96 protein-coding genes and 5 pseudogenes (1 of these 101 running past the window's edge) are annotated in these 97,762 nt (G+C 54.3%); 61 read left to right on the top strand and 40 right to left on the bottom strand.

The window, feature by feature from the left end:
- Positions 1 to 781 precede the first annotated feature (781 nt).
- The 8 genes and pseudogenes from DES54_RS03830 to DES54_RS03800 all read right to left on the bottom strand — a co-directional run bounded on the left by DES54_RS03830 (position 782) and on the right by DES54_RS03800 (position 9,421).
- A pseudogene (locus tag DES54_RS03830) lies at positions 782 to 1,260 on the bottom strand (Hcp family type VI secretion system effector).
- A 116-nt stretch (positions 1,261 to 1,376) separates the two neighbouring features.
- The gene (locus DES54_RS03825; protein WP_113865285.1) at positions 1,377 to 2,204 is read right to left on the bottom strand and encodes an EcsC family protein; all 828 of its coding nucleotides are present in this window, start codon (positions 2,202 to 2,204) and stop codon (positions 1,377 to 1,379) included.
- Between the two features lie 79 nt (positions 2,205 to 2,283).
- On the bottom strand, positions 2,284 to 4,065 hold the full coding sequence (locus DES54_RS03820; RefSeq protein ID WP_113865284.1) for a sensor domain-containing diguanylate cyclase: 1,782 nt from the start codon (positions 4,063 to 4,065) through the stop codon (positions 2,284 to 2,286).
- A gap of 235 nt (positions 4,066 to 4,300) precedes the next feature.
- Positions 4,301 to 5,128 (bottom strand): trypsin-like serine peptidase, encoded by an 828-nt coding sequence (locus DES54_RS03815; RefSeq protein ID WP_113865283.1) that lies wholly within the window; start codon positions 5,126 to 5,128, stop codon positions 4,301 to 4,303.
- Between the two features lie 147 nt (positions 5,129 to 5,275).
- Entirely contained in the window at positions 5,276 to 5,356 is an 81-nt protein-coding gene (locus DES54_RS19415; protein WP_500676584.1) for a hypothetical protein, read from the bottom strand.
- A 70-nt stretch (positions 5,357 to 5,426) separates the two neighbouring features.
- Positions 5,427 to 5,678, bottom strand: coding sequence for an acid resistance repetitive basic protein Asr (asr, locus tag DES54_RS03810; protein WP_113865282.1), 252 nt, complete (start codon positions 5,676 to 5,678; stop codon positions 5,427 to 5,429).
- 231 nt (positions 5,679 to 5,909) lie between these two features.
- Positions 5,910 to 8,036, bottom strand: a complete 2,127-nt coding sequence (locus DES54_RS03805; protein ID WP_113865281.1) for an alpha-galactosidase — start codon at positions 8,034 to 8,036, stop codon at positions 5,910 to 5,912.
- 86 nt (positions 8,037 to 8,122) lie between these two features.
- Positions 8,123 to 9,421 carry an MFS transporter gene (locus DES54_RS03800; protein WP_113865296.1) on the bottom strand — a complete coding sequence of 433 codons (1,299 nt, stop codon included), beginning with the start codon at positions 9,419 to 9,421 and terminating at the stop codon, positions 8,123 to 8,125.
- Positions 9,422 to 9,857: 436 nt separating this feature from the next.
- Between DES54_RS03800 and DES54_RS03795 the strand changes: the two genes are divergently transcribed.
- Complete coding sequence (locus DES54_RS03795) at positions 9,858 to 10,868, top strand: LacI family DNA-binding transcriptional regulator (protein ID WP_113865280.1); 1,011 nt, start codon at positions 9,858 to 9,860, stop codon at positions 10,866 to 10,868.
- Here DES54_RS03795 and rstB read toward each other — a convergent pair.
- The gene (rstB, locus tag DES54_RS03790; protein ID WP_113865279.1) at positions 10,811 to 12,178 is read right to left on the bottom strand and encodes a two-component system sensor histidine kinase RstB; all 1,368 of its coding nucleotides are present in this window, start codon (positions 12,176 to 12,178) and stop codon (positions 10,811 to 10,813) included. The genes DES54_RS03795 and rstB overlap by 58 nt on opposite strands.
- Complete coding sequence (rstA, locus tag DES54_RS03785) at positions 12,175 to 12,909, bottom strand: two-component system response regulator RstA (RefSeq protein ID WP_113865278.1); 735 nt, start codon at positions 12,907 to 12,909, stop codon at positions 12,175 to 12,177. Before rstA ends, rstB begins: the two co-directional genes overlap by 4 nt.
- A 259-nt stretch (positions 12,910 to 13,168) precedes the next feature.
- Here rstA and DES54_RS03780 point away from each other — a divergent pair, with 259 nt between their 5' ends.
- The gene (locus DES54_RS03780; protein WP_113865277.1) at positions 13,169 to 13,588 is read left to right on the top strand and encodes a hypothetical protein; all 420 of its coding nucleotides are present in this window, start codon (positions 13,169 to 13,171) and stop codon (positions 13,586 to 13,588) included.
- A gap of 50 nt (positions 13,589 to 13,638) precedes the next feature.
- On the opposite strand, the gene dauA is transcribed toward DES54_RS03780, so the two are convergent.
- From dauA to DES54_RS03765, 3 genes are all read right to left on the bottom strand, one after another.
- Positions 13,639 to 15,357, bottom strand: a complete 1,719-nt coding sequence (gene dauA / locus DES54_RS03775; protein WP_113865276.1) for a C4-dicarboxylic acid transporter DauA — start codon at positions 15,355 to 15,357, stop codon at positions 13,639 to 13,641.
- A 165-nt stretch (positions 15,358 to 15,522) separates the two neighbouring features.
- Positions 15,523 to 16,617, bottom strand: a complete 1,095-nt coding sequence (gene chaA, locus DES54_RS03770) for a sodium-potassium/proton antiporter ChaA (RefSeq protein ID WP_113865275.1) — start codon at positions 16,615 to 16,617, stop codon at positions 15,523 to 15,525.
- A gap of 253 nt (positions 16,618 to 16,870) precedes the next feature.
- A complete protein-coding gene (locus DES54_RS03765) occupies positions 16,871 to 17,704 on the bottom strand; it encodes a siderophore-interacting protein (protein ID WP_113865274.1) in 834 nt (277 codons plus the stop codon).
- Positions 17,705 to 17,977: 273 nt separating this feature from the next.
- Here DES54_RS03765 and DES54_RS03760 point away from each other — a divergent pair, with 273 nt between their 5' ends.
- The gene (locus tag DES54_RS03760) at positions 17,978 to 18,646 is read left to right on the top strand and encodes a gamma-glutamylcyclotransferase (RefSeq protein WP_113865273.1); all 669 of its coding nucleotides are present in this window, start codon (positions 17,978 to 17,980) and stop codon (positions 18,644 to 18,646) included.
- A 93-nt stretch (positions 18,647 to 18,739) separates the two neighbouring features.
- Here the strand turns inward: DES54_RS03760 and DES54_RS03755 are convergent, their stop codons facing one another.
- Complete coding sequence (locus DES54_RS03755) at positions 18,740 to 19,783, bottom strand: DUF481 domain-containing protein (protein ID WP_113865272.1); 1,044 nt, start codon at positions 19,781 to 19,783, stop codon at positions 18,740 to 18,742.
- Between the two features lie 283 nt (positions 19,784 to 20,066).
- The gene (locus tag DES54_RS03750; protein WP_113865271.1) at positions 20,067 to 21,347 is read right to left on the bottom strand and encodes an acyltransferase family protein; all 1,281 of its coding nucleotides are present in this window, start codon (positions 21,345 to 21,347) and stop codon (positions 20,067 to 20,069) included.
- Positions 21,348 to 21,668: 321 nt separating this feature from the next.
- On the opposite strand from DES54_RS03750, the gene umuD reads away from it, so the two are divergent.
- The 4 genes from umuD (at position 21,669) to DES54_RS03730 (ending at position 24,600) form a co-directional block, all read left to right on the top strand.
- The gene (umuD, locus tag DES54_RS03745) at positions 21,669 to 22,088 is read left to right on the top strand and encodes a translesion error-prone DNA polymerase V autoproteolytic subunit (protein WP_113865270.1); all 420 of its coding nucleotides are present in this window, start codon (positions 21,669 to 21,671) and stop codon (positions 22,086 to 22,088) included.
- Positions 22,088 to 23,353, top strand: a complete 1,266-nt coding sequence (gene umuC, locus DES54_RS03740) for a translesion error-prone DNA polymerase V subunit UmuC (protein WP_113865269.1) — start codon at positions 22,088 to 22,090, stop codon at positions 23,351 to 23,353. The genes umuD and umuC overlap by 1 nt, the downstream gene beginning before the upstream one ends.
- On the top strand, positions 23,350 to 24,195 hold the full coding sequence (gene cho, locus DES54_RS03735; protein WP_113865268.1) for an excinuclease Cho: 846 nt from the start codon (positions 23,350 to 23,352) through the stop codon (positions 24,193 to 24,195). The genes umuC and cho overlap by 4 nt, the downstream gene beginning before the upstream one ends.
- A gap of 156 nt (positions 24,196 to 24,351) precedes the next feature.
- Complete coding sequence (locus tag DES54_RS03730; RefSeq protein ID WP_113865267.1) at positions 24,352 to 24,600, top strand: GlsB/YeaQ/YmgE family stress response membrane protein; 249 nt, start codon at positions 24,352 to 24,354, stop codon at positions 24,598 to 24,600.
- 51 nt (positions 24,601 to 24,651) lie between these two features.
- Here the strand turns inward: DES54_RS03730 and DES54_RS03725 are convergent, their stop codons facing one another.
- Both DES54_RS03725 and pdxR read right to left on the bottom strand, forming a co-directional pair.
- Positions 24,652 to 25,746, bottom strand: a complete 1,095-nt coding sequence (locus DES54_RS03725) for an ABC transporter ATP-binding protein (RefSeq protein ID WP_113865266.1) — start codon at positions 25,744 to 25,746, stop codon at positions 24,652 to 24,654.
- 156 nt (positions 25,747 to 25,902) lie between these two features.
- Positions 25,903 to 27,402: a MocR-like pyridoxine biosynthesis transcription factor PdxR gene (gene pdxR, locus DES54_RS03720; protein ID WP_113865265.1), complete on the bottom strand. Its 1,500-nt coding sequence runs from the start codon at positions 27,400 to 27,402 to the stop codon at positions 25,903 to 25,905.
- 167 nt (positions 27,403 to 27,569) lie between these two features.
- Between pdxR and DES54_RS03715 the strand changes: the two genes are divergently transcribed.
- From DES54_RS03715 to DES54_RS03680, 8 genes are all read left to right on the top strand, one after another.
- A complete protein-coding gene (locus DES54_RS03715; RefSeq protein WP_113865264.1) occupies positions 27,570 to 28,835 on the top strand; it encodes a 4-aminobutyrate--2-oxoglutarate transaminase in 1,266 nt (421 codons plus the stop codon).
- A 10-nt stretch (positions 28,836 to 28,845) separates the two neighbouring features.
- On the top strand, positions 28,846 to 30,300 hold the full coding sequence (locus tag DES54_RS03710) for an NAD-dependent succinate-semialdehyde dehydrogenase (protein ID WP_113865263.1): 1,455 nt from the start codon (positions 28,846 to 28,848) through the stop codon (positions 30,298 to 30,300).
- Between the two features lie 344 nt (positions 30,301 to 30,644).
- Positions 30,645 to 31,691: an ABC transporter substrate-binding protein gene (locus DES54_RS03705; RefSeq protein WP_113865262.1), complete on the top strand. Its 1,047-nt coding sequence runs from the start codon at positions 30,645 to 30,647 to the stop codon at positions 31,689 to 31,691.
- Positions 31,692 to 31,958: 267 nt separating this feature from the next.
- Positions 31,959 to 33,230 carry an ABC transporter permease gene (locus tag DES54_RS03700; protein WP_113865261.1) on the top strand — a complete coding sequence of 424 codons (1,272 nt, stop codon included), beginning with the start codon at positions 31,959 to 31,961 and terminating at the stop codon, positions 33,228 to 33,230.
- 95 nt (positions 33,231 to 33,325) lie between these two features.
- Positions 33,326 to 34,144 (top strand): ABC transporter permease, encoded by an 819-nt coding sequence (locus DES54_RS03695; protein WP_113865260.1) that lies wholly within the window; start codon positions 33,326 to 33,328, stop codon positions 34,142 to 34,144.
- A 139-nt stretch (positions 34,145 to 34,283) separates the two neighbouring features.
- On the top strand, positions 34,284 to 35,018 hold the full coding sequence (locus tag DES54_RS03690) for an SDR family NAD(P)-dependent oxidoreductase (protein WP_113865259.1): 735 nt from the start codon (positions 34,284 to 34,286) through the stop codon (positions 35,016 to 35,018).
- The gene (locus tag DES54_RS03685; RefSeq protein ID WP_240634919.1) at positions 35,011 to 36,093 is read left to right on the top strand and encodes a phosphotransferase; all 1,083 of its coding nucleotides are present in this window, start codon (positions 35,011 to 35,013) and stop codon (positions 36,091 to 36,093) included. Before DES54_RS03690 ends, DES54_RS03685 begins: the two co-directional genes overlap by 8 nt.
- Positions 36,090 to 37,376 (top strand): aspartate aminotransferase family protein, encoded by a 1,287-nt coding sequence (locus DES54_RS03680; RefSeq protein ID WP_113865257.1) that lies wholly within the window; start codon positions 36,090 to 36,092, stop codon positions 37,374 to 37,376. The genes DES54_RS03685 and DES54_RS03680 overlap by 4 nt, the downstream gene beginning before the upstream one ends.
- Before the next feature lie 29 nt (positions 37,377 to 37,405).
- Here DES54_RS03680 and sctU read toward each other — a convergent pair whose 3' ends face one another.
- Genes sctU through sctW form a run of 11 tightly spaced genes read right to left on the bottom strand, consistent with a single transcriptional unit; the run spans position 37,406 to position 47,819 of the window.
- Complete coding sequence (sctU, locus tag DES54_RS03675) at positions 37,406 to 38,485, bottom strand: type III secretion system export apparatus subunit SctU (RefSeq protein ID WP_113865256.1); 1,080 nt, start codon at positions 38,483 to 38,485, stop codon at positions 37,406 to 37,408.
- Between the two features lie 14 nt (positions 38,486 to 38,499).
- Entirely contained in the window at positions 38,500 to 39,300 is an 801-nt protein-coding gene (gene sctT / locus DES54_RS03670) for a type III secretion system export apparatus subunit SctT (RefSeq protein WP_113865255.1), read from the bottom strand.
- 7 nt (positions 39,301 to 39,307) lie between these two features.
- A complete protein-coding gene (gene sctS, locus DES54_RS03665; RefSeq protein ID WP_113865254.1) occupies positions 39,308 to 39,568 on the bottom strand; it encodes a type III secretion system export apparatus subunit SctS in 261 nt (86 codons plus the stop codon).
- A gap of 7 nt (positions 39,569 to 39,575) precedes the next feature.
- On the bottom strand, positions 39,576 to 40,229 hold the full coding sequence (gene sctR / locus DES54_RS03660) for a type III secretion system export apparatus subunit SctR (protein ID WP_113865253.1): 654 nt from the start codon (positions 40,227 to 40,229) through the stop codon (positions 39,576 to 39,578).
- Entirely contained in the window at positions 40,226 to 41,314 is a 1,089-nt protein-coding gene (gene sctQ / locus DES54_RS03655; RefSeq protein ID WP_113865252.1) for a type III secretion system cytoplasmic ring protein SctQ, read from the bottom strand. Before sctQ ends, sctR begins: the two co-directional genes overlap by 4 nt.
- Entirely contained in the window at positions 41,311 to 41,811 is a 501-nt protein-coding gene (locus DES54_RS03650) for a type III secretion system HrpP C-terminal domain-containing protein (protein ID WP_113865251.1), read from the bottom strand. The genes sctQ and DES54_RS03650 overlap by 4 nt, the downstream gene beginning before the upstream one ends.
- Positions 41,808 to 42,245, bottom strand: a complete 438-nt coding sequence (locus DES54_RS03645; protein WP_113865250.1) for a type III secretion protein — start codon at positions 42,243 to 42,245, stop codon at positions 41,808 to 41,810. The genes DES54_RS03650 and DES54_RS03645 overlap by 4 nt, the downstream gene beginning before the upstream one ends.
- Positions 42,235 to 43,599, bottom strand: a complete 1,365-nt coding sequence (sctN, locus tag DES54_RS03640; RefSeq protein ID WP_113865249.1) for a type III secretion system ATPase SctN — start codon at positions 43,597 to 43,599, stop codon at positions 42,235 to 42,237. Before sctN ends, DES54_RS03645 begins: the two co-directional genes overlap by 11 nt.
- Positions 43,600 to 44,562, bottom strand: coding sequence for an FHA domain-containing protein (locus DES54_RS03635; protein ID WP_113865248.1), 963 nt, complete (start codon positions 44,560 to 44,562; stop codon positions 43,600 to 43,602).
- Positions 44,563 to 44,571: 9 nt separating this feature from the next.
- Positions 44,572 to 46,674 carry a type III secretion system export apparatus subunit SctV gene (gene sctV / locus DES54_RS03630; RefSeq protein ID WP_113865247.1) on the bottom strand — a complete coding sequence of 701 codons (2,103 nt, stop codon included), beginning with the start codon at positions 46,672 to 46,674 and terminating at the stop codon, positions 44,572 to 44,574.
- The gene (gene sctW, locus DES54_RS03625) at positions 46,671 to 47,819 is read right to left on the bottom strand and encodes a type III secretion system gatekeeper subunit SctW (RefSeq protein ID WP_113865246.1); all 1,149 of its coding nucleotides are present in this window, start codon (positions 47,817 to 47,819) and stop codon (positions 46,671 to 46,673) included. The genes sctV and sctW overlap by 4 nt, the downstream gene beginning before the upstream one ends.
- Before the next feature lie 301 nt (positions 47,820 to 48,120).
- Here sctW and DES54_RS03620 point away from each other — a divergent pair, with 301 nt between their 5' ends.
- The 15 genes from DES54_RS03620 to DES54_RS03550 all read left to right on the top strand — a co-directional run bounded on the left by DES54_RS03620 (position 48,121) and on the right by DES54_RS03550 (position 60,052).
- Complete coding sequence (locus DES54_RS03620; protein WP_240634918.1) at positions 48,121 to 48,666, top strand: RNA polymerase sigma factor; 546 nt, start codon at positions 48,121 to 48,123, stop codon at positions 48,664 to 48,666.
- Between the two features lie 146 nt (positions 48,667 to 48,812).
- Complete coding sequence (locus DES54_RS03615; protein ID WP_113865245.1) at positions 48,813 to 50,357, top strand: PAS domain-containing sensor histidine kinase; 1,545 nt, start codon at positions 48,813 to 48,815, stop codon at positions 50,355 to 50,357.
- Entirely contained in the window at positions 50,323 to 50,964 is a 642-nt protein-coding gene (locus DES54_RS03610) for a response regulator (protein ID WP_113865244.1), read from the top strand. Before DES54_RS03615 ends, DES54_RS03610 begins: the two co-directional genes overlap by 35 nt.
- Before the next feature lie 475 nt (positions 50,965 to 51,439).
- A complete protein-coding gene (locus tag DES54_RS03605) occupies positions 51,440 to 52,393 on the top strand; it encodes a sigma 54-interacting transcriptional regulator (protein ID WP_113865243.1) in 954 nt (317 codons plus the stop codon).
- Between the two features lie 150 nt (positions 52,394 to 52,543).
- Positions 52,544 to 52,750 (top strand): type III secretion system major pilin HrpA, encoded by a 207-nt coding sequence (locus DES54_RS03600; protein ID WP_113865242.1) that lies wholly within the window; start codon positions 52,544 to 52,546, stop codon positions 52,748 to 52,750.
- Positions 52,751 to 52,819: 69 nt separating this feature from the next.
- On the top strand, positions 52,820 to 53,191 hold the full coding sequence (locus tag DES54_RS03595; protein WP_113865294.1) for an EscI/YscI/HrpB family type III secretion system inner rod protein: 372 nt from the start codon (positions 52,820 to 52,822) through the stop codon (positions 53,189 to 53,191).
- Between the two features lie 6 nt (positions 53,192 to 53,197).
- Positions 53,198 to 53,968, top strand: a complete 771-nt coding sequence (sctJ, locus tag DES54_RS03590) for a type III secretion system inner membrane ring lipoprotein SctJ (protein WP_113865241.1) — start codon at positions 53,198 to 53,200, stop codon at positions 53,966 to 53,968.
- 50 nt (positions 53,969 to 54,018) lie between these two features.
- Positions 54,019 to 54,603, top strand: coding sequence for a type III secretion protein (locus tag DES54_RS03585; RefSeq protein ID WP_113865240.1), 585 nt, complete (start codon positions 54,019 to 54,021; stop codon positions 54,601 to 54,603).
- 9 nt (positions 54,604 to 54,612) lie between these two features.
- On the top strand, positions 54,613 to 55,230 hold the full coding sequence (sctL, locus tag DES54_RS03580) for a type III secretion system stator protein SctL (RefSeq protein ID WP_113865239.1): 618 nt from the start codon (positions 54,613 to 54,615) through the stop codon (positions 55,228 to 55,230).
- 58 nt (positions 55,231 to 55,288) lie between these two features.
- Entirely contained in the window at positions 55,289 to 55,513 is a 225-nt protein-coding gene (locus DES54_RS03575) for a type III secretion protein HrpF (protein ID WP_113865238.1), read from the top strand.
- Positions 55,500 to 55,934: a type III secretion system chaperone gene (locus DES54_RS03570; protein ID WP_113865237.1), complete on the top strand. Its 435-nt coding sequence runs from the start codon at positions 55,500 to 55,502 to the stop codon at positions 55,932 to 55,934. Before DES54_RS03575 ends, DES54_RS03570 begins: the two co-directional genes overlap by 14 nt.
- Positions 55,927 to 57,963, top strand: a complete 2,037-nt coding sequence (gene sctC / locus DES54_RS03565) for a type III secretion system outer membrane ring subunit SctC (RefSeq protein WP_113865236.1) — start codon at positions 55,927 to 55,929, stop codon at positions 57,961 to 57,963. The genes DES54_RS03570 and sctC overlap by 8 nt, the downstream gene beginning before the upstream one ends.
- Positions 57,964 to 57,993: 30 nt before the next feature.
- Entirely contained in the window at positions 57,994 to 58,230 is a 237-nt protein-coding gene (gene hrpT, locus DES54_RS03560; protein WP_338075478.1) for an HrpT family type III secretion system protein, read from the top strand.
- Positions 58,223 to 58,576, top strand: coding sequence for a type III secretion protein (locus DES54_RS03555; protein WP_113865235.1), 354 nt, complete (start codon positions 58,223 to 58,225; stop codon positions 58,574 to 58,576). Before hrpT ends, DES54_RS03555 begins: the two co-directional genes overlap by 8 nt.
- Positions 58,577 to 58,747: 171 nt before the next feature.
- The gene (locus DES54_RS03550; protein ID WP_113865234.1) at positions 58,748 to 60,052 is read left to right on the top strand and encodes a type III secretion protein HrpN; all 1,305 of its coding nucleotides are present in this window, start codon (positions 58,748 to 58,750) and stop codon (positions 60,050 to 60,052) included.
- A 56-nt stretch (positions 60,053 to 60,108) separates the two neighbouring features.
- Here the strand turns inward: DES54_RS03550 and DES54_RS03545 are convergent, their stop codons facing one another.
- Positions 60,109 to 60,474: a substrate-binding domain-containing protein gene (locus DES54_RS03545; protein ID WP_113865292.1), complete on the bottom strand. Its 366-nt coding sequence runs from the start codon at positions 60,472 to 60,474 to the stop codon at positions 60,109 to 60,111.
- On the opposite strand from DES54_RS03545, the pseudogene DES54_RS19335 reads away from it, so the two are divergent.
- A pseudogene (locus tag DES54_RS19335) lies at positions 60,418 to 60,582 on the top strand (PTS transporter subunit IIC); the annotation flags it as partial. The gene DES54_RS03545 and the pseudogene DES54_RS19335 sit on opposite strands and share 57 nt — an antisense overlap.
- Before the next feature lie 86 nt (positions 60,583 to 60,668).
- On the opposite strand, the gene DES54_RS03535 reads toward DES54_RS19335, so the two are convergent.
- Positions 60,669 to 61,013 carry a penta-EF hand family protein gene (locus DES54_RS03535; protein WP_113865233.1) on the bottom strand — a complete coding sequence of 115 codons (345 nt, stop codon included), beginning with the start codon at positions 61,011 to 61,013 and terminating at the stop codon, positions 60,669 to 60,671.
- Position 61,014: 1 nt separating this feature from the next.
- A complete protein-coding gene (locus DES54_RS03530; protein ID WP_113865232.1) occupies positions 61,015 to 62,439 on the bottom strand; it encodes a pectate lyase in 1,425 nt (474 codons plus the stop codon).
- A 189-nt stretch (positions 62,440 to 62,628) separates the two neighbouring features.
- Between DES54_RS03530 and DES54_RS03525 the strand changes: the two genes are divergently transcribed.
- Positions 62,629 to 67,848: an AvrE-family type 3 secretion system effector gene (locus tag DES54_RS03525; RefSeq protein WP_240634917.1), complete on the top strand. Its 5,220-nt coding sequence runs from the start codon at positions 62,629 to 62,631 to the stop codon at positions 67,846 to 67,848.
- A gap of 22 nt (positions 67,849 to 67,870) precedes the next feature.
- Complete coding sequence (locus tag DES54_RS03520) at positions 67,871 to 68,293, top strand: type III secretion system chaperone (RefSeq protein WP_113865231.1); 423 nt, start codon at positions 67,871 to 67,873, stop codon at positions 68,291 to 68,293.
- A gap of 63 nt (positions 68,294 to 68,356) precedes the next feature.
- Here DES54_RS03520 and DES54_RS03515 read toward each other — a convergent pair whose 3' ends face one another.
- Positions 68,357 to 69,028, bottom strand: coding sequence for a GntR family transcriptional regulator (locus tag DES54_RS03515; RefSeq protein ID WP_113865230.1), 672 nt, complete (start codon positions 69,026 to 69,028; stop codon positions 68,357 to 68,359).
- Positions 69,029 to 69,614: 586 nt separating this feature from the next.
- On the opposite strand from DES54_RS03515, the pseudogene DES54_RS19330 reads away from it, so the two are divergent.
- The 8 genes and pseudogenes from DES54_RS19330 to DES54_RS03490 form a co-directional block, all read left to right on the top strand.
- A pseudogene (locus DES54_RS19330) lies at positions 69,615 to 69,902 on the top strand (POTRA domain-containing protein); the annotation flags it as partial.
- 137 nt (positions 69,903 to 70,039) lie between these two features.
- Positions 70,040 to 71,026, top strand: coding sequence for a ShlB/FhaC/HecB family hemolysin secretion/activation protein (locus DES54_RS19325; RefSeq protein WP_427846352.1), 987 nt, complete (start codon positions 70,040 to 70,042; stop codon positions 71,024 to 71,026).
- A gap of 48 nt (positions 71,027 to 71,074) precedes the next feature.
- Entirely contained in the window at positions 71,075 to 71,344 is a 270-nt protein-coding gene (locus tag DES54_RS18790) for a two-partner secretion domain-containing protein (RefSeq protein ID WP_240634916.1), read from the top strand.
- Between the two features lie 53 nt (positions 71,345 to 71,397).
- Positions 71,398 to 71,754, top strand: coding sequence for a two-partner secretion domain-containing protein (locus DES54_RS18785; protein ID WP_240634915.1), 357 nt, complete (start codon positions 71,398 to 71,400; stop codon positions 71,752 to 71,754).
- 24 nt (positions 71,755 to 71,778) lie between these two features.
- A complete protein-coding gene (locus tag DES54_RS19090) occupies positions 71,779 to 72,753 on the top strand; it encodes a translocation/assembly module TamB domain-containing protein (RefSeq protein ID WP_276309731.1) in 975 nt (324 codons plus the stop codon).
- 4 nt (positions 72,754 to 72,757) lie between these two features.
- Entirely contained in the window at positions 72,758 to 73,315 is a 558-nt protein-coding gene (locus DES54_RS18665; RefSeq protein ID WP_113865229.1) for a VENN motif pre-toxin domain-containing protein, read from the top strand.
- Positions 73,287 to 73,787, top strand: coding sequence for a hypothetical protein (locus DES54_RS19085; protein ID WP_113865228.1), 501 nt, complete (start codon positions 73,287 to 73,289; stop codon positions 73,785 to 73,787). The genes DES54_RS18665 and DES54_RS19085 overlap by 29 nt, the downstream gene beginning before the upstream one ends.
- Positions 73,780 to 74,028, top strand: coding sequence for a hypothetical protein (locus tag DES54_RS03490; protein WP_113865227.1), 249 nt, complete (start codon positions 73,780 to 73,782; stop codon positions 74,026 to 74,028). The genes DES54_RS19085 and DES54_RS03490 overlap by 8 nt, the downstream gene beginning before the upstream one ends.
- Positions 74,029 to 74,069: 41 nt before the next feature.
- Here the strand turns inward: DES54_RS03490 and DES54_RS03485 are convergent, their stop codons facing one another.
- The 4 genes from DES54_RS03485 to DES54_RS18545 form a co-directional block, all read right to left on the bottom strand.
- Positions 74,070 to 74,207: a SymE family type I addiction module toxin gene (locus DES54_RS03485; protein ID WP_113865226.1), complete on the bottom strand. Its 138-nt coding sequence runs from the start codon at positions 74,205 to 74,207 to the stop codon at positions 74,070 to 74,072.
- A 106-nt stretch (positions 74,208 to 74,313) separates the two neighbouring features.
- Entirely contained in the window at positions 74,314 to 74,928 is a 615-nt protein-coding gene (locus tag DES54_RS03480; RefSeq protein WP_248290701.1) for an AvrPphF family type III effector, read from the bottom strand.
- A 1-nt stretch (position 74,929) separates the two neighbouring features.
- Entirely contained in the window at positions 74,930 to 75,337 is a 408-nt protein-coding gene (locus tag DES54_RS03475; RefSeq protein WP_113865224.1) for a CesT family type III secretion system chaperone, read from the bottom strand.
- 128 nt (positions 75,338 to 75,465) lie between these two features.
- Entirely contained in the window at positions 75,466 to 75,642 is a 177-nt protein-coding gene (locus DES54_RS18545; protein WP_169050457.1) for a hypothetical protein, read from the bottom strand.
- Positions 75,643 to 75,940: 298 nt separating this feature from the next.
- Between DES54_RS18545 and atzF the strand changes: the two genes are divergently transcribed.
- The 10 genes and pseudogenes from atzF to DES54_RS03425 all read left to right on the top strand — a co-directional run bounded on the left by atzF (position 75,941) and on the right by DES54_RS03425 (position 86,815).
- A complete protein-coding gene (gene atzF, locus DES54_RS03470; protein ID WP_113865223.1) occupies positions 75,941 to 77,743 on the top strand; it encodes an allophanate hydrolase in 1,803 nt (600 codons plus the stop codon).
- A pseudogene (locus tag DES54_RS03465) lies at positions 77,736 to 79,768 on the top strand (5-oxoprolinase/urea amidolyase family protein); the annotation flags it as partial. The gene atzF and the pseudogene DES54_RS03465, both read left to right, overlap by 8 nt.
- Positions 79,764 to 80,045 (top strand): annotated as a pseudogene (locus DES54_RS03460) (ABC transporter permease subunit); the annotation flags it as partial. The pseudogenes DES54_RS03465 and DES54_RS03460, both read left to right, overlap by 5 nt.
- Positions 80,038 to 80,829 carry an urea ABC transporter ATP-binding protein UrtD gene (gene urtD, locus DES54_RS03455; protein WP_113865222.1) on the top strand — a complete coding sequence of 264 codons (792 nt, stop codon included), beginning with the start codon at positions 80,038 to 80,040 and terminating at the stop codon, positions 80,827 to 80,829. The pseudogene DES54_RS03460 and the gene urtD, both read left to right, overlap by 8 nt.
- 1 nt (position 80,830) lies before the next feature.
- Complete coding sequence (urtE, locus tag DES54_RS03450) at positions 80,831 to 81,529, top strand: urea ABC transporter ATP-binding subunit UrtE (protein ID WP_113865221.1); 699 nt, start codon at positions 80,831 to 80,833, stop codon at positions 81,527 to 81,529.
- A gap of 324 nt (positions 81,530 to 81,853) precedes the next feature.
- Positions 81,854 to 82,738, top strand: a complete 885-nt coding sequence (gene nifH, locus DES54_RS03445; RefSeq protein WP_113865220.1) for a nitrogenase iron protein — start codon at positions 81,854 to 81,856, stop codon at positions 82,736 to 82,738.
- 11 nt (positions 82,739 to 82,749) lie between these two features.
- Positions 82,750 to 84,198: a nitrogenase molybdenum-iron protein alpha chain gene (gene nifD, locus DES54_RS03440; protein ID WP_113865219.1), complete on the top strand. Its 1,449-nt coding sequence runs from the start codon at positions 82,750 to 82,752 to the stop codon at positions 84,196 to 84,198.
- Between the two features lie 60 nt (positions 84,199 to 84,258).
- On the top strand, positions 84,259 to 85,824 hold the full coding sequence (nifK, locus tag DES54_RS03435) for a nitrogenase molybdenum-iron protein subunit beta (RefSeq protein ID WP_113865218.1): 1,566 nt from the start codon (positions 84,259 to 84,261) through the stop codon (positions 85,822 to 85,824).
- Between the two features lie 58 nt (positions 85,825 to 85,882).
- Positions 85,883 to 86,098 carry a putative nitrogen fixation protein NifT gene (nifT, locus tag DES54_RS03430; protein WP_113865217.1) on the top strand — a complete coding sequence of 72 codons (216 nt, stop codon included), beginning with the start codon at positions 85,883 to 85,885 and terminating at the stop codon, positions 86,096 to 86,098.
- A 51-nt stretch (positions 86,099 to 86,149) separates the two neighbouring features.
- On the top strand, positions 86,150 to 86,815 hold the full coding sequence (locus DES54_RS03425; RefSeq protein WP_169050506.1) for a NifB/NifX family molybdenum-iron cluster-binding protein: 666 nt from the start codon (positions 86,150 to 86,152) through the stop codon (positions 86,813 to 86,815).
- A 61-nt stretch (positions 86,816 to 86,876) separates the two neighbouring features.
- Here DES54_RS03425 and DES54_RS03420 read toward each other — a convergent pair whose 3' ends face one another.
- Positions 86,877 to 87,413 (bottom strand): E3 ubiquitin--protein ligase, encoded by a 537-nt coding sequence (locus tag DES54_RS03420; protein ID WP_113865215.1) that lies wholly within the window; start codon positions 87,411 to 87,413, stop codon positions 86,877 to 86,879.
- A 289-nt stretch (positions 87,414 to 87,702) separates the two neighbouring features.
- Between DES54_RS03420 and nifE the strand changes: the two genes are divergently transcribed.
- The 10 genes from nifE (at position 87,703) to nifM (ending at position 96,338) form a co-directional block, all read left to right on the top strand.
- Positions 87,703 to 89,079: a nitrogenase iron-molybdenum cofactor biosynthesis protein NifE gene (gene nifE / locus DES54_RS03415; RefSeq protein WP_113865214.1), complete on the top strand. Its 1,377-nt coding sequence runs from the start codon at positions 87,703 to 87,705 to the stop codon at positions 89,077 to 89,079.
- 15 nt (positions 89,080 to 89,094) lie between these two features.
- Entirely contained in the window at positions 89,095 to 90,483 is a 1,389-nt protein-coding gene (nifN, locus tag DES54_RS03410; RefSeq protein WP_113865213.1) for a nitrogenase iron-molybdenum cofactor biosynthesis protein NifN, read from the top strand.
- Positions 90,480 to 90,938 (top strand): NifB/NifX family molybdenum-iron cluster-binding protein, encoded by a 459-nt coding sequence (locus DES54_RS03405; protein ID WP_113865212.1) that lies wholly within the window; start codon positions 90,480 to 90,482, stop codon positions 90,936 to 90,938. Before nifN ends, DES54_RS03405 begins: the two co-directional genes overlap by 4 nt.
- Positions 90,939 to 91,098: 160 nt before the next feature.
- Entirely contained in the window at positions 91,099 to 91,416 is a 318-nt protein-coding gene (locus tag DES54_RS03400) for a hypothetical protein (RefSeq protein WP_113865211.1), read from the top strand.
- A gap of 26 nt (positions 91,417 to 91,442) precedes the next feature.
- Positions 91,443 to 92,312 carry a Fe-S cluster assembly protein NifU gene (gene nifU, locus DES54_RS03395; RefSeq protein WP_113865210.1) on the top strand — a complete coding sequence of 290 codons (870 nt, stop codon included), beginning with the start codon at positions 91,443 to 91,445 and terminating at the stop codon, positions 92,310 to 92,312.
- Positions 92,313 to 92,323: 11 nt separating this feature from the next.
- Entirely contained in the window at positions 92,324 to 93,514 is a 1,191-nt protein-coding gene (nifS, locus tag DES54_RS03390) for a cysteine desulfurase NifS (RefSeq protein WP_113865209.1), read from the top strand.
- A gap of 17 nt (positions 93,515 to 93,531) precedes the next feature.
- The gene (nifV, locus tag DES54_RS03385; RefSeq protein WP_113865208.1) at positions 93,532 to 94,698 is read left to right on the top strand and encodes a homocitrate synthase; all 1,167 of its coding nucleotides are present in this window, start codon (positions 93,532 to 93,534) and stop codon (positions 94,696 to 94,698) included.
- Positions 94,699 to 94,709: 11 nt separating this feature from the next.
- Positions 94,710 to 95,057, top strand: a complete 348-nt coding sequence (locus DES54_RS03380) for a nitrogenase-stabilizing/protective protein NifW (RefSeq protein ID WP_169050456.1) — start codon at positions 94,710 to 94,712, stop codon at positions 95,055 to 95,057.
- Positions 95,054 to 95,500 carry a nitrogen fixation protein NifZ gene (locus DES54_RS03375; protein ID WP_113865206.1) on the top strand — a complete coding sequence of 149 codons (447 nt, stop codon included), beginning with the start codon at positions 95,054 to 95,056 and terminating at the stop codon, positions 95,498 to 95,500. Before DES54_RS03380 ends, DES54_RS03375 begins: the two co-directional genes overlap by 4 nt.
- The gene (nifM, locus tag DES54_RS03370; RefSeq protein ID WP_169050455.1) at positions 95,487 to 96,338 is read left to right on the top strand and encodes a nitrogen fixation protein NifM; all 852 of its coding nucleotides are present in this window, start codon (positions 95,487 to 95,489) and stop codon (positions 96,336 to 96,338) included. Before DES54_RS03375 ends, nifM begins: the two co-directional genes overlap by 14 nt.
- A 77-nt stretch (positions 96,339 to 96,415) precedes the next feature.
- Here the strand turns inward: nifM and DES54_RS03365 are convergent, their stop codons facing one another.
- The 3 genes in view from DES54_RS03365 to DES54_RS03355 are tightly spaced (at most 43 nt apart) and all read right to left on the bottom strand, a layout consistent with a single transcriptional unit that may run on beyond the window.
- Complete coding sequence (locus tag DES54_RS03365; RefSeq protein WP_113865204.1) at positions 96,416 to 96,943, bottom strand: flavodoxin; 528 nt, start codon at positions 96,941 to 96,943, stop codon at positions 96,416 to 96,418.
- Between the two features lie 43 nt (positions 96,944 to 96,986).
- Entirely contained in the window at positions 96,987 to 97,247 is a 261-nt protein-coding gene (locus DES54_RS03360; RefSeq protein WP_113865203.1) for an RnfH family protein, read from the bottom strand.
- On the bottom strand, positions 97,247 to 97,762 hold the 3' portion of the coding sequence (locus tag DES54_RS03355) for an electron transport complex subunit E (protein ID WP_113865202.1). 216 nt of this gene lie beyond the right edge of the window; the window shows 516 of its 732 coding nt (coding positions 217-732); the start codon falls outside the window, past its right edge — the gene reads right to left on this strand; its stop codon occupies positions 97,247 to 97,249. The genes DES54_RS03360 and DES54_RS03355 overlap by 1 nt, the downstream gene beginning before the upstream one ends.

The following is a 97,762-nucleotide window of genomic DNA, read 5'->3' as shown; positions in this document are numbered from 1 at the left end:
AAATGTCAGACAATTTATTAAAACCGCATCACCTTTCCCAGGCAACAAACCTGGACTAACAAAAGTGGAGCGGTAATAGGCGCAGTTATTTAGGCAAGTAAAATTCACATCTGTAACAGCAGCGCATATGAGAGATCCAGGAAGATATGTTCCTGTCTATATTTTGGAAAAAGCCATCAGATATGGGAAACGAAGTAAAGATATTAAAGGGAAATCCGACATGATATTAAAAAAATATGATGTAAAAATTAAGAGATCAAGATATGATAAACATAGAAATTTATATGAGAACAAGGAGTATAATCTAGAAGTCATCGTTGATGAAAGCAACTGGACAATAACACATATTTTATACAAATGATGGAGGATTTATGATTCATATACAAGATAATGATACCGATTTTTCTATATGTCCTATTGAAAAAAATCACAAATAAAGGAGCAGAAAATACTTATTATGATAGTTGGCTGGATATGTATATTGAGATAAAATCAAAAGGGCTTAGCTTTAGTGCAAAATGGGGCTGTTTTGTAGGTGGCTTAATAGAGTTACATACGCGATTACTCAAGTTGAAAACGAGTGACGATGAATCAACATATTTGTTTTTCCCAGAAGAAGGAATGCTAAAATTAATTTTTGGGAAAAATAATTTGGCACATATTATGTTATGTTTACTATTTATACAGATATTCGCTCCGATGTCTATGTTCATGGGATATCAAGTATCGATATCCCATCAATGGATAACTTAATTAATGGTGTTCAGCAATTGATTGATTATTAATATATTCTATCCTCCCATATACTATAACCTGATGTTCCTGTTGCATGGTTTGTCCAGATGATGTCTTTATAATAAAACAAAACAACTTCGTGAGGTTGTTTATCTGAATGGGTCAAAGAGTGAGGGTAGTCCACTGAAATATTTGCAATGGATGCACCATTTAGTTTTATTGTATAATATTTTTTAATACCCCTTCTGCCGAACTTCTATAGAAATCAATAATGCACTCTTGTATTTCGTTTTCAGATATAGAAACACCCAATAATGGTGACGACTTATCCACTAATTTAATTATTTCAACTGGGTTGTGTTTTACATTTTGATCTCTTGTTATTGTATGTCTGACCGCCAGAGTGAATATTTCATCTTCATGTCCAATTTGATATCGATTTCCTATTGAATTAAAAGTTGAGCATCCAGCAGAAATTAGTCCTTGTCTTTTCCCATTTATCGTCATGTAAATAATATTAGCCATATTAATCCCTCTATAGCATCTTAGATAAAATAAAAATCAACTTACCTCACTTGTTCAAATGATAATATCAATTCCCTCATACGATCAATAAACTCCAGAGAAAATCCCTGCCTATTTTAGTTTTTCAACCGCACATATGCCGATTTGATTTCCGCTTCGCCATATTTTTCCTCCAGCCGTTTGATGATGAAATGGCCGCGTGCCATGTTCTGATAATGGTGAATGAAAAGGGTATTGAGTGCCGCGCCGCTGGCGGCGCCGATGACCGGCACGATTTGGGCGGCCATTTTTTCAGTGATGGTGATGCCCAGCCGTGTCGCGACGGCATCGATCACTCTGGCCAATGTTCTGCCCGCCTGTGAGGTGGTGATTCTGGCAGAGGCTTTTTCCACGCCTTTCTTGCTGGCGAGATCAACCAGTTCGCGTGTGGCGTGTTTCGTAATATCGGCAAGCGCGGCGCGTGATGCATAGTAGGCGGAATCGGCGGCGTCATCTTTCTTGCTGTTGCCTCCCAACGCGAATACCTCTACGCAGGCGGCCTTAACGGAAAAATCGGCCAGCGAGAATCCTTCGCTGCGTGCGATATCCGCAACGGAACGCATCATGATGGTGGTGCTGATTGGCAGTTCGACCAGCAAACCCGCGGCGCCGAAAAAACCGCTGACCGCGCCGGAGGTTGCCGCGGCCAGTTTATGGGTTTTCGGCGATGAGGCGCGTTTGGGGGCATCATCCAGTGTAAACAGGGCGGCATCGACGGATTTGTGCAGTGCGGTGTGAACCACACTCTGAACTTTGTTTTTTACCAGGGCAGGCAGTTTAGACAGGCTCCATTCAATCGGACCGCCCACCAGATTTGCCAACTGAATGGTGATCGACGGGGCTTCCAGCAGGGCAATGGCTTGTCGAATGTCATCCAGATCCTGCTGATTATCAAAAATATTCATAAGGTGTTCGAAATCCTGATTGGCGCGGCACATATTTTTATGTATGGCATGAACCACGCGATCTGACAAGGCTGCTCTGTCAGGATAGATGTCTGCGGGCTTCGTGGCGAGTCAACCAGGTGGTGAGGTCTTCCGGTAAAATTGGCGGGGAAAAATAGTAACCTTGACCTTCATCGCAACCGAATTGCGCCAGATAATCGAGTGTTTGCTTATTCTCAATCCCCTCAGCCAGCACCAGATAATTGAGCTTATGCAACATATTGATAATGGATTCGACAATAATCCGACTCTTCAGATCGGTTTTAATATCTTTGATCAGTGATTTATCCAGTTTGATAATCGTTGCCGGAATATTTCTCAGATAGTTTAAATTGCTGTATCCCGCGCCGAAATCATCCAGGGCAATAATAAAACCACGCTGTTTTAACGCCAGAATGGTAGCCAGTGTTTCCGAGCTTTCGATGATTTTCTGGGTTTCCAGACATTCAATTTGAATATCGCGCGGTGTTAAGCCGTCATATTCGAGAATATTTACTAAACGTTCAATAAACTTCTCTTCAGCAAAATTGCTGACGGCAACGTTGATGGATATCGGAAATAAAATTCCCGCCTGGCGCCAGATTTTTATCTGTTTGGCGGCTTGTTTTATTACCCAGTCCGTCAATGGGCGCATTAGCGTCGTGCCTTCCGCCAGCGGAATAAATTGGTCAGGATAAATTTCACCTAATGTGGGATGATGCCAGCGGAGCAGCGCCTCCACGCCAATCACCTTATTATCCACAATATTCAGTTTAGGCTGATATACCAGATAAAGACCGGGTTTGTTGTTTTTTAATATGTCAGAAAGTTCATTGAGTAAAGTGAATGCCTGTTGCTGAATTTTATCGCTCTGTGCGTTATAAGCGCTGTAACGCACATTGTTGGTGATGGCATCATGCAACGCGCTCATGGTTTCACGCAGGATACGCTGCGGATCATCCACGGGGATCTGGAACTCGGTATAGCCGACAAACAGTTCCAGTTTCAGGGGAACATGGCTGGTAATGCTCTCCTGAATACGGGCTGAACAGGAAACCAATGCTTCAAGTACCTGTGTTTTCATGTCGGCTTTCACCAACAAGGCAAAACGTCCCACCGCGACGCTGTAGACGCTTTCCTGAGCATGAAACGTCAGGCGCAGAAACATACCGATATCTCTCAATATGCTTTCAACGGTCGGCATGCCGAGTGAACGGCCCATTTCATAGGCATAAGCGATATCAATGCTATCAATCAGTACCAGCAGGTAGTTTTCATGGATATCGGTCATGTGGCTGATATCCTCTATCAGCCGCTGTCGGTTTGGCAACATGGTTATCGCATCAATCAGCCCGATTGCGTTGCGATATCCAATTAGTGCCATCACCACCGCGCCCAAATCATTGAGCATGCGTAACTGGATTTTGCTGAAAGTCCGCGGAATATAATCAATGATGCAGAGCGTGCCGATGGAATAACCCTGTGTCGTAATGAGGGGGACTCCCGCGTAAGCACGGATATGCGGCGCATTAACCACATAGGGATTATTTTTGAATCGCTCATCCTGCGAGGCGTCCTGACAAACAAGCATTTCGCCGGTCTGCACCACAAAGTGGTCAAATGAGCGGAGCTTTTCCATTTCGGTTGGGGCGAAATTGGTTTTGGCTTTGATATGTTGTTTTTGGGTTCCGCTCAAGGTGACCAATGCGGTTGGCATTTTTAGTAACCGACAGGCCAGATCAGTCACTTTAGTAAGAATATTATCTTGAGAATAATCAAGATTTTTAAGTGCATCGAGGGTCTGCATGCGTTTTTCTTCATCATGGCTCAAATGCTTTAACATGCCGCCTCTCTTTTTTGGTAATTAATCGTTCGTATTACTGAATTCATTACATATAGACCGGACAATATAAGATTATAAAAAACAATGGCGTTTATTGTTAGGGAATGCCCCTCTGTTTTTCATATTGATGCATCATCGAAATATCGGGTGAAGTGATATTAAGTGATTGAAATAAAATAAATTCTATTGTCTTATCCTTCATCATCTTTATTTTTATATCATCAAGCGCAAACCATCAGCGTGCGCGCCTGACTTCTTCCGCCAACATTTCCAGTTGCTGGCGGATTGCCGTTGTCGAGATAGCCCGGTTATCGGCCCGGTCACGATCGCCGGGGGCTGGCGCGGAGCTTTGAATGCCGATTAATAACCAGCCGGATGCGGTGCGCAGCATAAGCGGGGAACCGCTGTCACCGGGCAATGTGTCACATTGGTGCGACAATATCGCAGGCTGAACCCAACCGGTAACCCGGCAATCCTGATGACGGTACAGCCTGGTCGGATGATCTTCCGGGTAACCCGCTTGCGTCACCCGCTGCTGGTTTTGATGCAGCGCCACCATTAGCGACTGACGATCACCCTGCCATATCGGGAGAGGACGGATGCCTGGCGGCGTCTGTTTTAACCGGATCAGCGCATAGTCCCGCGGCGCGGCGCGGGAAGGCACAATCCAACCTTCGTTATCGGCTTGCAGTTGTTTGCTGAGCGTCTTATTCACCAGCGCTTCAATGTCTTTGGTTTCATAGCCCCAGCCATTTTCTGTTGCCAGAAAGCGCAGAGCGACGGGTTTATCAATTTTGCCTTGCGGGGGCGTTAAAACGCAATGTCCGGCGGTCAGGGCAAGATGAGCGGAAATCAACGTGGCGGTACACAAATTGCCGCTGGCGGTTTCCAGTTGACCGATGGCTTGCCACGGCCACGTCGAGGTATCAGCCACGCGATCTCTATCGTCATGATTGAAAAACAAAATCTGTTGCTGTTTTTCTGCTTCGGCGGCGGACGTCTCCGCCCAACCGGGTGTTGCGACAAGGATGAACGAACATAACAATCCGACCGATATACGCATGTAATAGTGTGCCTGACGTTAAAAACGAATTTGAACTAACGGTATTTGAACTAACGGTATTTGAACTAACTATAGATGCATTTTGCCGGAGCGCGATTACATATAAGCGGTGGTTTTCAACGCAAAACGGGTGTTTGACCTAACGGGTTACAGAAAAAAGAGCAAGGTAATGAATCCACCGAGCAGTATGAGGGATAATATGACTTCAAATGAGTAACGACGCAGCATCATCCGATATCCCAGGAAATAAACACCCGGAAGCGACCGGGTGTTTGACCGTTACCTGAAGCGTTTTTTATCAAGCGGCTGGCGGGGTTGCCGCGGGTTTGGTGGTTTTTGCTTTTTTCACCTGTTTTTTGGCTGCCTGCGCCTTTTGTAATGCAGGCTTGGCTTTTTTCACCTGTTTTTTAACATGGGTTGCTTTAGCCGGCGCTGTCGCCGCCGCCGGAGCAGACGTTTGCGCCGGACCGCTGGTGCCGGTATCCGCTGCAAATGCCACAGATGACAGACCCATAACCGCGCCGGTAATCATCACTATTACTTTATTCATCATCATTTCCTCTTTATTCCATTCACGTGTCGTGACCCGGATTGGGGTCGGTGAAGTGAGCATAAGGAAAAAAGCGTCTGGCTTCCGTGAGTGATTGGTTTCGGCGTGTAACCGAATGTACAACTAACCGAATGTACAACTTATCAAATGTACAATTAACAGAATGCACAAGCAGATCAGCAACCTGCTATTGGTCGCGCTGCTGTCGCGCGGCCAACGTCGCATCATCGGTTAATTCACTGCGGCCAAGCGCAGCAGAATAGCCGCCTCTGGATCGAGAATCGGTAGCGCGATGCCGACGTGCTCAAGCCAGTCTCCGCTCAGGATCACGGACTGTTTAAGCCAGTCTGGATAGCGTTTCATGGTGTTGTTTCGGGGGTGGCGCATGCTGTCGGGCATGTCCAGTACCTCGAGGCGATAGGGCGTGTCGGGTTGCAAACCGGGGATACGCAGATTGCCGCACAAGGCGTATTCCGGTAGTGCAAGCTGGCTTATCAGCACCACCGCTTGCTGTTGATCCTGTGCGATAACGGTATTGATCAAGGTGGTGTTATCGGGGTGGTCGATGCGCACTTGAGTACCGGTATGCAACACGGGCCGCAACTGCTTATGCAAGGCGATATAGCGGGAGAAAGCCTGTTGCTCGGACTGCGGTACGCTGACGGGATCGAGTTCCACTCCCATATGCCCGAATAGCGCCGTGAGTCCGCGAAAATTAATGCTGTGTCTGCGGGATGTGGTGTGGCATGGGGTGCCGCCAATGTGGGCGCCCATCACTTCTGGCGGAAAGAAGTAACTCATGCCTCGCTGGATCTGCAGACGGTCAAGCGCATCATTACTATCAGACGGCCAGAAACGGTGACAGCGTTTCAGTATTTCATAATCAATCCGACCGCCGCCCGATGCGCAGGACTCAAACTCAACGGCGGGAAACCGGCTATTCAGTTGGTCAAAGAGCCGGTACAACTGTTCGGTCTGCCGTACCTGGCAGGCATGGCCCAGATGGGCGGGCTGCACCATTTCACGGTTAAAATCCCATTTGACATAATCAACCGAATGTTCGCTCAGCAGCCAGTTCAAACGCTCCAGCAGGTATTCATATACCTGTGGATTCGACAGATCCAGCAGCAACTGATGGCGACCTTCCCGCATTGGGTAGTTATCCAGTTTTAGCACCCAATCCGGGTGATGGCGATACAGATCAGAATCCTGATTGATCATTTCTGGCTCGACCCAGATACCAAACTCCATACCGTGATGTTTTACTGCCTCGATCACGGTTTTTAGTCCCTGCGGGTATTTTTCTGCGTCAATATACCAGTCCCCCAGCGAACTGAGATCGCTGTTGCGTCCTTTAAACCAGCCGTCATCAATGATGAAACGTTCAATGCCGATTTTGGCCGCCTTCTCTGCCATACGGATGATGTAGTCAGGATCATGCCTGAAGTAGATGCCTTCCCAGGTATTGAGATGCACCGGACGGGGTTTATCCGCCAGCGATGGCGTGATGTACTGACGCACATAGTGATGAAAATTGCGGCTCATGCCATTCAAACCGCTCGCGGAGTAGGTGGCGTAGACCCAGGGCGTACTGATGCTTTGCCCGGTATCCAGCGAGACTTCGCCGGAGAAATAAAGCACTTCGGCCTGAATCTGACGACGGCCATCGCTTTTACAATCAGCGCGTAAACGGTGATTACCACTCCAGGCCAGGTGCAGACCCCAGACTTCGCCTTGTTGCTCGCTGAAACCGGCGTTGCCCGCCATCATCCCCGGAAAGTTTTCGTGGGAGGTTCTGCCGCGCCGGTTTTCCTGGATATAACCGCCGTGCTCCAGTCTGAGCGAGTGACGCTGGAACTCTTTTATCCAGCGGCCATTAAACGCCATGATTTCATTGGCCCGTTCGGGTAAGGGCAGCGTGACGGCCAGCCGATCGACCTGATAGCGGCCCGATTTGATGTTGGTCAGCGTATTTCGGGTTTTAAGTACGCCGCTGTTAGGACACAACTGCAACTCGCTCACCAGACGAAGACCCGCGATCGCATCCTCGCTGACAATCGTCAGCGTATTATTTTTGACTGAATGACTCTGCGGCGTGAAAACGGGAGACCAGTCCAGACCATGACGGTTGCCTTCCATACCGGGTACGCTGAACAAGCCGCGGCCATTCTCAGGACATAGCGTCAACGGGACATCATCGTCCAGACGGCTATTGGCCACCGGACGGTTTAATGCCGCGATCATTTCCGGTTGATAGTTCCGTAACGGTTTGCCCCAATAAATCATTTCCGCATAGGGATAACAACGAATGATAAGGTCGGCGTGACGGCTGGATAACCGGACAACGGTATTGTTCATAATGTCTCCTCACAAAATCCAATAACTTTGCTAACGCTGCCTGAAAATATTTTCCTGAGAACGAGACGCCGATAACGGCATTGATCTTAAACAGGCGGTTTTTCCGCCATCGGTTTATCGCCTTTTAACCAGACGCGAAGACTTTCCACCACGCCATGACCTGAGAGGGTAAAAGCCGATATCACAGTAAACGTCAATACGATAATTCCCAACACCAGGTAGGTATTTTGGAACCCCATACTGTCATACATACGACCGGCAAATACCGACATGAAAATCATTGATAATTGTTTGCTGAAGCAGAAGCCAATCAGGTAGACCGTGGCGGAAAAGCGAACTTCAAATACCTGGGTGATATATTTAAAAGAACCAACCAACAGGAATGGTACTTCGAACATATGTAATATTTTCAGCAAGACGACTTCGATAGCGGTCGTTGCAAATGCGGAGCCAATAATACGAACCGACATAATCGCGCCCGCGAGCAATAACGCATTTTTGCTGCCGATACGCGCAATAATGATTGGCGCAAAAAACATGATTGTCGCATTTAGCAATTCGCCGCCAGTGGTAACGAAACCAAATATTTCAGTACCTTGTTGCTTGGTGGCGAAGAATGAGGTGAAAAAGTTGGCGAACTGTTGATCGAAAACATCATAAATACAGGCTACGCCGACGATATAAAGAATGAAGAACCATAGCGCCGGTTTTTTTAGCAACTCAAGGGCGTTTTTCAGATTAAATGGCGGCTTATTGGCGCCCAGTTTATCGACCACGTAAGCGGTGGATTGCTGATCCGGCCTGGCCAGAAATAACAATACGGCCAGTACCAGCGCACAACCTGAAGCCATCCAGAATATCAGTTCATTGTTGATGGTATATAATAAACCGACCACTGTGGCGCACAATGCCCAGCCAATACAGCCAAACATTCTGGTGCGGCCGTACTCGAAATTGCTATGACGACTGACCTTCTCAATATAGGCTTCAATAGCGTGAGATCCGCCGGTGAAAACAAATCCCAGATAGCATCCGCCGCTCAGCGCGCCAATAAAAATATTGAATTTCAGCAGCGGACTGAAAACATAAATAAAGAAGGGCGCAAATAGCACCAATAACCCGACGATAATCCACATCAGGTGCTTTTTCACGCCGAGTTTATCGGACAACGGCCCCATAATTGGCTGAAAAGCCAGCGCAAATAATGAAATGCTGCCAAATACAATGCCGGTATCGGTTTTACTTAAATTATTAATATCATGCAGCCATATCGGAAAAAATGGATAGTAGGAAGCCATGATAAAAAAATAGAAGAAAAAAAAGAGCCCGAACAGCCAGAAATTACGGTTTCCCCAATAGGATTTTTCTTCTGTTGCTTCGTTCATAAACACCTCATCACAGATAACGCAAAAGTAGGAGCGCCGACGTTTCTCATGGTTTTGGAGTAAGAGCGGCATCAGACGCCTGTCTGTTTTTTGATGGTGTACTCATAGGCTATCATCGGAGCGCTTGGCATAAACATAGATCCGAAACGTTTAGGATTGGAATCTAAACGTTTCGGATCTGTGATGTGCTTAAAAGTTATGCACTGAGATTGATCGAGACGAAAGCGGGCGGTCAATAAAGTGATAAAATCGGCAGGAGTTGGCGGTTTCATTCCCGTAGGGAATGGAATAGGGGTCGCGGGTGGGTTGTCAGTGGCGTAAATTCAATGGGCTTACCGGCGCACCGCTAGTTGGCCGCACGATAACGGGCTAATGCCGCGTTTCCGATAAACGGTGGATCACCGGTGACGATGTCATTAAAAATGGTCATTAAAAAATGTCATTAAAAAAAATCGCTAATGAATTGGGACTGTCTTCCACCACGGTCAGCCGTGCGTTGAATGGATACGATGATGTGGCGGCAGAGACACGCGAGCGTATCGTTGAGGCCGCCAGACGACTGGGTTATCAGCCAAATTCGTTGGCCCGGCGTCTAAAAATGGGGAAAACCGATGCGGTCGCGCTGGCCTATCCTTCACGCCCGCGGGTGCTGAACAACTCGACATTTCTGGAGATGATCAGTTGGATCAGCCTTGAGTTGGCGAAATTTGGCATCGATTTACTGTTGATCCCCGATGAACCAGATGAAACGCATCAGTCGCTTATCCATCTGGTGGAAACCCGTCGGGTGGATGCCCTGTTGGTTGCCCATACACAGCCAGAAGATCACCGGCTGAAATACCTGCAAAAACAAAAATTTCCCTTTCTGGCGCTGGGGCGCAGCAATTTATCACAACCTTATGCCTGGTTTGATTTTGATAACTACGTCGGTTCTTCTCTGGCGGTGAAACGGCTGGCCGGGTTGGGCCATCAGAGAATCGCTTTTCTCAGCACCAATGCGCGACTTTCGTATGTCGAGCAACGGCTGCAAGGGTATTGCGATACCTTGTCGCTATGCGGATTGCCGCAGCCTGAAGGATACGTACAGCAGGCTGAACCTAATCGCCCCGGTGGTTACCACGCGACCCGGCGATTGCTGGAACTTGACGTTCCCCCTACGGCGATTATCACCGATTGCAATATGCTGGGCGACGGCGCTGCCAGCGCGCTTGCGCAGGCGGGGCTGCTGGGCGGACAAGGCATATCGCTGATTGCGTATGATGGGTTGCCGGATGACAGCCTGATTGATGTCGCCGTGACGCCCATCGTGCAGAATACCCGCACCAGTGTGGGTAAACAGATTGCAGCCATGACTTATGATTTACTGCAAGGCGTCGAGCCGCAGCGGGTTCAGGTTCTATGGCAGCCGGAGCTTGGTGCGGGCGATACCGATTGCGCGCCAGTCTGAAATGAGTGGGGGAGCGGCAATGTCGCGGCGGCGGTTTTTATCGGCCAGCAGAAGCGGAAACTGGCGCCACCAAGCGGGCTGCGCTCGACCGTAATCGCGCCGGTATAAGCCCGTGCAATGGCGTGTACAATCGCCAGCCCCAATCCGCAGCCGCCGCTGCTGTTTTCTATTCCGGCTGCAAGACGAACAAAAGGCTCAAAAATAGCGTCGCGGTTTTCCGGTGTGATACCGGGGCCATCATCCTCAACCTGTAAACACGCCGTTTGATCCGCGTTCAGCCACAGGCTGATATGCAGCCGACGTCGGCAAAACCGCAGGCCGTTATTGACAAGATTGTTCAGTACCCGCTCCATCAGTCGCAGATCCAGCGCGCCAACGCTTTCTGGCCGTGGAATATCCAGCGTAATGGTTTTATCCGGCTGGATTAGCCGGAAGTCGTCAACTTTGGTCTGCAACCAAACGGGAAAATCGATCTCGGTGAGATGCAGGGTGACTTGAGCACGGTCCAGTCGCGCATAGGTCAGCAGTTCATCAATCAGCGCTTCAAGCTGTCCGATATCCCGGTTCAGCTCCTGCTGCTCTTCCTCCGTTAGATTATCGCTCATGGCGAGTCGATAGCGCAGGCGCACCAATGGCGTGCGTAGTTCATGGGCAATATTGTCGATCAGCTGTTTTTTGCTGGTGATCAACTGATTCAGGTTATCCGCCATCCGGTTAAAGGCGACGCCGAGCCGAAACAGGCTGGAGGTATTATCGAAATGGATGCGTGCTTCAAGATGACCGTCCCCCAGTCGTTGGGCCGCGCTTTCCAGTTTCAACATCGATTTCCAGTGCGGGTGCATCCACAAAAAGACCGGCAAAGCCAGCGACAAACCAATGAGCAGCACCAGCAACAGATCCAGCAAGCGCATTTCGTGCAGGAAAAACAGATACGGAATGGGGCCGACAGCCAGGACATAGTGGCTGCGTGGAATGCGCTGGATAAACGTATATTCATTATCCAGCGCCACGATTTCGCCCTGATTCAGTCGTTGTCTGGTCTGGGCGGGCAGCGAGTATTTATCCAGCGGTTCAATTTGCAGCTTGAAGGACAGGTTCAAATCCAACTGATTGATGGTTTTATGCCAGTCGCGAGGTGGGATGGTTCTCAGTTCGTTGCGGATCAAATAGAGCGAGCTTTTCATCAAATCGTCCATGGATTGCCGCCCGGCGCGTTCTGCCGTCACCTTGTACACCAACCCAACCAGCAGCGTCATCACCACGAAGCAGGCAAACAGTAACAGAAAAAACTGGATGAACAGCTTTTTCATGGCGCGGCGTCCTCCCAGGCATTAGGCGCGAACAGGTAGCCCTTGTTGCGTACTGTTTTGATACGTGTCGGCTCCAGCGGGTTGTCGTACAGTTTTTTGCGTAGCCGCGAAACGGCAACGTCAATGCTGCGATCCATACCGTCATAGCTGACGCCGCGCAGATTTTTCAGCAGCGCGTCGCGATCCATGACATGACCGGCATGGGTGGCTAATTGCCAGAGCAGATCAAAGTCGGCGGTGGACAGCACAATATTCTCTTCGCCCAGCGTCACTTCGCGGTTTACCGGATCGATACACAGCAGGCCAAAATGCAACGGTTTATGCACCTGGAGTGATGGCGGCGGGTTTTCCGCCCCGGTTTGTGGAGAAGCGGCATACTGACGGAAGTGCAGACGCAGACGGGCAAGCAACACGGCGGGCGGGGTGGTTTTCAGAATATAATCGTCGGCGCCCATCTCCAGCGCCAGAATATGGTTCATGTCACTGTCCAATGAGGTGAGCAATACGATCGGGCCGTGGTATTGGGGCCGCAACTCACGGCAAATCGTCATGCCGTCTTTACCGGGCAACATGATATCCAACAGCACTAAATCGGGCTGTTGCTGCGCGATAAACGCCAACGCGTTATCACCGCACGGTTCCACCTGAACCTCAATGTCATGTTTGCCCAGATAAGCGGCAATCAGCTTACCCACTTCCCCATCATCTTCTACAAAAACAATCTTGTGCATGGTAGCCGCGTGGTGACGAAAACATTCGCTTTAGCATAGCCCCAGGTATGCGCCGACCCTAGCGATGAAGCGTAAACGAGTGTTAAGGCGCGGAATGCCGATGATTAATAGCGTAATAAAAGAAAATCCCCTAAGCCGCCACAGACTGTAAAATTACCGTGAACCGTGCCACTATAATGAGTAAGCAATCAGATGAGTCATGCTGTTAGCGCTGAAACTGCATGATGCAGCCACTGGTGTTGTAGAGGAGCAAAGGGGAATGAAGAAAGATGACCCTGAATCTGTAGGTTCCAGTGAAAAGATCTATATCGATTACACAGATTGCCTTGCCGCGTTGTGCAATAAACGCTGGCGTTTTATGGATGCCATGTACGGCGTGTTGCCGATTTTCGGCATGGTGACCAAACGAACACAATTCCAGCCGGTTGCCACGAAAGAGCGCTTGAAAATGTTGGCGTTACAGGTGCTCTCCACCCAGGTCAGCGATGAAACGAATATTGTGAGATTGATTACCCTGGCGCAACAGCAAGGGCTGACCGCATTGGATATTCAGTTGCCGTATCCGTTAACCATTGAGCAATTAGTCACGATAGGCGAGGAATGCAGCGACACGATGGCGCTGAGCCAACAGAACGAACGGCTTTCCATTCACATTGAGTCGCCGGCGCCGCCGAGATAGATGTGTTCGTGAACGGGCAGAGCGGTTCTGCCCGTTGGCGGCGACGCCTTTTATTCAGTGATCGCGGCAGGCTGGTTTTCGGCAATCGCTTCCAGCGCCTGCGACAGCGAACCATAGAAACTGAGGCGGCCTTCAATGGGATGAACATTGGCGCGCGCCAGCGTTTTTAATGGCTGGAATGGAATATCGGTGATAATCAGCCGTTTCCCCGCCGGCAACATTTCGCTGAAACGCAGGAAAGCATTCAATCCCCCGGCGTCCAGTACCGGCACCGCATCCCATTGCAGAATAATGGTCTGATACGCTTCGCTGCGTTGCATCAGATCATTGAAGATACGTTCAGCCGCGGCGAAAAATAGCGGGCCGTTGACGCGTAACACCAGATGGTCCGGTATTTTCGTATCCGGCAATTCGCTCAGTTTGGTCATCTGTGCGATGCGCCGCATAAAGAGCAATGACGCCAGCACAATCCCGACAGTAATGGCAATCACCATATCAAACAGCACAGTCAGCGACATACACAGCAACATGACGATGATGTCGTCTTTGGGGCCATGACGCAGCAGATCGACGACTTTGTGCGCTTCGCTCATATTCCAGGCGACCATTAGCAGTAATGACGCCATCGCCGCCAGCGGCAGATAAGAAAGCCAGGGCGCGAGAACCAATAGCGTCAGTAACACCAGCAAGGCATGAACCACGGCGGAGATGGGTGATGTGGCGCCCGCGCGCACGTTGGCCGCGGAGCGGGCAATGGCGGCGGTGGCGGTGATGCCGCCAAAGAACGGGGCGATGATATTGCCAAAGCCCTGTCCCATCAGTTCCGCATTCGAGTGGTGTTTTTTGCCTGTCATGCCGTCCAGCACCACGGCACAGAGCAAAGACTCGATCGCGCCGAGCATCGCCATGGAGAAGGCGGCGGGCAGCAGGGCGGAAATGCTTTGCCAGTCCAGTTTCATCGCCTCCGCGCCTGGCGCAGTAACATCCCAGGGCAGTACCAGATGCGGCAGAATCGGCGGGATGCCTTGTCCCTGCGATCCATCGTCAAGCAGATAACTGAAGCGGGAACCGATAGTCGCCACCTCTGTGCCGAACAACGACACGATCCCCATTACCGCCATCCCCGCCAGCAGCGCGGGAAGATGGCCTGGCAGACGGATCCCCAGTTTGGGCCAGACAATCAAGACCAGCAGCGTGGTGACGCCAATCAGCATATCGCCTGGCTGTAACGTCGGCATGGCGAATGCAAGCTCGGCCACCTTGTCAATATAGTGTTCAGGAACCGTCACCATATGCAGGCCAAAGAAATCTTTGATTTGCATGGTGGCGATGGTGATGGCAATCCCGGAGGTAAATCCCAGCGTAACCGATAGCGGAATATATTCAATCAGCCGTCCCAGCCGACAGATGCCCATCAATAGCAAAAAGATGCCGGAAAGCAGTGTCGCGACCAACAGACCGGACAGACCAAACTGTTGGGAAACCGGATATAAAATAACCACAAAGGCCGCTGTCGGGCCGGAAACGCTGTAGCGGGAACCTCCGCTGACAGCGATAACAATCCCGGCAATCGCGGAGGTATAAAGACCATATTGCGGCGGCACGCCGCTGGCAATCGCCAACGCCATCGCCAGTGGTATGGCGATAATTCCAACAGTAACCCCGGCGATAACGTCTTGAATAAAGCGATGTAGCGTATATTTTTCGCGCCAGCATGCTTCAATAAGCGCGCTGAACGGTTTGATACCGTTAATTCCGTGCGTTTTCATCTAAGAAAGAACCAATAAAGAAACAAAGAATGGCGGGCCGGTTTGGTCCGTCGTAGATAAGCGTGATATACGATACGCCTGATGTTCTTCACAGATCCAGATATACATCAAGAGATGTCGATTAGGAGGGTGATGCCGCAGACGCGGCATCGATAAGACGAGCGCTTACAGCATGATGGTCATCAAATAGGCGGCGAACAAGGCAAGGTGCGCGCTGCCGCTGAGGACGTTGGTTCTGCCGGTTGAAAACGTGATGTGGCACAGTATCAACACCGACAGCATGACGACGATATGCGGCATATCCAGCCCGAAGTTCAGCGAGCGGCCGGTCACCATGGCGATGATCGTCACCGTGGGCACCGTCAGGGAGATGGTCGCCAGCACGGAACCGAAAAACAGGTTCATAGCGCGTTGCACCTGATTTTTCAGCACCGCCTGAATCGCGCCTAATCCTTCCGGCGACAGGATCAGCAATGCGACCAGGAAGCCGGTAAACTGCGTTGGCGCGTTCATTTCCGTCAGCAGCGTTTCCAGCGGCATGGAGTTCATTTTGGTTACGCTGATAACCGCAATCAGGTGGATCAGCAACCACACGGTATGCCAGAGCGAACTATGCGCCGACGGTTTGCCGTGATGGTCGTCGTCGCCCTCATCTTCATGCTCGTACACAAACAGACTTTGGTGAGTTCGGGTTTGAATCAACAGAAATACGCCGTACATCGCGGCGGAAATGAATGCGATGATCAGCGACTGACCGATGCTGAAATTACCCTCCGGTAAGGCGCTGGGGAACACCAGCACCAGTACCGCCAGCGGGAAAATCGCCATCAGATACTGTTTGATCCCGCTCAGGTTAACGTACTGCGTCGCAAATTTGCGTCCGCCCAGCAGCAGTGCGAAACCCACCAGACCGCCGGTGACAATCACGATGATGGAATAGAGGGTGTCGCGCATCAGATCCGGGCCGGCATCGCCGGTCGCCATTAAAGCCGAGATCAGACTGACTTCAAGGATCACCACCGACAGACTGAGGATCAGCGAACCATAAGGTTCGCCCAGCCGATGGGCCAGCACATCGGCATGACGTACAACGCTGAACGCGCTGAAAAGAATACCGGCCAACGCCAGCAGATTAATACCCAGAATAGCGGAGAAATCTTGCGTGCTCCCCCATAGGGATAAGACGATCAAGGCAATGATGGGAAGAATAAGTGAATATTCCTGATGGCGGGTTTTGACAATCTCGGTGTGAGACTTCATTACGGGGGGTTCTCCTTATCCAGAGGAAATAGATTCAGACGCAAAAATAGCACGTCATCAAAAGTGGCTTTTCTGCAAAAAACGTTACTAAAAAGTAGTTATAGCGTAAATACGCATGATGTAGATTAACAGATTCTCGGTTGCTTGCTGGAGTTTTTTACGGATTTTTATGTTTTGCCTGGAAATTAAAATGAAAAGGGAGAATGTCATTATCTTCTCCCTATGTTAATGATATTAGATTATTTTTTTAAGTCTAATTATCAAGATTATCCATGATATCGTGGCGTTTATGATGATAATCCTCTTCATTTAACCCTTCTCGCCAGTAAGGTATGGCATAAAGCTGATTCCGTTCACATTCACGCTCTCTGCGCACATAACGACGCAACTGAACCACTAGTCGATCTTCCCCTGCCAACCAGTAGAATGCACGCGCGGCGTTTTCCTGATGCGGCAAGGCGCGAAAGCGTCTGATCGCCTCGTCCGTAACCTCGGTTCCGCCGACTATCCAATACAGATTAATGCGGGCGGGCCGGGTTAAATCGAGAATGTCCGTATTGATGTCGACCCGAATAACGGCGTCTCCCTGGGCGTCATCCGGTAAATTTTCCAGCAAGGCGGCAATGGCCGGTAATGAGGAGGGATCGCCCGCCAGAGAGTAGTGATGTGCGGGCGGCAACATCGGATGCGGCCCGCCGGGAGAGGAAATGCCAAGGTAATCGCCGGGTTGCGCCTGACGAGCGAAGCTCACCGCTGGACCAGCATGGTCATGCATGGCAAACACGATATCCAGTTCCGCCGCTTCCTGACGAACCGCACGCAGCGTATAGGTTCGAACGATAGGGCGCGTCTCACCTTCCGGCCACACCGGGCCGCGTTCGCTGAACGTGGGTAAGGCCGGGATCTGCTGTCCCGGCGGTGGAATGAACAACTTGATATGCGCACCGTGATGATCAGCCGGATAATCACGCAGCGCTTCGGCGTGAAACGTCACACACCGTAAGTGCGGGTAAATATCACGAACATGTTTAACTTGAATCAGAGTAGGATGGGGTGGGCGTTTGCCCGCAATCGCAGGATTTGCCATTCATTGTCTCCCAGAGAGGTTACTGGACGTTGAATTATCCATTCTAACATAGAAGTGATAATGCTTATCATTTGTAGCTGTGGCGAGGTAAATGATAACGATAGAGGTTTTTGGCTTTTTGTGATCAATATCAAACTTGATTGCTGAACCAGAAATGAATAATCTCGACTCAATGGTTGTTGTAAAAGTAACCAAGCGAAAACCAGTGGATTTTAAGATTGGCGACAAAAAACCAGATAGGCGAAAAAATAGTATGGCCGGGGGTTGTGAGTAGTGTTAACACGCGATTTTTTGCAGAAAGCAGATTGTAGAACGTCTTTTGGTTGTATAGAAGAAGCCTTATTACTCACGCCGCAGCAGCGTGCGGCTTCTCTTGAAAAAATCCTGGCGTGCCGACCGGACGGCAGCCCGGTCTGGATTTTCGGCTATGGTTCGCTGATGTGGAATCCGGTGTTTGATGCGGAAGAAACCTGTCTGGCCACATTGTACGGCTGGCATCGTGCGTTTTGCTTACGACTAACCGCCGGACGAGGAACCGTGAACCAGCCTGGCCGGATGCTGGCGTTAAAACCCGGCGGCGAAACCATCGGACTGGCGTTTCGCTTGCCGGAGGCTTCGCTGCGCGAAGATTTGGAATTGCTGTGGAAACGTGAAATGCTGACGGGCTGTTATCGTCCGCTCTGGTGTGAACTGCATCAGCAAAATGGTGACACTGTCACCGCATTGGTGTTTGTTTCCGAGTCTGAGCACCCGCTAATTGAGCAGGACACCTGCATTCAGAAAATTGCGCCGTTGATCGCCCAGGCCAGCGGCCCGTTGGGGACGAACGCGCAGTACCTGTTTGCGTTGGAGCAAGTATTGCATAACCACGGTATGGCGGATGAAGACTTAAGCGAGTTGGCTAAGCGTGTGCGAGCGCTGCAACAGCAGTGCGGTCAATAGCTGTTGTTTGGCTATGTGGCAAATAGCAGTGAAAACGTTCGCGTCAGCGAGCGCTATTGCGGCACGCTCGCTGACTTCAACTTCCGGCTTGTGTTACCAGCCTACGCCGATACCCATGGTGTACAAGGTATCATTGACGTCGCCCTGGTCACTTTCGATACGGGTACGGGCCACTCTCATACTCATTGAAGACCAGTCGGTCAGCTTGAAGCGTAGCCCCGCCTCCGCTTTCAGTGACAGCGGCGCGGTGGCGTCAAAGGAGCGGCCCAGTTCGCCATTGGTGAAGGCTTCGATGGTTTTGCTGAACAGATAGCGGTTATATGCCCATTTTATACCGCCTGAGTAGAAGTTATCCTCGCCTACATCGCGGTAAATAAAGGTCTGGGAGTTGACCAGCGAGGTCAGCGAGAATGCGCCAAGATCATTATCCCAGAACTGATAACCCGGACCAAGACCGAACGAGCGGTTGATTTTGATACTCTCAATCCAGTCGCGTTTGTACTGATAACGGCCTTGCCAGAACCAGTGTTCGTCCACGAATTTATCCAGCGCATATTCGCCAGCCGCATTCCTGGTGCTATCAACGTTATCTTCTTTTGCCAGATGGAACCTGGCGTCAATGTTATGACGCCAGGTTCCATGACGTGCCTGGGTACTCAGGCTGGCATCATAGTTTTCGGTTTCGGTCGAGCTTTTCTTATGCGCCATTCCCGCATCGATATTGCCTTTCCAGATGAAATCTTTCACCAGCGGCTTTTGCACCACGATAGCGGTAATATCGGAAAGTTGCAGCGTCTGTGGTCCCGTGGCTTCGTTGGAGATAGATGGCGTGGCGACGATAGCCCGATTTTCTCCCGCTTTAATCGCCGGATAGAGCACGCCTTCCCGGTAACGCGCCTCCTGAATGATCAGGGCCTGATTAGTTTCAAAGGTTTTCACCTTATCCCAGGAAATGGTGATTGAACCGGCATAATCCGTCGTGATAAATAATTTTCCGCCGTCGAGCAGCGTGATTTTACCGCTGAGTTGGTCGCCGTTGGTCAACCAGATGGTATCCGCCCGGCTTTGGGCGATACCGGTGGTTGCAAGCGCGATAACCAGACTCAGGGAAGATATTGCGTATTTGGATAGTGTCATTTTGCCAGTAAACAGTGGTGACAAGTGTGTTGAACGACGTCATTCGAGACGTGCAGCCGATGAATAGTGAACCGGTTTTATTCCGGAACAGCAAACATTAGCAGGAATCAAAGTGAGGCTCTAGCCAAAAACGAAGATTGGTTAGAATGTAAATAGTTATAAAAGTTATCATTAATGATGAATGGTTATAACGAGATGTTTGTCACATTTTGAAATTATTGTTACGGCGCTTTTATCGCCCCGAACCGTGGGGTTTTACCAGCGATTCGGGGGAGGAATTCACTTATGACGAGGTCTGGGGGCGTGAAGATGCGGTTTGCTGGGTCAGGAACCGTGCGGTCAGGAACTGGCGAACGCGTAACACGATACGCTCCTGGAACAGCACGCACAGGGTGACGGCTGATATCAGGAAGATGAGATATCCCGTTATGGATAACTGCACCTGTCCGGCGGCGGCAACACACTGATTCCAGTCGGTAAAGCAGGCCATCGGATTGCCTCGCGCCAATTGTTCCAGCGTGCGAAACAGGTTGAACAGCGGTACGTGCAGGGCAAATATTGACAATGAGGCCGCGCCCAGCCGCGGCGACCAGTGCCGCAGCAATTCGCTATCCGGTTCACGCGCCAGAGCGCAGAGGCAGACCAGCCCAACCTGAGCCGGCAGCAGCAGACCGTTATGCAGCAGAAAATACCAGTATGCCTCGCCTTTGGTGAATAACCAGGTGGCAACCAGAAAATTGACCAGGATAAACAGCGCTGCGGCGTAACCCCGGCTTTTGGTCAGCGGCGAACGATTTTGCTGACGATAGCGGCGGAAAAGCGCATAACCCACTATACCGGCCAGGAATTCCGGCAGGCGGAAAATCGGGCCGCGCTGCAACAGACCGGTATACGGCATGCCATATTGCTGTTGCCAGATGACCCAAACAGGCGGCAGCAGGTAGAGCAGGCAGATGATCCCCATCCACAGCCAGGGATGACGGCTGTTCAGCAGACGTGGCGCCAGCAGCGGAAAAGTCAGATAGAAAAAGAACAGGGTGGACAGCGACCACAGCGGCGCATTGAAGGTCAGGAAATAGGGGTTCCATGCCTGCAACATCAGCACTTGCAGCAGCGTGTTAAACGCCAATTGCGCATTGCTCATGTAATGGCGTAGCGTTTGCGGATCTGCGGCTGGATCGTTGGTGTCGTAAATCACGAATCGGGCGCTGGCGACCTGACCTTCCGGCGGAACCGCCAGCCATTGCATCAACGTCACCACGGCAATCGACGCGATCAGCGCGATAATATGAATGGGATAAAGGTTGAAGAAACGTTTGGCCCAGAACTGTCGTGCGGGCTCACGTAAACGGCCATCTTTGATATAAACGTGCGCCAACAAAAAACCAGATAACACAAAAAATGTGCTGGTGGCGAAAAATCCCATACTGGTGAGCTCGCTCAGGAACGGCACGCTCGCTCGCTGGGGATAAATATGTACCGTGTGATAGATCATCACGTAGCAACCGAGCAAAAATCGTAGCCACTCCAGCCCGATAAATCGCTCTTTACTCACTTTTTTCATGTCGTTCCTCAACGTTAAGCCTGTTGATACAGCCAAAACGCGCTGTAATAGCCCAGTTTAAACGAGAGCCGTATCCCATCAATTAGGATTATGGCTATAACTGCCGTGTTTGTTTGGGTTTTGTTTGTTTTTTGTAATGACATGTTAAATCAGGGGCGGAGAAGCGGATCGGCAATGGCGATGATAATGATGGAGCAGGCCGGAGGCGACAAGCGAAATAACATGATACGACCACGGGATAGAACCGCTTAAGAAAATCGTGGATTGCGTTGGGCATATTTCGTACTTATACTGTATAAAAATGCAGTAATATTGTGAGCCATGAAACGATTTATTCCTGAACCCCACCCGGAAATACTGTCCCTCAATCTTTATGCCGAGGCGGTAGCCGCCGGGTTTCCCAGTCCAGCCAATGATTATGTTGAACAGCGCATCGATCTGAACGCGGTGTGCGTTCGCCATCCGGCGGCAACCTACTTTGTTCGGGTATCCGGCCAGTCAATGGTGGATGGCGGCATCCACGATGGCGATCTGGTTGTAGTCGACAGCGCATTGCAGGCGCGACATGATGATATCGTTATCGCCGCGCTCGACGGCGAGTTTACCATCAAACGGTTACAGGTCAGGCCGACGCTGGCGCTGATGCCGATGAACGCCGCCTATGCGCCCATCCCCATTTCCGACAGCGCCAGCCTGGATATCTTCGGGGTGGTGACTTACGTTATACACGCGACCCGCTAATGTACGCTTTAGTCGATGTCAATGCGTTTTACGCCAGCTGTGAAAAAGTGTTCAGGCCGGATCTGGCCGGGAAGCCGGTGGTTGTGCTTAGCAACAATGATGGCTGCGTGATTGCGCGATCCAGCGAGGTCAAGCCGCTGGGAATAAAAATGGGCGCGCCGTTTTTTCAAATCGGCGAACTGATCAAAAAGCATAATGTCGCCGTTTTCTCCTCTAATTACGCCTTGTACGCGGATATGTCCGCTCGCGTGATGAGCATTCTGGAAGAAGTGGCGCCGGCGGTGGAAATCTACAGCATCGACGAAGCCTTTCTTAATCTGTCTGGCGTCAGCCATTGTATGGCGATGGAGCAGTTTGCGCGGCAGGTTCAGCAGCGGATAAAGCGCGAGGCGCATCTGAGCGTCGGCGTGGGCATCGCGCCCACCAAAACCCTGGCTAAACTGGCTAATCATGCAGCGAAAACCTGGACGAAAACCGGCGGCATTGTGGACTTATCCAGTCCGGCGCGACAAGCGAAACTCCTGGCGATTACGCCCGTTGACGATATCTGGGGGATCGGACGGCGACTGGCGCGTAAGTTGGAGTCGGCTGGCATCACCACCGCGCTGAAGCTGGCGCAAAGCGATCTTGCCTATATAAGAAAAACCTTCAGCGTGGTGGTGGAGAGAACCGTCAGAGAATTGCGGGGTCAGCCCTGTCTGGAGGTGGAGGAACTGGCGCCGGTAAAGCAGCAGATCCTCTGCTCTCGCTCGTTCAGTTCACGCATCACCGAATACGCGCACCTGCGTCAGGCGGTTTGCCGCTATGCGGAACGGGCGGCGGAAAAACTGAGACATGAACGCCAGTACTGCCGTCAGGTGTCCGTCTTTATCCGCACCAGTCCGCATGTGGAGCGTGAAGCGTATTATGGCAATCAGGCCACCCGCATGACGCACGTTCCAACCAATGATACCAGGGATATCATTTCACTGGCGATTAACGCATTGGATCACATCTGGTCGCAGGGATATCGGTATATCAAGGCGGGGGTGGTGTTATCCGATTTTTATGGTCACGGCGTGGCGCAGTTGGATATGTTTGACGCGCGTAAACCGCGGGTTAATAGTGAATCACTGATGTCGGCGATTGACCGGATTAATCATTCGGGCAAGGGAAAAATCTGGTTCGCCGGGCAGGGAATTAACCCTGTCTGGTCGATGAAAAGAGAAATGTTGTCTCCGGCGTATACAACACGTATCGAGGATGTGAGAGTCGTTAAGTTATGATCAGGCATGAAAAGATACCCGATATTTACCAATACCCGGCGCATCTGCGCGAGGCGCTGACGGCACTGCCGAACGCGCCGGGTGTGTATGTTTTTCATGGCGGCAGCGACATTCTGCCGCTGTATATTGGTAAAAGCGTCAATATCCGCGCACGGGTTATGTCGCACATGCGCGCGCGCAATGAGGCAAAACTGCTCAGGCAGACCCAGCGCATCACCTTTATTGAAACAGCGGGGGAAATAGGCGCGCTGTTGCTGGAAGCGCAAATGATCAAACAACATGCGCCGCTCTTCAATAAACGGCTGCGGAAATCCCGCCAACTGTGCTCTATTCATTTTGACGGCGCACAGGTGGATATTGTTTATGCAAAGACGGTGAATTTTTCCTTCACGCCGCATTTGCACGGGATATTCAGCAACAGAATGTCCGCGCTGAATACGCTCAAAGCAATCGCCGATGAACAACAGCTTTGTCTGGGCGTGCTGGGACTGGAGCGCGTACCGGCAGGCAGACCCTGTTTTCGTCACTCACTCAGAAAATGCGCCGGCGCGTGTTGCGCAAAAGAATCGCTGGCGAGCCACCATCAGCGGTTGAGCGCCCGACTGGAGGCATTGCGGTTGATTTGCTGGACCTTTCCAGGGCGGATCGCCATAAAAGAGAGTCGAGCGGAGATGACGAGCTATCACATTATTCATCACTGGTTATATTTGGGAACCGTCACGCAACTGTCCGATGTCGACAAACTGCAACAGGTTGCCGCGCACTTCGATAACGACAGCTATAAAATTTTGTGCAAACCGATTGTCAGCAATAGTGTGGATATTATCCTGCTCGAAAAATAGTTCCTTTGCGAAAAAATGGTTCCTTTGCGAAAAATAGTGCGTTTCCTGCAATCTCGCTACGGTTTTCCCAATCTTTGTCTATACTTGGATTCGCACTTTATCTATCGATTATTGAGAGCGGTAAAGGCGTAATGGAACTAGAAAAGCGAGGTGGCTATGGGGATTTTATCCTGGGTTATTTTTGGCTTGATCGCAGGTATTCTGGCGAAGTGGATTATGCCCGGCAAAGATGGCGGTGGTTTTTTTCTGACGATCGTACTCGGTATTATCGGGGCGGTTGTCGGCGGCTATATCAGCACCTTCTTCGGTTTTGGCCGGGTGGACGGATTCAACTTCGGCAGCTTTGTCGTCGCGGTGATCGGCGCCATCGTGGTGCTGTGGATATATCATAAGATTCGGAGTTAATCAATTGGCGGTTTCCTCTGCTTATCCGGCAGCGGAAACCGCGTCATTAAATCAGTGAGTGACCAGCACATCCAGCGCACGCAGATGTTCAGGCTGCCAGGATAACGTCACTTCTGAACCGGTTTTCCAGTGCGGTTGAATCTCGCTGGCGGGCAGTTTCACCATAAACTGCGGTTGACCGGCCACTTCGGTCATCATACGCACATGGTCGCCCAGATAAATGAACTGCTGGATCCGAGCGTTGACCTGCTGAGCATTGCCGTCAACGTTGGCCGCGTTAATCCGAATCCGTTCAGGGCGGATACACAAGGCGATTTTTTTACCCGGTGAACTGGGGCGCACCTTCAGCGCCCGCAATGGCGTGCCGTCATCCAGCGTCGCGCGATAGAAAGCGCCGTCCGCGCCGGCTTGTGTGGCGATCAGGGTATTATTTTCCCCGATAAACTGGGCAACGAATGTATTTTCCGGTTTCTCATAAATTTCGCTGGGGCTGGCCATTTGCTGAATGATGCCGTCATTGAAGACCGCCACCCGATTGGACATGGTCATGGCTTCGCTCTGATCGTGGGTAACATACACCACTGTCAGTCCTAACGCCTCATGCAATTCTTTGATTTCCAACTGCATATGTTCACGTAGTTGCTTATCCAGCGCGCCCAGCGGCTCATCCATCAACACCAGTTTTGGTTCGAAGACCAACGCGCGCGCCAGCGCCACCCGTTGTTGCTGTCCGCCGGACATTTGTGCCGGATAACGATCCGCCAGATTGGTCAGTTTTACCCGATCGAGCACCTTGTCGACCTTTTCTTTAATATCGGTACGGTTCATGCGGCGGATGGATAATGGAAACGCCAGATTTTCCGCCACCGTCATATGCGGGAATAATGCGTAGTTTTGAAACACCATGCCGATGCCGCGCTGATGCGGGGGCAGGTGATGCAGTGGCGTATCGCGCAGCAGAATTTCACCCTGAGTCGGTGTTTCAAATCCAGCCAGCATCATCAGGCTGGTGGTTTTTCCTGAACCTGACGGCCCAAGCAGGGTCAGAAATTCGCCTTCATAGATATCCAGATTCAGGTTTTTGACCACCAGACGATCGCCATCGTAGGTTTTCTGGATGTTCTTGAAGCTGACATAATTTCTCATTGTTCCATTCTCTCGCATTGGCTGTATCTTAAACATAAGAATGCATAAAGCATGCCGACTTTTTAAAAGTGAGGATAACGAGCGGGTATACCCCGAAAGCGGAGAAAGTCGATAATCTGATTGCTCTATTATGGTGAGACTCATTTTGGTTAGGCACTATAACGGTGCGCGGCAGGTGGTTTTTTCAGCGGCCAAAATACAGGCTGTAATCACGGAAAAAGCCTGCATCATATTCTCTTCTTCAACCGCGGCGTAGCCCAGCAATAAACCCCGTTGTCGAGTGGGACGCAGATAGTAGCTGGACAGCGGTTTGACCGTCACGCCGCGTTGCTGAATCTGTGCGCTGAGCAGCACGTCATCAATGGTTGACGGTAACCGCAGCAGCATGTGCAGTCCGGCATTGCTATTGTCGCCGACATATTCAGGCCCCAGTTGTTGCTCGATCAGTTCCGTCAGCATGGCGCGGCGTTTGGCATACAGCATACGCATACGGCGGATGTGCGCGGCGTAGTGACCTTCGCGAATGAATTGACTGAGCGTGACCTGAGTCAGCCAGTGACCGCCACGATAGAGCTCCGAATGCGCCATTTTCAGATCGCTTGCCAACGGCGGCGGCAAAACCATGTAGCTGACGCGCAAACCGGGATAGAGCGTTTTACTGAACGTACCGATGTAAATCACCGGCGACTGGGCCTGCAACCCTTGCAGCGAGGGGATCGGGTTGCCGGAGAAGCGGAATTCGCTGTCATAGTCATCTTCCACCACCCAGCTACCTTGCTCCTGCGCCAGCGCCAGCAACCGCTGGCGGCGGGCCAGACTCATGACGGCGCCCAGTGGATATTGATGCGAAGGCGTCACGCAGATTAACCGCGGTATTGATTGCGGCGTCACTGTCTCTGGCGGCGCCATGCCCTGCTCATCGACCTCAACGGGCGCGACGCGCAGACCATTAATCGTCAGAACGTTGCGTGTTCCCCAATAGCAAGGGTCTTCTACCCAGACGACATCACCGGGATTGCACAGCATCTTCGCCAGCAAATCCATCGCCTGATGGGTTCCTTCCGTAATCAGAATCTGTTCCGGCGCGCATTCAACCGAGCGGGACACGCGCAGATAGTCCACCAGCGCCAGTTGCAGTTCAGGACAGCCGCCGACCGGCGAATAGGAAAGTTGTTCCGGCTTGACGCGCCGGGTGAGCCGGGTCTGGAGCCTGCGCCACAGATCATGGGGAAAACCGGCGATATCGGGAATACCCGGCATGAACGCGCCCCATTGTCGCGGCGAGGCGCCCGCATACCCCAACAGATGTCGGCCCCGGCGCGATAGTTCCTGCACCGGCACGCGTGCCGCCATGTGGTTCTCATTGCGCACCGGCGTCATATTGCCGTCGGGCAACTGTTGCGTCACATAGCTTCCGCTGCCGGTACGGGTTTCAATATAGCCTTCGGCTAAAAGCTGCTCATAGGCCGCCAGTACCGTATTACGCGAGAGCGATAGCTGCTGGGCCAGATCGCGCGAAGAGGGCAGCCGACTGCCGGCGGTAATGGCGCCATCGAGAATAGACAGACGAATGCTGTCGTACAACCGCTTGTTCAGCGTGCCTTCCTGCTGGTTGCTCAAACGCTGCAACAGCAAATCGGTGAGAAGCGAGCGCAAAAGTGGATCCTTCAAATATTAAAAACTGGTTCTGGATTATAGAACCATCTGACGCCTATAAATAGCAACAGAAAGATGTGAAACGGTGAATCACATCACGGCGCTTGCGACACCAATGAAGGGCCGTCATCAATAAACGTGGGTGTACCTTGTAATCGGAGCAGAGAATGAAGAATAGCGAATTGAATCAACGTCGTCTGGCGGCTACGCCGCGTGGCGTGGGTGTGATGTGTGATTTCTACGCGGCCCGGGCGGAAAACGCCACGCTGTGGGACGAGGAAGGCCGCGAGTTTATCGATTTCGCTGGCGGCATCGCTGTACTGAATACCGGGCATCGTCATCCGAAAATTTTAGCGGCGGTGCGTGAGCAACTGGAATGCTTCACTCACACCGCGTACCAGATTGTGCCTTACGGCAGTTACGTCCGTCTGGCTGAGCGTATTAATGCGCTGGCGCCGATTGATGGCCCGGCGAAAACCACGTTTTTCACCACCGGCGCGGAAGCGGTGGAAAATGCGGTGAAAATTGCCCGTTGCTATACGCGTCGTCCCGGCGTGATTGCGTTTGGCGCCGCGTTTCATGGCCGTACGCTGTTAACCATGACGCTAACCGGCAAGGTGACGCCTTACTCCAACGGTTTCGGCCCTTTCCCCGGCTCCATCTTCCATGCGCTGTATCCCAATGAGCAACTGGGCATCACGGTGGACCAGTCGCTGGCCAGTATCGATCACCTGCTGCATGCGGATATCGGGGCTGATCAGGTTGCCGCCATCGTGCTGGAACCCGTGCAGGGCGAAGGCGGTTTCAACGTGGCGCCGCCCGCCTTTATCAGCGCGTTGCGCAAGCTGTGCGATAAACACGGCATGTTGTTAATCGCCGATGAAGTGCAGACGGGTTTTGCCCGTACCGGCAAGTTGTTCGCCATGGAGCACTATAGCGATCACGCCGATCTGATCACCATGGCGAAAAGTCTGGGCGGCGGTTTCCCGATTTCCGGCGTGGTTGGTCGTGCAGACGTGATGGATGCACCTGCGCCGGGCGGATTGGGCGGCACCTATGCCGGTAACCCGCTGGCGGTCGCGTCCGCGCTGGCGGTACTGGACGTGATTGAAGAAGAAAAACTGTGCCAACGCTCTCAGTATCTTGGTGCGGCATTGGTGGAAACGCTGGAAAAAGTGAAACAACAGTGCCCGGCGTTGGTGGCGATTCGTTCGCAGGGTTCGATGGTGGCCGCGGAGTTCAATGATCCGCAAACCGGTAAACCCTCGGCTGAGATTACCCGTAAGTTCCAGCAGGAAGCGCTGAAAGAAGGTCTGCTGCTGTTAACCTGCGGCGTACATGGCAACGTGATTCGTTTCCTGTATCCGCTGACCATTCCCGATGTTCAGTTCAGCCAAGCGATGACCATTCTGACCCGTGTGCTAACCAAGTAAAAGAGATGCTATGCAACTGAAACAAAAAGATTTATTTCGTCAGCATTGCCTGATTGACGGCGAATGGTGCGAAAGCCGGGATCAGGCGCGTCTGGATGTGACCAACCCGGCGACGGGCGAGGTTCTGGGAACCGTTCCTTTGGTGACGCCGCAACAAACGGAACAGGCGATTGCGGCGGCTGAAATGGCGCTGACAAGCTGGCGTCAGCGTACCGGCAAAGAACGCGCCGCCGCGCTGCAAGCCTGGGCGCGTCTGATCATGGACAATCAGGACGATCTGGCCGCGCTGCTGACGGCGGAACAGGGCAAACCGCTGGCGGAAGCGCGTGGGGAAATTGCTTACGCCACATCGTTTATCGAATGGTTCGCGGAAGAGGCCAAGCGTATTGAAGGCAGCGTGCTGCAATCACCGCAAGGGCATCAGCGCCTGCTGGTGATCAAACAGCCGATCGGCGTGTGCGCGGCGATTACGCCGTGGAATTTCCCGGCGGCGATGATTACCCGCAAAGTGGCGCCGGCGCTGGCGGCAGGTTGCGCCATGATTGTCAAACCGGCTGAGCAGACGCCGTTTACCGCACTGGCGCTGGCGGAACTGTCCCAGCAGGCTGGCATTCCACGCGGCGTGTTGCAGGTGATTACCGGTGACGCCAAATCCGTTGGCAAAGTGCTGTGCGACAGCCCGGTGGTGCGTAAGCTGAGTTTTACCGGTTCGACGGAGGTGGGGCGGATCCTGATGGCGCAAAGCGCGCCGACGGTGAAAAAACTGTCGCTGGAACTGGGCGGCAACGCGCCATTCATTGTGTTTGACGATGCCGATCTGGAGCTGGCGGTAAAAGGTATTCTGGCTTCTAAATTCCGTAACAGTGGACAAACCTGCGTATGCGCCAACCGCATTTATGTGCAGAAAGGGATTTATCCCGCGCTGGTGGAAAAACTGGTCGCGGAAGTCGCAAAACTGAACGTGGGTGACGGCAGTCAGCCCGGCGTGACGCAAGGGCCGCTGATTGATGCCGATGCGATCGAAAAAGTTCAGCAGCACATCGAGGATGCGCTATCCAACGGCGCGACGTTGTTGTTGGGCGGTAAACCACATGAACTGGGCGGCACGTTCTTTATGCCGACCATCGTCGGCGAGGTCACCCAATCGATGCGCTTTGCCCGCGAAGAAACCTTTGGTCCGGTCGCGCCGCTGTTCCAGTTCAGCGAAGAGGACGAAGTGATTGCGATGGCGAACGATACCGAATTTGGTCTGGCGGCGTATGTCTATACCCGCGATGCCCGGCGTCAGTGGACCGTTCCTGAAGCATTGGAGTATGGGATGGTTGGTCTCAACACCGGGCTGATTTCCAACGAAGTCGCGCCATTCGGCGGCGTCAAGCAATCAGGTCTGGGGCGAGAAGGTTCACGTTTCGGTATCGAAGATTATCTGGAAATGAAATATATCTGCGTTGATCTTTCCCGGTAGTTTTCTGTGATCCGCCTTAGCGGAAATTCGGGCGTCGCAGTCGTTGGGCGGCGCCCGACAGATGAAAATCGTATGCGTCTGCATGGTGCGCCTAAATAATGGAATGCACTATTAAAAGGCAAAAAGGGCAGCAGAATAGCAACAGAAAAACAGTGCGGACGTTTGGTCAATCGTCACTACGCTTTGTATCACTGCTCCCACCCGTCAGGATGACGAAACATTAATAAAATTGCTGAAATGGCACGATTTATGCTTTGTGTATGATACATGATGCATCAAAAAAGGCTTGATGTGCAATTGCCGTTTTTTCGTTGACTAACACAACACTCTCCAGGAGCCAAACCATGTTTAAAAGCAAAACGAGGTTGAAAAAAATTGCGGTATCCGCGTTTCTTGTCGCGATGGCCAGTCAGGTTCAGGCGGAAACCGTTACTGTCATTTCCTTTGGCGGCCTGAACAAGGACGCGCAGGATAAAGCGTTTTACAAACCGTTTGCCGCTGCCGGTAAAGGCACGGTTGAAGCTGGCGAGTACAACGGCGAAATGGCGCGTATCCGCGCGATGGTGGAAACCGGTCAGGTTGGCTGGGATGTGGTGGAAGTTGAAGGCCCGGAACTGATGCGCGGCTGTAATGAAGGGCTGTTTGAACCGCTCGACTGGTCGAAGCTGGGCGATCAATCCCAGTTTGTCAAAGGCGCGGTTTCAGAATGCGGCGCGGGTATTTTCCTGTGGTCGACGGCGCTGACTTACAACGCGCAAAAATTATCGCAGGCGCCGAAAGGCTGGGCGGATTTCTGGGATGTCAAAACTTACCCAGGAAAACGCGCACTGCGTAAAAGCGCCAAATTTACGCTGGAAATCGCGTTGTTGGCCGATGGCGTGAAACGTGAAGACTTGTACAAGGTGTTGGCGACGCCGGCCGGCGTTGATCGCGCGTTCAAAAAACTGGATCAGATCAAACCGAATATTCAATGGTGGGAATCCGGCGCGCAGCCTGTTCAATGGCTGGTTTCCGGCGATGTGGTGATGACGTCCGCCTACAATGGCCGGGTAGCGTCGGCGCAGAAAGAAGGACATGACTTCAGGATCGTCTGGTCCGACAGTATCTACGATCTGGATAGCTGGGCCATCGTCAAAGGTTCCAAACACAAGGCACTGGCAGAGCAATTCATTGCGTTCGCCAACCTGCCGGAAAATCAGAAAGTATTTGCGGAAAACATCCCTTACGGCCCAACGCACGTGAAAGCCATCACTATGCTGTCGCCTGATGTCGCCAAGAACCTGCCGACAGCGCCAGAAAACCTGGCAAGCGCTTTGCAGGTGGATACCGAGTTCTGGATTGATCACGGTGAAGAGTTGGAACAGCGTTTTAACGCCTGGTCCGCTCAGTAACGCATCGGCGGTTGAGCCGATGTCGCGGGGGATGAGAAATTTACCGTAGTGTAAAATTATCACCCCCCGCGTCGTTGCCGGAATGTGCTTTCTGGCAACGACGCGAAAAAAACCGCGATAAAAAGATGTTTGATACCCGATAAATCCGCCGGAAGCCGGTTTGACCACCGCTTGCAGCGACCCTGAAGGGACGAGGGCCACGGATGTGGCCGGTGGCAATGTGAAAAAGATGACGGGTATACCGTAAGTATGATGGAGATAAAGCCTATGTCCCAGAGCGAAATGCTGGCCGCCACGCCACCATCCAGCGAGAAAGAAGGGAATTCCCAACTGAAGCAGCAATTGCGCGCCGCGCAAGTCGTTTATAAAAGACGCTCAATGCTGCTGATTGCGCCACTATTTCTCTTTATTGTGGTGAGTTTCCTCTTCCCCATTATCTCGATTCTGGGAAAAAGCGTCTCAAACCCTGAACTGCGCGACACCATGCCGGCCACTATTGCGGCGATGCGCGACTGGTCTGGCGACGATATCCCGGATGAGTCGGTCTTCAAGGCGGTGATAAGCGATTTACGTGCAGCGCGCAGCGGCGGAAAACTGCCTACCATCACCAAACGTTTGGGTTACGAAGGTTCCGAATACCGGACGTTGATTACCCGCACGCTGCGAAAATTGCCGCCGGACGGCAGCAGCGATATTCGCGGACACCTGATCAGCGAACAGCCCTTATGGGGCGAACTCTCAACCTGGCGGACGCTGGAGCGCGCGTCGCGCCCGTTTACCAGTTATTACCTGCTTGCGGTGTTCGATCATAAAGTCGATGCCAAAACGCAGAATATTGTCGCCCAGCCGCCTCAACAGGCGCTGTATGTCGATGTTCTGCTACGTACCTTGCTGATGGCGGGGATCGTGACATTGCTGTGCGTCGGGCTGGGCTATCCGCTGGCTTACTGGCTGGCGAAGCAGCCCGCCAATCGCGCCAATTTACTGTTGATTCTGGTGCTCCTGCCGTTCTGGACATCACTGATCGTCCGTACCGCCAGTTGGATTGTGTTATTACAGTCCGGCGGCCTGATCAACCGCTCGCTGATGAGTATCGGCATTATCGATGAGCCGCTGGTATTGGTGTTTAACCGGGTCGGCGTCTACATTTCCATGACGCACATTTTGTTGCCGTTCTTTATTCTGCCGCTTTATGCGGTCATGAAAGGCATTTCGCCTAACTCTGTCCGTGCGGCGGTGTCGCTGGGCGCGCATCCCTTTATCGCGTTCTGGCGTGTGTATGTGCCGCAAACTTATGCGGGCGTCACGGCTGGCGCGTTGTTGGTCTTCATGATGGCGATTGGTTACTACATTACCCCCGCGTTGCTGGGAGGACCGAGCGACCAGATGTTGAGTTATTTCGTCGCCTTCTTCACCAATACGACCATGAACTGGGGAATGGCGGCGGCGTTGGGAACGCAATTGCTGGTCATTGTTACGCTGCTGTACATCGTGTACATCCGCATCACCCGCACCAATATGGAAAACGCGGCGCGTTAACCGGTCATCTATTGATGGTCGGACGCAATAAATTTCAGACGGCGGGCACTGCGGCCAGCCGTCTGAAAAGTAAAGAATAAACAAGGGGAAACGAAATGAGACAGCAGGGTGAAGTAGTTATCCGCTTGTGGAATACCTTTTTTAATTTTTATGGCGCGGCCATGTTGTTATTTCTGGTTGTGCCGGTACTGGTGATTGTGCCGCTTTCTTTTAACGCGGGTTCATTTCTCAGCTATCCGCTGACCGGATTTTCCCTGCGCTGGTATCACGAATTTTTCAACTCCAGCGCCTGGCTGGGCGCGCTGGGCAACAGCCTGCTGATTGCGCCGCTGGCGACGTTGTTGGCGACGGTGCTTGGCGTGCTGGCTTCGGTGGGGTTGGTGCGTGGCGAGTTTCGCGGAAAATCGCTGGTGATGGCGGTGCTGATATCGCCGATGATTGCGCCGGTGGTGATTGTGGCGGTCGGGATGTTCTTCTTCTTCGCCAAGCTATCGCTGCTGAACAGCTATCTTGGTCTGGTGCTGGCTCACGCCATGCTGGGCGTGCCGTTTGTGGTGATTACGGTGACGGCGGTACTGAAAAACTACGATCAGAATCTGACGCGCGCCGCAGCCAGTCTGGGTGCGCCGCCATTGCTGGCTTTTCGTAAAGTGACGTTCCCGCTGATTGCGCCGGGTGTTTTCTCCGGCGCGTTGTTCGCGTTCGCCACCTCGTTTGATGAAGTGATCGTCACGCTGTTTCTCGCCAGTCCGCGCCAGCGTACCCTGCCGTTGCAGATGTTCGCCGGTATCCGTGAGAATCTGGACCCGACGATTGCGGCGGCGGCCTCAATGATGGTGGGCGCCGCATTGATTTTATTAATTGTGATGGAGATCCTGCGCCGTCGTTCCGAGCGCCTGCGCAGCGGGCGCTGATGTTATCGATATAGATCTATCGCAAGCCTCTCGCTGATTGGCCGGAGGCGTCGGGCGGCTGAGCTTTCTCAGCTTTTTTTAACTGAATTTTTATGATGCATCAAACACCAAATGCATCGAATATCCGGAAGGTCACGCTATGACAGAGCAAAAGACATTACTGCTGACCGGGGCCAGTCGCGGAATTGGGCATGCCACCGTAAAACATTTCCATGCCGCGGGCTGGCGGATATTCACTGCTTCGCGCCAGAACTGGGTTGATGATTGTCCGTGGGCGGAAGGGCTGCTGAATCATATTCATCTTGATTTGGAAGATATCGATAGCCTGCAACAAACGTTGCCGTTGATTAAGGAAAAGCTGGATGGGCGGCTTGACGCGCTGGTGGATAACGCCGGGATTTCGCCGAAGGGCGCGGACGGCAGTCGTCTTGGCGTGCGTGACACCGATTACGCGATCTGGCTGCGGGTATTCAATGTGAACCTGTTTTCCTGCGCGCTACTGGCGAATGGCCTGTTTGATGAACTGAAGGCGTCGCAAGGGAGCGTCATTAACGTGACATCGATTGCCGGTTCCCGCGTTCATCCGTTCGCGGGGGCGGCCTATGCCACCTCCAAAGCCGCGCTGTCGGCGTTGACGCGAGAAATGGCTTTTGATTTCGGCCAGCACGGAGTGCGGGTCAATGCTATTGCGCCGGGTGAAATTGAAACCTCGATCCTGTCTCCCGGGACGGGCGAAATCATCGAACGGCAAGTGCCGATGCAGCGCCTGGGTAAGCCGGAGGAAGTCGCCAGCCTGATCTATTTCCTGTGTACCGCCGGGGCATCCTACGTCAATGGCGCGGAAATTCACGTCAATGGAGGTCAGCATGTCTAACCCGCAACCGCTGTCGTCGTGTGATGCGCGGCTTATCGACGATGATCTGATGACCCAATCCGTTCCGCAAGTCTCCTGCCGGCAGGCGGCGGATATCGCGTGGCAACAGTATGGTTTGCGCGGCGAGGTCAGGCTGTTGCAGGGCGAACGCGATCTGAACTTCTGTCTGACGGTTTCGCCCGCGCAGCGCTACATGCTGAAAGTGATTAATGCGGCGGAGTCGGCAGAGGTGAGTCATTTTCAGACCTCGCTATTGCAACATATTGCACAGCAGGCGCCGGATTTGCCGATCCCCAAGGTGGTTATGACGCGTGACCGGCAGGCGGAATTGATCATCGAGATCGCAGGGAAGCCGCTGAGAGTTCGTCTGGTCAGTTACCTTGAGGGTACGCCGCAGCACCTGGCTTTTCCGTCCGTGGCGTTGATGCATCATCTGGGCGATACGCTGGCGCGACTGGATCGGGCGCTGGGCAATTTTTCTCATTCTGCGGCGAACCGTTCACTGTTATGGGATATCAGCCGGGCGGAACAAGCGCGGCCTTATTTGACCTTCGTACAGGATGCGCGGCAACGCCAGCGCATCAGTCCTATTTTCGAACGCTATGATGAATTTATTGCGCCTGCGTTGATCGCGTTGCGCCGCCAGACTATTCATAACGATCTCAACCCGCATAACGTGCTGGTTAATACGCAATATCCGACGCAGGTGGCGGGAGTGATTGATTTTGGCGATGCGTTGCATGCGCCCTTGGTATGCGAACTGGCGACGGCGCTGGCGTATCAGGTAAGCGACAGTGCCGATCCGTTTGAATACGTGATGCCGTTTGTTGCCGCCTACCACCGGCAATTGCCGTTGACCAGCAAAGAAATCGCGTTGTTGCCGGATCTGATCGCCACGCGAATGGCGTTGACGATGACCATTTCGCAATGGCGAGCCTCGCGCTATCCCGCCAATAGGGATTATCTGCTGCGCAACCTGTCGCGCTGCTGGCGCGGCCTGAACCAAATAATGAATTATTCCAACGAGCAGTGTATCTCAAGGCTGCGACAGGCCTGCTATCAGGAGGAAACATGAGTAAAGTGACGTCGTCACAAAAAACGACCGGCAAAAATGACTTATTGTCCCGCCGCCAGCGCGTGCTGGGCAGCGGATACCGCCTGTTTTACGAGCAACCGTTGCAAGTGGCGCGCGGTGAAGGCGTCTGGCTATTTGATCATCTGGGTAATCGCTATCTGGATGTGTACAACAACGTAGCGTCTGTCGGTCACTGTCATCCGGCGGTGGTCGAGGCGATAGCCCGGCAAAGCGCCGCATTGAATACCCATACCCGCTATCTGCATGAGGCCATCGTCGATTTTGCCGAAGATCTGCTGACGGAATTTCCGCCTGAACTAAACAATGTGATGTTTACCTGCACCGGCAGCGAAGCCAACGATTTAGCGCTGCGCGTGGCCCGACATGTTACCGGCGGCAGCGGCGTGCTGGTTACCCGCTGGGCGTACCACGGCGTGACCAGCGCGTTGGCTGAGCTTTCCCCGTCGCTGGGCGGCGGCGTGCCGCGCGGCAATCACGTAAAACTGATTGCCGCGCCCAATCAATATCGTCACCCTGGCGAGTTTATCGCCAGCATTCGGGCGGCGCTCACGGAGATGGAACAGGAAGGCATTCGGCCTGCGGCGTTGTTGGTGGATACCATTTTTTCCAGCGACGGCGTGTTCTGCGCGCCGCCAGGGGAGATGGCGCAGGCCGCCGCGCTTATTCGTCAGGCCGGAGGACTGTTTATCGCCGATGAGGTGCAGCCCGGATTTGGTCGTACCGGGGAGAAAATGTGGGGTTTCGTGCGGCATGGCGTCGTCCCCGATTTGGTGAGTCTGGGGAAACCGATGGGTAATGGTCATCCCATCGCAGGGCTGGTCGGGCGTTCGGCGCTGTTCGACGCGTTTGGCCGCGATGTGCGTTACTTCAACACCTTCGGCGGCAACCCGGTTTCCTGTCAGGCGGCGCACGCCGTGTTGCGGGTGATCCGTGAAGAACAGTTACGACAGAATGCGCAGCGGGTCGGCGATTATCTGCATCAGGGGTTAACGCAACTGGGGCGGGAATTTTCGCTGCTGGGCGATATCCGTGCTTACGGGTTGTTTATCGGGGTGGAACTGGTGACGGATCGGGTGCAAAAAATCCCCGCCGGGACGCAGGCGGCAAACGTGGTGAATGAGATGCGGCGGCGCGGCGTGTTGATCAGCGCCACCGGTCCCGCCGCCAATATCCTGAAAATTCGTCCGCCGCTGGTATTCAAAGAAGAGCATGCCGATGTGTTTCTGAATACGCTGAGTGATGTGCTGAAGCAACTACGTTAGGCAGAAAAATGGGATGGCGTCTGCGGACATTACTCCATCTCGATAATGTCCCTTTTTTGATCGGCTTCCAATTGACGTAAAACACGGTATACCTGCGCCACGGCTTGCAGCGTTTCGCGTGGGATGTAATGGCCTTCCGGCGTGCTGCGATAAAGCGTGCGGGTCAGCCAGATGAAACGGATAATCGGGATCTCGGCTTTTTGGGCCTGAGCGATAAATTGTCGGGCCTCCTGATCCTCGGCTTTACAGACAATGCGCGGCAGCGGCGTTTTTCCTGGTCGATAGTAAAGCGCCACCGCATAATGCGTGGGGTTGACCAACAGCAAATCCGCATCCTCCACCTGTCCTTTGGGTTTTTCTTCCGCCGGTTGGTTCGCCATCTCGTTCGCCAGGGCTTTGCGGTGGCTTTTCATATGCGGATCGCCTTCAGAATCCTTGTGCTCGTTGCGCAGATCCTGATGGCTCATGCGCTGCTGTTTGAGGAAAAAGTATTTTTGCAGACCGAAATCCATCACTGAGAGAACCAGCAGCGCGGTGAGCGTGGTGCGGGCGATCCGGGTCAACAGCGCTTTCACCCCTTGCCAGAATCCGTTCAAATCGCCGTAAGCCAGTTCCACCAACGCTTCCAGTTCCGGCACCACGACCTTGTAAAACACCGTGCCGATGACGGCCGCTTTCAGGATGTTGGTCAGCATTTCCGTCAGCTTACGCATGGAAAACATCTGTTTGATGTGATTAATCGGATTTATCCGATTCAGATCGAGCTTTAACGCTTCGGTGGCGAACAGCGGCCCGTACTGGAGCCAGCCGCCGGCAATACGCAGCAATACGGCAACCGCCGCCGCCAGTATACAAAACAGTGCCGTAAGCGCGGCGGCTTCATGGAATATCTCTTTTGCCGCCAGTCCGAAGGGTGTATTCAGCCGCTGAAGCGGAAGTGCGATCAACGCCTGCAACTTTCCCATAGTGCTATCCGCCAGCCCCAGCACGCACTCGATCAGTCCAACGCAGATCAGTAACTTGGGTACGTCCTGACTTTGCCCGACTTCCCCTTTGCGTCGTGCGTCATCAAGCTTTTTCTTGGTGGGTTTTTCCGTTTTTTCACTCATTGGCGGTTACTTGGTTAGTTTCCCGGTTGGCGGAAAATAAGCGGCAGCAGATGTTTCAAATCCGGCAGCGTCAATATCTTCTGTCCGCCCAGATAGTGTAGAACCGGCAGATAAATGACAAAAAACGCCATTCCTACCAGACATTTGGCCGGCATGGATAACACGAATACCTGTAGTTGCGGACTGTAGAGGCTGAGCAGCGAAATACTGAATTCCAGCAACAGCAACAGCGCGACCAGCGGGCCGGCATAGAGCACCAGATGGGTAAAGGTTTCGGTCAACAATTTCAGGTAGACTTCAAAACCGATTTCGCCGGGAGCGGGCAGCCAGGCGAGCGCGGGCCATAGACGGTAGCTGTCCCACAGCAGTTGCGTCAGCCCGCCAATACCAAAAGTAATGACCAGCAGCAGGATGATCAGTTGCTTGAGCAGGTGACCGAGCGGCGTACTGTCGGAGCCCAGCGCCGGGTTAAGTTGTCCACCCATCAACGCGCCGCGCTGGTTATCGAACAGCGCGCCCACGGATTCAAACAACCAGAACGGCATCGCCAGTATCAGGGCGAGCAGTAGCCCGACAATCAATTCCTTCAGCAACAGCGCGGGCAGCATCGGCCAGGAGAGCGGCGCTTGCAGCAACTGCTGCTGGATAACCGGCGCGGGCAACAGCGTCAGGGAGATCACCACCGCGCTGCGCAGCATCCCTTTCAGCACATTGAGCGAGAACGCCGGAACCAGAATAAAGCACGGATAAATCCGTGCTATCCCCAGCATGATGGCAATAATGAAATCATACACATACTGAATGGTGGTGATCATAGGCGTCTCAGACTCCGGTATGCTGGATCATATTGAAGGCGGCGATCGCCAACTGCATCAGTTCGACGCCAATCCAGCGACCGGAAAGCGCCAGCGCCAGCCCGACGGAAACCAGCTTGATGGCAAACGGCAGCGTCTGATCCTGCAACTGCATAACAGCCTGCAATAGCGAGATCAGGACGCCGACAATCACCGCGACCAGCAATGGCGGCGCGGAGAGCATCACCACCAGCACCATCGCTTGTCGGAAAAGGGTAATAATCTCCATAATGTCCTCACAGATAGCTGTAAAAAAGGCCGTCGAGCAAACGTGTCCAGCCGTTGACCAGTACGAACAGCAATAGCTTCAGCGGCAGAGAAAGCGTCGTCGGGGCAACCATTTGCATACCCAGCGCCAGCAGGACATTCGACACAATCAGGTCGATAACAATGAACGGGATGTAAATCAGAAAGCCTATTTTGAAACCGGCTTGCAGTTCGGACAGCACAAACGCCGGGATCACCAGCAGCAGGTTTTGCGTATTGACGTTCTCCGACATCGACGCCGGCCACATGCGCAGGCTGTTTTCATGCAAATGGGTGAGAATGTCTGGATCAGTATTGCGCGACATAAACGTTTGCAATGGCGTCAGCACGTAGTTGGCGCTTTCCTGTAGCGCCGTGATATCGCTCAGATCCAGCGGCTTTTCCTGCACTCGTGTACTGATATCCTGAAAGATCGGAGCCATGACAAAAACCGTGGCGGCCAAAGCGATGCCATACAGCGCCATATTCGGCGGCACCTGCTGCACGCCGATGGCGTTACGCGTGATCAATAGCACCACCGCAATCTTCAGAAAGCAGGTGCAGACCACCATCATCAACGGGATCAGCGATAACGCGCCGAGAAACAGCGCGAACATGACCGGATCGAATCCCCCGGAGGTCATGATTGCTGCTCCTGCGCGGCTGTCGCGGCATCCAGCCCGGTCAACAACCGGGTGATCTGTAATCCCAGTTTGCCTTCCACATCCACCAGTTCACCTTGCGCCAGCGGCAGGTCGGCGTGATAGAGCCAGGCTTCGCCAGGCGTTGTATGATTTAACGTCAACACCGTGCCGCTGGTCAGACGCTGTAACGTCGACAAGGGGACGGTGACGTTGCCGCAGCGGATATGAAGCGTGATTGGCAGCGGCGGCAATGGGGCGCAAGCAGTATGTTCAGCAGAGCTTTCAGTGACGTTGTCACTATCGATATCGAAATCGGCATTGGTATAATTTTCAGGTGTCAGTGCGTCAAAATCAGTATTCACGGGGAGATTCTCCAGGTCAGTGACTGTAAAGTGATAAGGGGCCAGCCCATCCAGTTGCAGCATGCCGTGCAGACGCCATGGCGTCATCACCAGGGTTCCCTGGCCTGAGGGTAAAAAATAAGGGCGGTTCGGCACCATCAGGTCGCCGGGCCGCATGTCGCGCAGCGCGGCGATGGTCAGCGCCACCTCCGCCAGCACCAGCGGCGCGGTGACGGTGAATTGTGGCGGGATGGCGCGATACGCTTGTCGCCAGCCGGGGGTGGCGAGCAGCGACAGCCAGGTCGCCAGTGGCGCGACCATCAGGCTGCGGGCGCGGATATCGCCCCAATCAACCGTCAGCCAGCCGGAGAGTGCATCCTCATCGCTCAGCGGCGCGTCGTCCGGCTGAATTTCGCCCAGCAGCGTATGTATTGACGGGCTGAGCGACTGGTTATAGAGCGTCCAGTACCACGCCTGTGATGATTCGCTGGGGTTATCGAGCGGTAGCAGCGGACAATCGGCCAGCAGGCTCAGCACCGGCGAAGGGTCGGCCAGCGCAAAAGCGCCATGATCACAGCGCCAGCCGTGGGTGGCCGCGTGCGGCTGGCCCTTTGCCAGATGCAGATGCAGCGCGCCGGCCTGATTTTCACGGGAAAAAGGCAGCGTCATGCCAGCCGCCAACCGCTGTCTGACCTGGGCTTGCCCGACGCTCATGACGGACAGCGTCAGTGGCCGGATACTCATCGGCAGGACTCCCTGACGTCGAAACGCAGATTCACCGGGCAGTCCAGCGCATCAGATAAGGCGCGACGGCAGGATTCGCGCCGATCTTTCAGGCTCTGATAGCTTTCCCGACTAAATCGCAACGCGATGTCCCAACCTCGCGGCGCCAGCGTCGCCAGCCGTGCATCGATATCGCCCAATTGCGGGAGTTGCAGACTAAATGAAAACGGCGGATAGCTGATGTTATCCAGCGCTTCCAGCAATTCGGTCTGCAAGGGCGCCCATTGCGCCGGTGTTGCCGCTGGCGAGGGTTCGGTATCGCCGCTGGCGCTGACGGTGCTGAAGGGCGTCAGGGGTACGAACGGCACGGCCTGTTCCACCGCCTGCTCAAAGCCGTCGAAAAACGTAAAGGTTTCCCAGAAGCCATCATCGGCCAGGGGCGTGGATTTGCCATGTTGGGCGCTAAAGGGCAGGCGGCCAGACAAGGCGTCTGGCGGGGACGTCAGTCGGTTGTTCATGCGCTCTCCTGAGGCAGCGTTAGCAGGAATTCCAGTTTCTCGACGGCTTTTTGACACTGATGCGTCGTTTGCCGGGCGGTTTCAACCTGGTTTTGTTGGTTTTGATGTTGTTGCTGGCTGGTTTCGCACTGCTGAATTTCGGCGCCGATGGCTTGCAGGAGTCGTTGTTCGTCCGCCAACTGTTTTTTCAGGTCGTCCAGTGATTGCTGACGGCCTTGCACCTGTTGGATAAATGCCGAGCGCTGCTGCCGGCAATCCTGCCGCAACGTCGCCAATTGCTGTTGATGCGCCTGATGCTGCTCTTCAATGCGGATCAACATCTGCTCTTCCTGATGTTGTTGCCGCTCGCTGCGGCTCAGGCGCTGACGGCGTATCGGCAACAGCAGATTAAGCGTGGCCTGCAATTCGTTGGGTTCGGTCTGATCATGAGGCATAGGCGCTGACTCCGGTTAACTGTTGCTGGATAACGTCATACGGCATGGGATCGCGCATCGACTGACGCAAAAACTGGGTGATTTCCGGGTGGGCGTTGACCGCCGCATCGGTCAGGGCATCGTGGCCGGGTTGGTATTCACCCAGCCGGATCAGCATTTCCACCTGTTTATAAGCCGCCATCAGACGGCGCAGCGCGTTGGCGTGCTGCTGATGCGTCGAGTCCACCACGTTGCTCATGGTTCGGCTCAGACTGGCCAGCACGTCGATGGCGGGATAATGCCCTTGCTCCGCCAGTCGTCGGGTCAGCACAATGTGGCCGTCAATCAGGGAGCGGACCTCATCCGCCACCGGATCATTCATGGAATCCTGCTCGATCAGCACCGAATAGAGCGCGGTGATGGCGCCCTCCTGAGTTTGTCCGGCGCGCTCCACCAGCCGAGGCAGCAGGGTATATACCGAGGGCGGCAGCCCGCCGCGTCCCTGAGGTTCGCCGAGCGCCAGACCGATTTCGCGCTGGGCGCGGGCGAAGCGTGTCAACGAGTCGAGAATCAACAGGACCTGTTTTCCGGCGGCGCGGTAGGCTTCGGCGATAGCGGTGGCGGTAAACGCCGCGCGCGCGCGTTCCATACTGCTGCGATCGGAGGTAGAACACACCAGCACGGTGCGGCTGCGCAAGGCATCATCCAGTTCGTGGTCGAGAAATTCACGTAGTTCACGGCCACGCTCGCCGATTAGACCAAAAACAATGGCGTCGCATGGCGTATTACGCGCCAGTTCCGCCAGCAACGTGGTTTTCCCACAGCCCGCGCCCGCAAAAATACCGACGCGCTGGCCCTGACCGATGGTCAGCAGACCATCGACCGCCCGCAATCCGGTGGGCAGCGGCGCGCTGATCCGGGGACGGGCGGTGGGCGGCGGCGCATCGCCCAGTACCGGCATGACGTTATCTTGCCGGGAACCGGGTTCGACAAACGCGCTTACGCCGCCGTCTTCCAGCGCCCGACCAAAACCATCCAGCACGCTGCCAAGCAGCGCGTCGGAAACCTGAATGCAATGAGGCTGATACAAGGGCGTGACAATCGCGCCTTGCGCAATGCCATCCAGCGCCCCCAGCGCGGATAAAAAGGTGTTCTCCGGGCTGAAACCCACCACTTCCGCCATCATCTGGCTGCCATCTTTCCGGGCGACCAGACACAGGTCGCCGATACGCGCCTGCGGTAAACCGCACTCCAGCAGGATGCCGCTGACAGCCAGCACGCGTCCTTTCAGATCAACAGGCGCGTAACCGGATAAGTGGCGTTGCTGTTGCGCAACCCATTGGTTAATCAATGGAAATGGCGTGATTGCTTGCATTTACCAATTCACCTTTATCTGCTGTTTGCCGTTAAATTCAATTTGATTCTCGTTGATACTGACCAGCCGCAGATTGTCGATCTCATCGCCGACAAAAAAGCGTCTGCCGTCAGCGGTGACCACGTTGGCGCGTGCGCCGCCGGTGACCTGCACAATCTGAAACGGCAATTGCGTCGTTCTCAGCCGGGTGCGGTTATCGATGGTTAGCGCGGTTCTATAACGTTGGTGGAGTTGAACCAGCATCCGTTCCAGCTTTTTTTGCGTGTCCGGCGTTAAATGTCCTGTCAGAGTGATGCGATCCTGGCTGGAGGCCAGCTTCACTACCTCGTCCAATTCCCGCTCGCGCAACATGGTGCGCAGCACGCTGTTCAGTTGCGGCAGCGTGCCCAGCGCAAGACGGGTATCCTGGGGCGAGGGCGCGGAAGACATGGCGACGCTCTCCTGTAATTGCCAACTGCCCACCATGACCAGCAGCAGCAAACAGAGCAGCAAGTAACACCCCTTGGCCCATAGCGGCAGGCGCGTGGCCGTGGGCGGCGGCGGGTTAGGGACGGGATCGTCAGCGCTGAGGCTCTGCTCGGCGGCAACCGGCTCCGCCTCCGGCGTCTCTTCGGTTTCGGCGGCGGACAACGGCGCGGGATCGTCATCCTGCCAGGGCGTATCGGCGGCGACCACGCACAGCCAGATCTGACCCGCGGCAAAAGGCGTTCCGGGCGGCAGGACGTCAATCCCGGTGACCGCATGCCCTTCCGCGTTGCACAATGCGCCCTCGCGCGCGCAGAGCGACCAGACCGCCTCGGCGGTATCCGACGGGGTCATGGTCAACTGACAGTGATAGGACTTGATGCCCGGATCGTAGAGCACCAGATCGGCGTCGTCCGCCGCGCCCACCAGCCAGGATGAACCGCTCAGGGGCAGCGCGGCGCCACGATGTAAACCACTCAGCACGCGTAACTCAAACATATCTTTTTCCTATGCGCTAAAGGGATCGTTGGTTTCGTACAAATCAAGCCGTCCGATGACGTTGATCGATAGATTGGATTCCAGTTCGGTAAATGACAGTACCGGGACATGGTGAAATTCGTCCTGCAACAGCGTGCGCAACGGGCTTCTGAGATCTTGCGCGACCAGCACCAGCCCGGATAGCAATGAATAAGGCGGAAACGCCCGGCGCAACTGCTCCTGTAACGTGGCGGCATAGTCCTGGGCCAGCGCGAAGAAGGTTTCGTTTTGCGTCTGGCGCAGCGCGTCACGCAACAGTTCTTCGCTTTCCGGCGTGAGCAGCCAGACGTGCAGGTTGTTTTGCTGGCTGTACTGGTGGCAGATTTGCGATTTCAAGGCCAGACGCACGTAATCGGTCAACACATGGGTATCGCGTTCGTGCTGGCCGACTTCGATCAGCGCTTCGGCGATCGGACGCACAGAACGCAGAGGGACGCGTTCTGCCGCCAGCCGTTGTAATACGCTGGCGAAACGCGAAAGCGGCATGATCCGTTGTAGCTCCTGCGCCAGTTCCGGCTGTTCGCTCTCCAGCCAGGACATAATGGATTTGGTTTCCTGCAATCCGATGAATTGCGCGCCAGTGCGGTGAATGGTGTTCTCCATGCGGGTAAGAATGAGTTGCGCCGCCGACTGGCCGACTTGATCTTCCTGTTGTAATGCCGGGTGCGAGGCCGGCAGCCACATCCAGTGATGTTCTTCCCGTAATGCTAAGCCGGGTTGGTATTCGCCACGCGTTTGCTCGTCAGCCGAAATAACCGGAATGGCCCGCAGATCGGGAGCAAACGTGGCTTTGATATAGGGAATTTCATAGACGCAGAATTGAAATTCGTCTTCCGGCAGTTGAGCGCTGTAATCAATATCAAACGAGGGCAGCGTGAAGCCAAACTGGAAGACCAGCCGATTGCGCAGACGGCGAATATCCTGGATCAGGGCTTGCGCGTCGGCCTTTTCCTCCCAGACAGGGTGAAAAAGCAGTAAATAGGTGCGTGTGGGATTGAAGCGCCGTAAATCCTGATAGCCATTTTGTTCCGGCGGCAGGTTATCGGCTTCCAGTTGACTCTCATCCAGCAGCCCTTGTTGTTTGATACGCCAAAGCTGAAACAGACCGCTACCCAGCGAGGCGAGGCTGATGATGACAAACACTGCGGTCGGCATGCCGGGCAGCAGGGCAAAACCGAACATGCCGATGGCGGAGATAATCCAGGCCTTGGGCTGGCTGGTCAGTTGTTCGGCGATTTCCCGGCCAATATTGGCGTCAACTTTTTGTCCGTCCGCCGAGACGCGGGTGATGATCATCCCCGCCGTCAGGGAGATCAGCAACGCGGGGATCTGGGCGATCAGCCCGTCGCCGATGGTGAGCACCGAATAGACATGCATGGCGTCCGCTGCGGCCATGCCATGCTGCAATACGCCAATGGCAAAGCCGCCGATCATGTTGATAAACACAATCACCAGTGAGGCGATGGCATCGCCTTTGACGAATTTCATCGCCCCGTCCATCGCGCCGAACAACTGACTTTCCTTAGCCAGATTTTCACGCCGTTGCCTCGCCTGGCGAGCTTCAATCAGTCCGGCGCGCAGATCGCTGTCGATAGACATCTGTTTACCGGGCATGGCGTCAAGGGTAAAACGCGCCGCGACTTCCGCCACGCGTTCGGAACCTTTGGTGATGACCATAAAGTTCACCACGGTCAGAATCAGGAAGATAACCAGCCCCACCGCCAGATTACCGCCGACCACGAAATTACCGAACGCCTCCACAATGTGTCCGCCGTCCTGTTGCAGCAGGATCTGGCGCGTGGTGGAAATGGACAACGCCAGCCGAAACATGGTGGTCAACAGCAGCACCGCCGGGAAAGTGGAGAACGCCAGCGGTTTGGGAAGATACATCGCCAGCACGATCAGCAGCGAAGAAATACAGATGTTAAAGGCGATAAGTACGTCAATCAGGGCGGTCGGCAGCGGAATAATCATCATGAATACAATCGACATGACGATGACGGCGCCCACGACTTCAGAGCGTTGCATCGCGCTCAAGGCAATACGGTTGAGCCAGACGATCAGCAGATTCATGCCGTGCCCTTACCTTGTGATTGCGCCGCCTGATGTTTTTCATACAGCGCAAGCTCGCCTATCAGTCCGCGAATCAATTGCAGCGCGGTTTGCCGGTTTTTGGCGTCACGCCATAGCGGTTGAGGCAATTCGTTGACCAACGGTAACAGCGCATTGAAAAATAGCGATTGATGCTGGAGTTGCGAACCCGCGACTTCCCGTCCGAGGTTGTGTAAATCGCGGGCATAGGCGCCGTTAGCGCTCAGGCCGATCAACCTGCGGGTCAAATCAACCGCACCCATCGTAAATTCGGGGAGTTTGGTCGCCAGTCGGCTGAGCATGGCCTGACTGGATGACAACGTATGACTAAGGTGTTTGGCGTCATGCAGGTTGCTGAGCATTTTATTTAATACCGGTTTGGAAATGGACGGCGCCAGTGAAGCGATATCCGCCGCCAGCGCCCGCTGCATGGTTCGCAAACCGACCGAAAAAGAGGCGGCGTCAAAACGCTCCAGTAATGCATCCAGCAGCGAACTGGCCGACTGTTGATGCACAATTTTCTGGTAGTAGAGTTCGCGCATCGCCTGCTTCTGTTCCGGCTGCGTACTGAACAGTGAAATCGCAGCCGCGGTGTTCAATCCCGCCCTGACTTCCGGGCCTTTTTCCGTATGCAACTGTTGCAGCGCCTGTTCCGCGGCCGCAGCCACCTCTGGCGCGTGTTGCGCCGATTGACTGTGCACATGACGCAGCAGAATGTCGCCGCGCGCCGGGTCATTGCCGGCGGCGGTCAGAATAGCGTTCAGATCCGGCGGCGTTTCTTGCATCAGCAGGCTGCGCATCCGGCCAATCTGTTGATCCAGCGTATTCTGCGATGAATTTTCCAGCATGCGGAACAATTCAGTCAGTTTTTCAATGCGCTCGACATTGGCGCCGGCACGCACGTCCGGCTGAGAGATGTTACGGCGACTCAGTGATTTACTTCTGCGTTCGGCCTGTTCGCCGAATGCCATCGCGATCTCCTCCATGGACGTCGATAGCGCCGGCGCCGCAGGCGTATGGTGCGGCGAGGTTTTCTGCGGCGCTGTTGGGGCGGCAGGGCCATCATCCATCGTAACGGGGCTGGGGATTGACGTATTGACAGGCATGGCGCCTGAAATTTTTATCATGGTGGTGTCCTGCATGGATCAACAAAAGTGTTGTTGTGTGGCAGGAAAACATCATGGGTTCCACCCTGGGACGTTATTCGGTGAGAGAAGGGGGATAAGCTAAATAATATAAATGAAATACTATTTTAGTTATTGCAAGAACTTGCAAAAAGCCAGAGTTACTGCTGGCAAAAAGTGGCGTAAAAATTTAGCACTACAAAAATAAATGATTTTAAATCAATAATATAAAATTAATTCATGTCTGGCATATCGCTTGCTTTACCGTTTGCGCCAATAGGGGTAAATCAACGGAGAGTAAGAAATGGAAATGTTCAATCTGACAACGACAGAACCCAGCCATGCGACCAACCCGGCTGTGACGGTTGACTGGGAGCAGGTGTTTCGGCAACACGGAAAGAAATTGCATAATTTCATTCGTAAGCGTGTCAGCAATCATGATGATGTCGAGGATTTAAAACAAATGACCTATCTGGAAGTACTTAAACACAAAGATAAATTCGCGGGCGCATCACGGCCGGAGACTTGGGTGTTCGGCATCGCCCTCAATCTGGTGCGCAACTATTTCAAACAGGCGCGCCAGCGGGCGAACGAAATGGGTGATGAATTACTGGAGCATGTCGCGGTTGACGCCGATCCCGGTATTATCGCCGAAAGTCAGCGTGCGTTGAAACGCGCTATTGACGCCATGTCGTGTTTACCCGATGACACCTATCAGATGCTGTTGCAGATTCTTGATTCAGACGCCAGTTATCAGGATCTGGCGATACAACTGAATATCCCGATCGGCACCGTGCGCTCCCGGTTATCGCGCGCCAGAGGGGTTATTCGTCAGGCGGTAGACGCCTGATTGTATTTTCACGACAGATAAACGCATAAATCTGATGAGATCGGTGCATCGTTGCGGTTTTTTTCTGTCCATATTCCTGTGAAGTTTTGCAAACGCCCGCATAGTGGATGCTATGCGGGCGAGTTAACTCAACAAGGGGATGGCCAATGATGTTTACCCAGTCTTTTCAATCGGATTTTCAATCGCAGGTTCCTGAGCTTGATTTGGTGGACTTTGCTTTCAGTCGCATTAAAGACGCGATTTATATCGTTAATGAAGATGAACGCTTTTGCTATGTCAATGAGGCGGCCTGCCGGACATTGGGCTATAGCTATACAGAGCTTATGTTACTGAGCGTGACGGATATTGATTCCGGCTGGCGCCAGCGGCGCAGTATGACGTCATGGTTGAGGGAATATGAATCCGACATGTGCATTAGTTTTGAAACTCAGCATACAACTCGTTATGGCGTCACTATTCCGGTGGAAGCCAATATTACGCATTTCAGACATAAAGGACGTGGCTACAGCATGTGTGTAGTAAGAGATATCCGGGAACGCAAACACATTGAACAAATGGCTTATGCGCGGGAGCAGGAATTTCGCGCACTGGTTGAAAATACGCCCGATTTGATTATTCGATTCGATCCGCAGATGAATTGCCTGTACGCCAATGCCGCAACGCTTCGTCATCTGGATTTTACCATCGAGCAGTTGCGTGGACGGATGATCACCGATCTGATGCCAGGAGCGGGATGCGCGGTGCGCATGGAGCAACTGGTGAAACAGGTGGTGGATTCACGCAGCAGCGCCGAAGGCGAAGTCGTGGAGGAACGGGGTAAGGGAGATGATCAGCACCAATCGATTCATCATATTCGCTGCGTACCCGAATTTGATCAGGATGGGGTGCTGGTATCCATCCTTTCTGTCGGGCGAAATATTACCGATATTCGTTTCGCGGAGAAAAAGCTGGAGGCTTCGCATATGCAGTTGCGGTTGCTGGCGCGTCAACGCGAGATTTCCCGCGAAGAAGAGCGTAAGCACATTGCGCAGGAGATCCATGATGAACTGGGGCAGCACCTTACCACCATCCGCATGAGCTTGTCGCTGATGCGCATGCGTTTCGCCAAAGAGAACCCGATAATGCTGGAACAGTTGCAGAGTCTGATGCAATTGGCAGATCAAACTATTCAAGTGGTGCGTAATGTTTCCACCCGACTGCGGCCCAATGTGTTGAATATGGGATTAACGCCGGCGCTTGAATGGTTGTGTGATGAATTCAACCGGCACTATAGCGCGGCCTGTCTGCTGAAAACGGTGGGCGCACGGGTGATCCTCAATGACGAAAGCGCTACGGCGGCATTTCGCGTGGTTCAGGAGTCGTTGACCAATGTGGCGCGTTATGCCGAGGCTTCTCAGGTTCTGGTCACGCTGGAGAATCAGAAAAATCGGATAGTGATCAAAATTAAGGATAACGGCAAGGGTTTTGATGCGAATATGAACAGTAAAAACGCATTTGGCCTGATGAGTATGAAAGAAAGAGGCCGCATGCTTGGGGGAGATGTCGTCATTGAAAGTCAGCCGGGGCGGGGAACGCTGGTGCAACTCATATTTCCCAAAGGGTCTGGCGTTCGCCGGGGTAAAAAGCAGGAAAAAGAAGCAAAGAAAGGAGCAAAGAATGTGCAAACAGATACGTCTGATGATTGCGGATGATCACGTCATTATGCGTGAAGGACTCAAACAAATTTTTGCATTGGACGACAAACTGGTTGTGGTCGCGGAGGCGGGAAACGGGACTCAGGTATTGAGCCAGTTGCGTGGTCATGTCATTGACGTTTTGCTGCTGGATATGAGCATGCCGGGCATCAGCGGCGAAGCGCTGATCCTGCGTATCGTCTCGCAGTACCCGCAATTATCGATTCTGGTGCTCAGTATGTACAGCGAAGCGCAAATCGCGCAGCATGCGCTTAAAAGCGGCGCCAGAGGTTACATCACCAAGGATAAGGATCCGGAAGCGCTACTGTTCGCGATCCGGCGCGTGGCGCAAGGCGCGCGGTATATCGACTCGACTATTGCCGAACAACTGGTGTTTTCCAACTGTGGCGAATATGATCGCGCCGATCACCATATTCTTACCCCGCGTGAGCGGCAGATAATGCTGATGTTTGCGCAAGGAATGGGCGTCAATGCCATTGCCAACGAACTGGTTATCAGCAACAAGACGGTCAGTACGCACAAAGCCCGCCTGATGGAGAAAATGCGCTTCAACACCAATGCGGAAATTGTGAAATATGTACTCAGCAAGGGATTGATAGCCTAACCCTAATTTATTGATAACGGCATACCGAAGCCTGATGCGGTTGCATGTGCGGGAATAGCGATATTTTATCGCTGGCCCGCGTTCGTCCCTGATTCTCCCACTACAAGAAATGAAAAGTATTATTTACTTGCGTTTTACGAAAATTTTACGATTCATTTTGCCTATCATTACAATTACATTTAACGGTTTTTTTTCTTAATAGATTGTTTTTGCGATATTTTATTCTAAATAAGTAAGGTTTTCCCTACAAGATGCTCTGCAATTCCTACTTGATGTTCAGAGATGGCTGATGGTTTCATTAATAATTAACAGTAATGTTTGTCACCGTGCCATCACCGATAACGGGGATGAGAAATCAACCCGGCATCGCAGGGACAGGATGGCAATTAACCATAAGCAATTTACGGAAGGTAAATACCAAGGCTGATCGTAAGACAGCGGTATAATATTAGCCCGGACAGGCGCAGGAGCAGGCATGATTCAGGATTCTCAAGGCAGATTTTTCTACTCAACGTCAGGATTGACCTCCACGTATGCTGACGATATTCATGCAACGTTATCCCCACTTATCGATGTGATTGCCCCATTGAATGTCGATATTGTCTTAGAGGGGGAAACCGGCACTGGGAAGGATACGCTGGCGCACCGCATTCATCAGCGTTCAAAGTGCAGTGGTCCGTTGGTAGCGGTGAACTGTGCCGCTATTCCTGACACGTTGGCGGAAAGCGAACTGTTTGGCGTGGTGTCGGGCGCGTATACCGGCGCCAGTCGTTCTCGAGCTGGTTATCTGGAAAGCGCGGATAAAGGCATTCTGTTTCTGGATGAAATTGACAGTATGCCGATGACGTTGCAGGCGAAAATGCTGCGCGTGCTGGAAAGCCGCGGCGTCAAGCGGCTGGGCAGCACCCAGTTTACCCCCGTCGATATGCGGGTTATCGTGGCGACGCAGACGCCGTTGCTGCAACTGGTGGAGCGCGGGTTATTCCGGCGCGATCTCTATTTCCGGCTTGATACGGTAAAAATACAATTGCCGACGCTGCGTTCGCGCAGTGATTTGATTCTCCCGCTGTTTCAGCGCTTCAGCGATGAAGCCGCGGAGCGTCTGAAAAGATCTGCGCCGCTGGTTTCGGCGGATATTCATGAACGGCTGTTGACGCATGACTGGCCGGGCAATATTCGTGAACTGAAAGCGGCGGCGGAACGCTGGGTTCTGGGCATCCCGCCGTTGGCCATGTCGTCGGCTGAGCGGCATCAGCCTTTGCAACTCAAAGATCGTTTAAAGCGTATTGAAAGATATCTGATACAGGATGCGCTGCAACGGCACGACCATTGTATCGATGATGTGGTCAGCGAGTTGGGGATCCCAAAACGCACGCTTTACCACCGTCTTAAAGTGCTGAATGTGATGCGGCGTTTTTCAACGCCATGACGAGAGAGCAGGTCGCGCGTGTTCGCCACAAAAAATTTCGTATGCGGTGGAACTCACGATAGCGCTTTCCCACTTAATGAATGAACAAGATGACTGTAGTCACAGTATGACAGTTCACTACCATAAACTTTCATTATTTGGAGATATATCATGGCTTACGGACTTTCCCAGGTTGCTTCTCAGAACGCTTCTCAAACGCTGGACAACGCAATGGCGAGTTCATTGTCTCGTGCAGCAGGCGCCCAGTCGCAGAAAATCGCCCTGGATACCGAAAACTCCGTTCTGGATGGTCAGATGGATTCTGCCTCTAAATCACTGAACTCTGGACAGAAAGCGGCAAAAGCCATTCAGTTCTGATTGTTAGTGCATAACCGGGGAGTCATTCCCCGGTTTACTCTAATTTGATCCTCTATGGAATTCACCACCATGAAAATTACCCATGCGGATGACGTAGTCTCATCCGGCTTTCAGTCTGGCGACGATCAATTTTCCGCCAACAGTCTGTCCGTCAATAGTCAGGATGTGTCCTGGTTCAGCGCGGCGCTGGAACCCAAACCGGCGACCTCGGTTGAGGGCAACAGCCAATGGATAAGCGCCCTGGCTGAAAAATCGCAAGGGCTGGGTTCGGTATTCAAAACCGCAGAGCGTGGCGTTATTCAATCCATTCGCACCAACGATCCGAAAGATGTGCTGGATGCCACCCGGACATTATCTTCTTTCTATCTCGAAAGCCTGCTGAGCGCCAAGCTGGTGGCGAAGGGCGTGCAGAGTCTGGAAAAACTCACCAACTTACAGTAACGGCCTATGAAAACGCACAAGCGAGCGATATTCCTGTTGTTAGCGCTGTTGCTCACTGGCTGTGAAAAGCAGATTGAGCTTAATCGCGGTCTGTCGGAAAACGACGCCAATGAAACCATCGCCGCGCTCGGACGTTATCAGATTGCCGCTGAAAAGCGGGTGGATAAAACCGGAGTGACGTTGGTCATTGAGGCGCAGGACATGGAAAGGGCGGTCAATATTCTCAATGCCGCTGGTCTGCCGCGTCAGGCGCGGACGAATCTGGGCGAGGTTTTCCAGAAAAGCGGCGTGATATCAACGCCGTTGGAAGAGCGCGCCCGTTATATTTACGCCTTATCGCAAGAAGTGGAATCCACGCTCACACAGATCGATGGCGTGCTGGTCGCCCGCGTGCATGTGGTATTGCCGGAGCGAATTGCCCCCGGTGAACCGGTTCAACCCGCTTCGGCCGCGGTGTTTATTAAATACCGACCGGAACTGGAGCCAGACAGCATGGAGCAGCGTATTCGCCGGATGGTCGCCAGCAGCATTCCCGGTCTGTCGGGAAAAAGCGATAAGGATTTGGCGATCGTCTTCGTCCCGGCGGAGCCGTTCCAGGATAAGGTGCCGGTAGTAACGCTGGGGCCTTTTACCTTCACGCCCGAAGAAATGCAGCGCTGGCAATGGAGCATCGCCCTGTTCGGCATCATGCTGATGGGGCTGCTGGGATGGCGGGTAGGTAAACCTTATCTCCAGCAGTGGCGGCAAAAACGGACGTCGGAGCCGCAGAAGTCGTAATGCGCGCGGTGATCATGAGCGTCACGTAAAACAGCAATCACAGGACCAACATGAATACGGAAATAACACGCCTCGACTGGTTGACGTGGTGGGCTAGCGGTTGTGTGTCGCAAGCGGATGACAGTTGGGGAGCCGAAGCCCTGTTCGCCGCACTGCCGCAGAGAAAACAGGCGTTCATGCATGCCAATATTCCGCTGCTGAGCCGCCATTTCGATTTGCCGATGCAGTTGCCGCCGGAACCGAACTCGTCCCTGATGCAGATAGGGACGCTCAGTGCGTTTCAGCGCGAGCAGGTGTTGAACCTGATGGCGGCGGTGTGCCAGCCGCAAGCGCCATTCGCCATATTGACCGATGATCAGATCACCTGGTGTCGGCGGTTGGCGAAAGCGCTGAGGCCTGGGTTGTGGTTGCCGCCGCACCTCATGTTTGCCGACCGCCATGCTGACGCCCTGACGCTATTGCGCGCACGTTACGGTGAAGCCTGCTGGCCGCGTTTGCGGCTTTTGTTTCCTCAATCCTGGGTAACGCGCAGTCGTGAACCGGACGGCGTATTGCCCGCCGGCCGGTTAACCGCACTGTGCGACGCGCTGATATGGAAGGTAGCCGCCGTCACGCAGGATGAACCAACAGCATAAGGAGTGATGATGTTAGCCAAAAGAACGTTTGTGACCTTACCCGGCGCGACAAGCGATGAAACGGTGATTATCCCGGCGGCGCGGGTGGCGGAACATCAACGCAGCCGCTCGCTATGGGACGATGCCAATACGCGAGCGGCAACGCTGTTGCAGCAGGCGCGCGAACAGGCGCAGCAAGAAACCCGGCAAACACTGGCGCAGGCGGAAGCCGATTTTTGGCAGCAGGCCGATAGTCTGCTGCAAGGCGTGGCCCACGAACGGGAAAATCTTGAGCAGGTGCTGGTGGCGCAGGCGGGGCGATTGCTGCGCGACGCGCTAAGCCGGATACTGGCGGAGGTTCCTGCTCAGGAGCGGCATACCGCATTGTTGAAGCAATTATTGAAACAGCAACAGAACGACGCCAAAGGGACGCTGTACTGTCATCCCGGTCAGTTGGCGGAGGTGGATCGCTGGTTGAAGGCGCATCCGCATCTGGAGTGGCGTCTGGCCAGTGACGAAACGCTGGAAGAGGACGCCATGAAACTGATCACCCCCCACGGCGTGATGTCGCTGAATTGGCAGCGGGCCATCGCCCAACTGTTGCCGCCTGAGACGCCGGACAGCCATGAGGCGCTGAACCAAAAATAATGGAACTGTCGCTGTGAGTTGACCACTTAATATCAGGTCAATCACAGGAGAGTTCTTTATGTCTATTAATCCTACTCAGCGTCGCCTGGATACGCATTTGGTCGACGCGCAGCAAAAGCTGGATGACATTGCGCTGAACGTTGCCGATGGCGGCGCGAGCCAGGCGGACAGCTTTGCCTTTTTTGAAGCCAGTATGGACTATTCCAACGCGAGTTGGGCGGTGGGACAACTGCTGAGCGTCAAGCACGGTTTGGCGAAGGCCATCATCAATGACTTCAATTGATTTAACCACCGTACTGGAAGACTGGCTGAATAGCGGCGACGCGATGCTGCGGCTGGACATCGATAACGGGCCAGTCGCGCTGGCGCGGCACGCGTGCGGAATTGCCTGCCGCGCCGCCATCCCGCTCTCCTCACCGGCGGACGAACGCGTGCTGGAGCACGCGCTGCAATTGGCCGAAGGCGCTCAACTCCAGTTTAAGGAAGAGGCCGCCATGCTATCGCTATCCCCGGAAGATGAAACGCTATGGCTATGGATGCGGCATGAACCCGACGATGTTTTTCAATTGTCCAGAAGCCTGGAATCGCTGCTTAATCAACGTGATATCTGGCTAGGCTTGCTAACGCCCTCGCTTAGAACGGCTATGTCGGCGCCACTTAATTTAAATACGCTGGTTTTTTTGCAAGGAGAACAACATGCGTAAGGCGTTATATGGATTTTTACTGGTGTTATACCGCTGGTTTTGTTGGTCGCTGGTGCTGATTGGCATGATCCCGATAGCGCATGCCGCGACGCCGCCAGAGTGGAACAAAGGGGCTTATGCCTATTCCGCCGAACAGACGCCGCTGTCCACTATCCTGACCGATTTCGCCAACAGCCACGGTGTGGACCTGATGTTGGGCAACATTAATGACAGTGACGTTACCGCCAAAATTCGCGCCGATTCACCGGTCGCTTTTCTGGACCGTCTGGCGCTGGAATATCGTTTTCAATGGTTTGTGTACAACAACTCGCTGTATATCAGTCCGAAGGATGAACAGGATTCGGTGCGCCTGGAAATATCGGAAGAGGCGGCGCCGGATTTGAAACAGGCGCTTAGCGGCATCGGTCTGCTGGATCCGCGTTTCGGCTGGGGCGAGTTGCCGGACGAGGGCGTGGTGCTGGTGACCGGGCCGCAGGCGTATATCGATTTAATCCGTAATTTCAGCCAGCAGCGCGAGAAAAAAGAAGAGCGGCGCAAGGTGATGATATTCCCGCTGCGCTATGCCTCGGTATCCGACCGCACGCTGCAATATCGTGATCAACGCGTGGTGATCCCCGGCGTGGCGACCATTCTCAACGAACTGATGGACGGTCAGCGCAGCACGCCTGTCGGCGCAACCGGTCCGGTATCGGCACAAGCGGATAACGGCATGGAGATGATGCGTGAAAGCACCAGGGCGATGATGGTCAAACTGGCGACGCGCAACAACCCGGAACGAGCCGGTGAAGCGGGGAGAGGGCAGTCGCTGAGCGGCAAGATCTCGGCGGATGTCCGTAACAATGCCTTGCTGATCCGTGATGATGAGAAACGGCGCGCCGAATATCAGCAACTGGTCGAGCATATCGATGTACCGCAAAATCTGGTGAACATTGACGCCATCATTCTGGACGTCGACCGCACCGCGCTGTCCCGTTTGGAAGCGAACTGGCAGGCGCAACTGGGTAACGTCAGCACGGGCAGCACCATGATGATGGGGCGCAGTACCCTGTTTGTCAGTGATTTTAAACGGTTTTTCGCAGATATTCAGGCGCTGGAGGGGGAAGGTACCGCATCGATTGTCGCCAACCCTTCCGTGCTGACGCTGGAAAATCAGCCCGCCATCGTGGATTTCAGCCGTACCGCGTTTATTACCGCCACCGGCGAGCGGGTGGCCGAGATCCAGCCAGTGACCGCCGGCACCAGTTTGCAGGTTACGCCACGCGTAGTGGGGGAAGGCTCGCAGCGCAGCATCCAGTTGGTTATTGATATTGAGGATGGTCAGGTTGAAACCGCCAGCGACGGCGCGGCCTCCGGCGTGAAACGCGGCACGGTCAGCACTCAGGCGCTGATTGGCGAAAACCGGGCGCTGGTATTGGGGGGCTTTCATGTGGAAGAGAGCGGCGATCGCGATCGGCGTATCCCTATCTTGGGCGATATCCCGATTCTGGGGAAACTGTTCACCTCGACACGGCATGAAGTTTCCCGACGCGAGCGGCTGTTTATTTTGACGCCGCATTTGATTGGCGATCAAACCGATCCGACGCGCTACGTGTCCGTTGAAAACCGGCATCAATTGAACGGCGTCATGAATCGTGTCGCCAAGCGTAATGGTAAAACCGATTTATACAGTCTGGTGGAAAACGCATTGCGCGATCTGGCAGACAAACAATTTCCCGCCGGGTTTCAGCAGGAGAACCAGGGGACTCGGCTGAGCGAAGTGTGCCGCTCTCTGCCCGGACTGGTGTATGACAGCCGACGCAATCAGTGGTACGGCAATGGTCAGGTGAAATTGAGCGTAGGCGTGGTGCGCAATAGCGGCACGATACCTCAACGTATGGATGAGGCCGCCTGTGCCGGCAACCGGACGCTGGCGGTCGCGATCTGGCCGAAAACCACGCTGGCGCCGGGTGAATCCAGCGAAGTCTTTCTGGCGTTACAACCTGCCGCGGTGATTCAGCCTGCCCGACGCTCTTTACTCACGGCGCAATAATTCAGGAAAAGCCTTATGTGGAAAAATGCGATGAGTAAACAATTTTCAGTCGCCACGCCGCCTCATTACAAAAGCGGGTGGAATAAATACCTGTTGCCCCTGCTGGCGGTGATGTTGCTGAGCGCCTGTTCCAGTTCCCGTACGGTCGCGAATTGCACATCGGTGACGTGTCGCCCGCAACCTGACGGTCGCCAACTCGTTATCTGGTGGCAGCCCGATCTGCGTAATGGCCCCGCGGATTTCAGCCGGGTGCCGGTCAATGATTGAATGCAACGATGTGTTTACCCGGCAGCAGGATTTTATTGCGGCGATGGCGCACTCATCCGATGGCATGTGGATGCGTAGTGACGGTGTCACGTTGTATTTTCAGCGTCTTCCGGTGTCGTCGGAGATCGCGTTGTGTCTGACGTTGCCATCTGGCCGACGTTATGCCGAGCGAATACGCCAGATGTTGCGGCAGCGCTTTCAGCAGGCGGAAACGCTGGGAAAGTGTTATCTGAGTATGGATGCTCAGCAGCAATTAATCGTGCGCCATGCTTTACCGATAGCGGAAGAATCCGTTTCGCAGACTATCACCAACCTGCTGCAACTGGCGGCGCTGCCGCCAGCATAGCGCGCCAATACTAATAACGGGAAATAGTTGAAATAGCTGTTTTCAGGCATGGATGCGGGAACTGAATTGGTCGCGGAATCACTTAAATAAGGAGCGCCAATATCATGCAGGCCGTCCTAATCGGCAAACAGGATGGCGCTGTTCACAAACCCATTAATTTAAGGAAATATTATGATTACTTCTCTTGGTGGCGGTACTTCATTACAGGTTACCATCAAAACCGACGGCAACAACGGCTTGTCGTCAGCCAAAAATCACTCGCATGGTGGTAATGCATTACAGAATGCGGTTAGCGATGCGCTAAACCCTAACAAAATAGCGGAACAACTCGCAGATCTGATGACTTCCATGCTGTTCATGGGCGGTATGAATGGCGCTGGCATGATGGGCGGTATGAATGGCGCTGGCATGATGGGCGGGCTGGGTCTGGCCGGCGGTCTGGCGAGTGGTCTGGGCAGTGGATTGGGTCTGGCGAGTGGTCTTGGCGGTGGTTTGGCAAATGGTCTGGGCAGTGGATTGGGTCTGGCGAGCGGTCTCGGTGGTGGTCTGGCAAACGGTCTGAGTAGTGGGCTGGGTCTGGCCGGTGGTCTGGCGAGCGGTCTCGGTGGTGGTTTGGCAAGCGGACTGGGAGGCGGTCTTGCTGGCGGCCTGGCAAGTGGTCTCGGCGGCGGTCTGGCCGGTGGTCTGGCGACCGGTCTGGGCGGCAGTCTGGTTGGCGGTCTGGCGAATGGGCTGGGTAGCGCGTTGAATACCGGTATGAACGCGATGAACCCAAGCATGATGATGGGTAACCTGATGCTTCAGGCATTGGATGATATGTTAGGCGGCCTGTCGCAGCTTCAAAATGGCATGGGTGGATTGTTCGGCAACAAGACGCCGTCTTCCCCGGAAATCTCGGCTTACACTCAGGGCGCAAAAGATATGTTGACCGCTATCAGCGGCGGCGGTTTGAGTCAGGCACAGGGGTCGCAGACGCCATTACAGTTGAACAATAATGGTCTGCAGGGGCTGAGCGGCGCTGATTCCTTCAATCAGCTTGGCAGTGCGATGGGACTAAGCGTCAGCCAGAAAGCCGGTTTGCAGGAACTGAATAGTGTCAGCTCGTATGGCTTAGGAAAGAATCGTTACTACATCGAGAAAGAGGATCGTCAAACGGCGAAACAGGTCGGTGAGTTTATGGATCAATACCCTGAGGTCTTTGGTAAACCTCATCACCAGAAAGACAAATGGGACACGTCGAAGCAGGATAACAAATCATGGGCAAGAGCGCTCAGCAAGCCGGGTGATGATGGCATGACCAAAGAAAGCATGGATCAATTCACGAAAGCGGCGGGCATGATTAAGAGCGCCGTGGCGGGCGATACCGGCAATGCTAACTTGCAAGCCCGTGGTATGGGCGGTTCGTCAATGGGCATCGACGCTTCCATTGTTGGCGACCGTTTCGTCAATATGGGATTGAAAAAAATGGCCTGGTAACAGAATGTTATCGGCTTTTAGTTATAAGAAACAGGGCGCAAGCCCTGTTTCTTCGTTCAACAACTGGCGCGGGGTTCAAAGATTAATTTTATGGTTTTTATGGCGGGCGGGGGACTATCGCCGTTGATCATCGCCAACCCAAGGCGTCCCACTACCGCGCCCTGAGTTTCATATTCGAGCCACCGGGCGGTCAGCGCCGGAAAAGTATGGTCGCATTGCACTGAACCATCCAGACAGACCAGCGCCAGATCGTAAGGGATTTTCATCCGACGACGCTGGCATTCAAGCAACACGACGAAAGCAATCTCTCCATGACAACAGATTTTAGGTTCGGCCAAATGAACGGCCGGCGATAGCGTGATGTCCTGGCCGAACCGTCGATTCTGGTTGGTCTGATTACGCTTATTGGCTTGTTTGCCCAAAAGAGCCAGCCACGGAATGTATTAAACACAGGGTGAAAACGGTTATGGGGGGTCCTGATCCTTGGTGCGGGGGCCAGTTTGATTGTATCAACGCTGGGGAATTTCGCTAGAAGTGGTGCTCCTGATGCCGGTGCTGGTTAGCATCGGGCTGGGAAAGCCACCTGCCGGGCAGATGGCGAAACTGACTTAATGATTTATTTGAATAATGCCGCCGCCTGACGCGCGGTAATCAGATGATCGGCCATATTGCGGATTATCCAGAATGCGGTTTGCGCGACGTCGCTGTGCAAACCGTTTTCCGTATGCAGATCCGCATGACGCAAAAAATCCTGCTCCAGCAAATCCACGAAGGCATCAAACTCAAAGGCTCCCCGTTGGGGGGCGCTTTTCTGGGTTAATACCTCGTCCAGGCATTGGGTGACCTGGTGAATGGCTCGTTCGAATGCCTGGCGTTGTTCCGGCGACAGGTATCCGCCTTGTCTGGCCAGGTCCGCCCAGCGTGTGGGCGCGTTATGAGTATCAGTCATGGTATTGTGCATATTAATTCACCTGTAGGTTAGCGGATTGCGGCACTTTGTAAGGATTGTTGACGTTGGTCAGGTTGAGGTTGCTGCCTGTTACATTCAACCCCGCACTGTCGCTTTTCACAAACGAGAATTTGCCGTTTTCCGCGTCAATATTGCTCAGGTTAAGATTCCAGTTACCCTGTTGGCCGCCGTTGGTGCGCACAAAAGTACCGAAATCTTTTGCTTTAAAGTTATCGATAGTCAGATTGGCATCGGCGTTCAACTGGAAGATTTTGTCTGAGGCGCCCTGTGCGCTGCTGTTGGTGATTTCAACGTTGGCTGGCTTACCGTTATTGGATTTAACGGTCAGCGCATCTTCACCGACATTGGTCCAATGCACATTATCGATTTTCGCATCGCCACGGACATGAACGCCGTCGGCGGCGTTATCGCCAAACACCACATTTTTCAGTGTGGCGCCTTCAGCCAGTTCAAATATTGGTTTCTGACCTTCAGCCTGGCTGCCGTCGCCTAATTTATTGCCTGCGACAAAAGTCTTACCGCCACCGTCAAAGACCTCGCTGGGGCCGACTTTAATGGTGTCATTCACCGTGGTGACGTCCTTGCCGGCGGTAGGGAAATTCACTGCGCCGGTTTTTCCCGTCTCCGTGGTGGGGCTATTGGTGCCGCTCAGGGGGGAGGTCGACGCCGCGACGCCGGCGGTGGAGGATGGTGACGTCGTATTATTAAGCGTCGGGCTATTCATGGATGGACTCGTCATCGACGGACTGGTCATGGATGGACTCGTCATCGACGGACTATTAAATGAGGGGGAGTTCATCGTGGTGCTGGCTGGTGATGCGCCGTTTTGCGACGTACCATTTTGCGGCTGGCCGAATTCGCCTTGTTGCATATCCATCAGATTGGCAATCAACTCCATCAGCGCTTTGAGCAACATATTGCCGCTGATCTGACCGCCGCCATCGGCGGTTGGGCTGATGGCATTATTGAGCGCGTTGCAGGTGGTGTCCTGTAACAGAGAACGTCCCAGATTTTCAGGGTTTTGCGCGCCGTTGGCGCCTGTCGCGCCTGATAGTGGCGACGTACCGTTATTGCCGCCGGGAACCCCTCCCTGACTGCCCGCGCCTTGCGCATTATTGGACGGCATCAGCGTTTCGAGCATTTTCATCAGCATTTCAGCGGGATTACCGTTCTGTCCGGTCGTATTGCCGGTTCCCGCCGCTTGGCCAAGGGGCGAATTATTGGATGACGATTGCCCGTTACTCAGCAGATTCGGCAGCAACGCGGTAAGCAGGACGCCCAACGCCTCCAGTAATTGGCTGTCCTGTAGCGGCGATCGTGAGGATGCGCCATTACGATCGCCAGACAGCGAATTGGAATCCACAGGTGAAAAACCTGTTCCGGGTTGCATATTAAGCGATATATTGATTTCAGACATAAGGGGGTCCTTTCGTTGAAGTTAGATAGATATTCATTGCGGGTGAACAGTCTTTCGTCTGTTTAGTGTTAAGTGATGGAAGGAGGAAACCGGTTCCCGATGAAAATAATAAATAAAGCGGAAGGAGGGAACCGGATGGTCTGCGCAATCACTTAGCATTAACAGCTACTAATTATCACGGTATCCTTCATGCAAATTAATCATGTCGGCTCAAGTCAGCCTCTTGTCGAAATTAGTCCGTCTCATTCACGCTCATCGTCCCTGACGCAAGGCGCTGGCAGCAGTGCGCGTCAACAAAATGTACCGTCGCTGATCCAGCAAGGAATACACGATAAAAATAAGCAGCCGATGTTAGAGCAGGGATCAGGCAGCGAGGTGAAGAGCCAGAGTTCGCGCCTGAAGGATCTGCGTTCGGCGCTGTCATCGGGCGGTATGATCCAGAATTTGCCGCGCACACTGCGCGATTCACTATTGTCCGGCGGCCCGATTCACAGCGTACCTCGAACCATGCGTGAAGCGCTGTCGTCCGGCGGTCCAATTCAAAGTATGTCGCGTTCCATGCCTGATTCCACGCCGGTTGCCGAGCCGCCGAAGAAAACAACGCGGACATTACGCGAACTGCTGGCGGCGGATAATTCAGTTAAAGGCGCGTCACATCGCAGCGCGTCAGCGGCGCAAGAGCAGAAAGCAAGCAGCGAGTCCGGCAGTGTGAGCGAGCGCAGCGATGAGTTTTACACCCCGCCGACCTCGCCGCGGCCAAGCGATGCTGAAACTGATTCATTTCACAGCGCCCCAGGTTCATCACGGCGAGAAGATTCAATTGGTTCACGGCCCAAGATCATGGAGCAGGACGAGAGCAGCCAGACGCCGATAGCCAGAGCAAAGACGCAACAAGATTTACGCGCCATGCTGTCATCATGCTCGCCGATACAAAGCATGGCGCGGATGCCGCCCGAACCGACGTTCAACGTCAAGATTGATGATCACGGAAAACTTCAGTTTGGTAAGGGATTGCCGGATACGCTGATCACGCTGTTACAACAGACGTTGGGAAAAAACCATCAGCCGTTTGTGTCCCACCATGAAAGTCAGGATGGCCGTCAGCAGATGTTGTTGGATAAGTCCGGTCGTCAGTTCATGATCCAGAGTGAAGAGAATAGTCATGTCGCGCTGCATAGCAGCGGACGCGGCGCCACGGCAGGCGCACCGGTTGAAACAGGGCGTATGAATCATGAACTGTTGACCGGCGTCTACCAACAACCCGCCTCATCATCCGCCGCAGGTGAGCAACTGCGGATCCATGACGGCAAACTGTTTTCGCTCAAAACCGAGTTCGGCGTGTGGCAGAAAACCGACGATACGCTGCACAGTCAGTTATCCTGGCAGGGAGATGGTCAACTGTATGCGATTAAGGATGGTCAGACGTTGAGCAATCTCTCTGCGGGAACGGACGCGGCGTCATTCAGCGATAAAATCAGCGCCTTTTCCGCCAATCAGCGTGGACAGGTGGCCGTGCTGACCGAAAAGGATCATATGGCACAACTGCACCTGTCACCTTCACTGGACGCTGCTTCCCAGACAATCGAACTGAAACGGGAGGATAATGGACCGGTACATGCGAGCGCGGTTGCCATTACCAATCAACATCTGCTAATCGCCGATAATGAGGGCAAGCTTTTTCATGCGCTGCTGCCCAAACCGGGCGAGCAAAGTGTGACGCTGGAGTCTTTTGAAACCCCTGAATTAGATGGGGCGTTGGGAGCCGATCACCGTATCACCGGGTTTGCTCATGATGAACAGGGGCAGACACATGCGCTGGCGACTGATCGTCAGGGACAAAAACATGTGGCGTCATTGGGTGAGAATGCCCTGTCGCCGACGCCAGGCTGGAACCTGAGTGATAGTCTGGTGGTGGATGATACGCTTGGATTGAAGCCATTGGTGCCTGAAAATAAGGATACCGTGGATCTGGGGCACCAGGGTAAGCTGGCGCTTCAGGATGGACAGGTTCATTTCTACAACGGAAATGCCCAGGCTTGGGAGTCTTCCGGCATCGAGGCCGTCGATCTTAAGCGGGGACTGGACAACAAGGCCTATATCCTTAAAGACGGCGAAGTTAAACCATTAGCCGTCAATCTGAAGTCAGCCGCGTTTCCTCACGGGGATAATAACGTCTTCGCGCTGGCGCAAGTACGTCCGACGCCTTCCGCCGGCCTGCCGCTGCCCGGCATCAGCAAAGAGGACGGCGTTTCGTCCCTGGCGGTAATTAGCCGCAATAAATTCATCGTCGTCAATCAGCAAGGCGATCTGCATTTCCACCACATCAAACACGGTACAGAAAAACTGGCGTCACCGCCGCTGGCGTTGCCCAATCAGGGTTTAACCGGCGCTATCCGCAACATTACGCTGGATAGCCAGCAGAATCTTTTTGCGCTGAATAATGAAGGTAAACTCTTCCAGTTGCCGAAAAACGACTGGCAAAATGCGGCTAATCACGGCGAAGCGCAGTGGCAGCCGGTGAAAACGCCGATAGACGGTAAAATAACCTCGCTTGGCACTGATGCGCAGAATCGTGTGCGGATTGCGCATGATGATCATCAACTGCATACCATGCAATCGGGAGAGTGGAAAACCGAGGTGCCGAAAGGCAAAGCGGTGTCAAACGGCAATACGCGTGCGGCGGAAGACTTATTCAATACGCTGAATACGGCCACGAAAGGGAAGCGTATGCCGCTGACCGGTCTAACCGCGAAAGCTGATTTTCAGGTATTGGGGAAAACCGGCGAGGAATCACAGAAGGTGAAAAGTAAACTCGCCGATCTGGTGCGGGCGCATATCGTCAACTTCTCGCTGGAGGTGCCGCGTCCGCTGAAAACCTTTGCCGACCATGTACAGCATCAGGCCAAAGGGCGTGAGGGGTTGAAGCCGGTTTATGAGATGCAAAGCACGCTGCTTAACAAACTGGAAACGGCAACCACCGGCGGCCTGAGCGAACCGGCGCCGGATCTGGCGAGCAAGATAAAAGATCTGGATCTGGGTAAAAAAGGTCAGCCGCTAGTCAATCTATTAAAGCAGTTTCATAGCGAACTGGAGAGCAGTTCGGCTAAAGCCGCGATGCTTGTCGGCAAACAGTCAGGCGTGATGAATGACCGGGATATGATCAACACGGAAATCAAATCCTCTACTCAAGACGCCATGCTTAACTTTACCGGGCGGCAGCGTCAGGAAAAAGATTTGGCGCCCATGTTGCTGGCCGCAATGAAGGCTAATCCCGCGACCCAGGGAAGCACGGCGGCTACGGTGATACAGGCGTTCGTGGACAGCAAGACGCCGATTAATCAGAAAATGAATACCGATGCGTCCGGCGTCCAGCGGGATAAGCATGATCCCGTGTCGCTGGCGAAATCCCAACTGGTGCTGGATACGTTAATGCTGGGTCAGGTACATCAGTTGACTGATCGGCTCAGCGAGTTATCCGGCACGTCGCCGGACGAGAAGGCGCTGGCGCCGTTGATGAAAGAGCTCAATTCGCTGCGACAGAACGAATACGGCGCAAATCCGGTGAAGAAGCTTACCGACATGGGCTTTACCAACCATAAGGTGCTGGAAGCGGATTATGATGCCGTGAAAACCTTTATGAAGGCGTTCAGAAAAGAGGACGCCGCCATAAGCGTCACCTCGAAAACCGTGATGCAGGCCAGCAATCAAACCGATCTGGCCGATAAGATGAAAGCGACGCTGACGTCAATGGCTGAAGGCGACAGCATTACCTTCAGCCGGTCTTATGGCGCCGCTGCGTCGGCGGCGTTCGTCGTAACCTCCACTTCATTGCCTTTCCCACCCGTACCGGGAGCGGGCGTCAATGGAGACAGAGGTTACAGCCTGAATTTCACACGCCTGGATAACACCACCTATGTCGCCTTTGAACGCAGCGGCGGTATTACGGGGAAACTGAACTTCGGCAGCGGCTACGACGTGAGCGAATATCTGGTCGGGACAACCTCGGCGAAAATGGCGCAGCAGATCGCCGGCAAACATAATTTTACCCCTGATACGCGTTTTTCCGCCAGTATCTCGGCGGGCTTGCAGGTAGCGCAGCGGAACGCGCTGTACTTTGCGCTGCCAGATGAGGAAATTCCGGGGTTTGTTGATGGGTTGACCAGCGGCACGCTGGACCCGCTGGCGGTGATGAGCAAAGGGGCGGAGCACAGCGTGAAGGCGGGCAGAACGGTCGCCTTTAATCTGGAAGGGAGCGCCGCCCTGGAGTTGCGCGGCACGATAGACCTGACCAACGTTGGCGCAGCGCCCGTCAGCGTCCTAACGCGCGGCACCGTCGGGGTGACGGCGGGCGCCAACTTTTTGAGCGCCAACAAAGAAAGAAGCGTTACTGAAGGTGAAAAAATGACTATCTATGCGGCTACCGATAACCGGATGCGCGTTATGAACCAGGCGGTGCTGGGTGCAAACGCCGCGCTTACCGCGGGTATGCTTGTCGAGGCAAAAGGGCTGATCCCGGTGTTCCCGGCGGTGAGCATCGGCGGAAACCTGACCGTGGATTCACGCACCAGCCAATTGGTCAACCTGATCATGAAAAAAGCGGATCCGGTGGAGAAAAAAGACCTTAATATGCTCATTGATTCGCTTTCTGGGGCTTTCACCGATCCGGCCAGCAAGCTGCTGATAGATAGCGTTAAAAAAATGTCGCAGCCGGATGAGCAACTGACGATCCTGAATGAGCACTTTACCGGTAAAACCGCCAAGACGGACGCACAGCATCAGGGATTGACGGCTTTGAAGCGTCTGGATATCCGCCAGGATGTGGCCCAACGTGACGGCGCCATTCTGTCCGGCGTGCTACACATGACGACGTACACCAACCTGAAAAATTTGACGGAAAATGGACTGTTTCATGTGTTGGGAAACCACCTGTCTTCCACGCTTGCGCCCAGTAATGCCGAGCGTATTACGCCGTTGATTGCGGAAAACCCAGCGTTAAAGGATATCGTGAGTCAGCTTCAGAAGAGCGATAAAGCCTCTGTCATGGTGACATTGGAACTCAAAGATGATGTGCGGGAAAAAATTGAACAAGGTTTGCAGAATCAAACTATCGGAAAAGATGATGTGATCAAGATGATCAAAGACCGCAATAATTTGCGGCTGGCCAATATAGACGTGAATCAAATAGCGAAAAAGAGCGAAGGATTCACTACCCCGGCGGTGATTGTGAATGCGACCAGCAGCGCGGGCGTGACGATGAGCAAGCTGCTTGGCGGCGTCGATTTCAAGTATGGCAAGGATCAAACGATGCCGCAAAGTTACCAGCTACGTGGAGAAATTGCGAAAGCGAACCCATCCACCGTCAGCGCGCTGCAACAATTGCACCAATATGGTTTGCAACTAAAAGGATAATTCCATGAAGGAGAAGACACAGATGACACCTGCGCAACAACAAGTGACCCGGTTACTACAACATTACGGTCAGACGCATCATACTTCGCTAAATTTACAAGATGGCGTCTGCGTGATGAACGGGCCTGATGGACAGGAAGCCGCCGTGCTGGAAGTTCCTGGCAATAGCGATGCATTACTGCTGCACTGTCAGTTGGTAAGCTTTAAGCACTATGACAATGTGGGGATTTATCACTTGATGCTGTTGCTGAATTTTGAAATGGCGGCGATGAAGGGATGCTGGCTGGCCCTGGATGAAAATGACACGCTGCGTTTGTGTACGCAACAGACATTGGATGCGCTGACTGAACCGAGTTTTAACGCCTTACTCTCGGCATTTATCAGTCAGGCGGTGGAAACCCGATTGTTTATCAATAATCTGCTTTCTCAGGTTGAAGCGGCTTGACGCTGAAACGACACAGCGCGATTAACGCGCTGTGTCGCCGTCTGTTTCCCAGCGGATCGCCCGTTATTCCCGCTGCTCGACCACAATAAACGCCAGCATGGTTTCACTGCCGTCAAGGATGTCTTCCTGAATGGATTGTCTGGCGGCCTGACCATCTCGCTTGCGTAACGCATTGAGCACATCATGATGATGTTCAATCGCCATTTTCAATGAAAAGTGTGTATAAGCTTGGGCGATTAACGGTCCGGTACGCATCCATAAGCTACCGATAAATTGGTTCAGCAACGGCATCTGCGCCATTTGCGCCAACAGCAAATGAAACTCGCTATTTAAGCGTAGCGCTTCACGCAGATGGTTTTTGTCAATCGCCAGCCGGTTTTGCTGAATATTCTCCGCCATACGCGCCATATCCTGCGGCGTTATCCTTTGGGCCGCGAGTTCCGCGCCGGTGCCTTCCAGTGAAAGACGCAGCGTTCGGATCTCCCTGAATTGTTCCTCGGTTAATTGCGGCACGCGAATGTCCCGCGGGGTTTTAAGCACCAGCGCCTGCTCTTTAGCCAATTGCAAAATGGCGTCCCGTACCGGCGTCACACTGGTGCCGACCTGAGCCGCCAGTTCACGGATCCGCAGACGGTCATCCGGTTTGAGTCGGCCCACAATCAGCGCCTCACGCAGCATGGTATAGACGCTGGACCCCAGATAACTGTGATTGATTTGTCCAATTGGATAATTCACGCATTCCCCCAGTGAAGGGCATCGGCAGCGCCCAGACGCTCAATATACAATATGATGCATCAAAAATGCCATGTAACCAGCCATACGTTTACCCTATTGCCTGAATGTGCCTGGTGGCATTGACGCCAATGCTGCGCCCGCCGCGTATCCCTCTTTTTGTCGGCGGATGAATGAATCCATGTAATATTTCTGTCATTATCTGTTATTGCAATATTTTATATTGAGTTAAGTTAAATTAATTGCTGTAAAATTATATGTCATAAAATATATTGAGATGGATAATTAACGGTTCTACTATGCCAGCAAATATTAATAACAACAGGGATGAAAACCATGCAGGCTTTTATCAGGCTGCTTTTTATTTTGCCTGTTTTTTTTACCTTATTGCGTATTATCCGCACCGCTTAATCCGGCAGACCGCAATGAAAAACAACTACGTCAGGCGGAAGTCATTGAACAGGCCCGCCAGCAACGCCAATCTTTATTACAACTGAATCAGCCACAGGCGCAGCAGGATCAGGCGCGGGAAAGCGATGCGAGCCAGTGCTTCGCCATCCATGGAATTCGTTATAACCAAAGTTCATTATTGGGTGAAAAAGATAAACAGCGGTTAAATAAAAATTATATTAATCGTTGTATTAATATTAATAAAATAAATCAACTGATCCATGACGTCAGTAATTGGTATATCGAACGCGGTTATATTACCAGTCGCGCTTTTATTAGCGCTCAGGATTTGTCCCGCGGAATATTGACAATAGATATTCTGGAAGGGCGGTTGGAAAATATTAAAATTGATAATGAATCAAAGCGAGTTTTAAAACAGATATTCCCTGGGCTGGAAGGCGAAATACTCAATCTCCGTGATATCGAACAGGGGATGGAACAGCTTAACCGCATGCCGACGCAACAGGTGAGTATTGAAATTCTTCCGGGCAGCCGGGCCGGTTATTCGATCGTCAATCTGACACGCAAAAAACAGACGCCGCTAAGCGCAAACATCAGTTTGATATTAGTGGACAAAAAAGCACCGGGGAACAGCAGCTTAACGGCGGATTATGGGCGGATAATGTGCTGGGGATCGCCGATCAATGGTTTATCAGCGGCGGTCGCAGCAGCATCTTCTCCGATGGCAATAACGCTGAAAATCTGCAAACCGGCGTATCGCTGCCGTATGGTTATTGGACATTCACATACGACTATTCTAAAAGCCGTTATCGTAACGATTTTATCAATCGGGATTTCCTCTGGCATTCGACCGGAGACAGCCAGACGCACCGTCTATCGCTCTCACGCGTGGTTTTCCGCAATGGCGAGATGAAAACCAGCCTGTCGGCAGGCATGACGCGGCGCAGCGGACATAACTATCTTAACGATGTGCTTTTGCTTTCCAGCAGCCGCAAACTCAGCAGCGCCATTATCGGCATCAATCACAGCCAGAAATTGTGGGGCGGGCTGGCGACGCTTAACCCGGCGTACAGCCGCGGGACACGTTGGTTTGGGGCGGAAAGCGATGCCGGTAAAGCGGACGATGCGCCGCGAGCGGCGTTTAACAAGCTGACGCTGGCCGCCAGTTATTACTACCCGATCAACGAAAACCTCAATTATCTCACCAACCTTTATGCCAAGTATTCCCCGCAAACGTTATACGGCAGCGAGCAGGTCAAGCTGGGCGGCGAGAGTTCGGTACGCGGATTCAAAGAACAGTATCTATCAGGCAACCGTGGCGGTTACTGGCGCAATGAAGTCAACTGGCGGCCACTGACTTTCCCCATTATTGGCGACCTGACCTTAACGGCGGCGCTGGATGGCGGTCATCTTGCCGGCCAGCGGCAAGAGAGCGAATCCTCCGGTACGGTGTGGGGCGCGGCCATCGGCGCGGGCGTGGCTAATTCGTACCTGACGCAGCAGATAACGGTCGGCTGGCCGCTGGCATATCCAGACTGGTTAAAGCCTGACGCCGTCGCTGTTTATTACCGTATCGGATTGGCTTTTTAGTCATTAAAAATCAGACGTTGAAAACAGGTTGCCGCAAGGGGAACAGGGATGAAACCGATTAAAACCACACAACGATTCATAGCCTATACGTTGATTAATCTTATGGCCTTTCAGCCTGTTCTGCCCGCGATGGCGGCTGGCGTCAATGTCGCCGCAGGCAATACCGCGGTGGATAAAGCCGGTAATGGCGTGCCGGTGGTGAACATCGCCACCCCGAACAACGCCGGTGTTTCCCATAACCAATATCACGATTTCAATGTCGATAAATCCGGCCTGATCCTGAATAACAGCACGGTGCGGCTCAACTTGGCGGTCTGATCCAGAACAACCCTAATCTGCAAGGGAAAGCGGCCAACGCCATCATCAACGAAGTGGTTTCACCCAACCGCAGCACGCTGGCCGGTTATCTGGAAGTGGGCGGGAAACAGGCCAGCGTGATGGTCGCCAACCCTTACGGCATCACCTGTGATGGCTGCGGGTTCATCAATACGCCGCAAGTTACCCTGACCGCCGGCAAACCGCAATTTGACGCACAGGGCAAATTAAACGGCATTGAGGTCAAACGCGGCGATATTACGCTAACCGGACAAGGATTGGATGCCAGCAACAGCGACTATCTCAGTCTGATCTCCCGCACGGCGCAGATTAAGGCGGGGTTGAATGCGAATGACGTACAAGTGGTGCTCGGCGCGAATCAGATCGATGCCGATGGCAAGATAACGGCGTAAGCGACGGATAATAGCGATATCAAAGTGGCGCTGGATACCAGCGCGTTAGGCGGCATGTACAGCAACCGGATCACACTGGTATCCAGCGACAAAGGCGTGGGCGTCAACCTCGGCAATTTGAGCGCCCGTAGCGGCGATATCAGGTTGTCGGCGAATGGCAAACTCAGCGTGGGCGATGCGATTGCGCAGGGAAATATTCAGGCGCAGGGCGGTTCGCTGGCGCTGCAAGGTAAGCAACAGGCTGGCGGCGAACTTAACCTGAGCGGGAAGGCGGAGATCGCACTCACCGATGCCGATTTACGGGCGGAGCAGTCGGTTACGCTCGCCGCTGAGAGTGAATTGAAGAGCAACAACACGTGGATTAGCGCCGGTGTCGATGCGCAAGGCGTGGTGAAATCTGGGCAGCGATTAACGATAAAAAGTGACGGCGTAACATTAAATAACACTCAACTGGCGGCGGATAACGTGGCAATCAAGGCCGATAAAGCACTGCGACAGGATGAACAGAGCGTTATCAAAGCCGATAGCGAACTTGACATACAAGGCAAGGCGATCGCGCTGTCCGGGATAGCCGGGGCGCAGTCGGTTCGCCTTGAGGCGGAAATCTTGATCGGAAGCCGTAGCGCCGAGCTTCAGGCGACAAACAGCGCGACGGTGCGCGCCACGCAACAGGGCGACTGGCAGGGCGGCCTGGCCGCCGGGAATACCTTGACGCTGGCAGGCGGGCAGATTGCGCAGCGCGGCACGCTGGCCGCGCGAACGCTGAATCTGAACGTGGATTCACTGGATAATCAGGGCAACCTATTGGGGGTGGATGCGCTAAATCTGACGGCAACCGGCGATTTTCGCAATCAAGGCATGCTGATTTCTGGCGGCGACAGCCAGCTTTCCGTCAGAGCGCTTGATAATCGGGGAACCTTGTCCGGCAACGGGCAGACCACCATCGACGCTTCGACTATCCGCAACGATGGCAAGATGATCGCAAAATATCGCTGCTAATGCGATGGCCCACGCGGTGGTTGGCGCGGTTATCGCACAACTGTCCGATCAGGATGCGGCGGCAGGGGCGATAGGCGCGGCGCAGGCAATCATGGCGGCGCAATATCCGGGGCGGAAAGCGGATGACCTGACGGAAGCGGAAAAACAGTCTGTCAGCGCCTTATCGACGCTTGCGGCTGGTCTGGCTTCAGGTCTGACCGGCGGAGACACGGCATCTGCGGCCAGCGGTGCGCAGGCGGGGCGGAATGCGGTTGAGAATAATGCGCTGAGTGACATTATCGAGAACAAAGTCTCTGGTGTGTCGCAGGAAGAGAAGTATCAGAATGCGCAGAAACAGCTTGTTGCAGCAGTGGAGGAGTTCAAGGCACAGCACTGTGCTGGAATGAGTGCAGAAGCGTGTTCGGCCAAGATAAGTGAGCATCGCAATGAATTATTGAAAGGCGCTGCTGGTTTTGGATTAGACTTCATACCGGTTGTGGGCGATATCAAGGGCTTTGCTGAAGCGCAGTCTGCCATTGATTATCTCGAGAGCAATGGCTGGGTTGATCCCCGTAGCGGGTGATGCGGCGGGCAAGGCGATAAAAGCAGCAGAAGTGGCGCTGAAGAAAGGGGATGTTGCTGAAGCGTCAAAACTCATCAATAAAGCCAGTGATGAAATTAAAGTCAAATGGGTTGATGAAAATGCCAGTATGAGTCAACGGGCACGTAACTATAATGATTCTGCTTCTGGTGCCCGTTCAAATATAGAAACGCAAAAAGGTCAGGCTCCTAGCATTGAGAGAGTTGATGCTGACGGAAAGGCTAAATCAGTTAGATTCGATGGTGTTGATGGCAACGTGATGGTTGACCGCAAAATATCTGTTGTTACGATGCAAAAGGCGAAAAATCAAGCATTACGGCAGTCTGAAGCACTTAAAAATAATGGCATGACAGGTCGGTGGGAAGTCCCCAATCAGGCTCAAGCTAATCGGGCACAGAAAATGTTTGATGAGCTAGGTATTAAAAATATTGAGGTGAAAATAGTTCATGAATAAAGATGTTAGGCTTGTAAAAGTGATCGCCGATTTAGCAATATTTTTAGAGTTTACTGACGATGATCATCTAGATCCTGATATAGCAGTTGATGCGATGGAGCAGATGGCTGCTGAACTTCAGCTCCTTGATGAAAAAGAAAAAGATGAATTAGTTAATATATTTAAAGATATCTCTTCTCAATATGGAGGTGATAAATGCGAATATGTAAGGGATCTACCTGAATCTTTAGGACTTGTTTAGCAAAAATCCCGGCCCCTAAAACAGGCCGGGATTTTTTTGCGTCACTCAGCCACAATGCGTATCAGCAGTTGTCCGCGCTCAACGGTGATAATGACCGGGGTATTCGTGCCAAATCCCGCCGCTTCCAGCCAGTGGCCCTTGAGGTGCAGGCTGGGGCTGCGGCTGTAATAGCGCGTCATGTCAAGCAGACGTGGGACTTGGTAACTACTCCGGCATGATGGACGCTTATCAGCCAGTCAGCACCATGAGATAAGGCCGACATCGCGCGTAGCGCATCGTTTCTGGCTATTCGATGATGCGCGCCGGCACTTTTTCCCCTTTGGGCAGCGTGACGATTAGCGCGTGGGAGGTATTGTGATCGGCGGAATAGGAGGAAACATCCTTGTAAACTTTGCCGCCGCGCTCAAGAAAATCACCCAGCCGCATCTCGACAGTTACATATTTGGACGACTGAGCATAGGTTTGCGCTGCTTCAAGCGCATTGCTGCCGTACATGACGTTCAGCGATGGCGTGCCGAGGTCTGCGGCCCGTAATTCTTTGGGAACATACGCAAATGCCGTGCCTATCGGTAAGCCCATGCTCTGACGGCTCATATAGTTAGGATTTAATTGTTCGTGCAGATTTATTTTCGCACTGGATTTTGGGTTGCCTGCAATCATCCCGTGTTTGACAAATTCTTTGGGCGTGGTGCGGTATACCGAAGACTCGTTGCTCAAGCCCGGAATCGAACGCATGGGATCAAACTCATTCAAAAAACGTTCCCTTTCAGGCGAGCTCAATTGCCTGACCGATGTTAATTCTTGGCCTGACTGGATTCTGGCATTGACGCGAACTGGCGAAGCGGTAGGAGAGGACGCGTTGGATGAATCATAGTGGTTGCCGGCCCCGGATATACACATATTACCCATTTCTGACTCCTGAATGAGGGTTAAAATGTCCTTTTAATAATGCTGATTTATCGACAAAGTTTTCGAAGTATTCAACCAGCCGTACTTTATTCAGTTGTTGTACAGGAAAGCGGCTATGCAGAGTCACCTGTTCGTCGTTTCTATTAACGCCTAATACCAGCAGCGGCTGTTTGACGTTGATGTCGTTAAAATAAGCAATATCTCTATACATTTGTTCTGGCGCTAACGTTGAGACGCCAAGATCAATGACCAAATGCAGCCAGTCGTCTTTATCTTGAAATAGGGCTACCTCATCGCTTCCGCCTATTTTTATTGCGTACACGTCGCCATCTTGAGAGCGTAGCGTCGAACTATCAACCCGGTAATAGTCCAGCAGGTCTTTTATAATGTCATTTCGCATATAACCACATCCTACGAATAATTAATTACGTATGGAGTATGTGGCGACAGGAGACAAAAAGTTCACACCTGGGAATTTTTCGTGTCTGGAAAGGCCGCATAATTGCGGCCTTTCCAGTTACATAAATCTTAAAGCTCGAAACCCGGCGCGACCTCTTTCACCGGTTTCTGGCATTCAGCCGGTTTGGGCGTTCCCGCCGGCAGATTTTTGCAGTCGGGCGCGAAAGGATTGAGCGTATCACGGTTGAGGTAGAGGATAAACACTATCAGGATGATCAGCGGGATCAGGATTCGTTTTTTCTTCATCGTTACACTTCTTGTCGTGGTATGGCTGAGCGGTATATGACCAACCTTTGCCGTTGCAAATTTGCGATAAATGTTAAAAATCAGCATGAATTCTAGCTTTTTATTGTCGGCTTGTCTTTAAGCGCCCCGTTTTTCATTTTTATGCCGCACTGCGCACTATGATGGCGCAATGTTGCCCGTTGGTTGTGCAAATTACTCGATGTCATTTCAATAAAAAACTTTAAAATCAATAAATTAAAACTTGGCACGGTTTTCGCTAATTAGAATTCAATCTTGTATACTAGATGGGATTCAGATTATGCCGCCAAAGACAGGACTCACCCTTGGGGAATGGAAACAGCACTATCAGCAATATGCCGGTGCAATAAATGAGACGCTGGAAACGCTGCTTGCCAGCCTCTCTATTGAGGACCCGGCATGGATCTATCTGGCGACGCCTGAACAGTTGCGGCAACAGATCGCGGCGTTACTCGCCAGACAAAGCGAGCACCCGGACGCATTGCCGCTGTTCAGCGTGCCTTTTGCGGTAAAAGACAATATTGATGTGGCGGGCTGGCCGACCAGCGCGGCTTGCCCGGCGTTTACTTATCAGGCGGAACATGACGCCACGTCGGTGGCGAAGCTGAAAGCGGCGGGCGCGATCGTGATAGGCAAAACCAATCTCGATCAGTTCGCTACCGGGCTGGTCGGTACCCGCTCGCCGTTTGGCGCGGTGCCTAACACCTTTAATCCGGCTTATATCAGCGGCGGCTCCAGTTCCGGTTCCGCCTCCGTGCTGGCGCGCGGTCTGGTGGGCTTTTCGCTGGGCACGGATACGGCGGGATCGGGGCGCGTTCCCGCCGGGTTTAATAATATTGTCGGCCTGAAGCCGACCAAAGGCTGGTTATCCGCCAGCGGCGTGGTGCCTGCCTGTCGCCTGAATGACACCCTGTCGATATTCGCCCTGACCGTCGAAGATGCCTTTCTGGTGGCGGAACTGGCCGGGGGCTTTGATGCCACGGACGCCTATTCGCGCCGCAATCCGGGACGCGCGCCAGCGGCGCTGCCGAAAGCGCCGCGTTTTGCTATTCCGGCAACGCCGACCTTTTTTGATGATCCGCTGGCGCTGGCGGCGTGGGAAAACGCGCTGGACGCGCTGCAAGACAGCGGCGCGACGCTGCATCCCATCGATTTCAGCGTATTTAACCAACTGGCCGAACAGTTGTATCAAGGGCCGTGGGTAGCCGAGCGCACCGTGGCCGTCGGCGATATGCTGCGGCATGCCGACCAGATGGACCCGGTGGTGCAGGGGATTGTCGCCAGCGGTGAACGCTTTAGCGCGGTGGATGCGTTCAAGGCGGAATATCTGCGGGCGGAACTGAGCCGTCAGATCCAGCAGACGCTGGCGGCGTTTGATGCGCTGGTGGTGCCGACTTCGCCGACCATTCACACGCTGGAAGCGATGAAGCAGGAACCGGTACGTTATAACTCGCAGTTAGGCACGTACACCAATTTTACCAATCTGGCGGATTTGTCGGCGCTGGCGCTGCCCGCGCCGTTGCGTGCAGACGGTTTGCCCGCCGGTATCACGCTGCTGGCCCCGGCATGGCACGATCGCGCGTTGGGGACTTTCGGCTTGCGCTGGCAGAGGCAACTGGCGCTCGAACTGGGGGCAACCGGCAAGCCCGCGTCTTCTCATGCCGCCGTTTTACCGCCTTCTTCTCTGCACGTCCGGCTGGCGGTGGTCGGCGCGCATCTGACCGGCATGCCGCTCAATCATCAACTCACCAGCCGTGATGCCGTGTGGGTGGAAGAAACTCAAACCGCCGAGAGTTACCGTCTCTATGCGCTGGCGAATACGCAACCCGCGAAGCCCGGTCTGGCAAAAAGTAGCGACGGCGCGGCGATTATTGTCGAACTGTGGGATATTCCGCTGGCGCGTTTTGGCGAATTCGTCGCGGAGATCCCCGCGCCGTTGGGGATTGGCACCTTGACGCTGGCCGACGGGCGGCAGGTTAAAGGCTTTATCTGTGAACCAGCCGCACTGAGCGATGCCCTCGATATCACCGAATTCGGCGGCTGGCGCAACTGGCTCGCCCGCAAGGAGGCCAGCGATGTTTAATACGGTGTTAATCGCCAATCGGGGCGAAATTGCTTGCCGCGCGATCCGTACCCTGAAGCGTTTGGGGGTGACCAGCGTAGCGATTTACTCCGACGCTGATAAAAACGCGCAGCACGTCAAAGAGGCCGATATCGCGCTGCCGATCGGCGGTGAGAAGGCCAGCGACAGCTATTTGTGTATCGATAAAGTGATCGCCGCCGCGCAACAGTCCGGCGCGCAGGCGATTTGGCCGGGATACGGTTTTCTGTCGGAAAGCCTGCCGTTTGCCGCCGCCTGCGAGCAAGCCGGGATCGTGTTCGTCGGGCCGACCGCCCGGCAAATCGGCGAGTTCGGCCTGAAGCATCGCGCTCGTGAACTCGCGGCGCAGGCGGGCGTTCCCATGACGCCGGGGACGCCGCTGCTCTCGTCGCTGGAGGAGGCGCTGTCGGCGGCGGAAAACATTGGCTACCCGGTGATGCTGAAAAGCACCGCGGGCGGCGGCGGCGGCCTGACCCGCTGTGCGGATGCCGACGCGCTACGTGCCGCCTGGGAAAGCGTACGTCGTCTGGGCGAGCAATTCTTCAGCGATGCCGGTGTGTTTCTTGAACGCTGTATCGATCGCGCCCGCCATGTGGAAGTGCAGATTTTTGGCGATGGCAAAGGCCGGGTAGCGGCGCTGGGCGAACGCGACTGTTCGTTGCAGCGGCGCAATCAGAAAGTGGTGGAAGAAACGCCCGCGCCGCATCTGCCTGCCGCAACGCGGGCGGCATTACTGGCCTCGGCGGTCAAGCTTGGCGAACGCGTCAATTACCGCAGCGCGGGAACGGTGGAGTACATCTACGACGCCGAACGTGATGAATTCTTTTTTCTTGAAGTGAATACCCGTTTGCAGGTTGAGCACCCGGTGACGGAATGCGTGACCGGGCTCGATCTGGTGGAGTGCATGTTGCAGCTGATGAACCGCTGGACTGGTCGCGTCTGGCCGCCGCGCCGCAGGGTGCGGCCATCGAAGTGCGTATCTATGCCGAAGATCCGCTGAAAAACTTCCAGCCAAGCCCCGGCGTGTTGACGGAAGTGGCTTTCCCGGCGGATGTGCGGGTGGATGGCTGGGTCAGTACCGGCACCGAGGTTTCGGCGTATTACGATCCGATGATCGCCAAACTGATCGTGCATGCGGATACCCGCGATCAGGCGTTGGAAAAAATGCGCCGGGCGCTGAATGAAACGCGGCTGCACGGTATCGCCACCAACCTTGACTATCTGCGCCAGATCATCGCCACCGACGCGTTCCGCAACGGTAAGGTGTGGACGCGGTTGCTCGACGGCTTCACCCCGGCGGCGTCGGTTATCGAAGTGGTGCAGCCCGGCACCTGGAGCAGCGTGCAGGACTATCCTGGCCGTCTGGGGTATTGGGATATCGGCGTACCGCCATCCGGCCCGATGGATGATTTCGCGTTTCGGCTGGCAAACCGCATTGTGGGTAATGACGCATCGGCGGCAGGGCTGGAGTTCACATTGCAAGGGCCGACGTTACGCTTTCACTGTGATGCCGTCATCGCCCTGACGGGAGCGGCATGTCCCGCCGAACTGGACGGGCAGGCTGTCGGCTACTGGCGGCCGGTCGCGGTGAAAGCCGGACAAACGCTGACGCTGGGACGGGCGCAGTCCGGCTGCCGCACCTATCTGGCGGTGCGCAACGGTATTGATGTGCCGCGCTATCTTGGCAGTCGTTCGACCTTTGCGCTGGGAGCGTTCGGCGGTCATGCGGGCCGCACGCTGCGGGTGGCGGATATGCTGGCGATCTCCCAACCCGATTTACCCGCCTGCGCTACGCCCGCGCCGGTTAGCGCACCGCAGGCCGTCGATACGGCGCTGATCCCGGCTTACCGCGACGAGTGGCGCATTGGCGTGCTTTACGGACCGCACGGCGCGCCGGATTTCTTTACCCACGAAGCGATTGACGAGTTTTTTGCCGCCGAATGGCAGGTGCACTACAACTCCAATCGGCTGGGCGTGCGGCTGGTCGGCCCAAAACCAAGGCGGACTGGCCGGCGCGCTGTATGTGCCGCAGGTGGGCATTATCAACCCCAGCGAAATGTCGCCCACCAACTCGATCGAAGCCGCCATCTGGGTCGCGCTCGGCGGGCGGGGGACGCTGGTCGGCCCGTTGCTGGGCGCCGGGATTGTCAACGGCGCGAAAAGCTGGTTTACCGTGGCTTTCCCGGAATACTGACTGTTTTTTCTGGGGTTGATGTTCATTCTTGTTACGCTGTTTCTGCCGCGTGACGTCATTGGGTTGCTTAACCGGAGGAAACATGACTGAGCCGTTATTCGCGCAAACCCACCCCGCGGATCGTCGTCGCCGTCAGACTGATCCGGTGCTGCAACTGGATAACATTAACGTCAGTTTCGATGGTTTTCGCGCGCTGACCGATTTGTCATTACATATCGGCGTGGGAGAACTGCGTTGCATTATCGGTCCGAACGGCGCGGGCAAAACCACGTTGATGGATGTGATCACCGGCAAAACCCGACCGGACAACGGCACGGTGTTCTACGATCAGCACACCGACCTGACGACGCTCTCCCCGGTGGAGATCGCCCGCGTCGGGATAGGCCGAAAATTTCAGAAGCCGACCGTATTTGAGGCGCTGACGGTGTTCGAGAATCTGGAGATCGCGCTGAAAACCGATAAGTCGGTGTGGGCCTGCCTGCGGGCGCGGCTTGACAGCGGGCAGCGCGACCAGATTGACGATATTTTGACATTGCTGCGGCTGGGCGATGAGCGCCAGCGTCCTGCCGGCTTGTTATCGCATGGTCAAAAACAGTTTCTGGAAATCGGCATGCTGCTGGTGCAGGAGCCGCATCTGTTGCTGCTCGATGAGCCCGCCGCCGGGATGTCCGACGCCGAAACTGATTACACCGCCGAACTGTTTCGCAGTCTGGCGGGCAAACATTCATTGACGGTGGTGGAGCATGACATGGGATTTGTGGAAACCATTGCCGATCATGTGACGGTACTGCATCAGGGGCAGGTGCTGGTGGAAGGTTCGCTGCGCGAGGTGCAGGCCGATGAGCAGGTTATCGACGTTTATCTGGGGCGCTGACATGTTGCAGATTACTGAACTTAATCAATATTACGGCGGCAGCTATATTTTGCGCGGGCTCTCTTTTGAAGCCAATCCCGGCGAAATCACCTGTCTGCTGGGGCGTAACGGCGTTGGCAAGATCACGTTGCTGAAGTGTTTGATGGGATTGATCCCCGCGAAATCCGGCGCTATTCGCTGGCAAGGGGAGGTGATCAATAGCCGCAAACCGCACCAGCGCGTGCAGGCGGGTATCGCTTATGTTCCGCAGGGGCGGGAAATTTTTCCGCGTCTGACGGTGGAGGAAAATCTGCTGATGGGGCTGTCGCGCTTTCCGGGCGCGCAGGCCAGACAGGTGCCTGATGAGATTTACCGGTTGTTTCCGGTGCTGGATGAGATGAAGCAGCGACGCGGCGGCGATTTGTCCGGCGGTCAGCAACAGCAATTAGCCATCGGGAGGGCGCTGGCCTGCCGCCCGCAACTGTTGATCCTCGATGAGCCGACCGAAGGGATCCAGCCTTCAATGATTAAAGAGATCGGCGCGGTGATCCGTCAACTGGCGCAGCGCGGCGACATGGCGATCCTGCTGGTGGAACAGTTTTACGATTTTGCCGCGGAACTGGCCGATAGCTATCTGGTGATGTCGCGTGGTGAAATCGTGCAACGCGGGCGCGGCGCGGACATGGCGCGCGACGGCGTGCGAGAATTAGTGGCGATTTAGCTTTACGTCCCCGGCACGCGCCTTGTCGGGCGCGTGCCGCTTTGCGGCATGACAACAGCGTGCCTTCTGCGCACGACATTGCACCGAACTTACCTGTATCGTTTCCATACCACGAGTTTGTCAATTCATCACATTCCTTCTCATCATCCCTGTCGTTTTTGTCTCCTTTACAACAATTGGTCACGTTATTGTTCCTAATCGTGCGCTCCACCCAAAATAACTCTTATTTTTTATTTTTAATAATCATTTGCTTAGCGTGTTTTTCGAGACTGGTACGCCCCCTGCAACATAAACCGGACATTCACTGTGAAAGAGGAAGACACGATGGCAATCCGTCAGTGTGCAATTTATGGCAAAGGGGGGATCGGCAAATCCACCACCACGCAGAATCTGGTGGCGGCGCTCGCCGAACTGGGTAAGAAAGTGATGATTATCGGCTGCGATCCGAAAGCCGACTCAACGCGCCTGATTCTGCACGCCAAAGCGCAAAACACCATTATGGAGATGGCCGCCGAGGTTGGCTCCGTCGAAGATCTGGAGTTGGAAGATGTGCTGCAAATCGGCTACGGCGGCGTGCGTTGCGCCGAGTCGGGCGGGCCGGAGCCGGGCGTTGGCTGCGCCGGTCGCGGCGTCATTACCGCCATCAACTTTCTGGAAGAAGAGGGCGCGTATGAAGACGATCTGGATTTCGTATTTTATGACGTGCTGGGTGACGTGGTGTGCGGCGGGTTCGCCATGCCGATCCGGGAAAACAAGGCACAGGAAATCTACATTGTGTGCTCCGGCGAAATGATGGCGATGTACGCGGCCAACAATATCAGCAAAGGGATCGTGAAATACGCGAAATCCGGCAAGGTTCGTTTGGGCGGTTTGATTTGCAACTCGCGTCAGACCGATCGCGAGGATGAGTTGATCATCGCGCTGGCCGACAAGCTGGGTACGCAGATGATCCACTTCGTGCCGCGCGACAACATTGTTCAGCGCGCCGAAATCCGCCGTATGACGGTGATTGAATACGATCCGACCTGCGCGCAGGCTGATGAATATCGCACTCTGGCCAACAAGATCGTCAACAACACCAAGATGGTGGTGCCGACGCCCGTCACCATGGATGAACTGGAGGCTTTATTGATGGAATTCGGCATTCTGGATGAAGAAGACGAAGCCATTATCGGTAAAACCGCGGCGGAAGAAGCCACATCCGCCTGAGGAGTCATGCCATGACAGATACCATTACGCAACAAAATCAGGCGCTGATTCAGGAAGTGCTGGAAGTCTTTCCCGACAAAGCCCGCAAAGAGCGCGCCAAGCACATCATGACGGTGGAAGCCGGGATGGAATCGGTAGGGAAATGCATGACGTCCAACCGCAAATCTCAGCCTGGGGTCATGACGGTACGCGGTTGCGCCTATGCCGGTTCCAAAGGGGTGGTGTTCGGCCCGATCAAGGATATGGTTCATATCTCGCACGGGCCGATTGGCTGCGGACAATACTCTCGCGCAGGACGCCGCAACTACTATACCGGCACCAGCGGCGTCGATAGCTTCGGCACCCTAAATTTCACCTCCGATTTTCAGGAGAAGGACATCGTGTTCGGCGGCGATAAAAAGCTGCGCAAACTGATCGATGAACTCGAACTGCTGTTTCCGCTGAGCAAAGGGATCAGCGTGCAGTCGGAATGCCCGGTGGGGTTGATTGGCGATGATATCGAAGCCGTCGCGCGTTCAGCGAAGGAGGAAATCGGCAAGCCGGTGGTGCCGGTGCGTTGCGAAGGTTTTCGCGGCGTATCGCAATCGCTGGGGCATCATATCGCCAACGATGTTATCCGCGATTGGGTGCTGCCGGCCCGTGAAGATCAGGCGTTTGCCGCCACGCCGTATGACGTCGCCATTATTGGTGACTACAACATCGGCGGCGATGCCTGGTCATCCCGTATTCTGCTGGAAGAGATGGGACTGCGGGTGGTCGCTCAATGGTCGGGCGACGGCACGCTGGTGGAAATGGAGAACACGCCCAAAGTCAAACTCAATCTGGTGCATTGCTATCGTTCGATGAATTATATCTCACGTCATATGGAGGAGAAGTACGGCATTCCGTGGATGGAGTACAACTTCTTCGGGCCGACGCAGATCGCCGCGTCGCTGCGCAAGATTGCCGCGCTGTTCGACAGCACCATCCAGGCGAACGCGGAAGCGGTGATTGCCCGCTATCAGGCGCAGACGGAGGCGGTCATCGCCAAATACCGTCCGCGTCTGGAAGGGAAAAAAGTGCTGTTGTACGTCGGCGGTTTACGTCCCCGTCATGTGATTGGCGCTTATGAAGATCTCGGTATGGAGATCATGGCCGCTGGTTACGAATTTGCCCATAACGACGACTATGACCGCACCTTGCCGGAGTTGAAACAGGGAACGTTGTTGTTTGACGACCTCAGCACTTATGAACTGGAAGAGTTCGTCAAACGCCTGAAACCGGATCTGGTGGGGTCGGGGATCAAAGAGAAATATGTGTTCCAGAAGATGGGGATGCCGTTTAGACAAATCCATTCCTGGGATTATTCCGGCCCTTATCACGGTTACGACGGTTTTGCGATCTTCGCCCGCGATATGGATATGACGCTGAATAACCCCTGTTGGAAACAACTGAATGCGCCCTGGCTGAAATCCGCCTGAGGCCTGACGACCCGTTTATCCCGTTAGTTCACCGATTTGTGGCGCGGGAGGAGTAATACGATGAGCCAGAATACTGAGAAAGTCACCCCCTGTTATCCGTTGTTTGAACAACCGGAATATCAGGCGCTGTTCGCCAGCAAAAGCGAGTTGGAAGAGTCTTACAGCAAAGCGCGCGTACAGGAAGTTTTTCAATGGACCACCACGCCGGAATATGAGGCGCTGAACTTTCAGCGTGAAGCGCTGACGATTGATCCGGCGAAAGCCTGCCAGCCTTTGGGCGCGGTGCTGTGTTCGCTGGGCTTTGAGAAAACGTTGCCTTATGTCCACGGTTCTCAGGGGTGCGTCGCCTATTTTCGTACCTATTTCAACCGTCATTTTAAAGAGCCGGTGGCCTGCGTATCTGATTCGATGACGGAAGATGCGGCGGTGTTCGGCGGCAATAACAACCTGAATCAGGGGTTGCAGAACGCCAGCGCGTTGTACAAGCCGGAAGTGATTGCCGTGTCCACCACCTGCATGGCGGAAGTGATCGGGGATGACTTGCAGGCTTTCATCAGCAACGCCAAGAAAGATGGCTTTGTGGATGAGTCCACGCCGGTGCCTTACGCCCATACCCCCAGCTTTATCGGCAGCCACATTACCGGCTGGGACAATATGTTTGAGGGCTTTGCCCGCACCTTTACTCAAAGCGCGGAACACTATCAGGTCGGCAGCAACGGCAAAATCAACCTGGTAACGGGCTTTGAAACCTATCTCGGCAACTACCGGGTAATGAAGCGGATGATGGCGCAGATGGCGGTGCCGTGTTCGTTGCTTTCCGATCCGTCGGAGATATTGGATACCCCGGCAGACGGTCATTATCGTCTCTATTCCGGCGGCACGACGCAGGATGAAATGCGCGACGCGCCAAACGCGATCGATACGCTGTTGTTGCAGCCCTGGCATTTAACCAAAACCAAAAAAGTGGTGAAAGAGGACTGGGGCCAGCCCGGAACGGAGATCAGCGTACCGATGGGGCTGGCCGGCACTGATGATTTTCTGATGACCGTCAGCCAACTGACCGGCAAACCGATTCCCGAATCGCTGGCGCTCGAACGCGGGCGACTGGTGGACATGATGCTGGATTCCCACACCTGGCTGCACGGCAAACGCTTTGGCATTTATGGCGATCCCGATTTCCTGATGGGGTTGACGCGCTTCCTGCTGGAGCTAGGCTGTGAACCGGCGGTGATCCTCTGTCATAACGGCAACAAGCGCTGGCAGAAAGGCATGAAAAAACTGCTGGAATCGTCACCCTATGGCAACGACAGCGAAGTGTTCATCAACTGTGATCTGTGGCATTTCCGCTCGCTGATGTTCACGCGTCAGCCGGATTTCATGATCGGCAACTCTTACGGCAAGTTTATCCAGCGTGATACCAGAGCCAAGGGCGAGCAGTTTGAGGTTCCGCTGATCCGCATCGGGTTCCCGATCTTCGATCGTCACCACTTGCACCGGGCGACCACCTGGGGCTATGAGGGCGCGATGACCATGTTGACCACGCTGGTGAACGCCATACTGGAGAAACTCGACAGCGACACGATGGCGCTGGGTAAAACCGATTACGGTTATGACCTGATCCGCTAACGCGAAAGCCTTCCGGCATCACCCTGCCGGAAGGCTTGCCCGCTTCACAGGAGGACGCATGGCCAATATTATTTTCCGCCAGCTTACCGATGGCATGCACTGTTATATCGCCAAAAAGGATCTGGAAGCCAGAGTCACGTTTCTTGAGTTCGATCAGACAGACAACTGGGGTGGCCGGATTGAACTGGAGGGCGGGCAGACGTGGTTTGTCGCGCCATTAACGGCAAGACCCGCATTTCCCGTGACGTTACGGGCGAAAAAATGTGAAAGCTGATTATCGGCCACCACTTTTCTATCACGACCACTACCGGAGACGCTCATGAGCCTGACTCGGGATGATTTACTTTTCTGGCGGTTGTTTGCGTTGGCGCAACTGTTGCCGGAAATTACCCCCGCCACATTGATTAAATGGCTGGAAACGACTTGTAATGAAGCGCTGACGCTGGAACGCCTGTCGTCACTGTCGCTGGATGAACTTTCCCGCCACGCGCCATTGGGTAAAGCCGCCTTGAGCGTGGCGCACTGGCAGCAAATTATGGATTGTCTGAACGGCAATCTGCCCGCGCATCTGACGGAACAGTCGGAGCGCTGTCACGGGCAGCAGTTGCGGGTGGCGTTCGCATCCAGCAACGGATTGACGGTAAACGGCCATTTCGGTCAGTGCCGTCTGTTTTTTATTTACGCCTGGGATAAACAGGGGCCGTTCCTGAGCGCGATGCGTCGTTATCAGCCACAGGAGGGCGAAGACGGCAACGAAGGGCGGTTACAACTGCTGACGGATTGCCATTTGTTGTTTTGCGAATCGATCGGCGGCCCGGCGGCGGCGAAAGTGATTCGGCATAATATCCACCCGATCAAAGTGCCTGCCGCCACCACCATTGATGAACAGCTTCAAACACTACAAGGCATGATCGACGAACACATGCCGCCGTGGTTGGCGAAACGTCTGGGCAAAGTCAACCCGCTGCATCAGCGGCGGTTTGGGCTGTAATACAGCGCCAGACCAGAAAAAAGGCCGTCGGTTCGGCGGCCTTCATCATGATGAAGCGTAATCATTGATTGACGGGCGCGGCGGGCGTCGGTTCCGCTTCGGTGATCGGCGCGGGCTGGGTGTCGTCCGGCGTCGTCGTCGCTGCCGGCGCTTCCTGAGTCATGCTGTCCTTGATCGCCTGTGTCTGTTTCTGGGCGTCGGCGGAAAGCGTCTGCGCGCCGCTGATGGCGCGATCCTTGATATCCTTCGCCTGATCAACAATCTGATCGCTCTGTTGCTTGGCCTGCTCCTTGATGACGCCCGCCTGCGCTTTGGCCTCATCCGTCAGGGTGCCGGCGCGTTGTTCGGCGTCTTTTTTAATCGCTTCCGCTTCCGATTTCAGTTGATCGACTTGCGTCGACGCCGCTTTCTTCAGCGCATCGGCTTGTTGTTTGGCCGCATCAGTGAGTTGATCGGCTTTGTTGTCGGCGGCTTCTTTGATTTGCTCGGCGTTATCCTTCGCTTTGTCCAGTTGCGTATCCACTTTGGATGCATCGTCACAGCCCGCGAGGGCTAACCCGATCAGCGAAGCCAACAGCACTTTATTCCATACTTTCATGATTCATATTCCTGAAAATTAATGGGATGTTAAAAATACATAGTGTAATCATTATTTTATACAGCAAAAGCATAGTACAAGTTTTTGATATTTGCCGCATTGCGGCAGGCGGCGTCACGCAATGATTTTGCTGGCCGGTTTTCCCTCATCCAGCCAGAGGTGCTGACAATCATTGTTGGCTTTGTCGCACAAGCTACAATGAAATTTTTTTTAAAATCAAATGAATAGACTATGGCGCGCCAATTGCAACGTGACTTGCGGAGTCATACTAACTGTGCCGAGGTGAGTAATGAGAAATAGCGATATCGTGGCGTTAATGGATCAACCCGCCTGCGATCATAACGGCGGCCAGAAATCCGGTTGTAGCGCGCCCCAGCCTGGTTCGGCGGCAGGCGGATGCGCTTTCGACGGCGCGCAGATTACCTTGTTGCCGATAGCCGATGTCGCGCATTTGGTTCACGGCCCCATCGGATGCGCGGGCAGTTCCTGGGATAACCGCGGTAGTCACAGTTCCGGGCCGCAGATTAACCGATTGGGCTTTACCACCGATATGAGTGAGCAGGACGTGATCATGGGACACGGCGAGCGCCGTCTGTTTCATGCGATCCGGCACATTGTCGAACGCTACAACCCGGCGGCGGTATTTATCTATAACACCTGCGTGCCGGCGATGGAGGGGGATGATATTGAGGCGGTGTGCCGGGCGGCGGAACAGGTCAATCATGTCCCGGTCATCGCCATCGACGCCGCCGGATTTTACGGCAGCAAGAATCTGGGTAACCGCATCGCGGGCGAGATCATGGCGAAAAAGGTGGTCGGTCAGCGGGAACCCGCGCCCTGGCCGGCTGAGTTCGCCATTCCCGCAGAGCAAGGCCACAGCATCGGCCTGATTGGTGAATTCAATATCGCGGGCGAGTTCTGGCATGTGCTGCCGTTGCTGGATCAACTGGGCATTCGCGTGTTGGGCACTTTGTCCGGCGATGCACGCTTTGCCGAGCTTCAGACCTTGCACCGCGCCGAAGCCAACATGCTGGTGTGCTCGCGGGCGTTGATCAACGTCGCGCGCTATCTGGAACTGCACTACGGCACGCCCTGGTTCGAGGGCAGCTTTTATGGCGTCAGGGAAATGTCCGCCTCCTTGCGCACGCTGGTTGGGCTGCTCAAGGACGATGATTTGCAGGCGCGCGCGGAACGGCTGATCCAACTGGAGGAGCGGGCGGCGAATCAGGCGCTGGCGCCCTATCGTCAGCGCCTGAAAGGTAAACGCGCGCTGCTGTACACCGGCGGGGTGAAATCCTGGTCGGTGGTGTCGGCGTTGCAGGATCTGGGGTTGGATGTGGTCGCCACCGGTACGAAAAAATCGACGGAAGAGGACAAATTCCGCATTCGCGAACTGATGGGCGACGACGCGATAATGCTGGATGACGGCAATGCCCGTCTGCTGCTGGATACCGCCTACCGCTACAACGCCGACATCATGATTGCCGGCGGACGCAACATGTACACCGCCTATAAAGCCCGCCTGCCGTTTCTGGATATCAATCAGGAGCGAGAACACGCTTTTGCCGGATATCAGGGCATTGTGGCGCTCGCCCGTCAGCTTTGTCTCACGCTGGAAAGCCCTATCTGGTCACAGGTCAGTCGCCGGGCGCCCTGGCAACACTGAGTAAGGAGAAATTCAATGGCTCAGATCCTCAAGTCAGTCAAACCGCTGGCGACCAGCCCGATTAAAAGCGGGCAACCCCTGGGCGCCATTTTAGCCAGTATGGGACTGGAAGGCTGTATTCCGCTGGTGCACGGCGCTCAGGGATGCAGCGCCTTTGCGAAAGTCTTTTTTATCCAGCATTTCCATGAACCTATCCCGCTGCAAACCACGGCGATGGACCCCATTACCACCATTATGGGCTCGAATAACAATGTGTTGACGGCGCTGTCGGTACTGTGTGAGCGCCATAATCCGCGCATTATCGTGATATTAAGCACCGGATTGTCTGAAGCGCAGGGCACCGATCTGGCGTTGGCATTGCGGCAGTTTCGGGGGGAACACCCCAAATACCAGTCGGTGATGATAGTGACCGCCAATTCGCCGGATTTTTATGGCTCGATGGAAAATGGTTACGCCGCAGTGCTGGAAAGCATAATTGAACAGTGTGTGCCAGCCACGATGCCGAAAGGGATTCGCAAAAAGCGAGTGAATCTGCTGCTGGGACATATGTTGACGCCGGGGGATCATGAGCAAATCCGCAGTTATGTGGAAGCGTTTGGCCTGCAACCGGTGATGTTGCCGGATTTGGCCGGATCGCTGGACGGACATCTGGCCGACGGGGATTTTTCGGCGCTCACCCAGGGCGGGACATCGGTACGTGAACTGGAACAGATGGGACAAAGCGTGTCCACGATAGCCATCGGCGTATCGCTCCAGCGGGCGGCGCGGTTGCTGGAAAATCGCTGTCAGACGCCGTCGTTCTGGATGCCGCATCTGATGACGCTGGAGCAATGCGACAACTTCATCCAGCATCTGCAAATGATCGCCGGACGGGAAGTCCCGGCCTGGATCGAGCGCCAGCGCGGACAGTTGCAGGATGCGATGATCGATACCCATGTCTGGTTGCAGGAAAAACGGCTGGTTATCGCGGCGGAAGGCGATCTGTTGGCGGCCTGGCTGGATTTTGCCATCAGTCAGGGCATTCGGCCTCAGTTTGTGGTCGCCCCGACGAATCAACCGGGGTTGTCGTCGTTGCCGGTCGCGGAAGTGCAGATCGGCGATCTGGAAGATGTGGAAGATAAGCTGCGCATTCAACCGGCGGATATGCTGTGCGCGAATTCTCATGGCGCGCTGCTGGCGGAAAAATACCATCTGCCGCTGATTCGCATTGGTTTCCCGCTGTTTGACCGTATCGGCGAGTTTCGTTGTTTGCGGCAGGGATACAGCGGTATACGCGACACCTTGTTCGAACTGGCGAACGCCATGCGGCAGACGCACCATGAGATGCCGGTGTATCACTCGCCCTTGAAACAGGACTTTTCACTATCGTCTGGTCAGGAACCCTTCATGGAGGCAAGACCATGAAGCATTTAGCCCGTCAATTAGCCGTTCCCTCCGCCGACAGTTGGGTGATTCGCATTGCGTTCGCCAGTGTCGATCTGCGAGTGGTCGATCAGCATTTTGGCTCGTCGCCCCGGCTGGCGATTTATGGCGTGCGCGGCGATGAAGTGCAACTACTGGAAGTCGCCGATTTTACGGTCTATCAGGGGCATAACGAAGATAAGCTCATCAGTCGCATCAATGCGTTGGAAGGGTGTTTCACCTTGTATTGCACGGCTATCGGGGATACGGCCTTCCGGCAGTTGCTCGGTATCGGGGTACGTGCGGTCAATGTACAGATGAATACGCCGATCGCCATGCTGCTGGCGGATGCGCAAGCGTTATGCGATGACGGACGCATCAGGAAATCCCCGCGGCAGAAAGACCGCAACCGCTTCAATGTCATGATGCAGGAGAGCGGGTGGTATGAGCGGGAATAGCTGAAATATCCCCCTTGTCGACAGTGCGACAAACCCGACAATTACTGTGGTTTATGTCGCAGGGTGACAAGCTTTTTTGACGCTATCTTGCTGATAAAAATCATTTTCGTGACTGGTATCACATTTGCAAAATGATAAATGACAGCACAGGAGCAAAACCATGATCCATATCGATGCAGTGACGCTAAATCAACTCCGCCTGCGTCAGCAACAGCGCGGACAACCCACGGCAGGGCTGGCGCTGGTGGTCAGCGGCGATGCCTGTCGGGGCTGGTCGGTGCGGATGGTATGGCGTCCTCAGTTATTACCCGATGATGAATGCCGCGAAATCGCCGGGTTGCGCTTGTTGGCATCAACGCTGCACTGGCAACAGTTGGCGCAGGCCCGTATCAGTTCGGATACGCAGGGGATCTGGGTCGAGTTTCAGCCTTTGGGATGCCGGTGTGACAGTGCTGAATGCGCCGTATCAACATCATAAGTTGTTTATCAACGGGAGTAGAGAGCATGTGGAATTATTCTGAGAAGGTAAAAGAACATTTCTTTAATCCGCGCAACGCCCGTGTTGTCGAGCAGGCCAATGCGGTGGGCGATGTCGGTTCTCTCAGTTGTGGTGATGCTCTGCGGCTGATGTTGCGGGTTGAACCCGTCAGCGAAGTGATTCAGGAAGCCGGGTTCCAGACCTTTGGCTGCGGCAGCGCCATCGCCTCGTCATCGGCGCTGACTGAACTGATTATCGGTAAAACGCTGGCAGAGGCGGCGCAAATCACCAACAAGGATATTGCCGATTATCTGGATGGTCTGCCGCCGGAAAAAATGCACTGTTCCGTCATGGGGCAGGAAGCGCTGCGGGTGGCGATCGCCAACTACCGGGGCGAAACGTTGGATGACGATCATGAAGAGGGCGCCTTAATCTGTAAATGTTTCGCCGTTGATGAAGGGCAGATCAAGCGGGCGGTATTGACCAATGGACTGACGACGCTGGAAGAAGTGATCCAGTACACCAAGGCGGGGGGCGGATGCACCGCCTGCCATGAAAAAATCGAGCAGGCGCTAAGCACGATCCTGACCGCCACCGCAACCCAACCGCCGGTCGTGGGCATAAAAGAGAAAAGCCCGCAGTGGCTGGTCGTGGAAGAGGTGATTGCCGGATTACGGCCACATATTCAAATGGATGGCGGCGATATCACCTTGCTGGCGGTGACGGATAACGAAGTGCGGGTCGCCCTGTCAGGAAGTTGCAATGGCTGCATGATGACCGATATGACGCTGGGCTGGTTGCAGCAAAAACTGCTGGAGCGGCTGGGCTATTTTATCCGAGTGGTGGTGGATACGCCCGCCTCCGCCGGCGTCATTCTCCAGACTTCCGATATATAAGGAATGCGCATATGAAACCCATCTATCTGGATAACAATGCCACCACCCGAATTGATCCGATGGTGCTGGAAGCCATGTTGCCATTTTTGCAGGATCACTATGGCAATCCGTCATCCATCCATGACTTCGGCGAACCTTGTCGGCGGGCGTTGGCGCGCGCGCGGGAGCAGGTCGCCAGCCTGCTGGGGGCGCGTTACGACAGCGAGGTGATTTTTACCTCCTGCGCGACCGAAGCCACCTCTACCGCCATTCTCTCCGCGGTGGCCGCGTTTCCCACCCGGCGCGAAATCATTACCAGCGCCGTGGAACACCCGGCAACGCTGGCGGTGTGCGAACATTTGGAACGCCAGGGCTATAAAATTCACCGATTGGGAGTGAACGAACAAGGCGCGCTCGATCTGGTGGCGTATCAGGCCTTATTGCATGACGGCGTGGCGCTGGTGACGGTCATGTGGGCAAATAACGAAACCGGCGTTCTGTTCCCGATTGAACGCATGGCGCAACTCGCCCATGATCATGGCATTCTGTTTCACTGTGATGCGGTGCAGGCCATTGGCAAAGTACCGGTCGTCGTCGCGGATTCAGGCATCGATATGCTCTCCTGCTCGGCGCACAAAATTCACGGACCAAAAGGCGCCGGATGTCTGTGGCTACGGCGCGGCACTCGCTTTCGCCCGTTGCTGCGCGGCGGGCATCAGGAGCGAGGCCGCCGGGCCGGAACCGAGAATATCGCCGGTATTGTCGGCATGGGCATGGCCAGTGAGTTGGCTGCGCTGCATCTGCCGATGATGGCGGCCAGCATTGCGCCGCTGCGTGATCGGCTGGAGGCCGGACTGTGCGCCATCGCCGGGACGCGTGTGATGGGCGGGCAACAACCGCGCACGCCGAATACGCTTAACATCGCCTTTGAGTTTATCGAGGGCGAAGCCATTTTACTGATGCTTAATCAGGTGGGTATCGCCGCCTCCAGCGGCAGCGCCTGCACCTCCGGTTCGCTGGAACCCTCCCATGTAATGCGGGCGATGGACATCCCATACACCGCCGCCCACGGCAGCATTCGCTTTTCACTGTCGCGTTATACGCGCGAGCGGGAAATCGACTATGTGCTGGCGCAACTGCCGCCGGTTATTGATCGGCTGCGGGCGCTGTCTCCGTACTGGCAGCAGGATAAGCCCGCCGTATTCACCCCGGCCTGGGGTTAATCAGGGAGGTTGTGTTGATGCAAACCATTGTCATTAATGACACCACGCTGCGTGATGGCGAACAAAGCCCCGGCGTGGCGTTCAGCGTGGATGAAAAGCTGGCGATCGCGTGCTCGCTGGTCAGGGCGGGCGTGCCGGAACTGGAAGTCGGCACCCCGGCCATGGGCGCGGAGGAGTGCGCGCGCATTTATCGTATTCGCCAGACCTTGCCGGACGTTACCCTGATGGTCTGGTGCCGACTGAATGAAGACGATATTCGGCAAGCCGCGCGATTGGGCGTGAACTGGGTGGATATCTCGCTGCCTGTTTCCGCGTGTTTACGGCAGTACAAGCTCGGTTTGCCGTGGCCGGAGATGCTGCGGCGTCTGGGGGATCTCACCCGGTTGGCGTTATCGCTGGGGCTGAAGGTGTGTATCGGCGGCGAAGATGCCTCGCGCGCCAGCGAAGAGGATTTGGCGGCGGTCGCGCAGGTCGCCCAGAAGACGGGAGCGCAACGGATGCGTTTTGCCGATACGCTGGGGTTGCTCGATCCGTTCTCCGTCACGCAGCAAATTCAGCAACTGCGGCGCTATTGGTCTGGCGAACTGGAAATCCACGCCCATAACGATTTTGGCATGGCGACGGCAAATTCGCTGGCGGCGGTGCGGGCTGGCGCGACGCATGTCAGCACCACCGTGTCAGGGCTGGGCGAGCGAGCGGGCAACGCGGCGCTGGAACAGGTGGCGCTGGCATTGTCTCACACGCGGCTGGGCGAGACGCACATTGACGCCAGACAATTACCGGCGCTTTGCGAGCAGGTGGCCGCCGCCGCCGGCGAAACGATCCCTTGTCGCCAGCCGCTGGTCGGCGAACGGGTATTCACCCATGAATCCGGGGTGCATGTCGCCAGCCTGCTGAAAGATGTCGTCAGTTACCAAAGCATCGACCCGAAAATACTGGGCCGTCAGCATCAACTGGTGCTGGGCAAGCACTCCGGGCGACGGGCGCTGGAAGCGGTGTTTGCGCAACTTGGCCTGGTGGTGAGCGATACGCAAATCCCGTTGATTCAACAGGCGCTACGGACATTCGCGGAAACCGATAAGCGCAGTCCGACGCCGGACGAGCTTTGTCATCTTTATCAGCGGTTGTCAGAAAGACCGGCGTCAGCGCTTAACCTGATCTCAACGATACCGACCGCCGGATAAGAGGAGGAATGATGACCTGGTTTGATGAATTGCCTGGTGTGAGTCAACTGGAAAGCGCCGAAGACTTTTTGCGTTTTTTCGCCGTGCCGTTCGATGCGCAGCAGGTGCGGGTGCGGCATCTGCATATCCTGCATGCGTTTAGCCGTCGTTTGCGGCAATACCATCCCGCCGAGGAGCCTGCGCTGACGCCGCTACAACGTCAGCAGTGGCGGCTGCAACAGGTACAGGCCATGTTGCGGGAGAGCTATCTTCATGTGGTCGGCGGCGAATTGCGCCAACGCTCGGAACTGAAAGTGTACCAACGTACCGTGCGTTGTTTCATCCCCTGGCTATTACTGGATGAAGGAGAGGCGACATGAATCCCCGGTTTTCGTTTGGCGAGGCGGTGCGGGTGATCAGGTCCGTGCGTAATGACGGCACGTTTCCCAATAAAACGCGTGGCGAGTTGCTGGTTCGGCGCGGCGCCATTGGTTATGTGCGTGAGTGGGGGACGTTTTTGCAGGATAACATCATCTATCAGGTTCATTTTATGGATGATGATCGCATCGTCGGTTGTCGTGAGAATGAGTTGATCCCAGCGAGTGCGCCTTGGGTGGATGGCGCGTTTCAATACGGCGACTGGGTTTCCGCTGCGATGATCCTGACTACCGATCACCATATCCGCGTGCAGGCCGGCGACGTCGGGCAGGTGATGGGGGTGGAGCACGACATGCAGCCCATGCAATTCATCGTTCTGTTCGGCGGCACGCTGTTACAGGTGCCGGAACATGCGCTGGAGGCGATCGATCATGACCGTTTGTAATGTCGAAACGCTCGCCATGTGGCAACGCTATGCCCGCCTGAAACTCTCCTTATCGTTGTATCAGTGCCTGCCGTGGCAGCAAACGGCTGCGCAGCAGAGCCAGTTCGCCGCTCAACTGGCGCGGCAATGGCAACTTGAACACGCTATCCGCGAACAGGCGGCGCAACGCGGCATCCGCGCGGATGAAAATGGCATGATCAGCGCGCAATATGTTTTGCGCACCTTTTTCGATGATGAACCCGCCTGGCTGACGGCGTTGCAACAGGCGGGGATTGATGACGCGGGGCTGCGTCAGGCGCTGGCGCATGAGGCGACCCTAACCGCCATGCTGGATGCCGTCGCCGGGCAAACGCCGCCGGTCGGCGACAGTGAAGTCGAAGCCTGGTATCAGCAGCACCGGCACCGTTTTCAGCAACCGGAAAAACGGCTGGCGCACCATTTGCTGCTGGTGATTGACGATGAGCAGGCGGATTCGACGCGTGACATCGTCGCTGAACGCATGGCGACGCTGCAACGTCGGTTGCAGATAGATCCCCGCCGTTTCGCTCGTCTGGCGACGCGCTTTTCCGCATGCCCGACAGCGCTGGAAGGCGGCAAACTGGGGTGGATAAAGCGCGGCATGTTGTACCCGGAATTAGACGCGATGCTTTTTTCTATGGAAGCGGGGACATTCAGCCCCAGCGTGGAAACGACAATGGGGCTGCATATTTTGTGGTGTGAGGCCATTAGACCCGCGGGCGAGACGCCAAAAGCGCAGGCGCAAATCCGCGAACAGTGGCAGGAAACCCGGCGCCGGCAGTACCAGCGCCAGTGGCTGGCGGCCATCAGCGCGCGGTAAACGCGCCTTGATTGGCTATGTTCACCAGCGCAGTAGACTTGCCGCCTGCGTGCGAGAAAACCATCAACAAGGGATAATCAGATCGCCGCCTGAAGCTGGCTAACCCACTGCGAAACGCGTTCTTCCGTCAAATCCTGCTGATTATCCTGATCCAGCACCAGCCCGACGAAGCTGCCGCTTTCCAGCGCCGAGGAATCGGTAAAGTCGTAGCCCTCAATTGACCACGCGCCGATGATGTTGGCGCCGGTTTCACTGACGATGTCGTAAAGTTCGCCGAGCGCATTCACAAACGCATCCGGGTAGGCGACCTGATCGCCGAGTCCGAATAACGCCACGGTTTTACCGCTGAGATCGGCATTCGCCAGATCATCGGCGAACTCAGCCCAGGATTCGCTCATACATTCGGCGTCCAGACCGGGAAGCTGACCGTCGCCCAGCGTCGGTGTGCCGAGGATCAGCACATCGTAAGCCAGCAGATCGTCAATGGCGGCGCGATTGATATTCACCGGCTCATCAGCCTGTTCCCCCAGTTTTTGCTTGATCAGTTTGGCGACCTTGCGGGTTTTGCCGGTATCGGTGCCGAAAAAAATGCCGATAGTGCTCATGGTTTACATTCTCCTAAACAGGGCTATGAAAAAGGGCGGTTAATTAGGCTTCATCGTCGTCCGCTTGGTGGGCGACGCGTTGGATCGGCAGATAGATTTCCACCCGATCGCCTTCATGGACTTCACTGTCTGCGGCGCACAGGCGTCCAAAGACGCCCATGCGATGCGTATCCGGGTCGAGCCAGGGAAACAACGCGGGCAACGGGGAGGCCAGAAATGCTTCGCGCAAGGTGACGGGCGCGGGCAAATCCATCTCGACGCAACGGCTTTGGTCGCCATTGACATGGACTATGGTGAATTTCATCAGCGGCAGCCTCCGCATCCCGCGCCGCAGCCAGTGCTAGCCTCTTTCTTCAGCACGTCGGCGCCGTAACGCAACACCTTAATGCCGCGGATCCCCGCCAGAACAAATCCCATCACCACAAAACCGCCGGGCGGCAACAGCATCAGAATAAAGCCGTCATAATTGGGCAACAGATGCATTTCCAGAAAGCGGAACGTCGGCCCCAGCAATTGTTCCGCGCCGCTGAACAGCGTTCCGCTGCCGATAATTTCGCGGATCGCGCCCATGGAGGTCAGGCCCAGAGTAAAGCCTAACCCGGTCGCCATGCCGTCCAGCGTGGCGGCGAACGGCGGGTTGTGGGCGGCAAAGGATTCTGCGCGCCCCAGCAGAGCGCAGTTCGCCACGATCAACGGAATAAACAGGCCGAGGATTTTATGCAGATCATGCATCCAGGCATTCATCGTCAGATCGAGCACCGTCACCAGACTGGAGATGATCAGAATATAAACCGGAATGCGGATCTGATTGGGCGTCAG

Source organism: Brenneria salicis ATCC 15712 = DSM 30166 (assembly GCF_003315515.1).
In the GTDB taxonomy this organism is placed as follows: domain Bacteria; phylum Pseudomonadota; class Gammaproteobacteria; order Enterobacterales; family Enterobacteriaceae; genus Brenneria; species Brenneria salicis.
This window is presented reverse-complemented; position numbering and strand designations above follow the sequence as displayed.

What these genes read in the sequence shown, in the direction of transcription:
- DES54_RS03825 (WP_113865285.1), bottom strand. Translation starts at nt 2,204, where the DNA reads ATGAATATTTTTGATAATCAGCAGGATCTGGATGACATTCGACAAGCC.
- DES54_RS03820 (WP_113865284.1), bottom strand. Translation starts at nt 4,065, where the DNA reads ATGTTAAAGCATTTGAGCCATGATGAAGAAAAACGCATGCAGACCCTC.
- DES54_RS03815 (WP_113865283.1), bottom strand. Translation starts at nt 5,128, where the DNA reads ATGCGTATATCGGTCGGATTGTTATGTTCGTTCATCCTTGTCGCAACA.
- DES54_RS19415 (WP_500676584.1), bottom strand. Translation starts at nt 5,356, where the DNA reads ATGCTGCGTCGTTACTCATTTGAAGTCATATTATCCCTCATACTGCTC.
- asr (WP_113865282.1), bottom strand. Translation starts at nt 5,678, where the DNA reads ATGAATAAAGTAATAGTGATGATTACCGGCGCGGTTATGGGTCTGTCA.
- DES54_RS03805 (WP_113865281.1), bottom strand. Translation starts at nt 8,036, where the DNA reads ATGAACAATACCGTTGTCCGGTTATCCAGCCGTCACGCCGACCTTATC.
- DES54_RS03800 (WP_113865296.1), bottom strand. Translation starts at nt 9,421, where the DNA reads ATGAACGAAGCAACAGAAGAAAAATCCTATTGGGGAAACCGTAATTTC.
- DES54_RS03795 (WP_113865280.1), top strand. Translation starts at nt 9,858, where the DNA reads ATGTCATTAAAAAAAATCGCTAATGAATTGGGACTGTCTTCCACCACG.
- rstB (WP_113865279.1), bottom strand. Translation starts at nt 12,178, where the DNA reads ATGAAAAAGCTGTTCATCCAGTTTTTTCTGTTACTGTTTGCCTGCTTC.
- rstA (WP_113865278.1), bottom strand. Translation starts at nt 12,909, where the DNA reads ATGCACAAGATTGTTTTTGTAGAAGATGATGGGGAAGTGGGTAAGCTG.
- DES54_RS03780 (WP_113865277.1), top strand. Translation starts at nt 13,169, where the DNA reads ATGAAGAAAGATGACCCTGAATCTGTAGGTTCCAGTGAAAAGATCTAT.
- dauA (WP_113865276.1), bottom strand. Translation starts at nt 15,357, where the DNA reads ATGAAAACGCACGGAATTAACGGTATCAAACCGTTCAGCGCGCTTATT.
- chaA (WP_113865275.1), bottom strand. Translation starts at nt 16,617, where the DNA reads ATGAAGTCTCACACCGAGATTGTCAAAACCCGCCATCAGGAATATTCA.
- DES54_RS03765 (WP_113865274.1), bottom strand. Translation starts at nt 17,704, where the DNA reads ATGGCAAATCCTGCGATTGCGGGCAAACGCCCACCCCATCCTACTCTG.
- DES54_RS03755 (WP_113865272.1), bottom strand. Translation starts at nt 19,783, where the DNA reads ATGACACTATCCAAATACGCAATATCTTCCCTGAGTCTGGTTATCGCG.
- DES54_RS03750 (WP_113865271.1), bottom strand. Translation starts at nt 21,347, where the DNA reads ATGAAAAAAGTGAGTAAAGAGCGATTTATCGGGCTGGAGTGGCTACGA.
- umuD (WP_113865270.1), top strand. Translation starts at nt 21,669, where the DNA reads ATGAAACGATTTATTCCTGAACCCCACCCGGAAATACTGTCCCTCAAT.
- umuC (WP_113865269.1), top strand. Translation starts at nt 22,088, where the DNA reads ATGTACGCTTTAGTCGATGTCAATGCGTTTTACGCCAGCTGTGAAAAA.
- cho (WP_113865268.1), top strand. Translation starts at nt 23,350, where the DNA reads ATGATCAGGCATGAAAAGATACCCGATATTTACCAATACCCGGCGCAT.
- DES54_RS03730 (WP_113865267.1), top strand. Translation starts at nt 24,352, where the DNA reads ATGGGGATTTTATCCTGGGTTATTTTTGGCTTGATCGCAGGTATTCTG.
- DES54_RS03725 (WP_113865266.1), bottom strand. Translation starts at nt 25,746, where the DNA reads ATGAGAAATTATGTCAGCTTCAAGAACATCCAGAAAACCTACGATGGC.
- DES54_RS03715 (WP_113865264.1), top strand. Translation starts at nt 27,570, where the DNA reads ATGAAGAATAGCGAATTGAATCAACGTCGTCTGGCGGCTACGCCGCGT.
- DES54_RS03710 (WP_113865263.1), top strand. Translation starts at nt 28,846, where the DNA reads ATGCAACTGAAACAAAAAGATTTATTTCGTCAGCATTGCCTGATTGAC.
- DES54_RS03705 (WP_113865262.1), top strand. Translation starts at nt 30,645, where the DNA reads ATGTTTAAAAGCAAAACGAGGTTGAAAAAAATTGCGGTATCCGCGTTT.
- DES54_RS03700 (WP_113865261.1), top strand. Translation starts at nt 31,959, where the DNA reads ATGTCCCAGAGCGAAATGCTGGCCGCCACGCCACCATCCAGCGAGAAA.
- DES54_RS03695 (WP_113865260.1), top strand. Translation starts at nt 33,326, where the DNA reads ATGAGACAGCAGGGTGAAGTAGTTATCCGCTTGTGGAATACCTTTTTT.
- DES54_RS03690 (WP_113865259.1), top strand. Translation starts at nt 34,284, where the DNA reads ATGACAGAGCAAAAGACATTACTGCTGACCGGGGCCAGTCGCGGAATT.
- DES54_RS03685 (WP_240634919.1), top strand. Translation starts at nt 35,011, where the DNA reads ATGTCTAACCCGCAACCGCTGTCGTCGTGTGATGCGCGGCTTATCGAC.
- DES54_RS03680 (WP_113865257.1), top strand. Translation starts at nt 36,090, where the DNA reads ATGAGTAAAGTGACGTCGTCACAAAAAACGACCGGCAAAAATGACTTA.
- sctU (WP_113865256.1), bottom strand. Translation starts at nt 38,485, where the DNA reads ATGAGTGAAAAAACGGAAAAACCCACCAAGAAAAAGCTTGATGACGCA.
- sctT (WP_113865255.1), bottom strand. Translation starts at nt 39,300, where the DNA reads ATGATCACCACCATTCAGTATGTGTATGATTTCATTATTGCCATCATG.
- sctS (WP_113865254.1), bottom strand. Translation starts at nt 39,568, where the DNA reads ATGGAGATTATTACCCTTTTCCGACAAGCGATGGTGCTGGTGGTGATG.
- sctR (WP_113865253.1), bottom strand. Translation starts at nt 40,229, where the DNA reads ATGACCTCCGGGGGATTCGATCCGGTCATGTTCGCGCTGTTTCTCGGC.
- sctQ (WP_113865252.1), bottom strand. Translation starts at nt 41,314, where the DNA reads ATGAGTATCCGGCCACTGACGCTGTCCGTCATGAGCGTCGGGCAAGCC.
- DES54_RS03650 (WP_113865251.1), bottom strand. Translation starts at nt 41,811, where the DNA reads ATGAACAACCGACTGACGTCCCCGCCAGACGCCTTGTCTGGCCGCCTG.
- DES54_RS03645 (WP_113865250.1), bottom strand. Translation starts at nt 42,245, where the DNA reads ATGCCTCATGATCAGACCGAACCCAACGAATTGCAGGCCACGCTTAAT.
- sctN (WP_113865249.1), bottom strand. Translation starts at nt 43,599, where the DNA reads ATGCAAGCAATCACGCCATTTCCATTGATTAACCAATGGGTTGCGCAA.
- DES54_RS03635 (WP_113865248.1), bottom strand. Translation starts at nt 44,562, where the DNA reads ATGTTTGAGTTACGCGTGCTGAGTGGTTTACATCGTGGCGCCGCGCTG.
- sctV (WP_113865247.1), bottom strand. Translation starts at nt 46,674, where the DNA reads ATGAATCTGCTGATCGTCTGGCTCAACCGTATTGCCTTGAGCGCGATG.
- sctW (WP_113865246.1), bottom strand. Translation starts at nt 47,819, where the DNA reads ATGATAAAAATTTCAGGCGCCATGCCTGTCAATACGTCAATCCCCAGC.
- DES54_RS03620 (WP_240634918.1), top strand. Translation starts at nt 48,121, where the DNA reads ATGGAAATGTTCAATCTGACAACGACAGAACCCAGCCATGCGACCAAC.
- DES54_RS03615 (WP_113865245.1), top strand. Translation starts at nt 48,813, where the DNA reads ATGATGTTTACCCAGTCTTTTCAATCGGATTTTCAATCGCAGGTTCCT.
- DES54_RS03610 (WP_113865244.1), top strand. Translation starts at nt 50,323, where the DNA reads ATGTGCAAACAGATACGTCTGATGATTGCGGATGATCACGTCATTATG.
- DES54_RS03605 (WP_113865243.1), top strand. Translation starts at nt 51,440, where the DNA reads ATGATTCAGGATTCTCAAGGCAGATTTTTCTACTCAACGTCAGGATTG.
- DES54_RS03600 (WP_113865242.1), top strand. Translation starts at nt 52,544, where the DNA reads ATGGCTTACGGACTTTCCCAGGTTGCTTCTCAGAACGCTTCTCAAACG.
- DES54_RS03595 (WP_113865294.1), top strand. Translation starts at nt 52,820, where the DNA reads ATGAAAATTACCCATGCGGATGACGTAGTCTCATCCGGCTTTCAGTCT.
- sctJ (WP_113865241.1), top strand. Translation starts at nt 53,198, where the DNA reads ATGAAAACGCACAAGCGAGCGATATTCCTGTTGTTAGCGCTGTTGCTC.
- DES54_RS03585 (WP_113865240.1), top strand. Translation starts at nt 54,019, where the DNA reads ATGAATACGGAAATAACACGCCTCGACTGGTTGACGTGGTGGGCTAGC.
- sctL (WP_113865239.1), top strand. Translation starts at nt 54,613, where the DNA reads ATGTTAGCCAAAAGAACGTTTGTGACCTTACCCGGCGCGACAAGCGAT.
- DES54_RS03575 (WP_113865238.1), top strand. Translation starts at nt 55,289, where the DNA reads ATGTCTATTAATCCTACTCAGCGTCGCCTGGATACGCATTTGGTCGAC.
- DES54_RS03570 (WP_113865237.1), top strand. Translation starts at nt 55,500, where the DNA reads ATGACTTCAATTGATTTAACCACCGTACTGGAAGACTGGCTGAATAGC.
- sctC (WP_113865236.1), top strand. Translation starts at nt 55,927, where the DNA reads ATGCGTAAGGCGTTATATGGATTTTTACTGGTGTTATACCGCTGGTTT.
- hrpT (WP_338075478.1), top strand. Translation starts at nt 57,994, where the DNA reads ATGAGTAAACAATTTTCAGTCGCCACGCCGCCTCATTACAAAAGCGGG.
- DES54_RS03555 (WP_113865235.1), top strand. Translation starts at nt 58,223, where the DNA reads ATGATTGAATGCAACGATGTGTTTACCCGGCAGCAGGATTTTATTGCG.
- DES54_RS03550 (WP_113865234.1), top strand. Translation starts at nt 58,748, where the DNA reads ATGATTACTTCTCTTGGTGGCGGTACTTCATTACAGGTTACCATCAAA.
- DES54_RS03535 (WP_113865233.1), bottom strand. Translation starts at nt 61,013, where the DNA reads ATGCACAATACCATGACTGATACTCATAACGCGCCCACACGCTGGGCG.
- DES54_RS03530 (WP_113865232.1), bottom strand. Translation starts at nt 62,439, where the DNA reads ATGTCTGAAATCAATATATCGCTTAATATGCAACCCGGAACAGGTTTT.
- DES54_RS03525 (WP_240634917.1), top strand. Translation starts at nt 62,629, where the DNA reads ATGCAAATTAATCATGTCGGCTCAAGTCAGCCTCTTGTCGAAATTAGT.
- DES54_RS03520 (WP_113865231.1), top strand. Translation starts at nt 67,871, where the DNA reads ATGACACCTGCGCAACAACAAGTGACCCGGTTACTACAACATTACGGT.
- DES54_RS18790 (WP_240634916.1), top strand. Translation starts at nt 71,075, where the DNA reads ATGAAACCGATTAAAACCACACAACGATTCATAGCCTATACGTTGATT.
- DES54_RS18665 (WP_113865229.1), top strand. Translation starts at nt 72,758, where the DNA reads ATGGCCCACGCGGTGGTTGGCGCGGTTATCGCACAACTGTCCGATCAG.
- DES54_RS19085 (WP_113865228.1), top strand. Translation starts at nt 73,287, where the DNA reads ATGGCTGGGTTGATCCCCGTAGCGGGTGATGCGGCGGGCAAGGCGATA.
- DES54_RS03490 (WP_113865227.1), top strand. Translation starts at nt 73,780, where the DNA reads ATGAATAAAGATGTTAGGCTTGTAAAAGTGATCGCCGATTTAGCAATA.
- DES54_RS03485 (WP_113865226.1), bottom strand. Translation starts at nt 74,207, where the DNA reads ATGACGCGCTATTACAGCCGCAGCCCCAGCCTGCACCTCAAGGGCCAC.
- DES54_RS03480 (WP_248290701.1), bottom strand. Translation starts at nt 74,928, where the DNA reads ATGTGTATATCCGGGGCCGGCAACCACTATGATTCATCCAACGCGTCC.
- DES54_RS03475 (WP_113865224.1), bottom strand. Translation starts at nt 75,337, where the DNA reads ATGCGAAATGACATTATAAAAGACCTGCTGGACTATTACCGGGTTGAT.
- DES54_RS18545 (WP_169050457.1), bottom strand. Translation starts at nt 75,642, where the DNA reads ATGAAGAAAAAACGAATCCTGATCCCGCTGATCATCCTGATAGTGTTT.
- atzF (WP_113865223.1), top strand. Translation starts at nt 75,941, where the DNA reads ATGCCGCCAAAGACAGGACTCACCCTTGGGGAATGGAAACAGCACTAT.
- urtD (WP_113865222.1), top strand. Translation starts at nt 80,038, where the DNA reads ATGACTGAGCCGTTATTCGCGCAAACCCACCCCGCGGATCGTCGTCGC.
- urtE (WP_113865221.1), top strand. Translation starts at nt 80,831, where the DNA reads ATGTTGCAGATTACTGAACTTAATCAATATTACGGCGGCAGCTATATT.
- nifH (WP_113865220.1), top strand. Translation starts at nt 81,854, where the DNA reads ATGGCAATCCGTCAGTGTGCAATTTATGGCAAAGGGGGGATCGGCAAA.
- nifD (WP_113865219.1), top strand. Translation starts at nt 82,750, where the DNA reads ATGACAGATACCATTACGCAACAAAATCAGGCGCTGATTCAGGAAGTG.
- nifK (WP_113865218.1), top strand. Translation starts at nt 84,259, where the DNA reads ATGAGCCAGAATACTGAGAAAGTCACCCCCTGTTATCCGTTGTTTGAA.
- nifT (WP_113865217.1), top strand. Translation starts at nt 85,883, where the DNA reads ATGGCCAATATTATTTTCCGCCAGCTTACCGATGGCATGCACTGTTAT.
- DES54_RS03420 (WP_113865215.1), bottom strand. Translation starts at nt 87,413, where the DNA reads ATGAAAGTATGGAATAAAGTGCTGTTGGCTTCGCTGATCGGGTTAGCC.
- nifE (WP_113865214.1), top strand. Translation starts at nt 87,703, where the DNA reads ATGAGAAATAGCGATATCGTGGCGTTAATGGATCAACCCGCCTGCGAT.
- nifN (WP_113865213.1), top strand. Translation starts at nt 89,095, where the DNA reads ATGGCTCAGATCCTCAAGTCAGTCAAACCGCTGGCGACCAGCCCGATT.
- DES54_RS03405 (WP_113865212.1), top strand. Translation starts at nt 90,480, where the DNA reads ATGAAGCATTTAGCCCGTCAATTAGCCGTTCCCTCCGCCGACAGTTGG.
- DES54_RS03400 (WP_113865211.1), top strand. Translation starts at nt 91,099, where the DNA reads ATGATCCATATCGATGCAGTGACGCTAAATCAACTCCGCCTGCGTCAG.
- nifU (WP_113865210.1), top strand. Translation starts at nt 91,443, where the DNA reads ATGTGGAATTATTCTGAGAAGGTAAAAGAACATTTCTTTAATCCGCGC.
- nifS (WP_113865209.1), top strand. Translation starts at nt 92,324, where the DNA reads ATGAAACCCATCTATCTGGATAACAATGCCACCACCCGAATTGATCCG.
- nifV (WP_113865208.1), top strand. Translation starts at nt 93,532, where the DNA reads ATGCAAACCATTGTCATTAATGACACCACGCTGCGTGATGGCGAACAA.
- DES54_RS03380 (WP_169050456.1), top strand. Translation starts at nt 94,710, where the DNA reads ATGACCTGGTTTGATGAATTGCCTGGTGTGAGTCAACTGGAAAGCGCC.
- DES54_RS03375 (WP_113865206.1), top strand. Translation starts at nt 95,054, where the DNA reads ATGAATCCCCGGTTTTCGTTTGGCGAGGCGGTGCGGGTGATCAGGTCC.
- nifM (WP_169050455.1), top strand. Translation starts at nt 95,487, where the DNA reads ATGACCGTTTGTAATGTCGAAACGCTCGCCATGTGGCAACGCTATGCC.
- DES54_RS03365 (WP_113865204.1), bottom strand. Translation starts at nt 96,943, where the DNA reads ATGAGCACTATCGGCATTTTTTTCGGCACCGATACCGGCAAAACCCGC.
- DES54_RS03360 (WP_113865203.1), bottom strand. Translation starts at nt 97,247, where the DNA reads ATGAAATTCACCATAGTCCATGTCAATGGCGACCAAAGCCGTTGCGTC.